Annotated in this window: 78 protein-coding genes and 2 pseudogenes; 35 read left to right on the top strand and 45 right to left on the bottom strand. The window is 69.8% G+C overall.

The window, feature by feature from the left end; translation table 11 throughout:
* Positions 1-123: 123 nt before the first annotated feature.
* The 3 genes from ACZ60M_RS15765 to ACZ60M_RS15755 all read left to right on the top strand — a co-directional run bounded on the left by ACZ60M_RS15765 (position 124) and on the right by ACZ60M_RS15755 (position 1,735).
* Positions 124-312, top strand: coding sequence for a hypothetical protein (locus tag ACZ60M_RS15765; protein ID WP_465418629.1), 189 nt, complete (start codon positions 124-126; stop codon positions 310-312).
* Positions 313-497: 185 nt separating this feature from the next.
* The gene (locus tag ACZ60M_RS15760) at positions 498-1,277 is read left to right on the top strand and encodes a hypothetical protein (protein WP_465418627.1); all 780 of its coding nucleotides are present in this window, start codon (positions 498-500) and stop codon (positions 1,275-1,277) included.
* Entirely contained in the window at positions 1,277-1,735 is a 459-nt protein-coding gene (locus ACZ60M_RS15755) for a hypothetical protein (RefSeq protein ID WP_465418625.1), read from the top strand. The genes ACZ60M_RS15760 and ACZ60M_RS15755 overlap by 1 nt, the downstream gene beginning before the upstream one ends.
* Positions 1,736-1,755: 20 nt before the next feature.
* On the opposite strand, the gene ACZ60M_RS15750 is transcribed toward ACZ60M_RS15755, so the two are convergent.
* A complete protein-coding gene (locus tag ACZ60M_RS15750; protein WP_465418624.1) occupies positions 1,756-2,880 on the bottom strand; it encodes a hypothetical protein in 1,125 nt (374 codons plus the stop codon).
* A 155-nt stretch (positions 2,881-3,035) separates the two neighbouring features.
* Between ACZ60M_RS15750 and ACZ60M_RS15745 the strand changes: the two genes are divergently transcribed.
* Positions 3,036-3,947: an MBL fold metallo-hydrolase gene (locus ACZ60M_RS15745; RefSeq protein WP_465418622.1), complete on the top strand. Its 912-nt coding sequence runs from the start codon at positions 3,036-3,038 to the stop codon at positions 3,945-3,947.
* Positions 3,948-3,977: 30 nt separating this feature from the next.
* The gene (locus ACZ60M_RS15740; protein WP_465418620.1) at positions 3,978-4,892 is read left to right on the top strand and encodes a DUF6891 domain-containing protein; all 915 of its coding nucleotides are present in this window, start codon (positions 3,978-3,980) and stop codon (positions 4,890-4,892) included.
* A gap of 6 nt (positions 4,893-4,898) precedes the next feature.
* Here the strand turns inward: ACZ60M_RS15740 and ACZ60M_RS15735 are convergent, their stop codons facing one another.
* A complete protein-coding gene (locus tag ACZ60M_RS15735) occupies positions 4,899-5,753 on the bottom strand; it encodes an NAD-dependent epimerase/dehydratase family protein (protein ID WP_465418618.1) in 855 nt (284 codons plus the stop codon).
* A 215-nt stretch (positions 5,754-5,968) separates the two neighbouring features.
* On the opposite strand from ACZ60M_RS15735, the gene ACZ60M_RS15730 reads away from it, so the two are divergent.
* Complete coding sequence (locus ACZ60M_RS15730; RefSeq protein ID WP_465418616.1) at positions 5,969-6,820, top strand: MBL fold metallo-hydrolase; 852 nt, start codon at positions 5,969-5,971, stop codon at positions 6,818-6,820.
* Positions 6,821-6,971: 151 nt separating this feature from the next.
* On the opposite strand, the gene ACZ60M_RS15725 is transcribed toward ACZ60M_RS15730, so the two are convergent.
* Positions 6,972-7,631, bottom strand: coding sequence for a nucleoside/nucleotide kinase family protein (locus ACZ60M_RS15725; RefSeq protein ID WP_465418614.1), 660 nt, complete (start codon positions 7,629-7,631; stop codon positions 6,972-6,974).
* A gap of 262 nt (positions 7,632-7,893) precedes the next feature.
* On the opposite strand from ACZ60M_RS15725, the gene ACZ60M_RS15720 reads away from it, so the two are divergent.
* Both ACZ60M_RS15720 and ACZ60M_RS15715 read left to right on the top strand, forming a co-directional pair.
* Positions 7,894-8,262: a PadR family transcriptional regulator gene (locus ACZ60M_RS15720; RefSeq protein ID WP_465418612.1), complete on the top strand. Its 369-nt coding sequence runs from the start codon at positions 7,894-7,896 to the stop codon at positions 8,260-8,262.
* 1 nt (position 8,263) lies between these two features.
* On the top strand, positions 8,264-9,637 hold the full coding sequence (locus tag ACZ60M_RS15715; protein WP_465418610.1) for a permease prefix domain 1-containing protein: 1,374 nt from the start codon (positions 8,264-8,266) through the stop codon (positions 9,635-9,637).
* Positions 9,638-9,676: 39 nt separating this feature from the next.
* Here ACZ60M_RS15715 and ACZ60M_RS15710 read toward each other — a convergent pair whose 3' ends face one another.
* From ACZ60M_RS15710 to ACZ60M_RS15680, 7 genes are read right to left on the bottom strand one after another with little or no spacing between them, the layout of a single operon-like run.
* Complete coding sequence (locus ACZ60M_RS15710; RefSeq protein WP_465418609.1) at positions 9,677-10,678, bottom strand: sugar phosphate isomerase/epimerase family protein; 1,002 nt, start codon at positions 10,676-10,678, stop codon at positions 9,677-9,679.
* The gene (locus tag ACZ60M_RS15705) at positions 10,671-11,516 is read right to left on the bottom strand and encodes a sugar phosphate isomerase/epimerase family protein (RefSeq protein WP_465418607.1); all 846 of its coding nucleotides are present in this window, start codon (positions 11,514-11,516) and stop codon (positions 10,671-10,673) included. Before ACZ60M_RS15705 ends, ACZ60M_RS15710 begins: the two co-directional genes overlap by 8 nt.
* Positions 11,513-12,709, bottom strand: coding sequence for a substrate-binding domain-containing protein (locus ACZ60M_RS15700; protein ID WP_465418605.1), 1,197 nt, complete (start codon positions 12,707-12,709; stop codon positions 11,513-11,515). The genes ACZ60M_RS15705 and ACZ60M_RS15700 overlap by 4 nt, the downstream gene beginning before the upstream one ends.
* 16 nt (positions 12,710-12,725) lie before the next feature.
* On the bottom strand, positions 12,726-13,715 hold the full coding sequence (locus tag ACZ60M_RS15695; RefSeq protein WP_465418603.1) for an ABC transporter permease: 990 nt from the start codon (positions 13,713-13,715) through the stop codon (positions 12,726-12,728).
* Entirely contained in the window at positions 13,712-14,710 is a 999-nt protein-coding gene (locus ACZ60M_RS15690) for an ABC transporter permease (protein WP_465418602.1), read from the bottom strand. Before ACZ60M_RS15690 ends, ACZ60M_RS15695 begins: the two co-directional genes overlap by 4 nt.
* Entirely contained in the window at positions 14,707-16,218 is a 1,512-nt protein-coding gene (locus ACZ60M_RS15685) for a sugar ABC transporter ATP-binding protein (protein WP_465418601.1), read from the bottom strand. Before ACZ60M_RS15685 ends, ACZ60M_RS15690 begins: the two co-directional genes overlap by 4 nt.
* Positions 16,215-17,309: a Gfo/Idh/MocA family protein gene (locus ACZ60M_RS15680; RefSeq protein ID WP_465418600.1), complete on the bottom strand. Its 1,095-nt coding sequence runs from the start codon at positions 17,307-17,309 to the stop codon at positions 16,215-16,217. The genes ACZ60M_RS15685 and ACZ60M_RS15680 overlap by 4 nt, the downstream gene beginning before the upstream one ends.
* Positions 17,310-17,409: 100 nt before the next feature.
* Between ACZ60M_RS15680 and ACZ60M_RS15675 the strand changes: the two genes are divergently transcribed.
* The 3 genes from ACZ60M_RS15675 to ACZ60M_RS15665 all read left to right on the top strand — a co-directional run bounded on the left by ACZ60M_RS15675 (position 17,410) and on the right by ACZ60M_RS15665 (position 20,258).
* The gene (locus ACZ60M_RS15675) at positions 17,410-18,627 is read left to right on the top strand and encodes an ROK family transcriptional regulator (protein ID WP_465418635.1); all 1,218 of its coding nucleotides are present in this window, start codon (positions 17,410-17,412) and stop codon (positions 18,625-18,627) included.
* Positions 18,624-19,559 carry an aldo/keto reductase gene (locus tag ACZ60M_RS15670; protein WP_465418598.1) on the top strand — a complete coding sequence of 312 codons (936 nt, stop codon included), beginning with the start codon at positions 18,624-18,626 and terminating at the stop codon, positions 19,557-19,559. Before ACZ60M_RS15675 ends, ACZ60M_RS15670 begins: the two co-directional genes overlap by 4 nt.
* Before the next feature lie 87 nt (positions 19,560-19,646).
* The gene (locus tag ACZ60M_RS15665; protein ID WP_465418596.1) at positions 19,647-20,258 is read left to right on the top strand and encodes an ADP-ribosyltransferase; all 612 of its coding nucleotides are present in this window, start codon (positions 19,647-19,649) and stop codon (positions 20,256-20,258) included.
* Between the two features lie 35 nt (positions 20,259-20,293).
* Here the strand turns inward: ACZ60M_RS15665 and ACZ60M_RS15660 are convergent, their stop codons facing one another.
* A complete protein-coding gene (locus ACZ60M_RS15660; protein WP_465418594.1) occupies positions 20,294-23,542 on the bottom strand; it encodes a DUF4132 domain-containing protein in 3,249 nt (1,082 codons plus the stop codon).
* A 117-nt stretch (positions 23,543-23,659) separates the two neighbouring features.
* Between ACZ60M_RS15660 and ACZ60M_RS15655 the strand changes: the two genes are divergently transcribed.
* The 6 genes from ACZ60M_RS15655 to nucS all read left to right on the top strand — a co-directional run bounded on the left by ACZ60M_RS15655 (position 23,660) and on the right by nucS (position 28,275).
* Complete coding sequence (locus ACZ60M_RS15655) at positions 23,660-24,265, top strand: TetR/AcrR family transcriptional regulator (RefSeq protein ID WP_465418592.1); 606 nt, start codon at positions 23,660-23,662, stop codon at positions 24,263-24,265.
* Between the two features lie 60 nt (positions 24,266-24,325).
* Entirely contained in the window at positions 24,326-24,709 is a 384-nt protein-coding gene (locus ACZ60M_RS15650; RefSeq protein ID WP_465418590.1) for a hypothetical protein, read from the top strand.
* 128 nt (positions 24,710-24,837) lie between these two features.
* A complete protein-coding gene (locus ACZ60M_RS15645) occupies positions 24,838-25,602 on the top strand; it encodes an NAD(P)H-dependent oxidoreductase (RefSeq protein WP_465418588.1) in 765 nt (254 codons plus the stop codon).
* 78 nt (positions 25,603-25,680) lie between these two features.
* Positions 25,681-26,190: a SigE family RNA polymerase sigma factor gene (locus ACZ60M_RS15640; RefSeq protein WP_465418586.1), complete on the top strand. Its 510-nt coding sequence runs from the start codon at positions 25,681-25,683 to the stop codon at positions 26,188-26,190.
* A complete protein-coding gene (locus ACZ60M_RS15635) occupies positions 26,187-27,500 on the top strand; it encodes a hypothetical protein (protein ID WP_465418584.1) in 1,314 nt (437 codons plus the stop codon). Before ACZ60M_RS15640 ends, ACZ60M_RS15635 begins: the two co-directional genes overlap by 4 nt.
* Positions 27,501-27,609: 109 nt before the next feature.
* Positions 27,610-28,275, top strand: a complete 666-nt coding sequence (nucS, locus tag ACZ60M_RS15630) for an endonuclease NucS (protein WP_465418582.1) — start codon at positions 27,610-27,612, stop codon at positions 28,273-28,275.
* Between the two features lie 53 nt (positions 28,276-28,328).
* On the opposite strand, the gene ACZ60M_RS15625 is transcribed toward nucS, so the two are convergent.
* A complete protein-coding gene (locus ACZ60M_RS15625; protein ID WP_465418580.1) occupies positions 28,329-28,751 on the bottom strand; it encodes a hypothetical protein in 423 nt (140 codons plus the stop codon).
* A gap of 187 nt (positions 28,752-28,938) precedes the next feature.
* Positions 28,939-31,014, bottom strand: coding sequence for an alpha-galactosidase (locus ACZ60M_RS15620; RefSeq protein WP_465418579.1), 2,076 nt, complete (start codon positions 31,012-31,014; stop codon positions 28,939-28,941).
* Positions 31,015-31,203: 189 nt separating this feature from the next.
* Between ACZ60M_RS15620 and ACZ60M_RS15615 the strand changes: the two genes are divergently transcribed.
* From ACZ60M_RS15615 to ACZ60M_RS15605, 3 genes and pseudogenes are all read left to right on the top strand, one after another.
* Complete coding sequence (locus ACZ60M_RS15615; protein ID WP_465418577.1) at positions 31,204-32,292, top strand: mannose-1-phosphate guanylyltransferase; 1,089 nt, start codon at positions 31,204-31,206, stop codon at positions 32,290-32,292.
* Between the two features lie 7 nt (positions 32,293-32,299).
* Positions 32,300-32,821 carry a hypothetical protein gene (locus ACZ60M_RS15610; RefSeq protein WP_465418576.1) on the top strand — a complete coding sequence of 174 codons (522 nt, stop codon included), beginning with the start codon at positions 32,300-32,302 and terminating at the stop codon, positions 32,819-32,821.
* A gap of 331 nt (positions 32,822-33,152) precedes the next feature.
* Positions 33,153-33,404, top strand: a pseudogene (locus ACZ60M_RS15605) (WhiB family transcriptional regulator); the annotation flags it as partial.
* A 318-nt stretch (positions 33,405-33,722) separates the two neighbouring features.
* Here the strand turns inward: ACZ60M_RS15605 and ACZ60M_RS15600 are convergent.
* Complete coding sequence (locus ACZ60M_RS15600) at positions 33,723-34,154, bottom strand: metallopeptidase family protein (RefSeq protein WP_465418574.1); 432 nt, start codon at positions 34,152-34,154, stop codon at positions 33,723-33,725.
* A gap of 121 nt (positions 34,155-34,275) precedes the next feature.
* Here ACZ60M_RS15600 and ACZ60M_RS15595 point away from each other — a divergent pair, with 121 nt between their 5' ends.
* The 5 genes from ACZ60M_RS15595 to manA all read left to right on the top strand — a co-directional run bounded on the left by ACZ60M_RS15595 (position 34,276) and on the right by manA (position 38,919).
* Positions 34,276-34,710: a DUF3499 domain-containing protein gene (locus ACZ60M_RS15595; protein WP_465418572.1), complete on the top strand. Its 435-nt coding sequence runs from the start codon at positions 34,276-34,278 to the stop codon at positions 34,708-34,710.
* Between the two features lie 78 nt (positions 34,711-34,788).
* Complete coding sequence (locus ACZ60M_RS15590) at positions 34,789-36,168, top strand: phosphomannomutase/phosphoglucomutase (RefSeq protein WP_465418570.1); 1,380 nt, start codon at positions 34,789-34,791, stop codon at positions 36,166-36,168.
* Positions 36,169-36,171: 3 nt separating this feature from the next.
* On the top strand, positions 36,172-36,348 hold the full coding sequence (locus ACZ60M_RS15585; protein ID WP_392969667.1) for a Trm112 family protein: 177 nt from the start codon (positions 36,172-36,174) through the stop codon (positions 36,346-36,348).
* 73 nt (positions 36,349-36,421) lie between these two features.
* Complete coding sequence (locus ACZ60M_RS15580; protein ID WP_465418568.1) at positions 36,422-37,618, top strand: SIS domain-containing protein; 1,197 nt, start codon at positions 36,422-36,424, stop codon at positions 37,616-37,618.
* Between the two features lie 152 nt (positions 37,619-37,770).
* On the top strand, positions 37,771-38,919 hold the full coding sequence (manA, locus tag ACZ60M_RS15575; RefSeq protein WP_465418566.1) for a mannose-6-phosphate isomerase, class I: 1,149 nt from the start codon (positions 37,771-37,773) through the stop codon (positions 38,917-38,919).
* Positions 38,920-38,993: 74 nt separating this feature from the next.
* On the opposite strand, the gene ACZ60M_RS15570 is transcribed toward manA, so the two are convergent.
* Positions 38,994-40,028 (bottom strand): GNAT family N-acetyltransferase, encoded by a 1,035-nt coding sequence (locus ACZ60M_RS15570; RefSeq protein ID WP_465418564.1) that lies wholly within the window; start codon positions 40,026-40,028, stop codon positions 38,994-38,996.
* Positions 40,029-40,349: 321 nt separating this feature from the next.
* On the opposite strand from ACZ60M_RS15570, the gene ahcY reads away from it, so the two are divergent.
* Positions 40,350-41,813, top strand: a complete 1,464-nt coding sequence (gene ahcY, locus ACZ60M_RS15565; protein ID WP_465418562.1) for an adenosylhomocysteinase — start codon at positions 40,350-40,352, stop codon at positions 41,811-41,813.
* A gap of 49 nt (positions 41,814-41,862) precedes the next feature.
* Here the strand turns inward: ahcY and ACZ60M_RS15560 are convergent, their stop codons facing one another.
* From ACZ60M_RS15560 to ACZ60M_RS15535, 6 genes are all read right to left on the bottom strand, one after another.
* Positions 41,863-42,735, bottom strand: a complete 873-nt coding sequence (locus ACZ60M_RS15560) for a hypothetical protein (RefSeq protein WP_465418560.1) — start codon at positions 42,733-42,735, stop codon at positions 41,863-41,865.
* An 88-nt stretch (positions 42,736-42,823) separates the two neighbouring features.
* Entirely contained in the window at positions 42,824-43,720 is an 897-nt protein-coding gene (locus ACZ60M_RS15555) for a serine hydrolase (protein ID WP_465418559.1), read from the bottom strand.
* Between the two features lie 183 nt (positions 43,721-43,903).
* Positions 43,904-45,082 carry an adenylyltransferase/sulfurtransferase MoeZ gene (gene moeZ, locus ACZ60M_RS15550; protein ID WP_465418557.1) on the bottom strand — a complete coding sequence of 393 codons (1,179 nt, stop codon included), beginning with the start codon at positions 45,080-45,082 and terminating at the stop codon, positions 43,904-43,906.
* 99 nt (positions 45,083-45,181) lie between these two features.
* Complete coding sequence (locus ACZ60M_RS15545) at positions 45,182-46,039, bottom strand: DUF3152 domain-containing protein (protein ID WP_465418555.1); 858 nt, start codon at positions 46,037-46,039, stop codon at positions 45,182-45,184.
* Between the two features lie 68 nt (positions 46,040-46,107).
* Positions 46,108-47,094 carry an alpha/beta fold hydrolase gene (locus ACZ60M_RS15540; RefSeq protein WP_465418553.1) on the bottom strand — a complete coding sequence of 329 codons (987 nt, stop codon included), beginning with the start codon at positions 47,092-47,094 and terminating at the stop codon, positions 46,108-46,110.
* Positions 47,095-47,099: 5 nt separating this feature from the next.
* Entirely contained in the window at positions 47,100-48,989 is a 1,890-nt protein-coding gene (locus ACZ60M_RS15535; protein WP_465418551.1) for a hypothetical protein, read from the bottom strand.
* Positions 48,990-49,165: 176 nt separating this feature from the next.
* Between ACZ60M_RS15535 and ACZ60M_RS15530 the strand changes: the two genes are divergently transcribed.
* Together ACZ60M_RS15530 and ACZ60M_RS15525 are read left to right on the top strand one after the other, a co-directional pair.
* Positions 49,166-49,792 (top strand): TetR/AcrR family transcriptional regulator, encoded by a 627-nt coding sequence (locus tag ACZ60M_RS15530; RefSeq protein ID WP_465418633.1) that lies wholly within the window; start codon positions 49,166-49,168, stop codon positions 49,790-49,792.
* Between the two features lie 188 nt (positions 49,793-49,980).
* Positions 49,981-50,208, top strand: a complete 228-nt coding sequence (locus ACZ60M_RS15525) for a DUF3107 domain-containing protein (protein WP_465418549.1) — start codon at positions 49,981-49,983, stop codon at positions 50,206-50,208.
* A 44-nt stretch (positions 50,209-50,252) separates the two neighbouring features.
* Here ACZ60M_RS15525 and ACZ60M_RS15520 read toward each other — a convergent pair whose 3' ends face one another.
* The 9 genes from ACZ60M_RS15520 to ACZ60M_RS15480 all read right to left on the bottom strand — a co-directional run bounded on the left by ACZ60M_RS15520 (position 50,253) and on the right by ACZ60M_RS15480 (position 59,987).
* A complete protein-coding gene (locus ACZ60M_RS15520) occupies positions 50,253-51,986 on the bottom strand; it encodes an LpqB family beta-propeller domain-containing protein (RefSeq protein WP_465418547.1) in 1,734 nt (577 codons plus the stop codon).
* Positions 51,970-53,586 carry an MtrAB system histidine kinase MtrB gene (mtrB, locus tag ACZ60M_RS15515; protein WP_465418545.1) on the bottom strand — a complete coding sequence of 539 codons (1,617 nt, stop codon included), beginning with the start codon at positions 53,584-53,586 and terminating at the stop codon, positions 51,970-51,972. Before mtrB ends, ACZ60M_RS15520 begins: the two co-directional genes overlap by 17 nt.
* Before the next feature lie 2 nt (positions 53,587-53,588).
* Positions 53,589-54,278 (bottom strand): MtrAB system response regulator MtrA, encoded by a 690-nt coding sequence (mtrA, locus tag ACZ60M_RS15510; RefSeq protein ID WP_030155693.1) that lies wholly within the window; start codon positions 54,276-54,278, stop codon positions 53,589-53,591.
* A gap of 74 nt (positions 54,279-54,352) precedes the next feature.
* Positions 54,353-55,729 (bottom strand): NAD(P)/FAD-dependent oxidoreductase, encoded by a 1,377-nt coding sequence (locus ACZ60M_RS15505; protein ID WP_465418543.1) that lies wholly within the window; start codon positions 55,727-55,729, stop codon positions 54,353-54,355.
* Positions 55,730-55,749: 20 nt separating this feature from the next.
* Positions 55,750-56,364: a hypothetical protein gene (locus ACZ60M_RS15500; protein ID WP_465418541.1), complete on the bottom strand. Its 615-nt coding sequence runs from the start codon at positions 56,362-56,364 to the stop codon at positions 55,750-55,752.
* 32 nt (positions 56,365-56,396) lie between these two features.
* The gene (locus ACZ60M_RS15495) at positions 56,397-57,689 is read right to left on the bottom strand and encodes a DUF58 domain-containing protein (protein WP_465418539.1); all 1,293 of its coding nucleotides are present in this window, start codon (positions 57,687-57,689) and stop codon (positions 56,397-56,399) included.
* 77 nt (positions 57,690-57,766) lie between these two features.
* Positions 57,767-58,762, bottom strand: coding sequence for an AAA family ATPase (locus tag ACZ60M_RS15490; RefSeq protein ID WP_465418537.1), 996 nt, complete (start codon positions 58,760-58,762; stop codon positions 57,767-57,769).
* Positions 58,762-59,271 (bottom strand): hypothetical protein, encoded by a 510-nt coding sequence (locus ACZ60M_RS15485; RefSeq protein WP_465418535.1) that lies wholly within the window; start codon positions 59,269-59,271, stop codon positions 58,762-58,764. The genes ACZ60M_RS15490 and ACZ60M_RS15485 overlap by 1 nt, the downstream gene beginning before the upstream one ends.
* A complete protein-coding gene (locus tag ACZ60M_RS15480; RefSeq protein WP_465418533.1) occupies positions 59,268-59,987 on the bottom strand; it encodes a DUF4129 domain-containing protein in 720 nt (239 codons plus the stop codon). The genes ACZ60M_RS15485 and ACZ60M_RS15480 overlap by 4 nt, the downstream gene beginning before the upstream one ends.
* Before the next feature lie 184 nt (positions 59,988-60,171).
* Here ACZ60M_RS15480 and ACZ60M_RS15475 point away from each other — a divergent pair, with 184 nt between their 5' ends.
* Positions 60,172-61,389, top strand: a complete 1,218-nt coding sequence (locus ACZ60M_RS15475) for a Fic family protein (RefSeq protein WP_465418531.1) — start codon at positions 60,172-60,174, stop codon at positions 61,387-61,389.
* Here ACZ60M_RS15475 and ACZ60M_RS15470 read toward each other — a convergent pair.
* The 8 genes from ACZ60M_RS15470 to pruA form a co-directional block, all read right to left on the bottom strand.
* Entirely contained in the window at positions 61,386-61,814 is a 429-nt protein-coding gene (locus tag ACZ60M_RS15470) for a protein-tyrosine phosphatase family protein (protein ID WP_465418529.1), read from the bottom strand. The two genes, ACZ60M_RS15475 and ACZ60M_RS15470, sit on opposite strands and share 4 nt — an antisense overlap.
* A 51-nt stretch (positions 61,815-61,865) precedes the next feature.
* Complete coding sequence (locus ACZ60M_RS15465) at positions 61,866-63,134, bottom strand: MFS transporter (RefSeq protein ID WP_465418527.1); 1,269 nt, start codon at positions 63,132-63,134, stop codon at positions 61,866-61,868.
* A gap of 35 nt (positions 63,135-63,169) precedes the next feature.
* The gene (locus ACZ60M_RS15460) at positions 63,170-65,683 is read right to left on the bottom strand and encodes a CHAT domain-containing protein (protein WP_465418525.1); all 2,514 of its coding nucleotides are present in this window, start codon (positions 65,681-65,683) and stop codon (positions 63,170-63,172) included.
* A gap of 10 nt (positions 65,684-65,693) precedes the next feature.
* Complete coding sequence (locus tag ACZ60M_RS15455; protein ID WP_465418523.1) at positions 65,694-66,224, bottom strand: carboxypeptidase regulatory-like domain-containing protein; 531 nt, start codon at positions 66,222-66,224, stop codon at positions 65,694-65,696.
* Positions 66,214-66,831 carry an RNA polymerase sigma factor gene (locus ACZ60M_RS15450; RefSeq protein ID WP_465418521.1) on the bottom strand — a complete coding sequence of 206 codons (618 nt, stop codon included), beginning with the start codon at positions 66,829-66,831 and terminating at the stop codon, positions 66,214-66,216. The genes ACZ60M_RS15455 and ACZ60M_RS15450 overlap by 11 nt, the downstream gene beginning before the upstream one ends.
* Positions 66,832-66,835: 4 nt before the next feature.
* Entirely contained in the window at positions 66,836-68,383 is a 1,548-nt protein-coding gene (locus ACZ60M_RS15445; RefSeq protein ID WP_465418519.1) for a S8 family peptidase, read from the bottom strand.
* Between the two features lie 343 nt (positions 68,384-68,726).
* A complete protein-coding gene (locus ACZ60M_RS15440; protein ID WP_465418518.1) occupies positions 68,727-69,029 on the bottom strand; it encodes a DUF397 domain-containing protein in 303 nt (100 codons plus the stop codon).
* A 57-nt stretch (positions 69,030-69,086) separates the two neighbouring features.
* Positions 69,087-70,712, bottom strand: a complete 1,626-nt coding sequence (pruA, locus tag ACZ60M_RS15435; protein ID WP_465418517.1) for an L-glutamate gamma-semialdehyde dehydrogenase — start codon at positions 70,710-70,712, stop codon at positions 69,087-69,089.
* 180 nt (positions 70,713-70,892) lie between these two features.
* Here pruA and ACZ60M_RS15430 point away from each other — a divergent pair, with 180 nt between their 5' ends.
* A complete protein-coding gene (locus tag ACZ60M_RS15430; RefSeq protein ID WP_465418515.1) occupies positions 70,893-71,813 on the top strand; it encodes a hypothetical protein in 921 nt (306 codons plus the stop codon).
* Positions 71,814-71,860: 47 nt separating this feature from the next.
* Here ACZ60M_RS15430 and ACZ60M_RS15425 read toward each other — a convergent pair.
* Both ACZ60M_RS15425 and secA read right to left on the bottom strand, forming a co-directional pair.
* Positions 71,861-72,208: pseudogene (locus ACZ60M_RS15425) on the bottom strand (DUF6912 family protein); the annotation flags it as partial.
* A gap of 37 nt (positions 72,209-72,245) precedes the next feature.
* Positions 72,246-75,143: a preprotein translocase subunit SecA gene (secA, locus tag ACZ60M_RS15420; protein WP_465418513.1), complete on the bottom strand. Its 2,898-nt coding sequence runs from the start codon at positions 75,141-75,143 to the stop codon at positions 72,246-72,248.
* Positions 75,144-75,257: 114 nt separating this feature from the next.
* Between secA and ACZ60M_RS15415 the strand changes: the two genes are divergently transcribed.
* The 3 genes from ACZ60M_RS15415 (at position 75,258) to ACZ60M_RS15405 (ending at position 78,648) form a co-directional block, all read left to right on the top strand.
* Positions 75,258-76,382: a GNAT family N-acetyltransferase gene (locus ACZ60M_RS15415; protein WP_465418512.1), complete on the top strand. Its 1,125-nt coding sequence runs from the start codon at positions 75,258-75,260 to the stop codon at positions 76,380-76,382.
* 61 nt (positions 76,383-76,443) lie between these two features.
* The gene (locus tag ACZ60M_RS15410; protein WP_465418510.1) at positions 76,444-77,415 is read left to right on the top strand and encodes a GNAT family N-acetyltransferase; all 972 of its coding nucleotides are present in this window, start codon (positions 76,444-76,446) and stop codon (positions 77,413-77,415) included.
* Positions 77,416-77,499: 84 nt separating this feature from the next.
* Positions 77,500-78,648, top strand: a complete 1,149-nt coding sequence (locus ACZ60M_RS15405) for a L,D-transpeptidase (RefSeq protein WP_465418631.1) — start codon at positions 77,500-77,502, stop codon at positions 78,646-78,648.
* Positions 78,649-78,799: 151 nt separating this feature from the next.
* Here ACZ60M_RS15405 and hpf read toward each other — a convergent pair whose 3' ends face one another.
* The 5 genes from hpf to ACZ60M_RS15380 form a co-directional block, all read right to left on the bottom strand.
* The gene (hpf, locus tag ACZ60M_RS15400; protein WP_465418508.1) at positions 78,800-79,465 is read right to left on the bottom strand and encodes a ribosome hibernation-promoting factor, HPF/YfiA family; all 666 of its coding nucleotides are present in this window, start codon (positions 79,463-79,465) and stop codon (positions 78,800-78,802) included.
* Between the two features lie 411 nt (positions 79,466-79,876).
* Positions 79,877-80,518 (bottom strand): ComF family protein, encoded by a 642-nt coding sequence (locus tag ACZ60M_RS15395; protein WP_465418506.1) that lies wholly within the window; start codon positions 80,516-80,518, stop codon positions 79,877-79,879.
* Between the two features lie 16 nt (positions 80,519-80,534).
* Positions 80,535-81,893, bottom strand: coding sequence for an ABC transporter permease (locus ACZ60M_RS15390; RefSeq protein ID WP_465418504.1), 1,359 nt, complete (start codon positions 81,891-81,893; stop codon positions 80,535-80,537).
* Positions 81,893-83,194, bottom strand: a complete 1,302-nt coding sequence (locus tag ACZ60M_RS15385) for a permuted SH3 domain-containing protein (protein WP_465418502.1) — start codon at positions 83,192-83,194, stop codon at positions 81,893-81,895. The genes ACZ60M_RS15390 and ACZ60M_RS15385 overlap by 1 nt, the downstream gene beginning before the upstream one ends.
* 118 nt (positions 83,195-83,312) lie before the next feature.
* Positions 83,313-84,005 carry a ferritin-like fold-containing protein gene (locus tag ACZ60M_RS15380; RefSeq protein WP_465418500.1) on the bottom strand — a complete coding sequence of 231 codons (693 nt, stop codon included), beginning with the start codon at positions 84,003-84,005 and terminating at the stop codon, positions 83,313-83,315.
* Between the two features lie 308 nt (positions 84,006-84,313).
* Here ACZ60M_RS15380 and ACZ60M_RS15375 point away from each other — a divergent pair, with 308 nt between their 5' ends.
* Positions 84,314-86,164 (top strand): DEAD/DEAH box helicase, encoded by a 1,851-nt coding sequence (locus ACZ60M_RS15375; RefSeq protein WP_465418499.1) that lies wholly within the window; start codon positions 84,314-84,316, stop codon positions 86,162-86,164.
* Positions 86,165-86,321: 157 nt separating this feature from the next.
* The gene (locus tag ACZ60M_RS15370; protein ID WP_465418497.1) at positions 86,322-86,549 is read left to right on the top strand and encodes a hypothetical protein; all 228 of its coding nucleotides are present in this window, start codon (positions 86,322-86,324) and stop codon (positions 86,547-86,549) included.
* The last annotated feature ends 147 nt before the right edge of the window (positions 86,550-86,696 follow it).

Here is an 86,696-nt window from a genome sequence, read left to right as displayed (position 1 = left end):
TCCTGGGGCGCAGTGTGTTTGGCGACTGCTGTTGTACCAGGAGCTTCTTCCTTGCCCTGCAACGGAACTCACCCAGGATGAGAAGGGTTCAATGTCGACGCGCCCGACTCGTTCCAGGTCTATGTGCCGGGCGAACGCGCGGACATCGTCATGATCGTCTCCGGCATCAACACCGGCTACCTGCACGCGACCTGGGGAGATGTCTGGCGCTCCTACTCCCCCGAGTGGAAGGTCTGGCTGGAGGACACGGCGTTCAAGGTCTTCTACAAGGTCACCACGCGCCCGTGGGACAGCCGGTACTGCGACGGATGAGCGCCCTTCCTGCGCCATCGACGCGCGAGCGAACCGAAGACTTAACTCTCCCGGCGGGGCCGGTCGACCTGGTGGGGGTCGGCCGGCCCATCTTCGAATGTTGGCATGCCGCGCAACGACACGCGTGGTTGTGATCACATCGTCGAGCCTCCATACTGACTGGACCCCTCCCGGAAGGAGCTCCGGTGTCGAGTATCGAAGAAGCTTCTGGCTCAGTCGCCACGAATGCCGACAGCGCGCGCGAACTCGCCGGAAGCATCACGTCCTCGAAAGACCTCCTCGACTCATTGGCGGCGCGACTCGACGCCATCGGAGTGGAGACCACGGCGCGGCAGACGCAAGTCGCCGGAGACCGGGCGGAAGAACTCGCCGGCCATGCCAATGCTTTGGCCGATGCCCTCGATTCCCTTCGGCAGCAAGTCGATGCGCTCAAGGGTTTACTTGCGGGCGCCCTCCGAAGCGGTGCCGGACACGCCGACCGGGGCCGCGCTTCGCGTTCGGCTCCAGCGGCGGGAAGCGCCGCCGGGCAGGAGCCGCTGCCGCTCAAAGGACCGGTCGCCTCGGTCGCGCCGACCGGCATCAGCAAGCGGCACTTCCTCGGGAAACTCCAGATGAAGAGCCCGGCCAAAGAGCAGAACACCGTCGTGATGCCCGGCGTCGACACCGATGCCGACATCGCCGCGATCAAGACCGGCCGGGCCGCGTACGTGCGCGACAACCTCTACAAGGTCAACGACCGGACCTACGGCGTCAAGCCCACGGGGACGGTCTATCCCGTGCGCGGCAACGGCTTCGTGGAGCTGGACAAGCTCGAGTACACCGCGCTCAAAGGCCTGAAGGTCTACAAGGGGGACCGGGCGGCGGCCGAACGCGACCCGCAAATCGCCCGGTTCAGCCGCCACATGACGGATAAAACATGGGAAACTGCCCGAAACGTGTTCAATCAGGGACAGGAGCGGGCCTGATGCGCGACTACACGATCGTGTTCATAGAGCCGGTGGACCTCGGCGTCCTCGCGGCCGAAGCCGCCGACGCCTTCGCGATTCCCCGCGAGCAGATCGAGGTCTGGGACGGGAACGCCTTCGCCGCTCCCGTGGCCGGTCCGGTCATCGCCCAGGTCGCCGCCGGTTCGGGGCCGGGCGCGTATGCGGAGTTCGTCGGCTTCGACGCGTTCGCCTCGCATGCGGGCGAACCCGAACTCCTCGATGTGGCGGTGGAACTCGCTACGAGGCTGAAGCACCGGGCGGTCTTCGGACCGGAGACCGCCGAGGACTACCGCTGGACCCTCGTCGCCGCCGACGGCAGCCACGGCAAGGTCATACTCGACGACGACCGGCTCGACGACGGCGCGATCGCCATCCTCGGCACTGTCGAACCCATTAGCGGCGCACCGGAACTGCCGCAGGTCCCGGAATCGCTCTGAGCCAGTGGTGAAGACGTCCGCTAGTTCCCCGCGAGGTAGTCCTGCGCGTTGTCCAGGTACTCCTGGATCTGCTGCTCCCAGGCGTAGACCTCGGATTCGCGGTCGATGACCCTCTCGACGCTCATGCGGGCCCAGGCCTCGTCCGAACCGTCGCGCAGGCCGCTGCCCTCGGCGCACTCGGCGAAGTCGAGGGCCATGGTGAACTCGAACGCCACAGGGTCGGCGTCCTCGGCATCATCGGGGAGCGGCGGGACCTCCCCGCCCTGGCCGGTGACACCGCTGCCCTCGACCTGGCTCAGGTACTCCCACGTAGGCAGCCATCCCAGGTCGTCGAAGTCCCATTCGCCGTAGCCGCGTTCACTGAGGCAGATCAGGAAGTCGTCCTCCTGTTCGGCGTACTCGTTCGAGAGCTCGGCGTACAGCTCGCCGTCGCCGATCCAGGTGAGCGGGCTCTCCAGGTCCGGCCGGCTCCAGTAGTCCTCGCCGTCGACCTCCCGGTGGAACACCTCGCCGTAGACGATCTCGATGGTCTTCAGTTCGCAGCCGCCGAAGGGCGGCTGCGGGCCCAGCGCCTCGGTGTCGACCGCTTCGACCTCCTCCGGGGTGTCGGCCCCTTCGTAGGCCTCTGACACGGCCTGCTCATAGGCGGCTCGCTCCGGACCGACGAACGCCACGGTCCAGGACTCCTGGTACTCCTCGTCCGTCGCGTCCCACTCCGCGTACGCGGCGTCCTCGGCGGGATCATGCCAACCCTGTTCCTCGGCGGTGAAGGCGAGGAAGTCCAGGTCTTCGCGCATGGCAAGGGCCTCTTCGGATTCGGACGCCCATACCCAGGTGCCGAAACCGAACTTCTGCGCCTGCTCGACCGTGGGGATGCGCGAGTACGGGGCGTCGAAGCCCTCGAAGCGGTTGGGGTACGTGTTGCCGTGCAACGCGCTCGAATCGTGGACCGTGAAACCCTCGTCCTGCATGCACATGCTCGCGACCCGGGCCTCGGTCTGGCTGAGTTCCCAGGCCAGCGCGGAGCCGTTCACGATGCTGGCCTCGATGGCGGTGACGTCCTCGGCGGTGACCTCGGTTTCCGGATCTGAGCATCCGGTGAGCGCGAAGGCTCCGGCGAGCAGGGTGATCGCGGCACGGCGCATCTCGGCGACCGCCTTCCAAGGGGTTCAGGCAGGGCGGGACTGTCGCGCCACTGTAGCGAATCGTTCGAGAGGTCTACGACCGAAGTCCCGCGACCGAGACACGCCGCCGCAGCCTGTTGGCCGCCGGCGCACTCGGCACCCTTACCGTGGGTGCCATGGCTTTCGAACAACGTCCGGCAGGTGCCGAGGAGACAGGCGGGTCGGGTCGCCCGGTGCGGTTCCGTCCGGGCGGGTGCACGCCCGACCTGGAAACTGACTGGCACGCGGGCTGGCCGTCGCCGAAGCACGACCCGGCGCCGGAGATCCAGTCGCACTTCGCCGATGAGCACACGGTCGTCATGCGGCAGAACAAGTCCGTGAACTACGAGGCGCCGTTCATGTTCCTGCTGTTCGGCAATGACGCGGCGCTGCTCGTCGACACCGGCGCGACCCCTGAGCCGGAGTACTTCCCGCTGCGCGAGGTCGTGGACGCGCATATCGAGGCGTGGCTGCGGCGCCACCGGCGCGAGGAGTACCGGCTGGTCGTCGCGCACACGCACGGCCACGGCGACCACAAGGCCGCCGACGCGCAGTTCGCGGACCGTCCTGACACCACTGTGGTCGGTCCGGGTCTCGATGCGGTGCGGGCGTTCTACGGGTTCGAGGACTGGCCGCACACGCCGCGCCAGCTCGACCTGGGCGGCCGGGTGGTCGACGTCGTGCCGGGGCCGGGGCACCACGCGTCGGCGACGGTGTTCTACGACCGGTGGACGAGCCTGCTGCTCACCGGCGACACGTTCTACCCGGGTCGGCTGTACGTGCAGGACTGGGACGCGTTCGAGGCCACTGTGGACCGTCTGGTGGCGTGGTGCGAGGAGCACCCGGTGTCGCACCTGCTGGGCTGCCATGTCGAGATGTCCGTCGAACCGGGACTCGACTACCCGCGCGGCTCGACCTACCAGCCGGACGAGGCGGCGCTGCCGATGCGCGTGGAACAGCTCCGGGCGCTGCAGGAGGCCGTGCGGGAGATCGGCGGCGCGCCTGGTGTGCACAAGTACGACGACTTCCACATCTGGTACGAGGTCTGACCGCTGGAGGCGGCGTCGTAGGGTGGCCGGATGAGCCAGACCCCTGACGAGCCGCTGGCGATCCGCGGCTACGACGACCGGAACCGCAAGTTCGCGCACCTCACCGCGGACGCGCTCGGCGAGCGCGTGCGCGGGCTCGATGACGGGTCCCTGGAGTGGATCGTCGTGCAGCGGGTCCCGGACCTGCCGCACGACACGATCCAGGCCGCGGGCGAGTCCGGTTCCGGGCACGTCGAGGTGTCGTACCGGGTCGGCGACGAGCCGTGGCTGGAGACGACGCTGACCGTGGAGGCGGCGGCCGAGGTGTTCGTGGCCTGGGCGCGCAACGAACCCGGTTGGGAGGGAGCGCATCCCTGGGAGCCGGCGGACTGGTGGGACGAGGAGCCGGTGCCCGCGCCGTCCCCCGAAGCGGCCGCCGAGACCACGGTCCTGGCCGCCAAGTACCTCGAGATGGGGTACCTCTCGTTCGACCGGATGGTGCAGGACCTCGAGGAGATGTCCGAGTCGGACCCGCCGATCACGCGGGCCCAGGCGCGCGAGATTCTCGCCCCGATGTGGCGCGAGCGGGTCGCCGAGCAGGCGGACTGGGGCGTCACAGACTGCGACCGGCTGACCGAGGCGTTCGCGGCGATCGACAGGGGCGGGATCGTGGCGCGGGAGCATTTCGCGTGCTGCCAGCGCTGCGGCACCACCGAGATCTGGGACGAGGCCGACCCCGAGCACCGCGGGTATGTGTTCTTCCACATGCAGGACACCGAGTCCGCGCATGAGGGCGTGCTGTACCTCGCCTACGGATCGCGGTCGGACCTGGTGGAGGAGACGCTCGCGGTGGGGCATGACGTGGTCAAGACCCTGCAGGCGCACGGGTTCCAGACCGCTTGGGACGGTTCGGAAGAGACCCGGATCAGGATCACGGACCTGGAGTGGCGCAAGCGCCTGGAGTAGATCCCCTCAGACGTGGTCGCGCCAGGTGTGCTTCGGGTCGAAGCCGAGGAGCCTGCGGGCCTTGTCGATCGACAGGAGCGTCTCGTGGCCGGCGACGGGCCGCCTGAGCTCGAGGTCCGGGTAGTGGGCGGCAACGAGTTCCGGTGTCGGCGTGGACATCACGGTGTCCGGTGAGGCGATCACGAAGACCTCCTTGCCGGTTCCTTCGCGTTCGAGGCCGAGGCGGATCGCGAGCGCGCCGTCGCGGGCGTCGATGTAGGACCAGAGGTTCCAGTCCCGGAGCTTCGGGTCCTCGTTGAAGGCGGGGAACGCGGCGTAGTCCTCGACGTACATGACGTTGGAGAAGCGCAGGCCGGTGGCCTTGAGGGCGGGGTTCCAGCGGCAGAGCTGGCCGACCATGGCCTCTTCGAGGGTCTTGACGAGCGAGTAGGTGGACTCGGGCCGGGGCTCGTACTCCTCGTCGACCGGGAGGTAGGGCGGCGGGGTCTCGAAGGGCAGGCCGAGCACGGTCTCGCTTGAGGCCCATACGACGTTGTCGATGCCGGCGGTCTTGGCGGCGGCGAAGACGTTGTAGGTGCTGAGCATGTTGTTGTGGAAGACCGCCGAGTTCGGGCGCAGGCCCGGGGCGGGGATCGCGGCGAGGTGCACGACGGCGTCGAGGCGGTCGTACCGGTCGTCGACGCCGGTGAGGGCGGAGACGACCTGACCGTGATCGGCGAGGTCGATCTGCAGGAACGGCGCGAGGCCGTCCGGCGAGGGCGCGCGGTCGAGGTTGACGACCTCGTACCCGTGCTCCATCAGGTCGCGGACGCAGGCTCGTCCGAGTTTGCCGCTGCCGCCGGTCACCGCCACGCGTGCCATGCTCTTCCCCCATGTGTTGATCGGTACATCCGCCCGCAGCCTACGACCTGGAGCGCACTCCAGCCCAAACGGCCTGCTTATTGGGGTGCTTGCGCTTGTCTACCATCCCTAACCCCCACCCACCCCGGGGACCGTTGTCACCACGATGGCAGGGGGGTACGACAGAAACGCCCGGCTGCGGCGGCGGTGTCACCCGATCGTGGCAGAATCGCGCCGTGACCCCCTCCATTCGCATCGGATCCACCGAGATCATCGCCCTCGCCGATGGCGTGGGCCCCTTCCCGTTCACGTCCCGCGAAGGCGCCTTCCCGGAGGCCACCGCCGAGCAGTGGGCGGCGGTGGACCGGTTCGACCCCGGCGCCGTCGACGCCGAAGGCCGCTGGTCCCTCAACTTCCGGGCGTTCGCGATCCGCGGCCCCGAGGGCGTCACCGTGGTGGACGCCGGGATCGGCCCGGCCGACGCCGCCGCGACCTGGGCTCCGCTGCCCGGCAAACTGCCGGAGTCGCTGGCGGCGGCCGGCATCGACCCGTCTGAAGTGGACACCGTGGTGCTCACGCACCTCCACACCGACCACATCGGCTGGGCCGTCGTGGCCGAGGAGGCCGTGACCACGAGCGGGGACGGGCCGAGCACCGGCCTCGGCGCCTTCTTCCCCAACGCCGCCTACCTGATCCAGCGGGCCGAGTTCGACGCCGTCGACACGCTCAACCCGCAGCTGCGCGCGTCGCTGATCGACCCGCTCCAATCATCCGACCAGCTCCGGCTGCTCGACGGCGACGCGCCGCTGCGCGACGCGGGCCGGGTCGTCGCGACGCCGGGGCACACTCCCGGGCACCAGAGCGTGCTCGTCGCCGACGGCCGCGAGTCGGTGCTCATCACCGGCGACCTCCTCGTCCACGCGATCCAGGCGCTCTACCCGGAACTCGCCTACGTGTTCGAGATCGACCCCGAAGAGGCAAGGCGCTCAAGGGAACGGATGCTGGCGGCTCGAACGGCGGGCACGCTGCACGTGGCGTCCTCGCACTTGACCCAGCCGTTCGTCGCCTTGCCGCCGCTGTCGGCTTGAGGCCGAGCGCTCGGGCGAAGTCAGCGGCCGGGCGGGCGGGCCGCGTCGTCGCACGTCCGACTGCCAAGGCGCAGCTCCCGATCAGGCGTCGAGCCCGCCGAAGCGGGTGCGGTGCGGCCCTGCTCGTCGGGCATGCCGGAACGCTTGCGCCTTACGCGTCGGGCCGGCCGATGCCCAGGGCCTCGAGGTTGATCACGAGGTCGGCGCGGTGCCTGGCGGCGCGGATGCGCTCGGCGTTGCGCTCGTCGACGTCGGCGACCCAGGAGCGGGCGCGCTCGGGCGACTTCCCGAACCGCTCGTGCCGGGCCACGAGCCGCGCCAGCCGCAGCGGCTCGGGCGTCTCGCAGTACCAGACCTCGGTGAGGGCGGCCCGCACGCGCGGCCAGGGGCCGTCGTCGTCGAGGAGGTAGTTCCCTTCGGTGACCACGATGTCGGTCTCGGGCGGGACGGCGATCGAGCCGGCGACGGGTTCGCCGACGCGGCGGTCGAACTCGGGGGCGTAGACCGGTGCTTCGCGTTCGGCAGCGAGGCGTTCGAGCAGGGCGCGGTAGCCGTGGCCGTCGAAGGTGTCGATCGCGCCCTTGCGGTCACGGCGGCCGAGGCGCACGAGTTCGGCGTTCGCCAGGTGGAACCCGTCCATCGGGACCTGCACGGCCCGGCGGCCGTCGGCGTCGAGCGCGTGCGCGAGCCACGCGGCGGCGGTCGATTTGCCCGCGCCGGGGCAGCCCGCGATGCCGATGAGCACGCGGCCCGGCGCGGTGAGGGCCTTCGCGCGGTCCAACAGCGCCTGGGGGTCGTCTGCGATGTCCACGCGCCGAACCTAGCCGACGGCCCGCCCGCGCGGGTCCCCGGCGGTCCGGATTCGGGCGGGGAGGTGCTCCTGGAGGTCACGGCCGCCGGGGCGCGGTGATCGTGCCGAACGGTTGACCGATTGCAGGGCGGGGCCGAGCGGGTGCGCCTGCTCGGCCCCGCTGCCGCGTCCTGACCTGGTGTCTTGCGGAAATACATACCCTGGCACTACTATGCATAGAACCTCAAGGCATAGAACTACTAGGGTTAGGAGGCGCCCCCTCATGCACATCACGAAAGACCTCGTCGCCGCCTCGGCGACCCCGCTCGTACTCGGCATCCTCGCCGAGGAGGAGAGCTACGGCTACGCGATCCTCAAGGAGATCAGCGAACGCTCCGGCGGCCGCCTCGAATGGACCGAGGGCCTGCTCTACCCCCTCCTCCACCGCCTCGAGAGGCTCGGCTACGTCGAGTCCCACTGGCGCACCCCCGAGGGCGGCCGCCGCCGCAAGTACTACGCCATCACCCCCGACGGCCGCAGAGAACTGGCCGAGCAGCGCCGGCAGTGGGACGCCGTCACCGAAGCGCTGCAAGACATCTGGAAGGCCACGCGATCGGCCCCGCCGATCGCCGGGCCCGTATTGGAGGGGTGACATGACCGAGAACGACGACCTGGAGACGCAGATCGCCGAGTGGCGCTCCTACATGCTCCGCCGCCGCGCCGTCGCCACCGCCGACGTGGACGAGCTCGAAGACCACCTCCGCGAGCGCGTCGCCGACCTCACCACCACGGGCCTCCACGCCGACGAGGCCTTCCTCATCGCCGTGAAACGCATGGGCCGCATGGACGAGCTCTCCCGCGAGTTCGCCCGCGAGCACTCCGACCGGCTGTGGAAGCAGCTCGTCCTCACCGACGAGGACGCCTCCGCCGCGGCCGAGCGCCGCCGCGGCCTCCTCGTCATGGTCGTGTGCGCGACCCTCGGCGTCCTCGCCGTGAAGCTCCCCGCGCTGTTCGGCTTCGGGTTCGACGACAGCGCCGAGTTCTACGTCCGCAACCTGGGCCTGCTCGTGCTCGCGCCGCTCACCGCCTACCTGGCGTGGCGGCGCGCCGTCAGCCGCGGCACCGTGCTCGCGCTGACCGGCCTGTTCGCGCTCGGGGCGGTCGCCGCGAACGCGTACCCGCTCGCCAGTGCCTCGAACTACGGAGATTCCCAGTCCATAGTGCTCACCGCGATCCACCTGCCGCTCGCGCTGTGGCTCGTCGTCGGGATCGCCTACGCCGCAGGCGAATGGCGCTCGGGCCAGAAGCGCATGGACTTCATCCGGTTCACCGGCGAGTGGTTCATCTACTTCGTGCTCATCTGCCTCGGCGGCAGCGTGCTCACCGGGATCACCGCGGGCACCTTCAACGCCATCGGGATCGACGCCGAGACGTTCATCAGCGAGTGGCTCGTCCCCTGCGGCGGCGCGGCCGCCGTGGTCGTCGCGGCATGGCTGGTCGAGGCGAAGCAGTCCGTCATCGAGAACATGGCGCCGGTGCTCACCCGCGTGTTCACGCCGCTGTTCGCGGTGACGCTCGTGGCCGTGCTCGTCGCGATCGGCGTGACCAGCAACGCCATCGACGTCGAGCGCGACATGCTCATCCTGTTCGACCTGCTCCTGGTGGTCGTGCTCGGCCTGGTCCTGTACTCGATCTCGGCCCGCGACCCCGGCGCGCCCGCCGGGTTCTTCGACTGGATGCAGCTCGCGCTCGTCGTGGCGGCCCTGCTCATCGACGTGCTCGTGCTCGTCGCGATCACCGGCCGCATCACCGAATGGGGCTTCACGCCGAACAAGAGCGCCGCGCTCGGCGAGAACCTGGTCCTGTTCGTGAACCTCGCCTGGACGGCCTGGCTGTACTGGCGGATCGTCCAGGGCCGCAAGACGTTCGCGCGGCTCGAGAAGTGGCAGACCGACTACGTGCCGGTGTACGCCGCCTGGGCGTGGACCGTGGTGCTGGTCTTCCCGCCGCTCTTCGCCTTCGCGTAAAGCGAACCCCGGGCCGCCGAAAGCGGCCCGGGATTCGTCCTATTCGGAGCTGAACGCGGCGTCGAAGGAGGCCGCGGGCTTGTCGAAGTTCAAGCCCCGCACGTATTCGAGGGCCTCGGGGGCGCCGCGCAGGCGGTCCATCCCGGCGTCCTCCCACTCGATCGAGATGGGGCCCGCGTACCCGATCGAGTTGAGCACGCGGAAGCAGTCCTCCCAGGGCACGTCGCCGTGGCCCGTGGAAACGAAGTCCCACCCGCGCCGCGGGTCGCCCCAGGGCAGGTGCGAGGAGAGCCGCCCGTTGCGGCCGTCGAAACGGCGGCGCGTGTCCTTGCAGTCGACGTGGTAGATCCGCTCCCGGAAGTCCCACAGGAACGCCGCCGGGTCGATGTCCTGCCACACCATGTGGCTCGGGTCCCAGTTGAGCCCGAACGCGGTCCGGTGCCCCACCGCTTCGAGCGCGCGCTGCGTCGACCAGTAGTCGTAGGCGATCTCCGAGGGGTGCACCTCGTGCGCGAACCGGACGCCTTCTGCGTCGAACACGTCCAGGATCGGGTTCCAGCGGGCCGCGAAGTCGTCGTAGCCCGCCTCGATCACGGCCTCTGACACGGGCGGGAACATCGCCACGTACTTCCATACCGCCGAGCCGGTGAAGCCCACGACCGTGTCGACGCCGAGTTTCGCGGCCGCGCGCGCGGTCGCCTGCATCTCCTCGGCGGCACGCTCGCGGACCCCTTCGGGCTTCCCGTCGCCCCAGACGCGGGCCGGGACGATCGCGCGGTGCCGGTCGTCGATCGGGTCGTCGCAGACCGCTTGGCCCACAAGGTGGTTCGAGATCGTCCACAGGCCGAGCCCGTACGATTCGAGGATCGCCTTGCGCTCGGCCACGTAGTCGTCGTCCTCGGCGGCCCGCACCACGTCGAGGTGGTCGCCCCAGCAGGCGACCTCGAGCCCGTCGTAGCCCCAGCCCGAGGCGAGGCGGCACACCTCCTCGAACGGGAGGTCGGCCCACTGGCCGGTGAACAGCGTGATCGGTCTAGTCATCGGTGAGACTCCTCAGGAAGGCGAGTCCGTCGACGGCGAGGGCGTCTTGGCTCGGTGCCAGCGGCCGCCAGATCGAGGCGGCCGCGGCAATGGTTGCATTGTGCGAGGTGAACGACTCGATCACGAGCGGGCCGGGGTATCCGGCCAGGTCGAGCGCGTACAGGAGGGCACGCCAGTCAAGGTGGTCGCGCCCCGGGGAACCCCGGTCGTTGGCGCAGACCTGGACGTGCCCGATCCGGTCCCCGGCGCGGATGATCGCGGCCGGGAGGTCGGTCTCCTCGATGTTCATGTGGTAGACGTCAAGGGCCAGTGCGGTTCCCGGCAGATCGTCCAATGCGTCCAGTGCCTGGTCGACGGTGTTGACCAGGCTGGTCTCGTAGCGGTTCAAGGGTTCGACGGCGACGGTGACGCCGCGCTCGGCCGCGTACTCGGCGACCGGGGCGAGGTTCCGGCGGAGCTCCCGGTAGGCCGCGGGCCGGTCCTCGATGCGCCAGGTGCGGCCGACCGAGGCGTACGCGGGACCCGCGATCACCTTGGAGCCCACCGCGACCGCCGCGTCCACGACGCGACGCAGGTACTCCTGGGTCCCGGCGACCACGGCGTGCGGGGCGGCCACGAGCTCGCGGCCCGGTCCCATCACGAGCACCACCGTGGCGTCGAGGCCGAGTTCGTCCAGGAGTTCCCTGGCGCGCACCGGGTCCCAGTCGCCCGGGGACTCGACGGGGAGCTCGATCGCGTCGAACCCCCAGTCGCGGATCGCGGGCGCGAGCCGGGCCAGGGCCTCGTCGTCGAGCGGCGAGGCCCAGACCCACGTGTTGACGCCGATCGCTCGGGTCAACGGTCGCGCCAGGCGTCGGGGAAGCCGGGCAGGTCCTCGCCGCCGAACTTCGCATAATGCAGCGAAGGCATGTCGGCGTTGCGTTCGAGGTAGTCGTCCAAGTCGGCCTCCGTGATCGGCTCCTGCGGCAGCACCCACTCCGCCGGGACCTGCTCGCCGTTCAGGATCATTGTGGCAGCGAGCACCGGTGTGCGCCACTGGAAGTTCGAGTAGACCGGCGCGATCGCGGTCATCCCGGTCTCCTTCCACTTCCGCATGAACGACAGCTCGTCCTCCCCGGCCATCACCGGGTACGGCTTCCCGGCGTCCTCGAACGCCTCGATCGCGGCCACCGCGCCGTCCCCGGCGTCCATCCAGATGCCGTCCACGTCGCCGCGCTGCAGGTACTGGGTGACGATGTTCTTGATCTCGGCCGCGTCGCCGCCGGTGAACTCGTTGCCGAGGACCTCGATCTCGGAGTCCCCGAAGATCTGCTGCGCCGCGGCCCAGCGGTGTTCGAGCACGTCCACGCCCGGGAGGATGCGCAGCGCGAGCACCTTCGACCCCGGTTCGAGGTTGTCGACCAGGAACTCGGCGGCGTCCGCGCCGTACGCGTAGCCGCCGATCGGGTGGATGAACGTGGTCGCGCAGTCGGTGTTGACGCCGCGGTCGAACACGATCACGGGAATCCCTGAGGCGCACGCGGTCTCGACAGCGGGCGTGAGCGTCGCAGTCGTGGACGGCGAGATGATGAGCGCGTCGCATTCGCCGGAGTCGACGAACGCCTGGATGTCGGAGATCTGCTGGTCGTCGTCGTCACCGGCGTCCGAGGTGCGGAACTCGCCGATGGCCCCGGCCTCCTGGAGGACCTTCACCTGCTCCTGCATGGTGATCCAGCCCGTGACGCGCCAAGGGTTGGAGACTGAGGCATTTGAGAAGCACACGGTGGCGTCGCCGCCCTCGCGTTTGAACCCGCTCGTGTCGACCCATTCGGGTTCGATGGCCTGCAGCCACGGCGCGGCCGGGTCGCCTTCGGGTTCGATGTCGCGCTGGGCGAGCTGCTCGTCGTACTCGGCCTGGACGAACCACTCATCGCCGGATTCTGCGGTGGTGGCGTCGGCTTCGGGTTCGGTCGGGGTGTCGGTGGTGCAGCCGGTCGCGAGGAGCAGCCCGAGGGCGGCCGCCGCGGCGGAGGCTAGGCGTGTCGTCTGCATGATGCGGACCTTCTTTTCATGAGGGACTGGCGGTTGCGGGTACAGCGGCGGCGGTCCGCCGCCGGGCGGCGTAGGCGACGGCGGCGATGATGATGACGCCCTGCACGGCCGGGCGGAGCGTCGCGGGCAGCGCCATCTGGTTGAACAGGGTGAACAGGGCCTCGATCGCGAGCGCCCCGGCCATGGCCGCGAGCGCCGTGCCGCGCCCGCCGCCGAGCGCGACGCCGCCGAGGACCACAGCGGTGATGACGGTGAACTCCAGGCCCTCGCCGACTTGGGCGCTCACGCCCGCGAACCCTCCGATGAGGACGCCGGCGACGGTGGCCGAGATCCCGGAGAGGACGAACGCGGCCGTGCGGGCGGTGTCGACGCGGGCGCCGGAGCGCTTCGCGGCGAGCTCGTTGTCGCCCGATGCCATGAGGATGCGGCCGAACCTTGTGCGCATCAACAGGATCGCGGCCGCGCCGAGGGCGAGCATGATGAGCAGCGCCCACGGGATCTGGGCGACGGGCGTCTCGATGCCGAGGCGGCCGGGCGTGCGGAACGTCTCCGAGAGCGCGCCGGTGGGGGCGCCGCCGGTCCACAGCCGGATCGCGCCGTACAGGACCAGGAGCATCCCGAGGGTCGTGATGAACGACTGCACTTTAAGGACGGTGGTGATGAGCCCGTTCACCAGGCCCACACCGATGCCGAAGGCGAGCATGACGAGTAGGACGGGGACCGTGCGGGACTCCTCGCCGTCGATGAGCCGCGCGGCGATCACCACTTGCGCGCCGACGAGCGCGCCCACGGAGAGGTCGAAGTTCCCCGAGACGATCACGAAGTACTGCCCGGCCGCGAGGATCACCAGCGGCGCGGCCTGCTTGAGGAACGCCATGAGCGAGGGGGCCTCGAAGAACCCGGGGTTGATCGCGAGGATGCCCGCGAAGACCAGGGCGATCAGGAGGAACACGGTGCCGGTGCCGCCGCCGACGAGGGCGGCGCCGAAACGGCGCAGGCGTGTCATGACGACCTCCTTGCGGCCGCCTCGAAGCGGGGTCTGCGGGCGCTGCGGTCGAGCTGGCGGCGGGCGTACAGTGCGACGGCCGTGATGATCACGGCGCCGCGCAGCACGTCCTTCGCGAACGGGTCGATCTGCATCACGTTGAACACGGTGTCGAGCACGGCCAGGATCGCCACGCCCGCAACTGTTCCGGCGACGCCGCCCTTGCCGCCGAGGAGGAGCGTGCCGCCGAGCACGACCGCGGCGATCGCGTCCAGCTCGTACAGGTTCGTGTAGGCCTCGGCCGAACCGGTGCCGAACCGGGCGGCGAGGAGCAGTCCCGCGAGCCCGGCGCACATGCCGCACAGGACGTGCGCGGCGAGCAGGACCCGGTTGGTGCGGATGCCGGACATGCGTGCCACGTCGGCGTCGCCGCCCACGGCGTACATGTGGTGGCCGGTGCGCGTCGACCGGAGGAACCAGACCGCGGCGGCGGCCACCGCGAGCATCACCAGCGCCGAGACCGGCACGAACGCGATCCGCGTGTACCCGAACTGCTGGAACACGGCCGGGACGTCCCCGGCGGGGCCCCTGTACTCGGTGTCCAGGTAGCCCTTGAGGATCAGGCCGGTGCCGAGGGTCGCGATGAACGGGTTCACTTTGAGATAGGCGACGATCGCGCCGTTCGCGGCGCCGATGAGGCCGGAGACGAGCAGCACGAGGGCGACCGCGAGCGGGATGTTGGCCGCTTGTCCATCCATAGTGGTGGCGGCGACGAGGCTGGAGAGGGCCGCGACATACCCGACCGAGAGGTCCAGGGACCGGCACAGGATCACCAGGGTCATGCCGATGGCGAGGAACCCGGTGAGGCTGGTGCGGGTGAGCATGTCGACGAGGTTCGCGGTCGCGAACAGGTTCCCGCCGTCCAACGCGACGGCGGCGGCGCCGACTGCGAGGACTCCGACGAGGGCGAGATAGATGAGGGCAGTGGTGCTGAGGCGAGGGGTGAGGGTCTTCATTCCGGCTCGGTCCCTTCACGTCTCTGGTGTGCACCGTTGCGACCCGTCGCGTAGGCCATGACCTCCTGCTCAGTTGCGCCGCCGGGGAGGGTCCCGGCGATGCGGCCGTCGTGGAGGACCGCGATCCGGTCGGCCAGGCCGATCACCTCGATGAGCTCGGAGGCGATGAGCAGCACCGCGAGCCCTTCGGCCGCGAGGTCGCGGATCACGGAGTACAGCTTGTGCTTGGCGCCCACGTCGATCCCGCGCGTCGGCTCGTCGAGGACGATCACGCCCGGCTCGGCCGCTAGCCATTTCGCGACGACCACTTTCTGCTGGTTGCCGCCGGAGAGGAACTGGACCTCCTGGTCGCCGCCGCGGGCGACGAGGTCGAGGCTGGAGAGGAGCCCGTCGATGCGGGCGAGCCGCCGCCGGGAGTGGACGCGGGCGTTCGCGTCGAGGACCATGCGGGCGTTGGCCTTCACCGACTGGTGCAGCGCGAGGCCCTGGGCTTTGCGGTCTTCGGTGACGAGCGCGATCCCGGCCGCGATCGCCTTGCGGGGCCGCGTGATCCGCACGTCCCGGCCGTCGACCTGGACGGTGCCGCGCGTGAACGGGGCGATGCCGAAGACCGCTTCGGCGATCTCGGTGCGGCCCGAGCCCTGGAGCCCGGCGAGGCCGACGATCTCCCCCGCGCGCACTTCGAGGTCGATTCGGTCGACGAAGTCGTTGCCGCCATTAGTGATCCGCAGCCGCACGTCGCCCGTTTCGGTGCCGGGCAGACGGGGTGGGAACTGGGCCTCGATGCGGCGCCCGACCATGCGCGTCACGAGCTCGTCGGGGGTGATGTCGGCGGTGGCGACGCTGTCGACCAGGCGGCCGTCCTTGAGGATCGTGATCCGGTCGCACAGGTCGAAGATCTCCCGGAGCCGGTGGGAGACATACAGGACGGCGACCCCGCGTTCACGAAGGCGCTCGACGAGCCGGTACAGCAGGGCCACTTCGGCGTCGGCGAGCGCGGCGGTCGGCTCGTCCATGCAGATGAGGTCGGCGCCGTGCGAGAGGGCCTTGGCGATCTCGGTGATCTGCTGGTGGGCGACCGAGAGCGAGCCGACTTTCGCGGTGGGGGCGAGGTCCGGGACGCCGAGGTCGGCGAGGGCCGCGGCGGTCGCCTCGTTCATGGCGCGATGCGCGATGCGGCCGCGGCGGCGCGGCTCGTGTCCGAGGTGGACGTTCTCGGCGACGGTGAGCTCGGGCAGGAGGTTGAACTCCTGGAAGACCGTGGCGATCCCGGCGCGCTGGGCGGCGGCGGGGTGGGTGAAGGAGACGGCGCGGCCGTCCAGCTCGATGGTGCCTGCGTCCGCGGTGTGGACGCCGGCGAGGATCTTCATCAGCGTGGACTTGCCTGCGCCGTTCTCCCCCACCAGGGCGTGGACCTCACCCCGGTTCACCGTGAGGTCCACTGAGGAGAGCACGGGGACGCCGAGGAACGCTTTGCCGATGCCGCGCATGGCGAGCACGGGGGTCATCGCGGGACCTCCGCCCAGTCGCGGGTCCGGGCCGAGGCGAAGACGGCTTCGGCGAGTTCGGCGGCGCGCAGGCCGTCGGCGAACGTCGGCAGGCCGTCGGGCGTGTCGCCGTCGATCGCGGCGCGGGTGTCGGCGACGAACGCGTCGAAGCAGTCCTGGTAGCCCTGGGCGTGCCCGGCGGGGACGCGGGCGAGGCGGGCGGCGTCGGGGCTGAGGCGGTCGGGGTCGCGCATCACGATGGCGTTCTGGTCCCGGCCGCCGATCCAGAGCGTCTCGGGGCGCTCCTGGTCGAAGGCGACGGTGGACTCGGTGCCGGAGATCTCCAGCAGCAGCCGGTTCTTGCGTCCGGCCGAGACCTGGCTGATCACGGTGGAGCCGACCATCCCGGCGGCGGTGGCGAACTGCAGCGTCACGATGTCCTCTGTGGAGACGTCACGGCCCGAGCGCCTGCGGTTCACGGTGGCGAGCTGGGCGTTGACGGCGGTGATGCGGTCGCCGGTGACGAACTCGAGGAGGTCGCACCAGTGGGAGCCGATGTCGCCGAAGGCGCGGAGCGCGCCGCCCTTGTCGGCGTCGACCCGCCAGTTGTCGTCGCCGGGGCGCAGCAGCCAGTCCTGGAGGTAGGAGCCGTGCGCGAGGGTGAGGCGACCGATCTGTCCACTCGCGACTCTGGCGCGGGCCTCGCGGACCATCGGGTGGAAGCGGTAGACGAACGGCACCGTGGCCACGACCCCGGCCGCGGCGGCGGCCTCGGTCATCGCGCGGGCGGTCGCGGCGTCCGTCGCCAGGGGCTTCTCGCACACCACGTGCTTCCCGGCCGCTATGGCGGCCAGGGCGATCGGGGCGTGGAGGTGGTTGGGGACGCAGACGTGGACGACGTCGGCGGCGTCGATCGCGGCCTCCAGATCGTCGAACACGGTATCGGCGCGGAGGTCGGCGGCGGCTTCGCGGGCCCGTTCGGGCGAGGACCCCATGAGCCCCGCGACCGAGCCTCCGGCGACGGCGATGGCGCGGGCGTGGACGCGGCCCATGAAGCCGGTGCCGATGACGGCCGCGCGGTAGTCCCGCCGAGTGATCGTGACGTGAGCCATATGACGACCGTAGGACCGACTTATGACAGAGCACAAGCAAAAGTTGTCGGTGTTATGAAACAGTTACGTCATGACTCCGTCGAAACCCGTGTGGTTCACTATGGGTGTGACTGACGGTTCGCATGTGCCCCGACGCCAGGCCCCCGGGGCCTCGGTCGGCGCCGGGGCGCTGCTCCAGCTCCTGCGCGACGGCGCACCGCGGACCCGCTCCGAACTCTCCGCCCTCACCGGCCTCGCCCGCTCCACCGTCACCTCCCGGGTCGACGCGCTCCTCGCCGCCGGACTCATCGCCCCGACCGGCGAGACCGCCTCCACCGGCGGCAGGCCCCCCGCGACCTTCGCGTTCAACCCGGCCGCGCGCATCGTCCTCGGCGCCGACCTCGGCGCCACCCACGCCCGGCTCGCCGTCACCGACCTCGCCGGGAACGTCCTCGCCGTGACCAACGCCGACCTCGACATCGCCTTGGGCCCCAAGCCGGTCCTGGACTGGACCGTCGAACACGGCCTCGCGCTCCTCGATGAGGTCGGCCGCTCCGCGAGCGACCTGCTCGGCGTCGGCATCGGCCTCCCCGGGCCCGTCGAGCACGACACCGGCCGCGCCGTGAACCCGCCGATCATGCCCGGCTGGGACGGCTTCGACGTGCCCGCCTATGTGCGCGAACGCATCCCGGTGCCGGTCATGGTCGACAACGACGTGAACATCATGGCCCTCGGCGAGCACTTCACCGCCTGGCCCGAGTACGAGCACCTGCTCTTCATCAAGGCCGCCACCGGCATCGGCTGCGGCATCATCGCCTCCGGCCAGGTCTACCGGGGGGCGCAGGGCGCGGCGGGCGACATGGGGCACATCCGCGTCGCGGGCGCCGACGACGTGCACTGCCGCTGCGGCAACACCGGCTGCCTCGAAGCCGTCGCGAGCGGCGCGGCGATCGCCAAGCGCCTCACCGGACAGGGCATCCAGGCGGGCGGCTCGCTCGACGTCGTCGAACTCGCCCGCTCCGGCTCCGTCCCGGCCCTGCGCCTCGTCCGCCAGGCGGGCAGGGACATCGGCGAAGTGCTCGCCGGGGCCGTCAACTTTTTCAACCCGTCGATCATCGTCATCGGCGGCTCCCTCGCGCTCGCCGGAGACCACCTCATCGCGGGCGTCCGCGAAGTCATCTACCAGCGCTCGCTTCCCTTGGCCACCAGGCACCTGCGCATCGCCGCCGCCCGCACGGGCGAGTCGAGCGGTGCGATCGGCGCGGGCGTCATGGTCATCGAGCACGCCCTCGACCCCGCCCGCCTCGACGCCACCACCGACCTGAAGACGAACGGATGAACATGCTCAAGCGCTCCCTCGGCCGCACCGGCCTCGAAGTCACCCCGCTGTGCATCGGCACCAGCACCCTCGCCGGGTTCGACTCGGTGTACGGGTACGAAGTGGACGATGAACGCGCCGTCGAAACGGTCCTCGCGGTCTTCGACAGCGAGGTCAACTACCTCGACACCGGCAACAACTACGGCAAGGACGGCCTGTCCGAGCGCCGCATCGGCGAGGCCATCCGCCGCCGCGGCGGCCTCCCCGAGGGCTTCGTCCTGCAGACCAAAGTGGACGCCGACCCGGAGACCGGCGACTACTCCGGCGACCGCGTGCGCCGCTCCCTCGAAGAGAGCCTGGAGCGCCTCGGCCTCGACACCGTGCCGGTCCTGGCCCTCCACGACCCCGAGTTCATGCGGCAGGACGGCTTCGCACCCGGCGGCGCCCTCGAAGCGCTCGTCGGGCTCCGCGAGTCCGGCGCCGTCGACTTCTTGGCCGTCGCTTCAGGCGACGTGAAGCTCAGCCAGCAGTACCTCGACACCGGCGAATTCGACCTGGTGCTCAACCACAACCGGTACACGCTGCTCAACCGCGAGGCCGAGGAGCTGTTCACCAAGGCCCGCGCCGAGGGCCTCGGCGTCCTCAACGCCGCCCCCTACGGCGGCGGGATGCTCGCCAAAGGCCCTGCGCAGCAGCCGAAGTACTGCTACGGCGAACGCGACGAGGCCATCGCCGCCGCCGCGTACAAGATGGCCGAGGCCTGCGAGCGCGCGGGCGTCCCGCTCATCGCCGCCGCGCTCCAGTTCTCGACGCGCTCGCCGCTGATCGACTCCACAGTGGTCGGCATCTCGCGGCCCGAGCGCGCCGCCGAGACCATCGCGCTGCTCGACGTCGCGATCCCCGAATCCCTCTGGGAGGAGCTGGAGGCGCTGGCCCCGGCAGCCCGCATCTGAACGGCGGCAAGGCTTCGCGTTCCTCAAGGGGCTATTTCGCCCGGATACACTCGTTCCGTCCTGAAGCGAACAGAGGAACGGTGACGCATGCCTAGATCGCCATCCCCGAGCGGGTCGGTCGGAGGGAAGATCCTCTCCCAGGTCCTCGACGACCCGGCGACGTTCCGGACCACCGAGGGCCTGAAGAAGGCCCCGCCGCCACCGCCGCCGAAACCCAACCGGCTCAAGCCGTTCAACGACACCGACAAGGCGAACCTGCGCACCTACACCAACGGCGGGTTCATGCAGATCAACCCTTACCTGCGCAACCCCGACGGCACGGGCAAGCCGTTCCGGAAGAAGTTCCAGGACAAGGCCGACGGCGTCTCGGACGCCCTGTCGAAGCTGCCGGGCGAGCCGGGCAAGACCTACCGGGGCGCGAACCTCAAGGACAAGCCCGGCCTGCTCGACAAGTACAAGGAGGGCCAGGTCGTCAAGGAGGACGCGTTCACCAGCACCTCGAAGAACCCGGACATCCACGCTTCGGGGCAGTTCGCGGGCGACACGCGCTTCACCGTCAACGGCAGGAACGGGAAGAACGTCACCGAGTACTCCGACCACGACGAAGAGGAGATCCTCTTCGACAAGGGCACGGACTTCATGGTGGACAAGGTGACCCGCAACGGCCGGTACACCGACATCGAGATGACCGAGGTCTGAGGTGCCCCGGGGCCGCGGCCCCGGGGCACCTTCGGCTATGAGCGGCTGAGCCGCGCAATCACGAGCATGGCCTCGGAGACCGCGACCGGGTCGAGCGCCGCTCCGTCAGGCATTTTCAGTTCGACCGTGTCCAGCGTCTGCTCGGCGCTGTTGTCGTACCCGTAGCCGGGGTGCACGCCGGGGGTCGAGTCGAGGTACACGTAGCCGCCCTCGGGGAACTCCCGGTAGAGGCCGTAGCCGCCGCGTCCGGGCGGGCCGCCGAACTTCCAGCCGCGGTTCAGCAGGCCGATCATCGGCCCGGCGCCGGTCGTCGCGCCCTCGAACCGCAGCCGTCCGGTCTTGCGCTCCTCGTCGGTCAGGTCGAAGGCGGGCCGGGCGAGCTGGTCGAACGGCTGCAGGATCTCGTAGTCGGCGAACACCGAGGCCCATGTCTCAACGTCCTCCCCCAGCGTGAGCGGGTGCGCCAGGCGCACTGCCGCGTCCTCGGGCAGCGCGAACGGCTCGTCCTCGGCGTCGGCGAGGGTCCGGTCCTCGGCGAGGCGGAACGACACGCCGCCGGCCTGCCAGACGAGGCGGCTCGACAGGTGCCACATCAGCGGGTGGTCGACCAGGAACTCCTGGAACTCCGCGCGCGTCCACGTGCGGGCGGCGCCCATCGCCGCTTCGAGGCGCTTGACCTGCTCGGCGGCGGTGGCCTTGAGCTCCTTGCGGAGTGCGGCGAACCGCTCGTAGGCGGGCTGCGCGAGCTCCGGGTCGTCCTTCGCGTTCGGCTTGGGCGCGCTCGCCTTCCGCTTCCCCGATTCGTCGATGACGTACGGCTTCAGCGCCTCGTCGAACCTGATCGTGAAGGACCGCGGCCCGTAGTCGAGCACGAGCGAGTCCTCCGCGAGCCCGAAGTCGGGCACGAGCCGGTCGCCGAGCTGGTCGAGGGTGAGCTCCAGCCGCTCGGCGATGACCTCGATCTGCTCGACCGCGGTCTTCTTGAGCGCCTTGAACTTCGCCTTCTGCGCGATGGCGTGCACGGTGCGCAGCGCGGCCTCCGAGCCGACGCCGCCGAGGACCTCCAGGCCGCGCACCGCCTTGCGGTTCTGGCTCTGGCCGGGCCACTCGCGGATGAGCGCGTCCAGGCGCCGCACGGCGTAGTCGTCGGCGAAGCGGCGCAGCTGGTCCATCGCCCACGCGTCCTTCGACGGCGATCCCGCCGAGAGCCACAGCTCGAACAGGCCCCACGAGAACGCCGACAGCGAGGCCGGGTCGCATTCGGCGGCGAGCGCGTCCACGCCCGGGTACATGCGCTCGGCGTCGTCCATCGCAAGCGCGGTCATGAGCGTGACGACCGCCGAATCGGGAAGGGCCGCAGTGCGGTCGGCGAGGAGCACCTGCGGGAGCATCGCCGGTTCGGCCCATTTGCCGGGCTTGGGGATGCGCGCGAGCTGCGGGTCGAACGGGTCGGCGTCGAGCAGGGCGGCGACGGCCGCGGCGGCCTCGTCGCCGTACAGCGCGGCCTGTTCGTCCACAACGGAGCGGTCGAGGTACCGGAGGGCGTCGGTGGCGGCCTTGCGGCGCTTGGCGTCTTTGCCTGCGGCGTCGGGGATAAGGAACGCGGCGGCGACAGCGGCGTGCCGGTCGAGCCAGGCCTTGGCGGTGGCGCGCTCGTTGCGGCCGCGCGAGAGCCAGCCCGCGGTGAGGCGCGCGGCGTCGAGGTTCACGAAGGGCGCCAAGGCCTCGCGGAACGAGGTCTTGCGTTTGAGGAGCGCCGTCGCGTGCGCCCTGGTCTCGTCGCCGTAGCGGGCGAGGATCGATTTGAGCGTGCCCGTGCTGAGCGACGCGGAGGTGCCGTCCCATTTCGCGAGCGCGGGGCGGGAGTACTCGTCGGGGGCGTAGGCGACGAGGTGGTTGAAGGCCCAGTCGTTCGGGTCGTCGGGGCGGTTCCGATGCCAGCGGGGGTAGTTGGCCCAGTAGTCGTCCGCGCCGCCGGGGGCCTCGCGCCACTCGTCCTGTTCCCCTGGGGCCCAGCGCAGTTCGTCGATGGCAGGGGGCGTGAGTTCGAGGGCCGCGCGTTTGGAGGGCTTCGCGTACGGGGCCCAAGGGGGCGTGGTGAAGACCTCGGGCAGGGCCTGGGCGTCGGGGTGGCGCCGCTGCAGCAGCTCGTTGATCCGGTCCCGGTCGGCGGCGTCGAGCGCGTCGGCGGCGTCCCGCAGGCCGTTCGCGGTGACGAATCCGCCGAGGCGGACCCTGGTGGCGGCGTGGGCGTTCGGGGCGACCGAGAGGATCGCGCGCAGCGTGCGGACCGGGAACCGGCTCGCGGCCGCTTGCGCCGCGGCGAGGGCGAGCGGGTTGGTGAGGTCGCCGAGGAGGTAGGCGACGGCCGCTTCGGAGGGGAGGCGGCCGATCGCGTCGTAGACCAGTTCGCGCACTTCGACACTCGGTCGCGGCTCGGCGTCGAGGGTGTTCACCAGGACGGGCAGGGCGTCGGCGCCGAGCGCGTCGACGAGGAGGGCGATCCGCTCGACCACGTTGGCGTAGACGCCGAGGACCCGGGCCTCCGCGCGCTCGGCGTCCTCGCGGTTCGCGACGATCGCCCAGACCAGGTCGTAGCCGTACCGGCCGTTGCGCGATCCCTTGTGGAGGTCGAGGGCTTCGCGGACCCAGTCGTCCTGGTCGGGCATGAGGAGCGCGGCGGCGAACTTCTTGGCGTCGGTCGTGCGGTGCGGCGCGACGGCCTCGCGGACCGCCGCGTACTCGCTTTCGGGAAGGGCCGCAAGGAGTGAGCGCAGGGGTGCGACCAAAGGCAGGTGCTCGTTCAGGAGGGCGACGCGGTGGGCGCCGGGCTCGCTGATCCGCGCGGTCCCCCGGCTGTAGCGCCGGTCCCCCCACCAGTGGACCTCGTACCCGATCATCTCGACCACGGCCCGGCACGCGAAGGCGAGGCCGTGCCGGGCGATCCAGGCGTCCCGCCCGCGCCGTTCGATGTCGCGGTACATCCCCTCGTCGACCCGTGCGAGGAAGCCGAGGGCGAGCGCGGCCCCGAGCGGGTCGGCTTCCCCGGCGATCCCGGCCCGGATCGGCGCTTCGTACGCGGGGACCTCCAGATGCTGGATCACCACTTCCATGGCTTCGGCGTTCTTCGCGTAGAGCGCTTCGAGCCACTGGGGCGCTTCAGGATCGGCGGCGACAGCGTGCGGCGTGCCGTGCCCGCGCCGGTCGAGGGGGTACTCGCGCCACTCGTCGCGGAACGCCGCGCGGTGCTCGTCGACGGCAGTTGAGGGATTCGTTTCAGTCACGTTGAAGAGCATAGGAACCGGGTACGACACCGGCCGCGACCCCTCGAAACGCTGCTCGTTTGTCTTGCGCGACACACCGACTCGACAAACCTATATGCGAGTACTAGTATCCTATACATGAGTACAGGAGATCTGACGGCACGGGCGAGAATCCGGAACGCGGCGCTCCACGAGTTCGCCGAGCACGGCGCTCGCGGGGCCGCACTCCGGCGGATCGCCGAACGCGCCGACGTCTCGCTCGCCTTGGTGCAGTACCACTTCACCAACAAGGAGGGCCTGCGGCAGGCCTGCGACGAGTACGTCCTCGAGTTCGGGCGCCTCATGCTCCAGCAGGGCACCGAGGACGAGCGCCTGTCCGACCCCGAGTTCATCGCCGAGGTCCACCGGGCGAGCGAACCGGTCCTCGGCTACCTCGCCCGGATGCTCGCCGAGTCCTCCCCCGCAGCAGAGCCGCTGTTCGAAGAGCTCTGCGCCGCCGCCGCGCCGCACCTGCACACGAGCGGCGACCCCCGCACCGACGCGGCGGTGTTCGTCGCCATGCGGCTCGGGCCGTTCGTCCTCCACCGCCAGCTCTCACGCGTCCTCGGCGTGAACGTGCTCCGCGCCGAAGGCATGCGGCACGTCGACGCCGCCCTCATGCGCATCGTCGCCCCCGAGATCCTGGGCGCCGACCTGCGCGACCAAGCCCGCGAAGGCCTTCGCGACACCGAAGACCCCGCGTAAGAAAGCCGAGCCCGACCGGACCCGACTATTTCCGCTCAACCCGCGAATGGAAGTACCGTCATGGAACCCACCACCTTCTTCGCCCTCTTCTGGGGCTGGCTCACCCTCGCGTTCGCCGCGATCCTCTTCATCCGCCCCGCCACGCTCATCGACCTGAAGCTGCGCATGGTGCAGGACCGCTCGTTCGCCCTCGCCTACGGCCTGATGTCGCTGCTCCTCGGCCTCGCCTCGGTCATCCTCGTCAACGAGTGGGCCTGGCACTGGCACGTGCTGGTCACTATCTTCGGGTGGCTCGCGCTCCTCAAGGGCCTCATCGTGATCGGCTACCCCGAGGTCTCGCAGAACGTCAAGACCGAGGCCCGGGTCCTCTCGACCCGCATCGCCCTCGCCGTGATGGCCGGCCTGGCGGTCTGGCTCCTGATCGCCACGTACGCCGAGCACTAGCCTGCGACGCAACGGGGGCCGGACGCGATGCGTCCGGCCCCAAGCTGGTCCTGCTGGTCCTAGGAAGACGCGTCCACAGGTCAAAGGGACTCTGGGCAAGGCCCGGAATCCGGCTCAGGATTGCGGGCATGAAGGTACTGATCGTCCACGCGCACCCTGACGCGAACTCGCTGACCACCTCGCTGAAAGACCTCGCCGTGAGCACCCTGCACGCCGAGGGCCACGAAGTCGTCGTCTCCGACCTGTACGCCATGAAGTGGGCGTCGGCGGCCGACTTCACCGACTTCGACGGGATCACCGGCCCGGACTTCATGCACGCCTCGGGAACCGCCTACGAGACCGGTCGGCTCAGCGCGGACGTCCGCGCCGAGCAGCAGAAGCTCCGCGACGCCGACCTCGTCGTCCTCCTCTTCCCGCTCTGGTGGTTCACCGTCCCCGCGATCCTCAAAGGCTGGATCGACCGGGTGTTCACCTACAACTTCGCTTACGGCGCCAAGCTCGGCCGCTACGGCAGCGACGGCCCGCTCGCCGGAAAGCGCGCCATGCTCGCCACCCTCACCGGCGGCCGCACCGGCCACTACACCGAACGCGGCGTCAACGGCCCCATCGACGACCTGCTCTTCCCGCTCAACCACGGCCTCCTCCACTTCACCGGCTTCGACGTCCTCCCGCCCTTCGTCGCCCACAGCGCCGTCCACCTCGACGCGCAGCGCTACAACGACATCGCCGAGCGGTTCCGCCAGCGCCTCGCCACCGCCTTCACTGCCGACCCGATCCCCTACCGCTCCGAGACCGGCGGCGACTACACCGGCCTCACCCGCGCCGACGGCTCCGAACTCGTCCCCGGCCGCGAATCCCCCGGCGCCACCGGCTTCGCCCTCCACACCGCCTGAAACAAAGGAGGACCCTCTGCAACCCGCGGCGGTCCCGGTTCCGTAGAAACGGGGACAGAGACGCGACGAAAGGCCCCCATGACCCCGCAGCAGGAACGCGAATTCCGCGAGTACGTCCAGGCACGCCGGTCAGGCCTGCTCCGAACCGCGTACCTGATGTGCGGCGACTGGCACCGGGCCGAGGACGCCGTGCAGAGCTCGATGGTGAAGCTCTACGCGGTGTGGTCGAGGACCAAGATGGAGACTGCCGACGCGTACACGCGGCGGATCGTCACCAACACCTTGATCGACGAGTCCCGGCGCGGCTGGTTCCGCCGTGAGCGCTCCTATTCGGAACTGCCCGAAGGCATCGCCGCGGCGAGCGGCTCCGATGAGCGCCTCGCCGCCGTCGCCGCTCTCGCCACGCTGCCACCCAGGCAGCGGGCCACCCTGGTCCTCCGCTTCTGGGAGGACCTGCCGGTCGAGGAAACCGCGCGGATCATGCGCTGTTCGGCCGGCACTGTCAAGAGCCAGACCGCGCGGGGACTGCAGACGCTGCGCGACCTTTATGAGCAGTCGAATCTCGCGGGCCAAGGAGCCGAATCATGAACCCAGACGACGTGCGCGGGTTGTTCAACGAAGCGCTCGACGGAGCCGATCCGGTTCCGGACTCGGGCACCGACGACATCGTGACCGCCGGGCGGCGCCGGGTGCTGCGCCGACGCGCGGCGATCGGGACCGGCGCGGTCGCCGGGGTCGCGGCGCTCGCTGCGGCCCTGGCGATCCCGATGTGGCTCGGGTCGGCCCCGCTCGGTGCTGCCGGGCCGGGCGAAGAGGAAGAGGCCTACACGTGCGATGCGGTTGCCCAGATGAGCGACGCGCAGCGGGGAAGAGCCGCGATGTACGAGGAAGCGCTGGTCACGGCGATGACCGGGATCGGCGGGACCATCGGCGGCTACTGCGGCGAGTTCGAGCCCGACTTCGACGGCTTCTACTTCGACGCGGAAGCGGACGGCTACCGCTACGAAGAGCTAGTGCTCTTCACCGAATCCGGCGAGCACGCGATCCTGCGGGTGGACGTCTTGGAGCCGAGCGACACCGAGGCTTCGGTGCGTATGGAGGGCCTCGCCGGTTGCGGACCGGACGTGGAGTGCACCCAGGACTTGGGCGGGAACGAAGAGGACCTGCCGGTGCTGCTGGTCGAGGAGACCCGGACGCTGGTCGAAGGCGACCAGGTTCCGGTGCGGGCCGCCCTGCTCGAACGCGGCGACGGCGTCATCGTCCATGTCGAGCTTGAAGAGGCGCTCAGGACCGGCACGCTCGGCGTCACCCCCCAGCAGCTCGCCGGTGTCGCGCAAGCCATCCCGGTCGACCAGGAGGCCCCGGACCTCGAACTCGACGACGGCAGCACCGGCAACTACACGCTGCCCGACGACGCCGCCCTCGCCCAGGCGCTCGTCGACGGCATCGCAGCGCAGTTCCCCGGAGCCACGGTCCCTTCGGCCGCCGAGGTCGAGTTCGTCGCACAAGAACAGACCGACGCCTACGCCGAGGGCTACTACTACGGCAACGACAACACGCGCGTCGCCTACGCCGACGCGACGGTCAACGGCGGCGAGCAGGTCAGGTTCTTCCTCCAGGTGACCCCCCTCGACTCCCCCGGCGACGGCGGCGCCTCCCAGGAACCGGCCGAGCACTACGCGAACTGCACCGACTTCTCCTGCGAGTACACCCAGCTCGACGACTCGACCGGCCTGGTGCACCGCGACTCCGTGACCATCCGCCCGGGCCCGACCTCGTTCGAATACCGCGCCGCCGACGGCTGGGCCGTAGGAGTCGGAGCCGAGTCCCTGGGCACCACCGAACCCCCGTCCATCCCCTTCGAAGCGCTCGACGCGATCGTGCACACCATCCGCTAAACACCTGAACCCCGAACGGGCCCCCGCCACCGGCAGGGGCCCGTTCCGCTCGTCCCACTCGGCACCGGCTTGGCCGAGCGCACCAAGCGGCACGGGTAGGGTGCTTGCCATGCGTTTGTTGGTGGCACGGTGCCAAGTCGATTACACGGGGCGCCTCGCGGCCCATCTGCCCATGGCGACCCGGCTGATCATCTGGAAGGCCGACGGGAGCGTGCTGGTGCATGCCGACGGGGGGTCGTACAAGCCGCTGAACTGGATGACGCCGCCGTGCACGGTGGTCGAGGGCGCGACCGAGTGGACGGTCACGTCGAAGAAGACCGGGGACCAGTTGAAGATCACGATCGAAGAGGTCTTCCACGACTCGAGCCATGAACTGGGCGTCGACCCGGGACTGCAGAAGGACGGCGTCGAGGCGCACCTGCAGGAGCTGCTGGCCGCCGACACCGCGCCGCTGGGGAAGGGCTGGTCGCTGGTGCGCCGGGAGTACCCCACCGCGATCGGGCCGGTGGACCTCATGTGCCGCGACTCGGACGGGAAGCACGTGGCCGTGGAGATCAAGCGGCGCGGGGAGATCGACGGCGTCGAGCAGCTGACCCGGTACCTGGAGCTGCTGAACCGCGACCCGCTCCTGGCCCCGGTCGACGGCGTGTTCGCCGCCCAGGCCATCAAGCCGCAGGCGCGCGTGCTCGCCGAGGACCGCGGCATCCGGTGCGTGGTCCTGGACTACGACGACCTGCGCGGGGCTGTGGACGAGAGCCAGCCGAGGCTGTTCTAGACGGATGACGAAGGGCCGCAGCGATTCCGCTGCGGCCCTTGCGGTTGCTCAGGTTACTGGAGCTCGTCTTCGAGGCGGTCCCATTCGGCCTCGCAGTCGGCTTCGGTCAGCAGGCCTTCGCCGGCCTCGACGCATTCCTGGATCGAGTCTTCCTTGAGCGTGTCGGCGCCCTCCTGGAGCATGTCCACGACGACGATGTTCCACACGATGGAACCTGCGATCGCGAGCACCGCGAGCACTAGGCCGGTGCCGCCGGTGCCCTTGCCCTTGCCGCCGCGCGAACCGGCCTTGGCCAGGGCGATGATGGCGAAGATCAGGGCGATGACGCCGATGATGATGCTCACGACGTTGACGAGCGGGATCCAGAACCCGGCGAGCGCGACGATGCCGAGCACCAGCGCGGTCACGCCGAAGCCGTTGCCCTGCTTGACGGGGACGGACTGCTGCATGGGGGCGGGGGCGGGCTGGTAAGCCACGGGGTAACTCCTATTGATGTCGTTCGATCTGATTGTTCGGGCGGAACAGCGTGGAGTCTAGGGCAGCGGTGCAAATTTCCTAAGGGCGGCCAACCGGTCAATTCACGAGATACTGCTCACCTCAACCGTTCGGACCAGGTCAATTACTTACCGTGTCCGTCCATTGAGCCGTAACAGCGTGGGTTCGTTATTCCACTCTGCGCAAGCGGAGGATCGCCGAGTCCCAGTCGGCGTTGCCCCATTTCAGTGGCAGCCCGAGCACGTTCAGTGTCGCTCCCCAATGGATCTCGCCGGTGTCCTCGTCGCGCCAGCGCGAGTCGGCCGCGATGCCTTGGGGCCGCAGCGGCGCGAGCGGCCGGTTGCAGTGGTGCGGGGTCTTGAACGCCAGGACCGCGATCTGGTCGCCGTGCACGTACTGGACGCCGGTGAGCGGCGAGGTCTCCGGGTCGCCGAGGCGGTACTGGACGCCGTGCTGGACGACCGGCCGCAGCCGCTTGTAGTGCGCCACATGCTCGGCGGCCTCGTCGAGTTCGGCTTCGGTCCACTCGGTGAGGTTGCCGCCCACGGCGAGCACGCCGGCGCTGGCGACGTGGAAGCGGAACCGCAGGGAGGTGGTGCGCTGGTTGAAGCCGCTGGGCTCGTCGGTGATCCAGGTGTCCATGGCGCGCGCCGGGTAGGCCTGGCTGAAGCCGTACTGGATGTTGACGCGGTCGCCCGCGTCGGTGTTGTCGGAGGTCCAGACCTGGTCGACGAAGCGGAGCATGCCGGGGTCGACGCGGCCGCCGCCGCCCGCGCAGCCTTCGATGCGCACGTTCGGGTGCTTGGCGCGCAGGCGTTCTTTGATGGAGTAGACGGCTTGGACGTGCTCGAACCAGGCCCGGTCGGGGTCGGTGGAGTCGGGTCGGCCGACTTCGGTCCAGGGCCGGTTGTGGTCCCATTTGACGTAGTCGATGTCGTTGGCGCTCAACAGGTCGTCGAGCCAGGCGTAGGCCCAGGCGGCGACTTCGGGGCGGCCGTAGTCGAGTACGAGCTGCTGGCGCAGTTCGGTGCGGTCGCGTCCGGCCTGGTGGTGGACCCAGTCGGGGTGGGCGCGGTGGAGGTCGGAGTCGGCGTTGCACATCTCGGGTTCGACCCAGATGCCGAACTTCATGCCGGTGGCGTGCACGGCGTCGATGAGCGGCCCGAGGCCCTCGGGGAAGCGGTCGGGATTGGGCTGCCAGTCGCCGAGCCCGGCGTTGTCGGTGACGCGCTTGCCGAACCAGCCGTCGTCGACGACGAACTGCTCGCAGCCGATGCGCGCGGCGAGCGCGACGAGCGGGAGCTGCTTCGCTTCGGCCACGTCGAAGAACACGGCTTCCCAGGAGTTGAAGAGGACGGGCGCGTCCTCTTCGGGGGTGGGCATGACGTGGCGGCGCAGGTGCTCGTGCCAGGCGCGCGAGGCGCCGCCGAAACCGTCGTGGGTGCAGAGCCCGGAGTAGACGGGGGTCGTCCAGGTCTCGCCCGCGCGGAGGGTCCAGCGCAGGCCCTCGTGCCCGGCGCCGCCGGTGATCGACACGCGGCCCTGGGCGGAGCGGCGGAGCAGGACGCGCCACGAGCCGGACCAGGCGAGGTTGGTGGAGTAGACGGTGCCGGCGATCTCGGTCGCGGTGCCGTCGTCGACGGCGGTCCACGGGTTCGACTGGTGGCCGGTGAGTCCACGCCGGGAGCCGATCGCGGTCTCGCCGACCGGCAGTTGGGTGCGCCGCAGCTGCCATTCGGCGGCCCATTCGCCGCTGAGGTGGGAGAGCCGGTAGTCGTCCCAGTGCGGGAGGGTCCAGGCGGCGGCGTCGAAGCGGGTGAGTTCGACCGGGGACGAGGCGTCGAGGGAGGCCCACCGGTCGAGGACGCCGGTGTCCCACAGCCGGTAGTGCAAGGTCAGTGCGAGGTCGCGGTCGGTGAACCGGATCGCCAGGTGGTCCTCGTCGATCGTGTGGTCGGCGTAGTGCCAGGCGAAGCCCTTGGCGCCGTCGGGATGGCGCAGCTGCAGGGACGGGGTCGCGAACTGGGGCCCGAGTTCGCCGAGGAGTTCGGCGCCGGTGTGGAGCCGGTCGTCCCACGAGTAGGCCTCGCGCCACTCGACCGCGAGCGACGCGGCGGCCGCGTCAGGGATCGCGGGGCCCCAGTGCAGCTGGCGGGGCAGGCCGTCGTGGACGCCGACGACGTAGGAGCGCCCGGCCCCGGTGAGGTGCCAGGTGAGGGCGGCTTCGTCGAAGCGGATGGACATGCGGTCTCCTCAAGGATCGGGATCGGGTCCAGTCTGCCTCTCGAGGCAAGCGCTATAGAAACCGGTATCATCATTCAGGACCTGTCGGAGTTGCCCCGTTCTTCACGCCGCCGCAACCGGCGTGTCACTCCGAAGGGCCCGCCGCAGGTGGTGAACGGGCACGTGGGAGCGGCATGCAAGACTATTGGCATGCTTCACGCGGTGGTCCCCGCGGGCGGTTCCGGAACCCGGCTCTGGCCCCTGTCTCGCGCGCAACGACCCAAGTTCCTGCTGCCCCTCACGGGCACTGACTCGTCGCTGCTGCAGTCCACGGTCGAACGCGCCCGGCTGCTGTCCGACCCGGACCACGTCTACGTGGTCACCGGCGCGGCGCACGCGGTGGACGTGGCCCGCCAGCTCCCCGAGGTCCCCGGCGACAACATCCTCGTCGAGCCCTCCCCGCGCGACTCCGCCGCCGCGATCAGCCTCGCCGCCGCCGTCATCGCCGAGCGCGAGCCGACCGCGATCATGGGCTCCTTCGCCGCCGACCACCTCGTGCTCGACGGCGAGGCCTTCGCCAAGACCGTGCAGAAGGCCATGGAGCTGGCCTCCACGGGCCTGCTCATGACCATCGGGATCACCCCCACCGGCCCCGACACCGGCTTCGGCTACCTGCGGCTCGGCCCGCCCGTGGGCCCCGGCTACCAGCTCGGGGCGTTCGTCGAGAAGCCCGACCAGGTCTCGGCCGTCGAGTACGTCTCGGCCGGGAACTACCTGTGGAACGCCGGCATGTTCGTGTGGCGCGTCGACGCCTACCTCGCCGAGCTCAAGCGCCACCGCCCCGCGCTCCACGACGCGGTGCGCACCCTCGCCGCCGCGTGGGACTCCAACCGCCGCGAGGCCCTGTTCGCGCAGCTGTGGCCGACCCTGGAGAAGATCTCGATCGACTACGCCGTCATGGAGCCCGCGGCCGCCGCGGGCAAGGTGGGCGTCGTCCCCGGCGACTTCGAATGGCACGACGTGGGCGACTACGACACGCTCGGCCAGGTGCTCCCGGCCAACGACAAGTTCGGGAACGTCATCGTCGAGCCCAAGGGCTCGGGCCAGACGATCCTCACCGAGTCGAAGCGGAACGTGGTCGTCCCGGCCGCCGGGCGGCTCGTCGCCACCGTCGGCGTCGACGACCTCATCATCGTCGACACGCCCGACGCGCTCCTGGTGTGCCCCCGGGACCGGGCCCAGGAAGTGAAGGGCCTGGTCGAGGAACTCAAGCAGGCCAATAGAACCGATCTGGTCTAATGGCGCCATGAAGCTCGGGTCCCGCCAACGTGCGGTCATCGCGGCCGTCCTGCTCGCGTGCGCACTGGTGTTCATCGGTGTCGCCTTGTCCCAGTGGCTGTTCGGGGTCGGCCTCGACCCGCGCGACGACACGATCCGCCGCGCCGCCGGGATCGGCTTCACCGACGAGGCCCGCGGCACCCTCTTCTCGATCGTCCCGGTCGCCCTGCCAGCAGTTGCGGCCTTCCTGGCGCCCGACACGCGACCCGGACGGGTGACAGTTCGCGTTACCCGTCTCGTTTACGTCTGCTACATCGTTATCGGTGTACTGCTGGCGCTGTCGGCAGCCCGGTACGGATTCGACGAAGCCAGGCAGTTGGCTGAGGAAGGACAGGTCTTCATCGACACGCGCGCCGCCGTGGAGCGACTCCTGCTCGACGCGGTGTGGCTGACCTTGGCCGGTATCGGCCTGGTCTTCGTGCGATGGAACGGAACTCGCGAGCGATCCTCCACTCCAGAGCCTGTCAAGTTAAGTCCCCCACAAGCGTGAGTCTGAGGGGTCCTTCCATCATTCAGTTCACTGTGCGCTATCGTCTGATATCGAACCGTGACCGAATAGCGATGAGCACTCATCGTCCATAGCGACGAGTAATGGCGGTGCGGCCCCATCTACAGGCCGCCCGCGGGCACCGGGCTTCACCACAGAAGCACACCATGCAGGACAAGGCGACAGCGGACGACCGGCTCGTCCGCAGCACGGCCGTACGCGTTTCAGGGGAGGGGACGCGTCCAGCCCGCCGTCCCGCATCCCGGTGCAGCGCAAGTGATTGCAAGGGGGGAGCACCGGTTCTGCCGGTGCGCGAACGAGGAGGCGGACGCATATGGACGGCCGTGACTACTTGGCCGACCTGTTGGGTAACGTTCCGGAGTGGCAGGCTCGCGCATTGTGCGCGCAGACCGATCCGGAGGCGTTCTTCCCCGAAAAAGGGGGGTCCACGCGGGATGCGAAACGCATCTGCGCGCGGTGCGAGGTCAAAGAGAACTGTCTGCAGTACGCACTCGACCACGATGAGCGGTTCGGCATCTGGGGCGGGCTCTCCGAACGGGAGCGCCGCAAGATCAAACGCCAGGCGCGCGAAGCGGCACGGCGGCGCACGGAGCGCCTGCCGGTGGTGGTGTGCTTCCCGAGCCCGATGATCAACCCCGCGCTGGCGACGGAGGTCGTCTTCGCGGCCGAGCAGCGCCACACCGAGCCCGTCCTGGTCGGGAGCGGCATCGGCGGCCAGGTCGGCCTGCTGGAGGAACTGGTCGGCGGCCTGCCCGCTCCGATCGGCGGACTCGCGGAGGAACCGGTCGTGCAGGAGCGCATTCCGGTCGCCGCATAGGCACATCCCTACGAGCGAGCGGCGGGGGCGGGACATCGGAGTCCCGCCCCTGCGCCGTTCACAGCACTAGAACTCCAGGTCCTCGGGCGGCAGGTTCAGCAGGGACGCGAGCTGCTCGGCCAGGACGGAGCGCACCAGCGACTCCATCTCGGCCTTGCCCTCGGCCCGCAGCTCGATCGGCCTGCGGTACAGCACGATCCGCGGCGAAGCGGCGACCGTGCCCGGCTGCGCCGGGTACAGCCGCGAGAGCGCCACCCCGTGGTCCTCCACGATGTCGGCGTCATAGGCCTGGGACTCGGGCGGCACTTCGTCCACAGCGAACTCGATGTGCCGCAGATCGGTGAACTTCGACCCCAGGGACTCCGCCAGGTGCCGCTCGATCTCGACCACTGAATCCATCACGAGCGCGTCGAACTTCTCGACGGGCGTGCGACGCAGCGGCAGTGCCCGGGGCGCCAGCGGCCCCCGCATCCCCCGTCCGTGTCGATCTCTGCGCATGGGAAAACCTTAGCCTCCGCCACCGACGAATTCGGGCCCCGCGATCCCGATCCGGACAATTCCGCATCGGACCACAGTTCAGCGCCGCTGACTTCGCCACCGCGAGTGGTAGTTTCGTGGGGTGAGGTCGGATCGGCGTTGCTCCCGGAACGGCTGCCGCCAGCCTGCGGTGGCCACTTTGACATATATCTACTCGGATTCGACGGCTGTGGTCGGCCCGCTTTCAACAACGCGGGAACCCCATAGCTATGACCTGTGTGATGCGCATGCCCGGCGCCTCACCGTTCCCCACGGCTGGGAACTGGTCCGCCATCAAGGCGATTACACGGTGCCCATGCCCACCGACGACGACCTGGTCGCCCTGGCCAACGCCGTGCGGGAGGCCGCCGTGGGCGAGAGGCACGAGATCGAGCCTGCCGAACCGGCGCCCATGACGGGCAGCCGGTACGACGAGCCCGATGCGTCTCAGCGCCAAGGGCTCCGCCCCGCCGCGCCCCAGGTCGGTGCCCGGCGTCACCTCCGGGTGGTGTCCGGCGACGAGGACCTACAGCGCTAGTCTCGTCACGGGGTGGCCTTGGCGAGGGTGCCGAACGTCTCCCCACCGGACCCGCAACACCGGAAAGGCGGCAACTGAGTGGCTCCCAAACTCAGCGATTTCGTGAAGGCCTACGACGTGCGCGGACTCGTCGGTTCGCAACTCACCCCCGAGGTCATGGAGGCCATCGGCGCGGCCGCAGTGGCCGTCACGGGTGAGACGACCTGGGCCGTCGGCCACGACATGCGCGACTCCGGACCCGGCTTCGCCGAGGCCTTCGCGCGCGGCGCGACCAGCGCCGGAGCCGATGTCATCGAGGCCGGGCTCTGCTCGACCGACATGCTGTACTTCATCGCCGGGAAGCGCGACGTCGCCGGCGCGATGTTCACCGCGAGCCACAACCCGGCCGAGTACAACGGCCTGAAGATGTGCCTCCCGGCGGCCCGCCCGATCGGCCTCGACACGGGCCTCGCCGACATCCGCGACGCGGCCCAGGCGATCCTCGACGGCGAACCGGCACCGGCCGCAGCGAAGCCCGGAACGGTCGAGCGCGAGGACTTCCTCGCCGCGTACGCCTCCTACATGCGCGAACTCGTGGACCTCTCCGGCATCCGCCCGCTCAAGATCGTGGTCGACGCGGGCAACGGCATGGGCGGATACACCGTCCCCGCCGTCCTCGGCGACCAGCTTCTCGCCGCGCTCCCCCTCGAGATCGACCCGCTCTACTTCGAGCTCGACGGCTCCTTCCCCAACCACGAGGCCAACCCCCTCGAACCGGCGAACATCGTGGACCTCCAGGCCCGCGTCAGGGAGGTCGGCGCCGACCTCGGCCTGGCCTTCGACGGCGACGCCGACCGCTGCTTCGTGGTCGACGCCGACGGCGAGCCGGTCACCCCGTCCTCGATCACCTCCCTCATCGCCGTCCGCGAACTCGGCAAGCACCCCGATTCCGCCGTGTGCCACAACCTCATCACCTCGAAGGCCGTCCCCGAGTTCATCGCCGAGCACGGCGGCCGCCCGCTGCGCACCCGCGTCGGCCACTCCTACATCAAGGCCGTCATGGCCGAGGAGGACGCGGTCTTCGGCGGCGAGCACTCCGGGCACTACTACTTCAAGGACTTCTGGTTCGCCGACACCGGCATGCTCGCCGCGATGCACGTCCTCGCCGCCGTGGGCGAGAGCGACCTGACCGCCAAGGAGATCTCCGACGCGTTCGTGCGCTACACGCCCTCCGGCGAGATCAACTCGAAAGTCGCCGACCCGCACGCCAAGATCGAAGAGGTCGCCGCGCAGTACGCTGCGCGAGAAGGGGTCACGACCGACCGCCTCGACGGCCTCACCGTCACCCTCGAAGACGGCTCCTGGTTCAACCTGCGCCCGTCCAACACCGAACCGCTGCTGCGCCTCAACGCCGAGGGCCCCGACCAGGCGTCCATGGAGCGGCTGCGGGACGACATCCTCCGCACCGTAAGGAACTAGCCCATGCCCGCCACCGCGCCCAAGCCAGTGCTCCTCGAACTGCTGCGCTGCCCCGAGCCCCACCACGCCCCGCTCTCGTACGACCGCGAGGCGAACGCGCTCACCTGCTCGGAGTGCGCCAAGGTCTTCCGGGTCGAGGACGGCATCCCCGTGATGCTCCTCGACGACGGCCCGGAATAGCCGCCTCGCACGCAGAGGCACCCCGGCAACGAAGCGAACCGCCTAGGGCCGCAGGCCAAGGAGGAGTTACAGCATGGGTCTTGAGGACGACGGCATCGCCGGGATCACCGGCGACCGGCTCCCCGACGAGCGACGCATCGAAGGCGACCTGAGCGAGTCGATCCGGCCCGGCGGCGCCCTGTGGGCGCTCGCCTCCGCCGGACCGCAGCTCCGCGAGTCCGCGGCGCTCGCCGCCGACGCGGGCCTCACCGCGCTCGCCGAGGAGGGCCGCCCCCGGGCGGTCGTCGTCGCGGGCGTCGGCACCGCCGCGCGCACCGGCGACATCCTCGCCACCGTGGCCGGGCCCCGCTGCCCCGTGCCGATCCTCGGACACCGGTCCGCGGGCGTCCCCGGCTGGGTCGGCGCCGCCGACGTCGTCATCGCCGTCTCGGCCTCCGGCCGCAGCCCCGAGGCGCTCGCCGCCGCCGAGGCCGCCGCCCGCCGCGGCGCGCGCCTGGTCGCCATCGGCGCCCCCGACTCGGAGCTCCAGGCCCTCGCCGAGAGGGCCCGCGCCTCGTTCGTAGCGGTCCCCCGCCGCGCCCCCGCGCGCCTGAGCCTGTGGGCGCTCGCCGTCCCGGTCCTCATGGCCGCCAGGGAACTCGGGCTCGTGAGCCTCGTCGAGGCCGACATCGCCGAGACCGCCAGGCGCCTCGACGAGGACGCCGAGCGCTGCCGTCCCGACGCCGACGCGTACGTCAACCCGGCGAAGGAGCTCGCGATGAACCTGGCCGGGTCGATTCCCGTGGTGTGGGGTTCGAGCCCGCTCGCGGGCGTCGCGGCCCGCCGCTTCGGCGACATGCTCGCCGCGAACTCCCGCTACCCGGTCGTCTCCGGCGAGCTCGGCGAGGTCGGCCGCGGCCGCGTCGGCCTCCTCGACGGCGTGTTCGGCTCGCTCGCCGAGGGCCAGACCGACATCTTCGCCGACCCCACCGACGACGACCAGCTGACGCGGCTGCGGATCGTGCTCATGCGCGACGACGGCCTCGACGGCGACGAGACCGGCCCCAAGCCGGACGTGCGCCGCGCCGACGCCGTCGCCGACCTGGCCGCCCGCCGCGGCGTCCGCTGCGACGTGCTCCCCGCCGAAGGCGGCTGCTCGCTGGAGCGGCTCGCGTCGCTCATCGCCGTCCCCGACTTCGCTTCGGTGTACCTGGCGCTCGCCCACGGCCTCGACCCGATGCGCGTCCCGGCCGTCTCCGAGATGAAGGACGCGACCCTCGGATCGGACTAGCGGGACCGCAAGGGCCGCAACATGTCTCGGGCCGCGGACGGCCTAGCCGTCCGCGGCCCGCCGCGTCCCGCGCTCGGGGCGGCCGCACTGGCGGGCCGCACGGGCAGGGCGGCTAGAGTTGAGGCCTTCAACCCGAACAGTGAGGAGCGGCGGTGCAGGGGCTCTACGGTGTCATCCGCAACTACGCGTGGGGATCGCAAGTCGACATCGCCCGGCTGCAGGGCCGGGAGGTGCCGGCCGACCTCCCCGAAGCGGAGGAATGGCTCGGGGCCCACCACAGCGCCCCCTCGACGCTCCACGACGGCCGCCCCCTGGACGACGCGATCGCGTCCGCCCCCGCCCGGATGCTCGGCCAGCGCGCGCTCGACCGCTTCGGCCCGAAGCTCCCGTTCCTGCTGAAGCTCCTCGCGGCCGGGAAGCCCCTGTCGCTGCAGGCGCACCCGAACCTGCGCCAGGCCAACTCGGGCCACCAGCGCGAGCTGCGCATCGGCATCGACGCGGCCTACCGCAACTACGTGGACGACAACCACAAGCCCGAACTCCTGGTGGCGCTCACCGAGTTCCGCGCGATGTGCGGCTTCCGCGACCCGCTCGCGGCCGCGGCCGACATCGAGGCGCTCGGCGTCCCCGAGCTCGAATCGCTCGTGGCGACGCTGCGCGACCCGAAGGCCGGGCTGCGCCGGGCCGTCCCGGACCTGCTGGGGCTGGGCCGCGAGGAGTGCCGCGGGATCATCGACGCGGCCGCGAAAGCGGCTGCCGAGCTCGCGACGGACGACGCGGCGGACCTGGTGAACCTGGCCCGCTCCTACCCGGACGACCCGGGCGTCCTGGTGAGCCTGCTGCTCAACCACATCACGCTCCAGCCGGGCGAGGGCGTGTACATGCCCGCGGGGAACTTGCACGCGTACCTCAAGGGCTTCGGCGTGGAGATCATGGCCGCGAGCGACAACGTGCTGCGCGGCGGTCTGACGAACAAGCGCGTGGACGTGCCGGAGCTGTTGCGGGTCTTGGACTTCAACGCGATCGACGAACCGCGCGCGCTCATCGAGGACGCGGGCGCGGTGCGCTCGTGGCCGGTCCCGATCGCGGACTTCGCGCTGCGCCGCGTCGAGCTCACGGGCGAGCCGGTCGAGATCGCGATCGACGGCCCCCGGATCTGCCTGAGCACGGGCGGGAACGTCACCGTGGCGGACGACGAGGGCGAGGTGGCCCTCTCCCCCGGCCGCGCGGCGTTCTCGGCGGGCACGGCCGGGTCGATCACCGCGAGCGGCACGGGCGAGCTGTTCATCGCGAGCGCGTAAGCGCCACAAAGCGAAAGACCGGCCCCGCGCTGAGCACGGGGCCGGTTTCCCATTGCAACGCGGGAACTCGCGTACTACGAGAGCTTCTTCTGCACGTCGAGGTCGCGGCACAGGGCGCGGTAGCCCATGGCCTCGTTGATGGCGATCATGTGGTCGTTGACCTCGGCGTTCCAGGTGTGGATGTACCGGATCTGCGGACGGTACCTGCGGAGGAGGCGCTGGTTGGCGATCTTGAGGATCATGCCGAGGCGGTGGCCGCGGTGCTTCTCCTCGACGATCGTGTCCTCCTGCCAGGCGTGCAGCTCCTCGCCGGGGACGGTGCCGAGGCCCGACATGCCGGCGACCTCGCCGGATTCGACGTGCACGACCGCGGAGATGAACCGGGCCTGGCCGCGCTCGGCGGTCGTCCATTCGAGGTTGCGGATGCGCGCGGCGTCGTAGGTCGCGGGCCGGATGTCGAGTTCCTCGCCCATGGGCGGGTCGGTGTACATGCGCTCGTTGAGCGCGGCGTACCCGTCGATGACCTCGTCGGGGCAGGCGCCGGTCCACTGCACCAGTTCGTATCCGGCGGCCTTCTGCCATGCGTCGGCGTAGAGCTTCCCGAGTTCGTCGTCGCTGACGACGGTGAGGTCGTTGCGGCGGTGGATCTCCTGGTCGACGGTCTTGTACCCGCGGGCCTTGGCGAAGTGCTGGCCGGAGTGGTCGAACTGCGGGCAGCCGGGGAGGGAGTCGACGGCGAAGGCGAGGACCGTGTCGCGGCCGAGCTCGGCGGCGCGGCGCTCGGTGAACTCGACGAGGGCGGTGCCGATGCCCTGGCGGCGGCGGTCCGGACGCACGTCGAGTTCGAGTTCCAGCAGGTGCTGGTTGTCCTGGGTCGGCATCGAGTACTGGAGGGAGCCGACGACCTCGCCGCCTTGGACGGCCACGTACCGCTCGACATTCAGTGAGTCAGGCCACAGCAGGAGCCGCAGGCGTTGGAACGCGGGGCTGGGAAGCGGCTCGCCGGGCTGGTCGTGCGCGACGACGGCTCGCTGGGTGCCGATCCAGCCGGCGACCATGTCGCGGTCGAGGGGATCGATCGGGACGATCTCGATGTCAGGGTTGCTCACGCCATGACCATCCCGCAGATCGGGAAGGCGCGCAATCGATTTACAGAAGACACAAAAATGTGCCGGGCGGCCACCCCAGACCGCCCGGCACTCCCCCCGGTTTGGTATTCCCCGGCGCCTCGGTGACGGTTCCGGACCCTTTGGGCCCTCCGCATCTCCGTGACGCTGTGTATCTGCAATATTACCCACAGCCTCGGCAGTGTCAAGCCGAAACACGCGTTGCTGGAAAATTTTTTTCCGTGGCGTGCGCCGCAGTGCTCCACGCTGCCGCCGCGGTGGCGTTCTTCAGGTCTGCGAGGCGCGACGCGTAGCATTTCTGCCATGACGAACACGCTGCGTGCCGACGACTACAAGGTTGCCGACCTCAAGCTGGCCGACTTCGGCCGCCACGAGATCCGCCTGGCCGAACACGAGATGCCCGGCCTCATGGCCCTGCGCGAGCGTTACGGCGCGTCCCGCCCGCTGGAGGGTGCCCGCATCACCGGGTCCCTACACATGACGATCCAGACCGCCGTGCTCATCGAGACGCTCACCGCGCTCGGCGCCGAGGTCCGCTGGGCCTCGTGCAACATCTTCTCCACTCAGGACCACGCAGCCGCCGCGATCGCGGTAGGCCCGCAGGGCACCCCCGAAGCGCCGCAGGGCGTCCCGGTGTTCGCGTGGAAGGGCGAGACCCTCGAAGAGTACTGGTGGTGCACCGAGCGCGCCCTCGACTGGGGCGACCGGGAGCCGAACCTGATCCTCGACGACGGCGGCGACGCCACGATGCTCGTGGTCAACGGCGCCAAGTACGAGGCCGACGGCGTCGTGCCGGACCTCTCGACCGCCGAGAGCGAAGAGGAAGGCGTCGTCCTGGCGCTGCTCGCCCGCTCCATCAAGGAGGACGCGACCCGGTTCTCGCGCAAGTGCGCCGCGGTCAAGGGCGTCACCGAGGAGACCACCACCGGCGTGCACCGCCTCTACGAGCTGGAGCGCGACGGGCGCCTGCCGTTCCCGGCGATCAACGTGAACGACTCTGTGACCAAGTCGAAGTTCGACAACAAGTACGGCGTGCGCCACTCGCTGCCCGACGGCATCAACCGCGCCACCGACGTGCTCATCGGCGGCAAGACCGCCGTGGTCTGCGGCTACGGCGACGTCGGCAAGGGCTCGGCCGAGGCGCTGCGCGGCCAGGGCGCCCGCGTCATCGTCACCGAGGTCGACCCGATCTGCGCGCTGCAGGCGGCCATGGACGGCTACCAGGTGCTGACGCTCGAAGACGCCGTGGAGTACGCGGACCTCTTCATCACGACCACCGGCAACCGCGACATCATCTCGATCGACCACATGCGCCGCATGAAGCACCAGGCGATCGTGGGCAACATCGGCCACTTCGACAACGAGATCGACATGGCCGGGCTCGCCGCCGAGCCGGGCGTCAAGAAGCTCGAAGTCAAGCCGCAGGTCCACGAGTGGCAGTTCGCGGGTGTGAACGGCGCTGCCGGGCACTCGATCATCGTGCTCAGCGAGGGCCGCCTGCTCAACCTTGGCAACGCGACCGGCCACCCGAGCTTCGTGATGAGCAACAGCTTCACGAACCAGGTCCTCGCCCAGATGGAGCTGCACACCAAGCTCGACCAGTACCCGATCGGCGTCTACACGCTGCCGAAGCAGCTCGACGAAGAGGTCGCCCGCCTCCACCTCGACGCGCTCGGTGTCAAGCTGACGACGCTCTCGAAGAAGCAGGCCGACTACATCGGCGTGGACGTGGAAGGGCCCTACAAGCCGGACCACTACCGGTACTAGGCGATAGCGAAGCGGCCCGGACCGAGAGGTCCGGGCCGCTTCTGCGTGTCTAGAGGACGGCCTTGTTGATGACCGTGCGCGTCAGCTTGGCGATCTCCTTGACGATGGCGACGCCCTTGGTGTAGTTGGGGGCCTTGCTGGTCAGGATCGCCATGCGGATCGCGGTCTGGTTCGGGACGTTGATGACGCCGCACGAGTTCACGACCCACAGGCCCCCGAGCGAGGTCCGGGAGTCCCAGCCGTTCTTGATCCAGACCTTCTCGCCGGTCTTCGCGGCGGCGCTGATCCCCCACGCCTGCGAGGACGCGACGCCGCCCATGAGCCAGCGCGCGTGGTCCACTTCGGCCTGCGTCAGGCGGCCCTTGTAGAGCAGGTTCCCGATGACCTTCAGCTGGTCGGTGGCGTTGGTCGTGGTCAGGCCCCAGCGGCAGTCCGCGGAGGCCTTCGTGTACTGCAGGCCGTACCGGACGTGGGCCGCCGACAGGGCGCTGCAGCCGCCGAGGTGGTTGTACACCTTGGTGGTCGAGTCGTTGTTGGACCAGATGATCATCTGCCGCGCGTGCTCGCGGATGTCGGACGGGATCGCGCTGATGCCGTTGTACTTCTCCAGCAGCATCAGGAGGATCTCCATCTTCACGATGGAGGCGGTGTCGTGGATCTTGGTCTTGTTGACCGTGACCAGGCGGGACCCGCGCGAGACGGCGACCGAGGCGATGGTCTGGGTTCCCGTGGTGGCCAGGTAGGTCCGGATGCGGCCGGCGAGCTCAGTGGAGAGCTCGGCGTCGGTGGGGCCCGCGGCGGAGGCGACCGAGGCGCCGAAGAGGGCCGTGCCTCCGGCGAGGGCGACGGCGGCCGGGACGCCTGCGCGCAGGAGCGTGCGCCGGGAGGGGATGAAGGGATGCCGTTCGGGGGCTTGGGTCATGGCGCAAGACTATGAAACGGTCTCGCGACTTGTCCAGTGGGCACCCGGACGCTGCCGGGTGCCCACTGGATTCGCTTGGGCCGGAACGCTATGCGGTCTCGATGACCTCGCGGGCGAGCTTGGCGATCTCCTCGACGACCGGGATGCCCTCGGCCTCGGCGACGGCGCCGCTGGTGAGGACCGCGAGCTTGACCGGGTCGTCGCCGTCGCCGCCGAGGACGCCGATCGAGTTGACGACCCAGAGGCCGTCCAGCTGCGACTCGACGTCCCAGCCGTTCTTGAGCCAGACCGCCTCGCCTTCCTTGGCGGCGGCCGAGACGCCCCAGGCGTCCTCTTCGACGACCGAGCCCATGAGCTCGCGGGCGAGGTCCGCCTGCTCGGCGGTGAGGACGCCTTCGTAGAGGTTGATGTCGAGGACGGTGAGCTGGTCGGCGGCGCTGGTCCAGCCGACGCCCCAGCGGCCCTCGGGGTCGACCGTGGTGTCTTCGAGGCCGAAGCGCTCGTGGGCGGCTTCGAGGGCGACGACGCCGCCGAGGTAGTTGTAGAGGGCGCTGGCCGAGCCGTTGTCGGACTCGGTCATCATGCGCTGCAGGTCTTCCCGCTGGTCTTCGGGGATGGCGTCGACCGAGCCCCAGTACTGCTGGACCATCGCGAGGATCTCGGCCTTGGCGATGGAGGCGGTGATGTGGGTCTGTGCGGCGTTGTAGTCGAGGCGCAGGTCGCCTCGGGCGACGGCGACGGAGGCCGCGATCTCGGTGCCGGTGCCCGCGAGGTACTCGTCGATCCGGGTCTTGAGGTCGGCTTCGAGCTCGGCGCGGGAGGGGCCGAAGATCGAGTCGATCCCGCCTTCGTCGTCGGCGTTCGCGGCGACCGTGGCGACGGCGCCGCCGCCCACGAGGACGGCCGCGGCGGGCACGCCTATCCGCAGCAGGTTGCGGCGGGTGGGGGTGAGGCGGCGTGAGGATGCTTCGCTTTTGCGGATCATCCTTGCGAGGCTACGGAACCGGTCAAGTGAGAGTCAATGCCTCAACATGGGAATTCATTGATCAGCAGGGGTTTGAAATCTCATATCCGACTGAGGCAACCAAACCGTGCATTCAAACCGTGCACTCGGGGGCACGGGAAAGGGCGTGCGGCCGGAGCCGCACGCCCTGCGTTCCTGTCTGCCCTAGTAGGCGGGCAGGCTCGGGTCGACCTGGTTGATCCAGCCGAGCACGCCGCCCTGGACGTGGACGGCGTTCTTCAGGCCGGCGGCCTTCGCCGCGGCCAGCGCCTCGGCGGAGCGGACGCCCGCCTTGCAGTAGAACACCGCCTGCCGCTCAGTCGGCAGATCGGCAAGCGCGGCACCGGAGATGATGTCGCCCTTGGGGATCAGCCGGGAGCCGGGGATGCGCACGATCTCGTACTCGGCGGGCTCGCGCACGTCGATGAGGTCGATGTCTCGGCCTTCCTTGATCCACGCCTCGAGCTCGCGCGGGGTGATCGTGGAGCCGACGACGGCCTCGGCGGCCTCGTCGGTCACGGAACCGCAGAAGTCCTCGTAGTCGATGAGCTCGGTGACGGTGGCGTTGGGGCCGCAGACCGCGCAGTTGGGGTCCTTGCGGACCTTGATCTTGCGGTACTCCATCTCGAGCGCGTCGTAGACCATGAGCGAGCCGACCAGCGGGTCGCCGATGCCGGTGAGGAGCTTGATGGCCTCGGTGACCTGGATCGAACCGATCGAGGCGCACAGGACGCCGAGCACGCCGCCCTCGGCGCAGCTGGGGACCATCCCGGGCGGCGGGGGCTCGGGGTAGAGGCAGCGGTAGCACGGGCCCTGGTCGGCCCAGAAGACCGAGGCCTGGCCGTCGAAGCGGTAGATCGAGCCCCACACGTACGGCTTGCCGAGGAGGACGGCCGCGTCGTTGACCATGTAGCGGGTCGCGAAGTTGTCCGTGCCGTCGACGATGAGGTCGTACTGCTCGAAGATCTCGAAGACGTTGTCGTTGTCGAGCACCGTGTTGTGGATGACGACGTTGACGTACGGGTTGATCTCGCGCACGGTGGCGGCGGCCGACTCGGACTTGGGGCGGCCGATGTCGGACTGGCCGTGGATGATCTGGCGCTGCAGGTTCGACTCGTCGACCGTGTCGAACTCGGCGATGCCGATAGTGCCGACCCCGGCCGCGGCCAGGTACATCAGGGCGGGGGACCCGAGGCCGCCCGCGCCCACACAGAGCACCTTGGCGTTCTTGAGTCGTTTCTGACCGTCCATGGCGACGTCGGGGATGATGAGGTGGCGCGAATAGCGGCGCACCTCGTCAATCGACAGCTCTGGGGCTGGTTCGACCAGCGGCGGCAAACTCATATGTTCAATAATGCATGTCCACGGGCTGGATATTCCACTGGGAAGCCCGGTGTGCGGTTCTTCACGCAAATGGGATGGCTTGTCCCGCATGGTGGAACGCTACTGGTCGACGAAGTCGTCCGGCGGGAGGTCGGGGCCGTTGTAGTCGCCCACGGGACCGGAGACGTAGGTCGATCCGTCGGGGTAGGGCCAGGCATTGCCGGTGCAGCCCGCGAGCTGGTAGGTCTGCTGGGCCATCACCGGGGAGACCGCGCCGGTAGAGGGGCAGACCTCGTGGCCGTGCCCGAGCCGGTGGCCCACTTCGTGGTTCACGGCGTACTGGCGGTAGGTGTCGAGGGTGCCGTCCCAGTGGCCGACGCCGGTGATCCAGCGGGCCGAGTTGATGACGACGTTGTCGCCGTTGCGGCACGAGACCGTCGTGTTCTGGGAGCCGCACAGGTAGGCGCGCTGCTCGGGGCTGGCGAGGTAGACCGTGAAGTCGGCGCTCGCACCCTCGGCGACCTGCTGGAAGCGCCAGGCGCCGCCCGCGGTCCAGGAGCGGGAGTCGGCGAGGGTCTCGTAGACGAACGCGCCGAACTCGGCGGCGTCGAGCTCGAGGCCGTTCTCCACGGCGACGTCGTACTGCAGGAGGGTCCCGGAGTCGCCGACGACCGCGTCGTCCACGGGTTCAGCGTAGGTCCAGGTGCCGGTGCCGGAGAAGTACAGCGGGGGCGTGACCTCGGCTTCGACCTGCGGGGACGGGGAGGGTTCGGCGGAGGGCGAGGGGTCGGCCACGGTGGTCGGCGACGCGATCGGCTCGTCTTCGTCGAGCGCCTGCGGCTTCTCGGAGTCGGCGGAGCTGAGGGCGAAGTACAGTCCGGCGCTCGCGGCGAGGACGAGGATGGCGAGGAAGACGAAGCGGCGCCGCCTGCGGAGCCTGCGGATGCGCTTGAGCCGTGCCAACCGTCCCTCAGTCACCCCGCGAGTCTAAGACAGACGGAGCCCCGCGGGGCCGACACCTGAGTCTCGTGTGGCGCCGTTCTAGTTCACAATGCGGACAAAGCGTTATCAGTAGGGTTCAAGGGACTTCGGGCCTCGTCGAACATCGCGGTCATCGCGCGGGCGACCGCCTGCGGGCGCTCCATCATCGCGACGTGGCCGGTCTGGTCGAGGATGAGCAGGCGCGAGTCGGGGATCGCGAGCGCGGTCGGCGGGGCCTGGCGCACGTCGATCACCCGGTCCTGCTTGCCCCAGACGACGAGCGCGGGGCACTCGATGTGCCGGGCGAGGCGCCACAGCGAGTGCGTGCCGGGCACGAAGGCCTGGAAGAACGAGGCCATCAGGCCCCGGTAGGTCTGGATGTACGCGCGCGAGTTCCACGGGACGGCCAGGCGGCGGCGGGCCTCGGCGATCGCCTCGCGGCGCCGCTGCGGGTGGATCGTCGCCGGATCGGCCCAGGTGCCGAGGACGATGTCGTCCACGACCTCCTCAGGGGTGCGCGAGCGCATCGCCCGGTCGGCGAACCAGGCCATCTTCGGGACCGCGAGCATCGGCACGAAGCGGGACTGGTGCGAACGGCGCGGGTTCGCGAACGGCATCGCTGGCGAGACGAGCGTCAAGGTGCGCACCAGGTTCGGGCGGGTCGCGGCCAGGTAGACCGCGACGGCCCCGCCGAGCGAGTGCCCCGCCAGGTGCACGGGGCCGCGGCCGGACTCGATGATCCACGCCGCCACGTCCTGCGCCAGGAGCGGGACCGTGACGCGCGGGGCCGGGGCCGAATGCCCGAACCCGGGCAGGTCGACCGCGTCGGTCATGAGCCGGTCCGAGAGCGCGTCGGCGAGGTCCGTCCAGTTCTGCGCCGAACCGCCGAGGCCGTGCACGAACACGGCCGGTTCGGCGCCCGGCGCGGTCGGCGCCGTGTGGCGGATGAAGAGGCGGCGGCGGCTGAGCTGGTGCTCCGCGCCCGGGAACGGCGGGTGGGGGCGGGCGGGACTGCGAACCTCGCCCGCCTCTGCCAGCCGTGCCCGTTTCATGGAACCTAGTGTGTCACTTCACCAGCGAGTGCACTCAAAGTAGCCGAAACCACCGCGCGGGAGCGTTCGGCGGTGACCACCGAGGCGCCCGAGAGGCGGCGCACCGAGCGGCCGTCGAGCCACAGGATGACGACCACGGCGGTCTTCACCGGCCCAGTGGGGACGATCGAGGCGTGCTCGACCTCGACGCGCACGTCGTTCGCGCCCAGGCGCGGGCGCAGGGCTTCGACCGTCGCGGCGGCGGCCGCGTGCTGGATGTGCCAGTCGATCGGCGGGACCGCGACTTTGCCGGTGGACTCGGCGTCGCCGAGGGCGAGCGTCACGCTCACCTCGGCTTCGAGCCCGGCCGACTCGATGTCGACGCGGCGCAGCTCGACCGGGCCCACGGTCGCTACCTCGACCTCGGCGGACGGGGGCTCGATGTGGTCGTGGACCTCCGGCTCGTCGGCGGACTGCGGGCCGGGCTCGACCGCGCGCTGCTCGGCGACGACGGCCGAGACGACCGCGTGGACCTCGTCGGGGTCGACGCCCTCCTCGAGTTCGAGGCGCAGGCTGGAGTTGCCGTCGGGGGCGGTCACATGGAAGGCGTCGCGGACGCCGGGGACCTGGCGGACGGCGTCGACGAGGCGCGCGGATTCTGGGTCGTTCACGTCTTTCTCTACTGTCGCGGGAGGGGTGGGCTCGGCCAGCGGCGGGCGGTTCGCCGGAGCCGTGCGCAGCGGGGCCTGCTCGGTGACCGGCGGGCTCGGGACGGCGGCGGGCGAGACCTCGGTGACCGGCTGCTGCTGCTGCACGATCGGGAACTGGTCGGTCTGCTGCTCCGCGTTCGGGATCGCGAGCGGCGGCTGGGTCGGTGCACTCGGGGCCGGGGGCGCGGCCTGCTGCGGAACCTCGATCGGGCCGGTGTGCTGCTGCGGCGCGGGCGGCTGGACCGGCGACGGCGCGGTCGGGTGCTGCACGGTCTGGTGCGGCGGAGCTTCCGGGGCCGGGGCCTCCTGCGGGGTCGCGCTGAACTCCTGTACGGCGGGAGCGGAGCCGTTCGCGCTCGGCGGGGCGAACTCCTGGTTCATGCCGGGCGGGGCGCTGAAGTCCTGCTGCGGCTGCTGCGCGCCGAAGTCCTGGTTCGAGGGTCCGAACTGCGGGTTCGGCTGCGGCGCGCTCGGCACCTGCTGGCGCGGGGCGCTGTAGAACTGCTGCGCGGCGGCGTTCGGGTCGTGCGGCGCGCTGTACTCCTGCGCGGCGGGCGCGGAGCCGTTCGCACTCGGAGGCATGAACTCCTGGTTCGCGCCGGGCATCACGCCGAAGTCCTGGCTCGGCGGAGCACTGTACTCATGGTTCACGCTTGGCGGCGCGAACTCCTGTCCTTGCGGCGCGAACTCCTGGTTCGGCTGCGGCGGGCCCTGGTTGGGGTGCTGCTGCGGGGCGTAGTCGCCGGGCATCGGCGGGGCGCTGTAGCCCGGGTGCTGCTGCGGCGCACCGAAGTCCTGCTGCTGGGGAATGGACTGCTCCTGCGGCGGCGGGGCGTACGGGGACTGCTGCTCGCCCTGGAAGTTCTGGGGGGCTTGGGAATGCTGCGGGGCGGGCGGGATCGGCTCGAACTGCTCGCCCGGCGAAGGACGGCGCGTGGCCGGGACCATCGGGCCGGTCTCGGCGATCTCCACCGGCACGTTCGGCACCTGCCCGGTGGGGTCCTCGCTGTAGCGGTGGCGGCGTCCCCGGTCCGGGTCGAACCGGTACTGCTCCGGCGCCTGGCCCATCCCCTGCCGCGCCTCCTCGGCGGGCTCGGGAGCCTCCTCGGCGGGCGGTCCCCAGGACCTGCCGATGCGCCTGCGGGCGGGCCGTTCCTCCCCGCTCGGACGCTGCGACTCATCCGGTCGGTTCTGGTCATACACCACTAGACAACTCCTTCATATTCCCGCCCTCAAGGTACCGTGGCGTGCCCAGTGACTCGAACCCGCGTTTGTCGCCCCCGTACGCTGGGAGACTGTATTCAGGTTTCCGTAAACTTCGTTCAGGTCGCAAGAGCGGGCCACTGACGGATGACCGACATGTGCCGAGGAGAGGTGCCGTGGTGAACAGCGCTGGTGAGGGCCGGGTCCGACTGCCCAGGAGCGAACGCCGCGCGCAGCTGCTGCGGGCCGCCCAGGACGTCTTCGTGTCCAAGGGGTACCACAGCACCTCCATGGACGACATCGCCGAGAACGCCGGCGTCTCCAAACCCGTGCTGTACCAGCACTTCACGTCGAAACTGGAGCTGTACCTGGCACTGCTCGACGGCCGCGCGGCCGAGCTCGTCGGCCAGGTGCGCCACGCCTTGGAATCCACTGAGGACAACAAGGAGCGCGTCAACCGCGCCATGCGGGCCTACTTCGAGTTCGTCGACGCCCAGGGCGAGGCGTTCCGGCTCGTGTTCGAGTCCGACCAGCGCAACGACCCCGAGGTCTCCGAGCGGGTCCTCAAGATGGAGGCCGACTGCGTCGCCGCCATGGCCGAGACCATCATGGGCGACACGCACGTCGACAAGGCCCGCGCCGAACTGCTCGCCACCGGCCTGCTCGGCATCGCCGAGATCTCCGCACGGAAGTGGATCGCCTCCGGCCGCGCCATCCCCAAGGACGAGGCCGTACAGCTCATGAGCACTCTCGCGTGGCGGGGCATCTCGCATTTCCCGCGCGAAGGCGAAGCCGAGCACGGGTGACAGAAGCAGAGCCCTCGCGAAGGCGAAGAACACCCGTAAGTGTCGTCGAAGCGGTTCTCGTGAGCCGTGCCACTCTCGCGTGGCATTGCGTTCGCTCTCGGCGCACTGCGCCGCACCCGTCACGGGCGGTGCCCGCTAGTAGTCTTGCAACCGTAGAGACGTCACAGCATTTCGATTGAGGAGGCCCCGTGGAGGTCAAGATCGGTGTCCAGTACGCCCCACGCGAACTGGTGTTGGAGAGCAAGCTGTCGCCGAAGGACCTGTCCGAGACGATCGAGCAGGCCGTGACGAACGGCGGCGTCCTCCATCTCGAAGACGACAAGGGCCGGCAGGTGTTCATCCCCGTCGAGAAGATCGCCTACGTCGAGGTCGCGGCGACCAACGTGCGTTCCGTGGGCTTCACCGTCGACGCGTAAGGAATACAGGTACTTCGAGGGCCCGGAGCGATCGCTCCGGGCCTTCAGCCTTGCTGCAGGACCGTGAACGGCGCGGTGCCGTTCACCGGCTGGTCCTCGTTCTCGATCTCGTCGGGGCCGCTCGTGAAGACGCGCCACAGGGTCGAGTTCGCCACGATGATCACCGGCTCGCCGCTGTCGGTGTTCAGCGTCGGCTCGGCCGGGTTCGCCGCGATCTGCGTGATCGGCAGGAACGTCCCCGTCCCCGCCTGCGGCACGGTCCGAGAGTTGTCGATCGCGACCCGGAACAGCTGGTCGGCGTCCCGCTCCCCCGCCACCCACAGGTAGTTCTCGGAACTCCACGCCACATCGGCCGTGTTCTCGATGTCCGGGCCGATCCGGCGCGGATCGCCCACCGTCAGGTTCGCGTCCGCGTCCAGGCCGAGCGGCGCCACCCACGCGGCCCCGTCCTCGACGTACGCGAGCCGCCGCCCGTCCGCCGCCAGCGCCATCGCGGTCACCGCCTCGCCGACGCCGAGCGCCTGCGCGGCCCCGGTCGCCGTGACCACCAGGGTCGGCACGCCGTCGTCGATCACCAGCACCGTGCCGTCGTCGAGCCACTGCGGGTCGGCGAGAACGCCGCTGAGGTCGGCGACCTCGCTCATCGCCGAGACGGACATGCCCGTCTGCAGCACGTCGCCCGCCGTACCGGCCACGACCGCCGCGATCTTGCCGCTCGGCGAGACCGCGACCTGCTGGAGCCCGCCCGCCTTGAACCCGACCCACGGGTGCTCCTCGGACTGCTGGGTGACCCCGGCTTCGGCCGAGTACTCCCACACCGTGTTCTCCGCGATGAAGTACGCGGTCTCGGGCAGGTTCGGCGGGATCTTGTTCCAGTCCCGGAACTCGGCCGCCTCGCCCTCGAACCTGACGTCGCCGTCGGTCGTGAGCGTGAACCCGCCGCGGATGCCGAGGCTCCAGACCATCTGCGCCGCAATGGCCCTCACGGTCGCGTCGTCGTCGATCGACTCGCTCGGCGAGAGGTCGACCTCGACGCCGCCGTCGCCGGAGACGACCTTGCCGACGGTGCCCGAGGGGATCGCGTTGCGCGAGGACACGCTCGCGAAGTCGCCGGGGCCGCCGAGCGTGAGCCAGGAGAAGATGAGGCGCTGGCGGGTCTCGGCGTCGAGCTCCTGGTAGATCCAGCGCAGGTCCGGGACGAGCAGTTCCTCCTGCCCGGACTGGAAGTACATGGGCGCCTGCTCGTAGGCGTCGGTGAAGTGGCCGTAGTCGAGGGCGACGCGCACCGGCTGCTGGGTCATCTTCCAGACCTCGGAGATGTCGTCGCGCTGCATCAGGAAGGTCTCGTCGTACTCGGCGGCGGTCGCGTTCATGCGGACCGAGCCGTTCTCGAGGTAAGTGCCGACGACGGAGCCCGTGACGCGCACGGTGACCGAGTGGATGTCGCTGGAGTCGCCCACGGTGACGTCGAGGGCGGCGACGAGGTAGATGCCTTCGGAGGGCTCGGAGAACTGCGCGTCGCCGCTGACGGTGAACTTGTTGAGCCGGTCGTCGCGGCTGGCCGGGTCGCCCGAGGCGGCCCTGAAGAAGTTCTCGACGGTCGCGTCGGCGTCCGTGGTGGGCTCGTAGACCGTCGGGTTCGCGGCCGAGGACGAGTCGAAGTCGGTGGGGGCGTCGCTCACGACCTCGGGTGCCCGGTCGGTGGGGATGCCGCACGCGCTCAGCGCCCAGGCGGCGCCGAGGGCGGCCGCGGCGGCGAGGCTAGTCCTGCGTCGCACGGGGGGCCTCCTTGAGTCGCAGCGGGATCGGCGAGTTGATGACGCGGTTGCCCGACTGCAGCGGGAGCGTGAGCACGAACAGGGTGCCCTCGCCGGGGGCGCCCGCGGCCTGCAGGGTGCCGGAGTGGAGCTTCGCGTCTTCGAGGCTGATGGCCAGGCCGAGGCCGGTGCCGCCGGTCTTGCGGTTGCGGGAGGGGTCGGCGCGCCAGAACCGGTCGAAGACGCGGTCGGCGTGGCCCGGTTTGAGGCCCACGCCGTGGTCGCGGACCGCGACGGCGACGGCCGTCTCGGACTCGGCGACGGTGATCTCGACGGGTCGGCCTTCCGCGTGCTCGATCGCGTTCGAGACGAGGTTGCGCAGGATGCGGTGGACGCGGCGCTGGTCGACTTCGGCGATGACGCGGCGCTTCGGTTTAGCGACGGCCACGTCGACGCCGCACTCGCTGGCGAGGCGGGACAGGCCCTCGACGACGTCCTCGGCGATGCGGCCGACGTCGACGGCCTCCACTTCGAGGGAGGCGAACCCGGAGTCGAACCGGGAGATCTCCAGGAGTTCCTGGAGCAGGTCCTCGAAGCGGTCGATCTCGTGCTGGAGGAGTTCGGTCGAGCGCTTGGTGAGCGGGTCGAACTCGTCGCGGTTGTCGTAGAGGAGGTCGGCGGCCATACGGATGGTCGCGAGCGGGGTGCGCAGTTCGTGCGAGACGTCGGAGGTGAAGCGCCGCTGCATCATCGACATCTCCTCCAGGCGCCTGATCTGGTTCTGGAGGTTCTCGGCCATGAGGTTGAACGACCCGGCGAGGCGCGCGAGGTCGTCGGAGCCGCGCACCTCCATGCGCTCGTGGAGGAGCCCGGCGGCAAGCCGCTGCGAGGTGCGGGCGGCCTCGCGCACGGGGGTGACGACGAGGCGGGTGACGAGCGCGGCGATCACGCCGAGGAGCAGCACGAGCGCGACCCCGGCGAGGGCCAGGTTCGTGCGAAGCAGGCCGATGGCCTCCTGCTGGGATTCGAGGGGGTAGAACGCGTAGATCTCGTACCCGATGTTGAGGTCGATGTAAGAGCCGACGACGAGGTACGGCTGCGGCGTGTCGTCCTCGATCGCGAACTCGTCGTACTGGGTCGCGACCTTGCCTTCCCCGACCGTGGCCATGAGCTCGGCGCTCGGCTCGGCGCTGCCGGAGACCGGGTGGGTCTTGGCGACCGAGCCGTCCTCGGTGCGCAGCATGATGTACGGCGCGTAGACCGGGTCCTCGGCGAGCTCGTTCACGATCCGCTGCATGGTCGCGGGCAGGGCGGTGTCGGACGCGGTCGAGAAGGTGCCCAGCTGCTCGGCGGCGCGCTCGGCGGCGTTCTCGGTCTCCTCGACGGCCGTGTCCTGGCGTTCGGCGAGGAGGCCCGACGTGACCGATCCGGCCACGACGAAGCTGAAGATGAGGACGAGGACGGTGGAGGCGATCAGGGTGGAGGAGACCACGCGCAGCTGGAGCGAGGCGCGGAAGCGGTCGACCAGCGGGCGCGAGACGCGGGCCGCGAAGGCGGCGGCGCCCTGGGCGAGGCGCCGCAGCCAAGCCGGCCTCTCGCGAGTCCGGCCCTGATCGGACACCGCTAGCCCAATCCGGCTTTGTACCCGACGCCGCGCACGGTCTGGATGAGCTGGGGGCGCTCGGGGTCGGGCTCGATCTTGGCGCGCAGGCGCTGCACGTGGACGTTCACCAGGCGGGTGTCGGCCGAGTGCCGGTAGCCCCACACCTGCTCCAGGAGGACCTGGCGGGTGAAGACCTGGCGGGGCTTGCGGGCGAGGGCCACGAGCAGGTCGAACTCGAGCGGCGTCAGTTTGACTTCGGCGCCGTTGAGGGTGACTTGGTGGGCCGGGACGTCGATCTGGACCTGGAGGCCGGGCTTGCCGATCTCGAGGCGCTCGGGCGTGACGTCGTCGCCGCGGCGCAGGCGGGCGCGGATGCGGGCCACCAGCTCCTTGGGTTTGAACGGCTTCACGATGTAGTCGTCGGCGCCCGATTCGAGGCCGAGGACGATGTCGACGGTGTCCGACTTCGCGGTGAGCATGACGATCGGCACGCCGGACTCGCCCCGGATCGCCTTCGCGACGTCTATGCCGCTCATGCCCGGGAGCATGAGGTCGAGCAGGACGATGTCGGGGCGGTGCTCCTTGAACGCGGCGAGCGCCTTCTCGCCGTCGGTGACGAACGTGGGGGTGAAGCCTTCGGTCCGGAGGATGATGCCGAGCATCTCCGCCAGGGCCGGGTCGTCGTCAACGACGAGTACACGTGCTCTCATGGACACCAGTTTTCCACCTCGCTAAAGGCTGAAGCACCACGGGTCTCTTACCCGTGGTGCTCCAACTGTAACGACTATCCGACGGACTTGGCGGCCCTAGCGGGGTCGGTGCCTGCGGCGATGGCCTCGAACGGCTCGCGGCCGGCCTGGATTTCACCGAGTTGGACCATTTCGCGCTTCGTGAAGAAGCCGACGATCCAGTCCGCGAGGACGCGGCCCTTGCGGCCGGTGCCCGGCACGCGCGACAGGTGGTAGCCGCGGTGCATGAGCCACGCGAGCAGGCCCTTGGCTTTGAAGCCGTAGGTGTTCGCGACGCCCTTGTACAGGCCGAGACCGGCGACCGAGCCGATGTACTTGTGCTCGTACGGCTTGAGCTCGCGGCCGACGTGCTTGGCGTACACGTTCCCGGCGAGGATCGCGGCCTGGCGGACGGCGTGCTGCGCCGAAGGCGTGCACCAGTCCATCGGGAAGTCCGAGGTGTCCGGGACCTGCGTGGAGTCGCCGGCGCCCCAGGCGCCGTCGACGACCTCGCCGATCGTGTGCTTGCCGGCCTCGACGCCGGAGGCGACCTGGAGGCGGGTGTTGCACTCGAGGTGGCCGCGCGGGCCGATCGGCAGGTCCGACTGCTTCAGCACCGGGTGCGGCATGACGCCCGCGGTCCAGATGATGGTGTCGGTGTCGAACTCCTCGCCGTCGGTGAGGACGACGTGGCCGCCCTCGCAGGACTTGAGGGTCGTGCCGAGCCGGATGTCGACGCCGCGCTTGGTGAGCTCGCGAGCCGCGTAGGCGCCCATCTCGGGGCCGACCTCGGGGAGGATCTTGTTCGCGTACTCGACGAGGTACCACTTGATCTCGTCGGCGTCGAGCATCGGGTAGTTCTTGACGATGTTCGCCGTGAGGTCCTCGAGCTCGCCGAGGGTCTCCGCACCGGCGAAGCCGCCGCCGACGGTCACGAACGTGAGGGCCTTGCGGCGCACGTCCGGGTCCTCGGTGGTCGCGGCGATGTCGAAGCGCTGGAGCACGTGGTTGCGCAGCCAGATGGCCTCGCCCATCGACTTGATGCCGATGGCGACGTCGGCCAGGCCCGGGATGGGCAGGGGCCGGGTGATCGAGCCGGGGGCGACGATGACCTCGTCGTACTCCACGACGCGGTCAGGACCGGCGAACGGCTGCACGGTGAGCTTGCGCTCGGCGTGGTTGATCTCGGTGACCGCACCGGTGAGGATGGTGCAGAGCTTGAGCGCCTGCCGGAGCGGCACGACACCGTGACGCGGGGAAATGGAGCCAGCAGCCGCCTCGGGCAGGAACGGCTGGTAGGTCATGTGCTGGTTGGGGTCGATGACCATCAGTTCAACTTGACCGCGCTTGATATCGCTCTTCAGCAGCTTGCTCAAGCGTTCGGCAACGTAGAAACCGACGTGACCGGCACCTATCACGACTATACGTTTCACGGGTTCAATTCTGTCCTTACTCAGGGGTTCTTGTGTAGGGAACGCGCGAGGACGTAGATCACTGTTACCGCGGACACGATCCCGGCTCCGATGACGAGACCCGCGGCCAAACCGGTGAAATACGCGGTGAACAGGGCCAGGGTACAGGCGACGCCCACAGTCGACGCGAGGACGAGCCCCAGGTGGCGGGCCCAGGTGAGCATGATCTCACCGTCCACAGCGGTAGTTGTTCGGAAGCGCTGGGTCACCGCCGCCGTGGCGTGGGCCGTGTACAGCAGGCAGGCGAGGGCGGTGGCCGTCCACAAGGACGGGTCGCCGTCCTCGAAGGCGCCGCTGACGAGCCAGGACGCGAGCACGAACAGGATCGCCAGCGTCGGGGCGATCCCGCCAGGCAGCAGGGCCGCGGTGAGGGAGAACAGCGCGGCGGCCCCGACGTAGAACCCGGCCGCGGCCCACTCGGGCGGGACCGCGAGCTCGGCGGCGATGAACAGCGGCAGCGCGACGCTGATCCGCAGCAGGACCCCGGCGGGCGCGACGCGGCGCGCCCACGTGACGCTGCCGGCCTTGCCCGCTTTGAGGCGGTGGCGGGTGCCTTCCGTGAGGGCCTGGAGAAGGCTCCGATGGACATCACTCATTTATGACTCGCAAGCTTCGTCAAGGGCGGCACTCATCGGTACCGCCTCCGGTTGAGTTCGGCGAGGACGTTGTCGAGCGAGGCCGAGCCCTGCCAGGGCTCGACAGCGACGCCGAGGTCCCGCAGCTCCATGACGGTGTTGGCCCGCGAGAGCCGCCACAAGCGCTCGGCGTACGGCGTCCAATGTGACCTGTGGGGCGGGGAGACGTGCGGCGGGAGGGTGTCGACGCAGAGCACGGGCCGCCCGGCGCGGGCGATCGCGGCGACCAGCGCCAGCGAGCGGTCGGTGAGCAGCGGCGTGAACACGACGTTGAGGCTGCGCTGTCCGGCGAGCTGGCGGCGCAGCATCTCGGGCGAGGGCGGCAGCGGGTCGGCCGGCATGTCGACCGAGGCGAGCCAGCGGAGCGTCGCGGCCGCGTGGCGGCGCCCGGCCCCGGCCCGCATCCGGCGGCCGCGCGCGCCGAACTCGATGCAGGACGTGCGGTCGCCTTGCAGCGCATAGTGGGAGGCCACGGCACCGGCGGCGCGCACGGTGAGGTCGGCGATGGAGGCCGCGCCGTCCAGGCCGCCGGAGACCCCGGCCTCGACCTGGAGGTCGAGGATGAGGGTGACGTCCGTGTCGCGTTCGGAGAGGGTGGCGTTGACGTACAGGTCCTGGCTGCGCATCGAGGTGCGCCAGTCGATGCGGCGCAGGCGGTCGCCCGGCTGGTAGAGGCGGACCTCGGCGAGCTCGCCGGAGTCGCCGCCGCGCCGGGACCGGTGCACGCCGGTGACGCCGTCGGCGAACGGCAGGGACTCGGCCGAGTCGAACCAGTCGGGGACCGGCAGGACCCACACGGTCGCGCCGTGCAGGCGCTGGACCGTGGTCTCCAAGAGGCCGCCGCACGCGATGGAGCGGACGTGGATCGGCCCGAGGTGGTGCCCGCCCCAGCGGCGGGCGCGCCCGGCGACGACCATGTCGCGGCCGGACCCGGGCGCGAGGCGCTCGGCGAAGTCGCCCTTGCCGGTGTGCAGCTCGATCCAGGGGTCGGCGGCGGCCGTGACGAGCGTGGTGACCGGGACCGGCTCGGGGTTGAACACCATGAGGCTCGCCGAGGCCGTCGCGCCCTCGGCCGTGGTCGCACTGGCGTCGCCGGCACCGCCGTGCGCGGTGAGCCGGGCCTCGGGGACGCGGGTCGGGCGGTGCTGCAGCAGCACCGCGGTGCCGATCGCGAACGGCGCCGCGATGAGCACCAGGTCGATCCGGCCGAACGCGACCGAGACGAGCAGGCAGACGGCGACGAGCGCGACCGCCCGCGTCAGGGCCGGAGTGCGCCGCCACGTCACGGGCGGCTCCGACTGCGCGCCATGACGCGGCCGCGAATTGCCAGTGCGCAGGCTGAGCGCGGGATCGCCTGCGAGTGTCATTGCTGTGCAGAGTAAGTGGGGGCCTGGGCGGTCTGCGGGGCCGCGACGCCGTGGCAGATGTCGGCGACCACCGAGGCCGGGTCGATGCGGCGCATCCACAGCTCGGGCTTGAGCGTGATGCGGTGCGCGAGGGCCGCGCCCGCGACGCCCTTCACGTCGTCAGGCGTCACGAAGTCGCGCCCGGAGAGCACGGCCAGCGCGCGGGAGGCGAGGAGCAGCGCGAGCGACCCGCGCGGCGAGGCGCCGACCTGGACCTGGGCGTGGCCGCGGGTGGCGGCGGTGATGGCGACCATGTAGCGGCCGACCGAGTCCTCGACGGTGACGTTCTCAAGGGCCTGCTGCATGCCGACGAGGGTCTTCGCGTCGATGACGGGGGCGAGGTCGACATTCTCGGCGCGGCGGGAGATGCGGCGCTGCAGGACCTCCCACTCCTCGTCCGGGGTCGGGTAGCCGAAGGAGACGCGGAGCAGGAAGCGGTCGAGCTGGGCTTCGGGGAGCTGGTAGGTGCCCTCGAACTCGACGGGGTTGGAGGTCGCGAGGACGGTGAACGGCTCGGGGAGGAGGTGGGTCTCGCCTTCGACGGAGACCTGGCGTTCCTGCATGGCTTCGAGGAGCGCCGACTGCGTCTTCGGGGGCGTCCGGTTGATCTCGTCGGCGAGCAGGAGGTTGGTGTGGACGGGGCCCTTGCGGTAGACGAAGTCGCCGCTCTTCTGGTTGTAGAGGAGGGAGCCGGTGACGTCGGCGGGGAGCAGGTCGGGGGTGAACTGGAGGCGCCGGAAGTCCAGGCCGAGGCTCTGTGCGAAGCAGCGGGCCGTGAGCGTCTTGCCAAGGCCCGGAAGGTCTTCGAGGAGGATGTGGCCGCCCGCGAGGATGCCGGCGAGGACCAGCTTCAGCGGCTGGTCCTTGCCGACGATGACCGACTGGACGGACTTGAGGACCGCGCTCGCGTGGTGGGCGACCTGGTCGAGGCTGACGCTCGGGGTGTCTGGCATTAGATCTCCTCGATGGCTTGCAGGTATTCGCCGAGCTGCTTCGGGGTCGGGCAGTCGGGCGCGGGTCGGGTCAGGAAGAGGAACGTCGGGTCGCCGAGGAGCGCCCGGCACTGGTCGGGCTGGCGGTCGAGCGAGAGGCCGCGGCGCAGGCGCAGGCGTTCGGAGGCGGTCGCGACGAGCTGCTGCTTCGCGTTCGTGCCCTCGAAGCGGCCGGGTTTGGCCTCGGCGAAGATGAGCCGGTCCTCCCAGCGGTTGACCTCGGTGAACGGCCGCCAGCTGGGGTCGTTCACGGAGGTGGTGACCATCTCCGGGGCTTTCTCGGTGTCGGCGCGCATGCCGTTCACCACCGAGTTGGCGAGGAGGGCCGCTAGAGAAAGGAGTACGAGCTGCCAGATCGCGAAGTCGACGCCGGTGATGCGGGCGGCGGCCCAGAACACGAAGGCCAGCGCGACGGCGCCGACGGCGGGCCACAGGCGCAGCCGCCCGAACGGGGCGAGGAACTCCTTCATCGGCCGGTCCTCACGCCGAGCTGGGCCTGGAGCGCGATGAGCGCGTCGCGGGCCTGGTCGCGGTCGGCCTCGACGACCTGGTGCGGCGAGTAGCGGGCGCGGAGGTAGGCCTCGGAGAGGCGGCCCAGCGCGGCGCCGTCGAGTTCGTGCCTGACGAGGAGCTTCCTGACGAGGTCCGAGGGGGTGTCGGAGGATTCGCGTTCGATCCCGACGGCTTCGGAGGCTCTTTCGAAATGCAGCCAGCAGGCCATGATGGCCGCGCGCGGGTCGTCGCCGAGGTCCATCTCGGCGAGCGCGGCGTTGACGGCGTTCTCGACGAGCGTGAAGTCCCGGTGCAGGTACTCGGGTTCGGGTTCGCCTTCGCCGGTGCTCGGGGGCGCGTCGACGATCCACTCGATGAGCTTGCGCGTCAAGAAGATCAGGATGAACCCGGCCGGGATGCCCACGAGGATCGCGAGGACGACCCAGGAGACCCACGGCGGCAGGGTGAACCCGTCGCGCGGCTCGCCGGACGGCAGCGCCGTCGGGATCTCGATCGACTCCTGCTCCTGCGGCGGCGGCTCCTGCACCCCGGTCGCCTCCGGGATCTCGGCTTCCTGCCACTGCAGCCCGGCTCCCTGCGCGGCCAACCCGACCACCAGCAGCGCGGCGACCACTACGAACACGGGCAGCCACCGCCGCGCCGCTCGACGCGGCTGCGTACCGGGTTGCGCCATAAGGGACCTCAAGGGGGGGTGCTCGTCGTCAAGGGGTTACGCGCCCCACCCTATGCCAATCCCGCAGCAACCGCCTACCGGCACATCTCAACTCTCGGAAGCGAGACTTGAGAAGCCAGGGGACACGCCAAGCACCGTTGAGATGTCCGCGAACATCTCAAGCCTCGCGGCTAGGATTTGAGATATGGATCTGGATGTCTTCGCGCAAAGCCCTACCGGCCATCTCACCCCGATCACCGGCAACGACGGCCGCACCGGACAGACCTACCAGCACATGGCGTTCGTGCCTCAGCCGCTCGACACCGCCGCACCACTGGATCAAGTCACCTGGCAAGCCGTCTCGCGCGCGAACCGGGCGCTCGGCAGACTCGACCAGGCCTCACTGCAGATCCCCAATCCGACGCTCCTTCGCCGCCCGACTCTCCGCAGGGAAGCGCAAAGCACCTCCGCGCTGGAAGGCACTTTCGCACCGCTGGAGCGGGTGCTCTCCGACGACGAGGAATCCGAGGAGACCGGCCCGATCGGCACGGCATTGATCGAGGTCCTGAACTATGTCCATGCAGCCGAGGAAGCGTTCGCGGTGATCGAGGACGGGCACGCGATCACCGTCGGACTGCTGGAGGAGGCCCAGCGGTCACTGGTGCGCGGGACGCCCTCTGAACGACGCGACCCAGGACGCCTCCGGACGATCCAGGTCGCCATCGGCACGAACGCCACTACGATCGAGTCCGCTCGCTTCATCCCCATGCCTCCCGGCATCGAGCTCCGAGCCGCGGTACAGGACCTGGTCGACTGGCTTCGGAGCAGCGCTGACCGCGATCCGGTGGTCGCTGCAGCCATGGCGCACTACCAGTTCGAAACGCTGCACCCGTTCGCCGACGGCAACGGCCGTATCGGCCGAATGCTCATCGTGCTGCAGCTCATCACGCACGGCGCGCTGCGCCAGCCTCTGCTCAGCGTGTCGCCCTGGTTCGAGGCGCATCGCGACGAGTACCAGGAACGCCTCTACAAGGTCTCTGCCGCAGGCGAATGGGACCCCTGGATTCGCTTCTTCAGCTCCGGGTTGGCAGCCGCCGCCGAGGACACACGGTCCCGCGTCGAGGATCTGCTCGAACTGCAGCGCAACCATCAGGACCGGGTCCAAGAGCGGCTGCCACGAAGCGGACTGGCCCGCGACATCGCGGGAAGTCTCATCGGGTTCCCTCGCTTCACCGTCCCTTCACTCACGAAGCGGCTCAACAAGGCGACCGCGCAAGGTGTGGCCAACGCCGTCAACCAGCTGGTCGATACCGGCGTCCTCGAAAAGCTCGCCGGCGGCTACCGGCACCACTACCAGGCGCCGGAGGTCATGGAAGTGCTCACCCGCGCAAGCAGCTGGGAAGGCGGCACGGCGCCTCGTTAGCCGAAGCGGGCGACGAAGCGGGATTGCCAGGGGGTTTCTACTGCTTTGGCGGCGTAGTGGGTGCGGACGTAGGCGACCGCTTCGGGGGCGGGGACGCCGTCGAGGACGGCGAGGCAGGCGAGGGCGGTGCCGGTGCGGCCGTGGCCGCCGTGGCAGGCGAACTCGACACGTTCGGACTCGGCGCGGGCCCAGGCAGTACGGAGCTTCTCGGTGAAGTCGGCTTTGTCGCTAGGGAGGCGGAAGTCCGGCCACCGGACCCACTCGGACTCCCAGGCGACGGCGGGCGGTTCGTTGCCGAGGAGGTACAGCGCGAAGTCCGGTGTCGGGCCTTCAGGAAGCGGCCGGGCGAGACCGCGCCCGCGGACGAGGCGGCCGGACGGCAGGCGCAGCACGCCGGGAGCGTCCCGGTCCCAGGTTTCGTTCATCTTCTGGAATCTACTGCGCGGCAATGAGTCGGGCATCGGTCGAACTACCGATCATGCGGGCTTCGCGTCGAGCGCGTCTTCGGTGGGGATCTCGCGGAGCTTCCGCAGCGGCGTGCGCAGGAGCGGCAGGAACCCGGCGAACAGCATTGCGGCCGCGATCAGGAGAGCCGAGCGGGCGCTCAGCAGGTCGCCGGCGAAACCGCCGACGATCGAACCGACCGCGAGCCCCGCCCAGCAGATCACGCGCTGCGTCGCGCCGACGCGGCCCTGCATGTCGTCCGGGGTCACCGCTTGCCGGTAGCTGATGACGTTCACGTTGAACACGACGATCGCCGCGACGTAGACGACCTGCCCGAAGAAGGCCACCGCCGCGCCCCAGCCGGGACCGGACGCGGCGACGATCGCCATGCCCGGGCCTGAGAGCGCAAGGGCCGCAATCGCGGTCGGTCCGACGCCGATCTTCTTCGAGATCCGGCCGACCAGCATTGCGCCCAGGACGCCGCCGACGCCGGAACCCGCGAGGACGAACCCGGCCACCTCGCTCGACTGGTCGGCTTCACGGATGAGGAACACCATCAGCATGGCTTGGAACGCGCCGACCGAGAGATTGCACCAGCAGCTCACGAGGAGGATGCTCCGAAGCGTGGCGTCGCGGAAGATGAACTTGACACCCTGGACGATCTCCGACCCGAGGTGCGGCTTCTCGGGTTTCTCAGGTTCTTCTTCGCGGTATTTGATGCGCGCCACGGCGAAGGCCGAAATCGCGAACGACGCGACCGCCACGAGCATCGCCACCGGCGCGGTGAGGAGCGAGACAAGCGGGCCTGCGGCAAGCGGGCCGCCTGTGTCGGAAGCCGACCGGATGCCCTGGATGCGGGAGTTGCCGCTGGCGAGGCTCTTGTTGTCGATCAAGCGCGGGACGTAGCTCGTCTGCGCTACATCGAAGAACACGGAAGTGAGGCCTAGCAGGAACATCGCTGCGAAGACGTGCACGGTCGTCAGCGCGTCGAACGCCCACGCGACCGGGACGCTCAGCATCACCACGGCCCTGAGGATTTCACTGACAACGATGATCGGCTTGTCCCGCAACCGGTCCACCCACACGCCGACGAGCAGGCCGAACATCACCAGCGCGATCTGGTCCATCGCGTACAGGATCCCGATCTGCGATTCGCTCAGGTCGAGCACGACGACCGCGATGATCGAGATCGAGAAGTACGCGACCTGCAGACCGATCTGACTTGCCCCTACCGAGGTGAAGATCCTCCGGTAGTCGGGGTTTCGGAACATGGATCGGGGTTTGGGCGGGGCTTCGATCATCAGGGGTGGACCTCCTCAGGAGTGGGCGGGCCGGGTCACGCACCGAACGCGACGAACGGATGCCAAGGGCGGTGCTCCCCTACGGCCGCAAGGGCTTCGGCGGGGGTTGCACCGGCCGCACAGCGCTGGTGGTACTCGATCATCATTTCGGCGGCCATGTCGTCGGGTACGCGGCCGAGGCTGGAAACGACGGTGGAGGTTCCGGCGTGCAGGAGCGCCGCAGTGAAGCCGAGGGTTTCATTTCCGACCGCGACCGTCGATCGGCCGAGGTCGCAAGAGGAGAGCACGACGTGGCCCGGAGGCTGATCGAGACCGAGCAATTCATACGCGTTCAGCGGGCCGAGCCCGAAGTCGAGGCGGGAGAAGAGGACGTTGTCGGGTTCATGATGTCCATGCGCCGCAATATGAGCCACGGAAGCACCGTCGAGCGCCTTCAAGACCATTTCAGGGTCGGACTCGTCGGCGTTGATCAGGTTTGCGCCCGGATAAAGGCCCGCAATCGTTTCAATCTCGCCGCCTGCGCGGGACAAACCGGGACCGGCGGCCACCAGGGCCGGACCGTTCGCACGTTCCCGGTGCACCGCCCTCCACCAGGCCTCAGCAGAGGGCGAGACGGTGACAGCCCGGCCCCGAAGGGGCGGCAGCAGCGGCCACGGCACCCAGTTGAGCTGGCTGTGCGGGACAATGACCACTTGCCGGTCCCCGACATAGTCGGCGATGGGCTTCCAGATGCCATCGGCGAGTGCGGTCGCATTTCGGCGGATGGCGCCTTCGACGCTCGCCTGGATGCGGGGGTGAAGTCTCCGGCGGCTACCGAGAGCGTCGAGGTCCGCGCCCAACCGACGCTCGAGTTCAGCCGCTTCTTGGAGCGGCATCATCCACGTGAACTGGAGCCCGTCGCCTCCTGCGAGCACCGCGCAGACCTTGTCGGCGATCTCGAACATGTTGACCACGACCGTGTCCCGCGACTCGGCGAGATCGTGAATGGTTTCGGGTGCGATGCGGTCCGCCCGCTTCCCGGAGCCGGGTTGCGCGCGCTCATGAGCGCGGATCTGCTCCTCCAGCTCCTGTACCCGGCTGCGCGCCTCTGCGACGTCTCCGCCTTCGACTTGCAGATCCCAGAGCCGCTGACGTGCCTGTCTTAGCTGGCCAAGCGCTTCACGGGCCGCGGGATCGGTGCTGGGCTTGACAGGCGGAATCCGAAGCGCCTGTGCGCGACTGCGTTCGACCCACCAGAGCATGTCCTTCGGGCCGCTGTGCCTGGCCACGTGACCGAGACCCATGAACGCGAGCTGGGTCCCTAGAGCCGAGACCCCCGCTTGGAACTCTACCGAGCCGAAGGCCATCCGGTACTCATCGAGCAGGTTGAGCCCGGCGAGTAGTTCAGGAAGGGGATCCCGATCCTGCGCGACCGCGAGTTCCGCCTTGGCGAGATACCGTGCCAACTCTTCGGCCAGAGCGTCGTGGCCCGGTCCGCCGTGTTCCCCTTGGAGCACTTCCTCGACGCCCTCGAGGTCTCCGGCCTTGATCTTGGCACGAGCGGCGAGGATTTTGGCCTGCTTGAGTCTGAGAGTCCAACCGCGTTGTTCCAGGGCGTCGCACAGACGTTGTACCTTGTCCGCGAAGTCCGGGCTCTGCTCTCCTGAATCGAACTGCCCCTGGAGGATGAGGAGGCGGGCCAGGAAGGCCATTGGTTCATTGCCTTGCTCGTAAAGCGACTCCATCGCCTTTCGAGCCCACTGCTCTCCAAGATCAAAGCGGTTGTCCTCGAAGGCCGCGACAGCTCGCCAGAATTCGTTGACAGCCGCGGTCCTTCGGTCGCCTGCCAGTCGATGCGAGGCAATGGAATCCGCCCAGTGCTCGGCGGCCTGCCGATACATCCCGACATAAAGCAGCGCTTCGGCATATGAGGCATCAATGAACGATTCAAGCTCTGGCGCGAACGTTCGAAACTGCTCGCGAACCAGGTCGAATGCCGAAAGCGCCTTGGCGACTTCGCCCAGATCTAGCCATAGCAACGCCTCGATGTGATTTGCCCTAGCGCGATTGACAGGAACGTCAATCTTGCTGTAGAGCTCAATCGCGCACTGGATGCTTTCCATCCCCTTACGCAATTCACCCAGATCTCTCCATACCAGTGCCCGGTTATAGAAGAGAGCGGCGTAGATATTGTCCGGACCGTGCTCAGCCAACAACGGTTCCGAGGCCTCGAACCAGCGCAGCGCGTCGGCAAGACGCCCGCTCTGCCAAAGGATCAGAGCGCGCTGATGCAGCAGCATCCCACGGTCCTCCGGGAAGGCACAGGCGTCTGCGAAGTCGAGGAGTCGCTGTCCTTCGACCGAGTCGCCCAGACTGGCCCGATTGAATGCCAACACCAGAAGGATCTTGGCGATCAAGCGCGCACGGGCGGTGCCCGCTTCTACAGACCGCGCCTCGTTCCATTCAAGGAGTGCCAGTGCTTCCTCGAGAAGCGCAGCGGATTCTGCAATTCGGCCGCGACGGCTCAGGCGCTGACCACGTGTGAACAATCGCCAGGCGCTGTGGAGCATTCTTCATATGCTACAGCCGCACCGCAGGCGTGACGACGACCGCCGGTAGCCCCCCTCGTTGCAGTGCCTCGTCGGGCCTGATCACCAGTTGGAACAACTGCCCGTCGGGCAGGCCCTCGAGAACGAATCTCCCGGCCTCATCAGTGGAGGCCAGTTTCGAGCCCTTGGGACTTCTGAGTTCCACCTCGTAGGTACCTTCGGGGCCTATCCACCCGTCGAGGCGCAGCTCACGCAGCGCTGAGGGCCGCGGGGTGACCATGACCGTGACCGTCTCGCAGTCGAAGGTAATGGATGCCGGGTCACCTTGTCCCACTACGAGTTCGGTCTCTCCCCGCGTCATTACCAGTTCAGGCGCGCGGGATACCCGTGCTACGCGGGCATCGAGTTCGGCCTCGAGTTCGAGCACGAACTGCACCCGCTCATTGAGATCGTTCGGCATCGGGTCGTCCCGGTGGTGGAGCTCGTTGATCACCGAGAGAATCCGCTCGTCGCAGGAGTCCAAAGGCTCGTATTCACCCTGATCTTCGAGTTCAGGCCGCATGTTCATCCCGCTCCTCACCTCCACTCCAAGACGGATCGTCCAGGAGTGTCTTCCTCAGTTTGTCCAGGCAGCGGCCCCGGGTAGGACCGATGCTCCCCCTCTTCATCCCGAGTGCCCCGGCGATGACGTCATAATCGGGCCTCGCGACCGCCGCCACGAAGGCGAGCAACCGCCGGCACCGCTCAGGCTGGGCGAGGAAGGCGCGGCGCACGGCTTCTCGCTCGACATCGCGGACTAGGCCGTCCTCGACGCCTTCAGCGGTCTTTTCCTCCTGGATGTCGATGGGATCGGCGACGATCTCTCGCCGCATGTGTCCGATCTGTTTCCAGGCTTCGCGACTGACCGTGGTGAGCAGCCACTTGGTCAGCGCTCGAGGTTGCTCCAGCTCTTTATCGATGTGCCACAGGCGAAGCCAGGCCGTCTGCACGACATCCGCGGCGCTCTCTCGGTCGAGGCCCGTACGGCGGGCCGCTCGCCAGAGAAGCTCGTTGAGCTCGCCGACGAGGGTCTGCTGCGCGATGCCGTCCCCGGCGCGCGCAGCCAGATAGAGCTGCGCGCGCCGGTCGTAATCCACGGCGGCCACCGAATGAGCCGAAGTCACGTTCATGATCTCAGGCTAGCTGCTTCTTCAATCGCCGCAACGCTTCGTGTGCGCGCATTGACGCTTGAACGGAGTCGTTGACCTCACCGGCCCCGGCTTCAGCCATCGCGTTCACGAGAAACGACGCCGCCAACGGCGCGGCGAACGAGGTGCCGCTCCAGACCGCAAATCCGGACGAGAAGTCGTCAGGGTCATGGCTTTCCCTGTGGCGGTTAAGGCTTGTGGACTTGGCGCGGCGATCGGGCATCCGCGAGCCCTTCGCCTCGCACGGATACGTGCTCACCAACCCGGCCCCGGTGGCGTAGCACGAGACCCAGGGGCCCTCGTTGGAGAACATCGCAATGTGGCGGTTGGGGTTCAGTGCCCCGACGCTCAGGATCGGCGCAGCGTTCTCCGCCGGAGGGTGCGCCGCGAACGCGGCTGGGTAGAAGGGGCGGTCGGAGGACTGGTTTCCGGCTGCAGCGACCACGGGGATGCCCAGGGCGACAAGGCGTTGCAATGCGTCGCCGATCCAGCCTCCGGGCTGGTCGTCCGGGTCTTCGTCGACATAGCCCATGGCCAAGACGACCACGTCTACCGCGATCGCCTCTGTGTCGCCGCGGCGGGCGGCCTCGACCTGGTCGGCCACATGATGAATGGCGGCGATGACCTCGTGCTCGTATGCGAGTCCGTCGTTGTGGACCACGCGGAGCGAGTAGATCTGGACGTCAGGCGACATCTGCCGGAGCAGACCGGTCATGAAGGTGCCGTGACCGAAGTGGCTGGCGACCTCACCGATGAGGGTGGGCTCGTGGATTGGGCCCTCCCAAGGGTCGTCGAGCGGCGGTGCGGGCGAGTCGGAGTGCTGGCCGAGCTTCGCCTGGAAGGCGTGGTCGACCACTACGAAGGTGTCTTCGTGCGCTGTGCGGTCAGAGACGTCGAAGGCCGGGTGCCGCGAGGGGACGCCGGTGTCCAGAACGGCGACGCGAAGACGCCGGTCGAGCTGGGAACGGCTGGGCATGGGGTTCACCATGTCGACCGGGATACGTCCGAGCGAGGACAGACCGTCGCCGATCGGCGGTTCACCGCTGCCGATGCCCCCGCCGCTGCCCTTCGAGCAGATCATCAAGTGCTCGAGGCGGACCTTGTCGAGCAGGTCGGCGGGGAGGCTCTCGTCGCTCGTGTCGGTGCGCAGGCGCTGGAGCAGCGACCACGCGTCGACGGCAGCCTGGTCCCCATGCCTGCTCAGGACCGGGACACGGTACGAGCCCTGACCGGAGACAATCGAGGTCGCAGCCTGGCTCTCCAGCTGCATGCCGGTTGGGCGGATCGCCGCTTCGAGCTTCTCACGGGTCTCCGTGTCGTGGATGACCGACTCGTCCACGAGCAGGCGGTCGTAGCGGTAGATCGTGCCGACCGGGGCCGACTGCCCAGCAGTGCGGACGACCTGGCCCGGGGCAAGGACGCGGCCGCCGTGGCGGTCGAGGGTGGCGTAGGCGAGCTCGGGCACGCCGCTCATGTGGTCGCGGCGGGGGTTGGGCTTCAGATGGGGTTCGTGATCGGCGAACACCAATCGCATGGGGGGCTCCTCTGCTTGTTCTCGGGGGTCTATGCGGTTGTCCGGTGAGGAGGGGGATCTCTTCGCGATCCATTCTCCCCGCCTACCGCCACGCATGGGGTCCGTGATGGTCCCCTTCGCGGCGCCGATAGTCGGGAGGCACTCAAGCCCGGAATGCCGCGAACGCCACGGGCTGGGAGGGTATCGCGACTTTCACCAGGGAAGAGACCGCCGAGTCCGTTCGGATACAAGAGCTTCCCGAGAAATTCAGGTTGGCACGATCGGGCGATGCGAAGCGGCGGCGGGAACGCGGACGGCCGCGCTGACGGGTATCCGTCGGCGCGGCCGTGAGTGCTTGCGAGGCTTACTTAGACGCGGGGGCCTCTTCGTCCTCGTCGTCTTCGATGATCTCGACGATGGGCTCGTCGTCCCAGGTCTCGATGTCGAACTCGCCGTCGCGGACGCCTTCGACGAAGGCCTCCCACTCGGACGGGGTGTAGATGAGGATGTCGCCCTCGGGGTCCTCGGCCATGCGCAGCGCCACCAGGCCGTTGTCGGCGTAGCCGATCTCGAGCGCGGCGGGCGTGCCGTCCTCGTGGGTGGTGCGTTCCCAACGGGCCGTGGCAGTGTCGAACTCGCCCTTGAGCGGGTGCTCACGCTTCGTCATGGCCCAAGCATAAAAGGGCCCGAACCTCGCGGTCCGGGCCCCCTCGTGCGAGACGGGCTAACCCTGGTGCGGGTAGCGGTAGTCGGTGGGCGGCAGGAAGTTCTCCTTGATCGAGCGCGGGCTGACCCAGCGGACGAGGTTCTGCCAGGACCCTGCCTTGTCGTTGGTGCCCGAGCCGCGGGCGCCGCCGAAGGGCTGCTGGCCGACGACAGCACCGGTGGGCTTGTCGTTGATGTAGTAGTTGCCGGCGGCGAAGCGCAGCTCCTCGCTGGCGCGGGCGACAGCGGCCCGGTCGTTCGCGAAGACCGCGCCGGTGAGCGCGTACGGGGCGATGTCGGCGGCCTGGCGGACGACGGCGTCGAAGTCGGCGTCGTCGTAGACGTAGACGCCGTTGATGGGCCCGAAGTACTCGTCGGTGAACAGCTCGTGGGCCGGGTCGGTGGACTCGATGAGCGTGGGCTGCACGAAGAAGCCCTGCGAGTCGTCGGCGGTGCCGCCGGTGATCACGGTGGCCTTCGCGTCGCCTTGCAGGCGTTCGAAGAGCGCGGTGTGCTTGGCGAAGGCGCGGCCGTCGATGACGGCGCCGCCGAAGTTGGCGAAGTCGGTGACGTCGCCGTAGGTGAGGTCCTCGGTCATGCCGACCACGGCGTCCTTCAGGCCGCCGCGCCACAGCGACGCGGGTACGTACGTGCGCGAGAGGGCCGAGCACTTCTGGCCCTGGTACTCGTACGCGCCGCGGACCATCGCGACGGCGAGGGCCTGCAGGTCGGCGCTCGGGTGGGCGACGATGAAGTCCTTGCCGCCGGTCTCGCCGACGAGCCGCGGGTAGGTGCGGTACCCGGCGATGTTCGACCCCACGGTCTGCCACAGGTGCTGGAAGGTCTTGGTGGAGCCGGTGAAGTGGATGCCGCCGAGGTCGGGGTCGAGGAGCGCGGTCTCGCTCTCGGTGCCGACGCCGGTGACCATGTTGATGACGCCGTGCGGCAGGCCCGCCTCGACGAGCACCTTCATGACGAAGTGCGCCGCGAACTGCTGGGTCGGCGAGGGCTTCCACACGACGGTGTTGCCCATGAGGGCCGGGGCCGTGGGGAGGTTGCCCGCGATGGCGGTGAAGTTGAACGGGGTGATGGCGAGGACGAACCCGTCGAGCGGCCGGTGGTCGGTGCGGTTCCACAGGCCCTTGGAGGAGTTCGGCTGCTGCCGGTAGATGCCTTCGGCGAAGCTGACGTTGAAGCGCAGGAAGTCGATGAGCTCGCACGCGGCGTCGATCTCGGCCTGCGCGGCGGTCTTGGACTGGCCGAGCATGGTGGCGCCGTTGAGGACGTCGCGGTAGGGGCCGGCGATGAGTTCGGCGGCGCGCAGGAAGATCGCCGCGCGGTCGGCGAAGTCCATGCGGATCCAGTCGTGGCGGGCGGCCTTGGCGGCGGCGACCGCGTCGGCCCACTCGGCGGCGGTGGCCTCGCGGGTGACGCCGAGGACGTGGGCGCGGTTGTGGGGCTGGACGACCTTGATCTCGGCCCCGGAGCCGCGGCGCCACTGGCCGGCGATGTGGTGGTCGAGGTCGAGCTGGGTGCTCGCGAGTTCGGCGAGCGTCTTCTGGAGGCTTTCGCGCTCAGGAGTGCCCGGTGCGTACGTATTGACCGGTTCATTCTCCGGAGTGGGAACCGTAAACAAGGCGTCCATCGCGCCCTCCCGTCGAATCGATGGCTACTTCGGTTTCGTGTCTTTGATCAGTAGGCTACAAGACTCTTGGTCCTGTCGCCATCCTCGCACAGTTCGGGCCCCGTGACCTGGTACGAAGCCAACTAGGCGGAGGAAGCGGTGTGATGCAGCCGCCCGAACGGGGATACGTACTCTGGGCTGGTGACTGAAACGCAGGAAGCACAGGCGCAGGAGCAGGAGACCGGGCGGCCCGAGGCGGCCCCCGAGGCCGGGCCGGGGCGCGTCGCGCTCTGGGTGCTCGGCGCCGCCGCGGTGCTCTCGCTCGGCGGGGTCGTCTTCTCGCTCTACCAACTCACCGGGATGGCCGACGGGCTCGACGACACCGGCGTCATGCTCCTGGCGAACAGCCTGTTCAGCCCCATCATCGTCACCGCGTTCGCGGGCGCCGTCGCAGGCGTGGTCGCCCCGCGCCTGCTCAAGGGCCCGCAGCGGGCCCTGACCGCGCTCGGGTTCACCGTCGTCGGCCTCCTCGCGGCGGTCCTCGCCTACGCGAGCTTCGCCGTGGACGCCTCGATCGCGCTGGTCCTGGCGCTCGTGCTGCTCGGGTCGGCGATCATCGGCGGGCTCTTCGCGCTGCCCAGGCGCAGCGTCACCGTCGTCGCCGGGCTGAGCGCGACACTGCTGCTGCTGGCCTTCATGTTCGCGCGCGGCCTGTTCGAATCGGCCACCTCGGTGAGCCTGTTCTCCGACCCGCTGGACCAGTACGGCGCGCTCGGCCAGATCCTGCCGTTCGTCGCCGGGCTCGCCTGCGGCATCTGCGCGTTCCTGTACCTGCGCAAGAAGCAAGCGGGCGTGAAGCTCCTCGGGCACCTCGTCGCCGGGGCGTTCCCCGGAGCGATCTGGCTGGTGTCCACGGTGATCGCCCAGATCGGCGTCGAAGTGCTCCTCAACACCGGCCTCGACGAGGTCGCCCCGCTCGACGAGGCGTTCCTGTCGCTCAGCTTCCAGTGGCAGTACAACGGCTCGATGACCGCGATGTTCGCCGGGGCGTTCTGCGCCGTGCTCGCGTTCGGGCTGCTGCTGCCGAAGGCCCCTAAGGCCAAGGCCGCCAACAGTTCCTGAAGCTCTGCCGGGGCGTACCAGTCGAGCACGTTCGACTCGATCAGGTCCAGGTCGGGGCTAGTGGAGGCGAGCTCGGCCGCGATCTCCTCGGCAGCGGCGGCGTCGTCCATGTGGATCGCCGCCACCTTCTTCAGCTTCACGCTGCCGTTGAATTCGGCGGCGGTGCCTTCGGATTCGTCGGTTACCTGGTCGTCCGGGACGTCGGCCGAGATGACCACGCGGCGCGGCGGCTGACCCTGCAGGAGTGCCACGGACGCCAGCGCGGCGTCGGCGAACGCCGTGTACTCGAGGTCTTCGAGGTCGGCGTTCGGCGCTTCGCGCTTGAGCCAATTCGTCACGGTGTGGACGGCCGACACCGGCTTCACCTCGCCGTTCGCGGCGAGGTGAGCCAGCATCTCCGCATTCGCGGGAATGTAGATACGGGTCATGCCCCTAGTCTGCAACTCCGCCAGGAGCCCCGTGGCAGCGCTTGTACTTCTTGCCCGAACCGCACGGGCACGGCTCGTTCGGCCCGACCTTCTCGGACTGGCGCTGCTGCGGGTTCGCCTGCTTCGCCGGAGGCGCGGTCGAGGCCTTGCGCGGACCTGCTGAACGGGCGGACTTCGGGGCGACCTTGGCCGCGCCCTTCGTACCCGCGCCCGGGGTGCGCTTGACGGCGCGCTTCTGGCCCGGGACCGGCTTCGGCGGGCGCTTGAACACCGAGCCGTCCTCGGTCGTGGTCTGCTGCTCGACACCGCTCGCGGTGTCCATCGACGGCGCCGACTGCATCAGCATCTCGGGCTTCTTCAGCGGCTCCAGGCCCCGGATCTGGGCCTCGGGCTCGGCCGCGCCCTCGGTCTTCTGCTTCAGCTCGGCGTTCATGAGGAACCGGACCGACTCCTCCTTGATGCCCTCGAGCATCGTCTGGAACATGTCGAAGGCCTCGCGCTGGTACTCGATGACCGGGTCGCGCTGCGCGTACGCCCGCAGGCTGATGCCCTGCTTGAGGTAGTCCACCTCGTACAGGTGCTCGCGCCACTTGCGGTCGATCGTCTGCAGCAGGACGCGGCGCTCCAGCTTGCGCAGGATCTCCTCGCCGAACTCCTCCTCGCGCGAGGCGTAGACCTCGTGCGCGTCGTCCTTCACGGCGGCCAGGAGCGTCTCGGCGTCGAGCTCGGCGAGGCCGCCGGCCTTCTTCACGAGCTCCTTGTGGGTGATCCCGATCGGGTAGAGCTGCTTGAACGCGGACCAGAGCTCGTCGAGGTCCCAGTCCTCGGCGTACCCCTCGCTCGTCGCGCCCGCGACATAGGCCTCGAGCGTGTCGTCGATGAAGTGCGTGATCTGCTCCGAGACGTCCTCGCCGTTGAGCACCTTGCGCCGCTCGTCGTAGATGACGGTGCGCTGGTTGTTCATGACCTCGTCGTACTTGAGGACGTTCTTGCGGATCTCGCCGTTGTGGCCCTCGATCTGCGACTGCGCGGACTCGATCTGGCGGGACACCATCTTGGAGATGATCGGGACGTCGTCGGGGACGCGCAGGCGGTTCATCATGGCGCGCACGGCGTCCGCGTTGAACCGCTTCATCAGATCGTCCGAGAGCGACAGGTAGAACCGCGACTCGCCCGGGTCGCCCTGGCGCCCGGCGCGGCCGCGCAGCTGGTTGTCGATGCGGCGCGACTCGTGGCGCTCGGTGCCCAGCACGTAGAGGCCGCCCGCGTCCTTCACGTCCTCGGCCTCGGCCTTGGTGGTCTCCTCGAACTTCTCGAGGGCCTCTTCCCAAGCGGCCGAGTAGGTCTCCTCGTCGGCCTCGTCGACGCCGCGCCCGCGCAGGTCGGCGGCGGCCAGGTACTCGGGGTTGCCGCCGAGCATGATGTCCGTACCGCGCCCGGCCATGTTGGTGGCCACGGTGACCGCGCCGCGCTGGCCGGCCTGGGCGATGATGTCGGCTTCCTTCGCGTGGTTCTTCGCGTTGAGCACGTTGTGCGGGATGCCGCGCTTGCGCAGGAACTGGCCGAGCATCTCGGACTTCTCGACCGAGGTGGTGCCCACGAGGATCGGCTGCCCGGTCTCGTGGCGCTCGGCGATGTCGTCGACGACCGCCTGGAACTTCGCCTCTTCGGTCTTGTAGATGACGTCGGACTGGTCCTTGCGGACCATCGGCTTGTTCGTGGGGATCGGGATGACGCCCATGCCGTAGACGTTGTTGAACTCGGCGGCCTCGGTCTGCGCCGTACCGGTGATGCCGCCGATCTTGTCGTACATGCGGAAGTAGTTCTGCAGGGTCGTCGTCGCGAAGGTCTGGTTCTCCTGCTTGATGTCCACCTTCTCCTTGGCCTCGATGGCCTGGTGGATGCCCTCGTTGAAGCGGCGGCCCGGCAGGACGCGGCCGGTGAACTCGTCGACGATGAGCACCTCGCCGCCCTCGGAGACGATGTACTCGCGGTTGCGCTCGAACAGCTCGGTGGCCTTGATCGCGTTGTTCAGGTAGCCGACGAGCGGGGTGTTCACCGAGTCGTACAGGTTCTCGATGCCCAGGCGGTCCTCGACGCGGGCGACGCCCGACTCGGTGATCGCGATGGTGCGCTTGCCCTCGTCGACCTCGTAGTGCTCGTCGCGCTTCATCGTGCCGACGATGGCCGCGAACTCCTTGTACCAGCGCGGCGTGTGCTCGGCGGGGCCGGAGATGATGATCGGGGTGCGGGCCTCGTCGACGAGGATGGAGTCCACTTCGTCGACGAGCGCGAAGTTGTGGCCGCGCTGCACGAGGCTGTCGGCCGAGCTGGCCATGTTGTCGCGCAGGTAGTCGAACGCGAGCTCGTTGTTCGTGGAGTACGTGATGTCGCACGCGTACGCCTCGCGGTGCTTCTCGGCGCCCTCGCCCGGGAGCACGACGCCGACGCTGAGGCCGAGGAAGCGGTGGATCTCGCCCATCCACTCCGCGTCGCGGCGCACCAGGTAGTCGTTGACGGTGACCTGGTGCACGCCCTTGCCGGTGAGGCCGTTGAGGTAGACCGGGAGCGTGGAGACGAGCGTCTTGCCCTCACCGGTCTTCATCTCGGCGATGTTGCCCTGGTGCAGGGCCGCGCCGCCCATGAGCTGCACGTGGTAGTGGCGCATCCCGCGGACGCGCTTGGCGGCCTCGCGCACGGTGGCGAACGCCTCGGGCATGAGGTCGTCGGTGGTCTCGCCGTCGTTCAGGCGCTCACGGTACTCGTCGGTGCACGCGCGCAGCTGCGCGTCGGTCATCGCCTCGTACTCGTCCTCCAAGGAGTCGACCGCATCGGCGATCGCGTTGAGTCGCTTGAGCGCACGGCCCTCGCCGGCTCGCAGTACCTTCTCGAACAACGACACGGAAGATCAGCTCCCACAGCAACGTCTCGGCCAAATCGGGTGGATTTCCCGGTCAATAGTACGCGTCGTCAGTCGCTGGTCCCGACGGCCGCCGGTGGGGCACAATCGGACGCTATGGAACCCGTCACCCTCACCGCCGACGGCCTGCGACTCGTCGCCTGGGAGCAGCGCCACATGGCCGACCTTGCGAAGATCTACGCCGACCCGCTCATCGAGCGGTTCCTCGTCATGCCCCTGCCGTGGGCGGGCACCGCGCGCGAGCGGTTCGTGTGGCTGCAGGAGCGGCACTGGCAGAGCGGCAACCCGCGCTGGGCCGTCGTGGACGAGGACGGGAAGCTCGCCGGCTCGATGGCGCTGACCAAGTCGTTCCCGTACGAGCTGACGATCACGTACGTCACGGCGCCGTGGGCGCGGGGGCGGGGCGTGGCGCAGCGGGCGATCCGCGCGGCCGTCAAGTTCGGGTTCGAGAACCTGGGCGCCAAGCGCATCGCGTGGGACGCGATCGTCGGCAACCACGCGTCGCGGCTTGCGGCGGTCCGGACCGGGTTCACCGTCGAGGGGATCGCCCGCAACGGGGTCCACCAGCGCGGCGTCTCGAAGGACTGCTGGGTCGGCGGCATGCTTCCGGGCGAGGTGCGCGGTCCCGACGACCCGCCCGGGAACTACCCGATCCTGAAGCAGCAGGCCGCGTTCTTCCTGGGCGAGAGGCGCACCCTCGAGACCGGCGCGGCCGGGCTGAAGCTGCGGCCGCTGCGCAAGTCGGACCTCGGCGACCTGGCCGCGACCTGCGCGGACGGTGAAGTGCAGCAGTGGGTCAGCGGCCTGCCGAACCCGTACACGGCGGGCGACGCCGCCTGGTGGCTCGACTTCACCCGCGGCGCCTGGGAGCGCGGCGAGAAGGTGCTGTTCGCGCTGGCCGACGCCGACGACCGGTACTGCGGATCGGTGGACCTCGTGCTCAAGGAGCCGGGGGAGGCCGAGATCGGGTACTTCTGCTCGCCGTGGGCGCGGGGCCGGGGCTGGACGACCGCTGCGGTGCGGCGGCTGTGCGAGCTGGGCTTCGCGGAGCTGGGCCTGGAGCGGATCGTGTGGCGCGCGGCGGTCGGGAACGAGGCGTCGCGGCGGGTCGCGGAGAAGGCCGGTTTCACGGTCGAGGGCACGCGCAGGCGGCGGCAGCACGGCGAGGACGGGCGCGTGGACGAGTGGATCGGGAGCCGCTTCGCCGACGACCTCGGGTGAACGTGAATTCCGTTCCGCGAATGGTTGACGGGACGGTGCCGCCCCTGCTTGGCTGGGGGGCGTGTATGACTTCGAGCCCGTCGAGTCGGCGGCGTTCTCGCTGCGCCCCGCGCCCGAGGGCGCGGGGATCGACTGCGGGTTCGAGCCCCACGCGATCGCGTTCGGCCCCGAGGGCGAGGCGGTCTGGGGCGCGCTGGGCTTCGAGCGGCACGGCCGGACGGTGGGCGTGCGGTACTGGGTCGCGCCCGAGCGGCGCGGCAAGCACCTCGCGGCGGCGATGCTGCGCGCGGCGGCCCCGGGCGTGTTCGACCGGGGCGCGAGGCGGATCGAGGCGCGGCCGCCGGTGCGCGACCAGGCCGCGATCAGGGCGGCGATGCGGGCCGGGTTCCGGCCCGACGGCGGCGTGTCGAGGGGCGCGGCCTGGGACGGCACGGAGGCCCTGACGCTGGGGCTGCTGCCCGGGGACGGGCCGGGACCGTTCCCCAGGGCGCTGCCGGACCTGCCGGGCGGGACCCTGCGGGACGAAGTGGTCGCGTTGCGGCCCTTGGCCCCTGAGGATTTCGAGGAGCACCTGCGGCACCGCTCGCGCCCGGAGGTGTACTCGGGCGCGGTCCTGCCGCTGCCGCCGAGCACCGAGGAGGCCCGCGAGGTGTGCGAGTGGCGGGCGGCGGTGGAGTGGCTGCGCGGGCGGGCCGCGCTCATGGTCATCGACGACGGCACCGGCTACCGGGGCACGATCGGGCTGTACGACGTGGCGCGCGTGGCCGGGACCGCCATGATCGGGTACGACCTGAGCCCCGAGACGCGCGGGCGCGGGTACGCGACACGCGCGGTGCGGCTCGTGCGGCGGTGGGCGTTCAAGGAGGTCGGGCTCGACCGGGTGTGGGCCGGGACCGACGTCCACAACACCGCGTCGCAGGCGGTCCTGCGCCGCGCCGGGTTCCGCCTCGAAGGGGTCGAGCGCGGCGGTCTGCCGACGCTCTCGGGGCGGCGCCGCGACACGTTGCTGTGGGCTTCGCTAAGTAGCGATTGACATGCAACCCAAGAGGTGGGGACAGGCGTCGAGGATATAGTGATCCCGTCACTTCGCTTTGTGGAGGAACCCCCTTTGAAGCTCATGCCCGCGCGCGCCTTGGCGGTGCTGTCCCTGCTGCTCATGGCAGGGGCCTGCAGTGCGCCCCAGACGGGGACGTTCACGCCGGCGCCGATCGTCCCGGTGGTGGCGATGGACGCCGTCGAGGAGCAGGACCCCACCGCCCCGTTCACCCTGTCCGTAGTGGACGGCCTCCTCGAAGAGGTCAACGTCACGTCCGACCGGTCCGAGACCATCGAGGGCTCGTTCTCCGAGGACCTCACCACCTGGACCTCTGAAGGCATCCTCGACGCCGGCTCCACCCACACCGTGGTCGCGAAGGCCGTGAGCTCGGACGGCACCGTCACCGAGTTCGAGCAGCAGTTCACGACCCAGGCCCGCGAGAGCTCGGGCTTCGAGGTCGCCGACGTCACCCCCGTCTCCGAGGGCGAGGAGGTCGGCGTGGGGGCGCCGATCATCGTCACCTTCACCGAGGACGCCCCCGACCGGGCCGCCGTCGAGAACCTGCTGGTCGTCGAGTCCGAGAAGGGCCACGAGGGCGCCTGGCGCTGGATCGACGACGACACGGTGATCTACCGGACCAAGGAGTACTGGGAAGGCCACCAGACCGTCACGTTCACCGCGAACTTCGCGGGCGAGTTCCTCGGCGACGACACCTGGGGCGGCGAGGACTACTCGGCCGAGATGGTCATCGGCGAGTCGCAGGTCTCCGTCGCCGACCTGGACTCCCACACCATGACCGTCGAGGTCGACGGCGAAGTGGCCCGCACGATCCCGATCAGCGGCGGCTCCGGCGCCGAGTACGAGTACTACACCGCGACCGGCACCCACCTGGTCATGGAGAAGTTCGAGATGAAGACGATGGTCTCCCCCGGCAAGGAGGAGGGCGACGAGGGCTACTACTCGACCGACGTCAACTGGGCCACCCGCATCAACGCCACCGGCGAGTTCGTCCACGGCGCGCCGTGGAACGGCCAGCTCGGCGAGGCGAACCTCTCGCACGGGTGCCTGAACGCCAGCGAGACCGACGCCGAGTGGTTCTTCCACATGGCGCAGCGCGGCGACCCCGTCGAGGTCGTCGGCGACTCCTCGCCGCGCCCGATGCCCTGGGACAACGGCTGGGGCTACTGGGTGATGTCCTACGACGAGTGGAAGGAAGGCTCGGCCCTCTAGGCCGCGCTTCCGAAACAGCGAGCAGACACGGATCGAGGCCCCGGGCTACAAGCCCGGGGCCTCGTCCGGTCCGGATGCCACCCCTCAACAGCATCCGGACCGAAGAGGAAAGTCCCCCCTCTTCACCGGCGCCGGCGTGCGGCGCCGCGGTCTACAGGTCGAGTCGCAGCAGGCCGTAGTCGAAGGCCTTGCGGCGGTAGACGACCGACGGGCGGCCGCTCTCCTTGTCGTGGAACAGGTAGAAGTCGTGGCCGACCAGCTCCATGTTCTGGAGGGCGTCGTCGACGGTCATCGGCTCGCCCGGGTGGATCTTCTCGCGGACGATCCGGCCCGGCAGGTGGTCCTCGACGAGGCCGTCGAAGTGGTCGACGTCCTCGGAGATGAAGTGCGCCGCGGCGAGGTCCTTGACCTCGGGTTCGGCGAGCAGGGTGCCGTTCGTGCCGCCGTTGCCGTTCGCGGTCGCCTGGGACACCGACATCGGGGTCTTGGCCCCGCTGCGCGAGACGCGCTTGCGGTCGGTGGTCTTGCGGAGCTGGTGCCCGAGCTTGGTCACGGCGAGCTCGAAAGCGGACCGGAAGTCCCCGGCGCTGGCCTCGGCCCGCATGACCGTCCCTTTGGGGCGGCAGGTGATCTCCACTCGCTGGGCGTGGTCGGCCTGGCGGGGATTGGGCTCGTGATAGAGCTCGACGTCGATTGCGATCGCTTCCCCGTCGTAACGGGCGAGGTACTTCGCGATCTTGGATTCGATCTTCTCCTCGACGAGCTCGCGGTAGTGGTCGGGAACTTCCACATTGCGGCCCTTGACGACGATGTCCACCTCTGAACCTCCCAGGTGCATCCCGCGCGACTCGCGGCGGCGATGCGAACGTAGTTGTGCGTGCTGGGTCCGGAGCCGACGGTCCGGTACGGCGGAAGGAGCGACCTCCTCTCACGGGTGGAACGACCTGGGATTCCGCACCTCTATTTCTGGGGGCGTTCACCTTTGGGCCATCTGACCTCTGTCGTCTCGTTACCGATCTGAGATTTCGAGACTAACTCTTCGGTCACCGAAAGTCGACCCTTCGGCTACCGGAATTCTCCAATGCGAACGGGCACGTGCGCGCGAAATTCGGCGGACTGGAGATAACTCTTCGCATTAGCGCTCGAAGCGGCCTCCCGGGGCCTGTCGCGTTGCCGACACCCAGAGGGGTACCCGCCGGTACCGCCACATGAACCACTCCTGTCGCACTCATGCGGCGGCGACCGCAACCGCGGCGGGCACCAGCAGGCCGCCGGCGCGCAGCACCCGGGCGGCGGCATCGAAGGTCGCGCCGGTCGTCACGACGTCGTCGACGAGGACCACCGGGCGGCCTTCGGCGGCGAGGGCCGCGAGGCGGCGCGGGACGGCGTGGAGGCTCGCGGCGGCCGCCGCGGCGCGCTGCGGCGGCGTCAGGCCCACCGAGTCGGGCCGGGGCCGGGCCCGCAGCACCGGGCGGAGGTCGCCGAGCCCGGCGCAGACGCAGGCCACGTGGTCGAAGCCGCGGGCGCGTCGGGCGGCGCGGGTGGGCGGGACCGGGACGAGCACGGCGCCGGGGACCTCGGCGGCGACGACCGCCAGCGCGCGGCCCAGGAGACGGCCGAGGACGGGGGCGAGTTCGCGGCGGGCGCGCTCCTTGTATTCATTGAGCGCTTCGGCGAGGGCCCCTGCGTAGGGGCCGCCCGCGACGACGGGCGGCGCGCCGCGCACGGCCGGGGTGGCGAGGACGGGGCTGAGGGCGAGGAGGTCGGCGGCGCAATCGGCGCACAGACCGCTGCCCGCCGCCGGCGCGCTCCGGCAGGAGGCGCAGGCGGCGGGCAGGAACAGGTCCCGTGCGTCCTCGGTGAGTCTCACCGGGGACTAACGAGCATCAGGCCCGGAGCGTGACTGCGGGCGGGATGCGGCTGGCGCGCCAGGCGGGGTAGACGCCCGCGACGACGCCGACGACCGCGCCGATGATCGGCCCGGCGGCGAACAGCCCGGGGTGGAACACGATCTGCCAGTCGCGGTAGAGCGAGACGAGCGCGGTGATGTTGACGCCGAGGACGGTGCCGAAGAGCCCGCCGATGAGTCCGATGAGGGTGGATTCCCACACGAACTGCATGGCGACGGCGCGGCGGGCGGCGCCGACGGCGCGGCGCAGGCCGATCTCGGAGCGGCGCTCCATGACGGAGACGAGCGCGGTGTTGGAGACCGAGACGGCGCCGATGACGAGCGAGACGCCCGCGAGGCCGAGCAGGAGGGCCTGCATCTCGTTCTCCACGCCCTTGCGGAAGTTCCGCAGGTCCGAGGGTTTGGTGACCGAGAGGTTCTCGGCGCCTTCGGGGAAGACCGCGGTCGGGGCGGTCTTGGCGACCTTGTCGGCGGCGCCGAGGTCGGTGCGGATGAAGACCTCTGCGGCGCCGTACTCCTTGTCGGCGGTGGTGCAGGGGGTGGGCGGGATGATGACGGCGCCGGTGAGCTTGGCTTCGCCCTCGGGCGCGGTGTAGATGCCGACGAGGGCGTACTCCTCGCCGTTGAGGTAGATCATCGGGCCGCCTTCGAGCGAGGCGTAGCCGAGGTCGCGGGCGGCGGACTCGTCGACGACGGCGACCTTGTCGTCGCGGGCGACGTGCCCGGAGTCGAAGGCGCGGCCTTCGACGAACGTGAAGCCGAAGGCGTCCATGGCGCCCGGTTCCATGCCGAAGACCGGGACGTCGCGCACGTAGTCCTTGGACTCGGTGCGGGAGGCCTGGCGCTCTTCGCCTGAGGCGCAGTAGATCCCGGCGTCCTGGACGCCGATGATGCCGCGCACCCGCTCGCTGGACTCCAGCGTGGGGGCGAACCCGGCGTCGCGCATGTTGTTGGAGAACGAGACGGTGACCTGGGTGGCCTCGGTCTCGTTGAACCGTTCGGCGATGGCCGCGGCCGAGGTGGACGAGAGGCCCACGGTGGCGACGGTGGCGGCGATGCCGAGGGCGATGCCGATGGCGGTCATCCAGGTGCGCATGGAGCGCCCGCGCAGGGACTGGAACGCCTCGTAGGCGATGCCCATGCTGCGGACCCCGAAGCGGCCCTGGCGTTTCGGTACGGCGGCCTTGGACGCTGCCTTGGCGGCCTTCCGTTCGGCCTTGGCGGCCTTCTTCGCGCGGCGGCCTTCGCGTCCGCCGGGTACGACCGCCGGGTCCGCGGTCGAGACGTACTCGAGGAGCTCGGTGTCGGTCTCAGGGGCGCGTCGCTTGCGGGCCATCAGGCGTTTTCCCGGTCGCGCCAGGCGATCACGACCTCGTCGCCCGCGGCGAGCTCGCCTTCGACGGGCTCGACGACGCCGCGGCCGTCGTGGCGCAGGGTCACGTTGACCTCGACCTGGCGCTCCTTCTCGTCGTCGCCGTCGACGACGGTGAGCATGGTGCGGTCCTCGGCGTCGGTCCACAGTGCCGAGAGCGGGACGATGAGCGCGTCCTCGGCCGAGCGGGCGAGGACGAGCGTGACCTCCTGCTCCTCGCCGGGGGCGAGGTCGTCGATGCCCTCGACCTTGGAGGCGTCGAACTCGAAGACGGCGTAGGTGACCTCGACGGTCTGCTCCTCCTGGCCTTCCTCGGGGTAGTAGTCGCCGCCTTCCTCGGCGGCCTCCTCGCGGACCTCGAGCTCGAACGCGCCGACCTCCTGGCCCTCCATGGGGCCGTCGCCGAACTCGAGCTCGGCCTCGTCGCCGAGCTTGGAGAGCTCGGAGGCGGTGTCCTCGTCGAGCTTGGCCTCGAGCTTCCAGTCGCCGGAGGCGAGGACCATCACGGGCGCGTCGGTGCCGACGGGCGCGGACTGCTTGGCGTTGATCTTGCTGACCTGCATGGGCAGGTCGGGCAGGAACACGATCTCCGAGGAGGGAACGACCACGCGCTCCACAGTGGTGGCCTGGCCGCCGCCGGTGTTCTCGTCGCCGGCGTTCTCTTCTCCGCCGGTGTTCTCGTCGCCGCCGGTGGTGTCCTCGTCGGTGGTGTCGTCGGGTACCTCTTCGCTCTTGGTGGCGTGGTCGTAGCCGACGTTGTCGTAGAGCTTCTTGACGTCCGCGATGGTGCGGGCGTCGAACGTGCCGGTCTTGGGGGTGCCGTAGAGCTGCTGGAGCGCGAGCTGCAGCTGCTCGACGTCGGGCCCGGTGTCGCCTTCGGTGAGGTCCCGGTAGGCGGGCACGTCCCCTTCGAGGGCGATCATCGGCCGGCCGGAGACCTCCAAGAGGACCGTGCCCGCCTTGACCTCGTCGCCGACCTTGAGCGGGATCTTCGAGGCCAGGGCGGTCTCGATCCCCTCGGGGGCGGCGGGGGCGGGCACCTCGAAGTCGCCGGTGCGGTCGAGGCTCGCATCGAAGTCGAGTGTGCTGATGAGCTGTTCCTGGTCGACCCGGACGGTGATCACACTGTCCTCGGGTTCGGCAGTCTCCTCGGCGCGCTGCGCCGGGGTGCGCGCCTGGAGCGCGAAGTACCAGGCGGTGCCGGTGGCGCCGAGCAGCGCCAGGGCGAGCACCCCGCTGACGACATGGCTTTTCTTGAGCCGCATGTTTGTGTCCTCCTCCTCCGCCAAGACGCGTGGGGAGAAGGGTCCAGTTGCGGCCGAATCATCTCGATTCGGTAACACCCCTTGCGGGGAGCTTGCGAGCCGTAGATTCAGAGGCTCCTCAGTTGTTCAGGCCCACGGATTTCATGCGGTCCTGGTGCGCGCGAGTGAGCCTGCGCAGCAAGGCGTCGAGGGTCCCGCCGTCGCCCACGATGATCCCGGTGAGGCGCTCGTTCGCGGCGGCCACGCCCTGGGCGCGGTTGATGCCCTCGCCGACGAGGCGGCGGGCCCACAGCGAGAGGCGGCCGGTGACGGCCGGGTCGGCCTCGACGGCGGCGCGGATCTCCGCGGCGGCCAGGTCGGAGGCGCCGGTCTCGCCGAGCACGGTCTCGATGAGGGTGCGGTCCTTGTCGTCCAGCCCGGTGGAGACGACGCGGAAGAAGTCGTCGGCGACGGCGTCGCCGAGGTAGACCTTCACGAGCGCTTCGAGCCAGTCGCGCGGCGCGGTGGAGGCGTCGAAGGAGCGGAAGGCCTCCTTGAACGGGGCCATGGCGTCGCCGGGGTCGGCGCCGAGCTCGGCCAGGCGGTCGGCGAGCAGCCGGTAGTTGCGAATCTCACCAACGGCCGCTTCCGAGAGGGCGGCGCGGCGTCCGAGGTCGGGCGCGAGCCGCGCGTCGTAGACCATCCGTTCGAACGCGAGCAGTTCGCCGAGGGCAAGCAGCCCAAGGAGATCGATGACGGCCTCGCGGCTGGGGGCCGGGGCGGCGGCGGCCGGGTCGTCGTGTTGCGCGGCGGGATCAGTTGTCTCGGACACGGGGGCAGGTTACCACTGGCCCGGAGCGGCCCTCGCCTTCGCGGGGTTGTCGGGAACAGGACCTTTGCACGCGTCTTCGCAGGTCGGCGGGGCCCCCGACCGGGCGGGCCCGCCCACGGCAGTGTGAAATGCCCGACTCGCACGCTTCGCCGGGTGCCTGACCGCAGCGTCGCACCGAGACGGAGGTGCGTCCGGGGCGTACGATGGACGGGAGCGACCGCGGCCATCTGGTGGCAGTCCCCTCGACGAAGCTCGCGAACCATAGTTCGAACTCCGGTTCAAGGCATGGTTCAAAGCGTGGTTTAACCATGCGGGCGCGGCGATGCGAGAGCGGTCCTCGAACGCGGTACCGGCGCCAGGCGCCGGGCCGCTCCTGCGAAGCGGCGACTTCCCGAATCCGGCGGTCGTCGCCGCTGTATGACGAGACTGAATGTGGCGCCGAGTTCCCCGGATCTGGTGACGTCCTCCGCCACGAGGTGAACAGAGTGAACGAAGTGAACAACGACCGGCCCAAGAACGAGGGGCCGACCTTCGCCCAGCTGGGCGTCAGGGAAGAGACCGTCGAAGCGCTTGCAGCGCTTGGCATCGAACGGGCCTTCGCCATCCAGGAGTACGCGATCCCCATCGCCCTCCGCGGCTCCGACATCATCGGCCGCGCCCCCACCGGCACCGGCAAGACCTTCGGGTTCGGCCTGCCGATCATCGACAGGATCACCTCCGCCGAGGAGGGCGCGAGCGGCAAGCCGCAGGCGCTGATCCTGGTCCCCACCCGCGAACTGGGCCTCCAGGTCGCCCGCGACCTCGAGGACGCGGGCAAGACCCGCGGCATCCGGGTCCTCCCGATCTACGGCGGCCGGGCCTACGAGCCGCAGGTCGAGGCGCTCAGGGCGGGCGTCGACATCATCGTCGGCACCCCCGGGCGGCTCCTGGACCTGTACAAGTCCAAGCACATCAAGCTGGACGCGATCGCGCACTGCGTGCTCGACGAGGCCGACCGCATGCTCGACCTCGGGTTCTCCGAGGATGTCGAGAAGATCCTCAAGCTCCTCCCCGAGGAGCGCCAGACGATGCTGTTCTCGGCGACGATGCCCGACACGATCATGTCGCTCTCGCGCCGCCACATGCACCGGCCCATGACCGTCGCCGCCGACGTGACCGGCCCCGACCAGGAGGCGGCCAACAACACCCGCCAGCTGGTCTACATGACCCACGCGCTCAACAAGGTCGAGGTCGCCGCCCGCATCCTGCAGGCGCGCGAGCGCGGTCTGACGATCATGTTCTGCCGCACCAAGCGCGCCGCGCAGAAGCTCTCGGACGAGCTCGACTTCCGCGGCTTCGCCGTCGGCTCCGTCCACGGCGACCTGGGCCAGAACGCCCGCGAGCGGGCCCTGCGGGCCTTCCGCTCCGGGAAGATCGACGTGCTCGTGGCGACCGACGTGGCCGCGCGCGGCATCGACGTCCAGGACGTCACGCACGTGATCAACTACGACTCGCCCGAAGAGGCCGAGACGTACGTGCACCGCATCGGCCGCACCGGCCGCGCGGGCGCCACCGGCATCGCGGTCACCTTCCTCACCTGGGAGGACCTGCCGCGCTGGAAGATCATCGTCAAGGCCAACAACCTCGACCTCGGCGAGCCGGTCGAGACGTACCACACGTCCGACCACCTGTACACGGACCTGGACATCCCCGAAGGGGCGCCGTCGTCGCTCCCGAGCGAGCTCCGCAAGCGCGACGGCCTCAGCGCCGAGCGCGAGGAGAACGTCGAGGGCGACAGCCGCAAGTCCGGCGGCCGCGGCCGCGGGCGCGGTGACCGCGGACGCGGCGGCAGCGACCGGGGCCGGGGCGGTTCCGACCGCCGCGGCGGCGGCCGCTCGGGCGGGCGCAGCGAGCGCCCGGCCGCTTCGAGCGAGCGCATCACGGTCGACGACAACGGCACGGTCAGCGGCCCCGCCGACGACAGCGGCGAGGCTCAGGCCCCCCGCAGCCGCCAGCGCCGCCGCATCCGCACCGAAGGCGAAGGGGCCGAAGCGAACGCCCCCCGCGAGTCCAAGCCCGCCGACGCGGCCCCGGCCGCCGACGGCGACGCCCCGGCCCGCCGCCGACGCCGTCGCCGCCGCCCCACGGGAGACAACGACCGCCAGGGCAGCGCCGAGTAAGCAGTAAGCAAGAACGGCTCGGGCCGGTAGATCCAAATGGATCTACCGGCCCGAGCCGTTCTGTCGTACCCCCGCGAGACCATATGCGCTGGGGGCCCGCCGGTCGGACACACCCGACCCCGGGGGTCGGAGGGCGACTCGGCGCTAGGCTTCCTTCATGAGCGACCGCGCCGAGTACGACGGCCCGCCCGTCAACGTCCCTCCCCCGCCCGGGTGGCGGGTCGAGGCCGTGGCGCTGCCGAGCGCGCCCCGGCCTCTGCCGCACCAGGACCACGCCGCGATCAACGCCGCCGAGCAGCGCGCCCGGCTCGTGACCCACTGGATCACCCTCATCAGCGTCGCGCTCATGTTCACCGTCCTCATCGTCGGCTTCCTCGCCGACTGACCGAACGCAATGGCCCCGGGGGGGGGGGGGGGGGGGGGGGGGGGGGGGGGGGGTGTGGGGGGGGGGGGGGTGGTGCCGGGGCGGGGGGGCAGCCAAAGGCGGCCCGGGGAGGTTTTTCTTTTACAGGGTGTGGAGGAGGCAGAGGAA

The organism is Glycomyces sp. NPDC050141 (assembly GCF_055586545.1).
The sequence above is the reverse complement of the archived record's forward strand: the minus strand, read 5'-3'. Positions and strand labels throughout refer to the sequence as shown.

Bases quoted from the DNA above. Each gene is read 5' to 3' on its own strand.
- ACZ60M_RS15755 (WP_465418625.1), top strand. From the start codon at position 1,277: ATGCGCGACTACACGATCGTGTTCATAGAGCCGGTGGACCTCGGCGTC.
- ACZ60M_RS15750 (WP_465418624.1), bottom strand. From the start codon at position 2,880: ATGCGCCGTGCCGCGATCACCCTGCTCGCCGGAGCCTTCGCGCTCACC.
- ACZ60M_RS15745 (WP_465418622.1), top strand. From the start codon at position 3,036: ATGGCTTTCGAACAACGTCCGGCAGGTGCCGAGGAGACAGGCGGGTCG.
- ACZ60M_RS15740 (WP_465418620.1), top strand. From the start codon at position 3,978: ATGAGCCAGACCCCTGACGAGCCGCTGGCGATCCGCGGCTACGACGAC.
- ACZ60M_RS15735 (WP_465418618.1), bottom strand. From the start codon at position 5,753: ATGGCACGCGTGGCGGTGACCGGCGGCAGCGGCAAACTCGGACGAGCC.
- ACZ60M_RS15720 (WP_465418612.1), top strand. From the start codon at position 7,894: ATGCACATCACGAAAGACCTCGTCGCCGCCTCGGCGACCCCGCTCGTA.
- ACZ60M_RS15715 (WP_465418610.1), top strand. From the start codon at position 8,264: ATGACCGAGAACGACGACCTGGAGACGCAGATCGCCGAGTGGCGCTCC.
- ACZ60M_RS15710 (WP_465418609.1), bottom strand. From the start codon at position 10,678: ATGACTAGACCGATCACGCTGTTCACCGGCCAGTGGGCCGACCTCCCG.
- ACZ60M_RS15700 (WP_465418605.1), bottom strand. From the start codon at position 12,709: ATGCAGACGACACGCCTAGCCTCCGCCGCGGCGGCCGCCCTCGGGCTG.
- ACZ60M_RS15695 (WP_465418603.1), bottom strand. From the start codon at position 13,715: ATGACACGCCTGCGCCGTTTCGGCGCCGCCCTCGTCGGCGGCGGCACC.
- ACZ60M_RS15690 (WP_465418602.1), bottom strand. From the start codon at position 14,710: ATGAAGACCCTCACCCCTCGCCTCAGCACCACTGCCCTCATCTATCTC.
- ACZ60M_RS15685 (WP_465418601.1), bottom strand. From the start codon at position 16,218: ATGACCCCCGTGCTCGCCATGCGCGGCATCGGCAAAGCGTTCCTCGGC.
- ACZ60M_RS15680 (WP_465418600.1), bottom strand. From the start codon at position 17,309: ATGGCTCACGTCACGATCACTCGGCGGGACTACCGCGCGGCCGTCATC.
- ACZ60M_RS15675 (WP_465418635.1), top strand. From the start codon at position 17,410: ATGGGTGTGACTGACGGTTCGCATGTGCCCCGACGCCAGGCCCCCGGG.
- ACZ60M_RS15670 (WP_465418598.1), top strand. From the start codon at position 18,624: ATGAACATGCTCAAGCGCTCCCTCGGCCGCACCGGCCTCGAAGTCACC.
- ACZ60M_RS15665 (WP_465418596.1), top strand. From the start codon at position 19,647: ATGCCTAGATCGCCATCCCCGAGCGGGTCGGTCGGAGGGAAGATCCTC.
- ACZ60M_RS15655 (WP_465418592.1), top strand. From the start codon at position 23,660: ATGAGTACAGGAGATCTGACGGCACGGGCGAGAATCCGGAACGCGGCG.
- ACZ60M_RS15650 (WP_465418590.1), top strand. From the start codon at position 24,326: ATGGAACCCACCACCTTCTTCGCCCTCTTCTGGGGCTGGCTCACCCTC.
- ACZ60M_RS15645 (WP_465418588.1), top strand. From the start codon at position 24,838: ATGAAGGTACTGATCGTCCACGCGCACCCTGACGCGAACTCGCTGACC.
- ACZ60M_RS15640 (WP_465418586.1), top strand. From the start codon at position 25,681: ATGACCCCGCAGCAGGAACGCGAATTCCGCGAGTACGTCCAGGCACGC.
- ACZ60M_RS15635 (WP_465418584.1), top strand. From the start codon at position 26,187: ATGAACCCAGACGACGTGCGCGGGTTGTTCAACGAAGCGCTCGACGGA.
- nucS (WP_465418582.1), top strand. From the start codon at position 27,610: ATGCGTTTGTTGGTGGCACGGTGCCAAGTCGATTACACGGGGCGCCTC.
- ACZ60M_RS15620 (WP_465418579.1), bottom strand. From the start codon at position 31,014: ATGTCCATCCGCTTCGACGAAGCCGCCCTCACCTGGCACCTCACCGGG.
- ACZ60M_RS15615 (WP_465418577.1), top strand. From the start codon at position 31,204: ATGCTTCACGCGGTGGTCCCCGCGGGCGGTTCCGGAACCCGGCTCTGG.
- ACZ60M_RS15610 (WP_465418576.1), top strand. From the start codon at position 32,300: ATGAAGCTCGGGTCCCGCCAACGTGCGGTCATCGCGGCCGTCCTGCTC.
- ACZ60M_RS15600 (WP_465418574.1), bottom strand. From the start codon at position 34,154: ATGCGCAGAGATCGACACGGACGGGGGATGCGGGGGCCGCTGGCGCCC.
- ACZ60M_RS15585 (WP_392969667.1), top strand. From the start codon at position 36,172: ATGCCCGCCACCGCGCCCAAGCCAGTGCTCCTCGAACTGCTGCGCTGC.
- ACZ60M_RS15580 (WP_465418568.1), top strand. From the start codon at position 36,422: ATGGGTCTTGAGGACGACGGCATCGCCGGGATCACCGGCGACCGGCTC.
- ahcY (WP_465418562.1), top strand. From the start codon at position 40,350: ATGACGAACACGCTGCGTGCCGACGACTACAAGGTTGCCGACCTCAAG.
- ACZ60M_RS15560 (WP_465418560.1), bottom strand. From the start codon at position 42,735: ATGACCCAAGCCCCCGAACGGCATCCCTTCATCCCCTCCCGGCGCACG.
- ACZ60M_RS15555 (WP_465418559.1), bottom strand. From the start codon at position 43,720: ATGATCCGCAAAAGCGAAGCATCCTCACGCCGCCTCACCCCCACCCGC.
- moeZ (WP_465418557.1), bottom strand. From the start codon at position 45,082: ATGAGTTTGCCGCCGCTGGTCGAACCAGCCCCAGAGCTGTCGATTGAC.
- ACZ60M_RS15540 (WP_465418553.1), bottom strand. From the start codon at position 47,094: ATGAAACGGGCACGGCTGGCAGAGGCGGGCGAGGTTCGCAGTCCCGCC.
- mtrA (WP_030155693.1), bottom strand. From the start codon at position 54,278: ATGAGAGCACGTGTACTCGTCGTTGACGACGACCCGGCCCTGGCGGAG.
- ACZ60M_RS15500 (WP_465418541.1), bottom strand. From the start codon at position 56,364: ATGAGTGATGTCCATCGGAGCCTTCTCCAGGCCCTCACGGAAGGCACC.
- ACZ60M_RS15490 (WP_465418537.1), bottom strand. From the start codon at position 58,762: ATGCCAGACACCCCGAGCGTCAGCCTCGACCAGGTCGCCCACCACGCG.
- ACZ60M_RS15485 (WP_465418535.1), bottom strand. From the start codon at position 59,271: ATGAAGGAGTTCCTCGCCCCGTTCGGGCGGCTGCGCCTGTGGCCCGCC.
- ACZ60M_RS15480 (WP_465418533.1), bottom strand. From the start codon at position 59,987: ATGGCGCAACCCGGTACGCAGCCGCGTCGAGCGGCGCGGCGGTGGCTG.
- ACZ60M_RS15475 (WP_465418531.1), top strand. From the start codon at position 60,172: ATGGATCTGGATGTCTTCGCGCAAAGCCCTACCGGCCATCTCACCCCG.
- ACZ60M_RS15470 (WP_465418529.1), bottom strand. From the start codon at position 61,814: ATGAACGAAACCTGGGACCGGGACGCTCCCGGCGTGCTGCGCCTGCCG.
- ACZ60M_RS15465 (WP_465418527.1), bottom strand. From the start codon at position 63,134: ATGATCGAAGCCCCGCCCAAACCCCGATCCATGTTCCGAAACCCCGAC.
- ACZ60M_RS15460 (WP_465418525.1), bottom strand. From the start codon at position 65,683: ATGCTCCACAGCGCCTGGCGATTGTTCACACGTGGTCAGCGCCTGAGC.
- ACZ60M_RS15455 (WP_465418523.1), bottom strand. From the start codon at position 66,224: ATGCGGCCTGAACTCGAAGATCAGGGTGAATACGAGCCTTTGGACTCC.
- ACZ60M_RS15450 (WP_465418521.1), bottom strand. From the start codon at position 66,831: ATGAACGTGACTTCGGCTCATTCGGTGGCCGCCGTGGATTACGACCGG.
- ACZ60M_RS15445 (WP_465418519.1), bottom strand. From the start codon at position 68,383: ATGCGATTGGTGTTCGCCGATCACGAACCCCATCTGAAGCCCAACCCC.
- ACZ60M_RS15440 (WP_465418518.1), bottom strand. From the start codon at position 69,029: ATGACGAAGCGTGAGCACCCGCTCAAGGGCGAGTTCGACACTGCCACG.
- pruA (WP_465418517.1), bottom strand. From the start codon at position 70,712: ATGGACGCCTTGTTTACGGTTCCCACTCCGGAGAATGAACCGGTCAAT.
- ACZ60M_RS15415 (WP_465418512.1), top strand. From the start codon at position 75,258: ATGGAACCCGTCACCCTCACCGCCGACGGCCTGCGACTCGTCGCCTGG.
- ACZ60M_RS15405 (WP_465418631.1), top strand. From the start codon at position 77,500: ATGCCCGCGCGCGCCTTGGCGGTGCTGTCCCTGCTGCTCATGGCAGGG.
- ACZ60M_RS15390 (WP_465418504.1), bottom strand. From the start codon at position 81,893: ATGGCCCGCAAGCGACGCGCCCCTGAGACCGACACCGAGCTCCTCGAG.
- ACZ60M_RS15385 (WP_465418502.1), bottom strand. From the start codon at position 83,194: ATGCGGCTCAAGAAAAGCCATGTCGTCAGCGGGGTGCTCGCCCTGGCG.
- ACZ60M_RS15375 (WP_465418499.1), top strand. From the start codon at position 84,314: ATGCGGGCGCGGCGATGCGAGAGCGGTCCTCGAACGCGGTACCGGCGC.
- ACZ60M_RS15370 (WP_465418497.1), top strand. From the start codon at position 86,322: ATGAGCGACCGCGCCGAGTACGACGGCCCGCCCGTCAACGTCCCTCCC.